96 protein-coding genes, 4 tRNA genes and 3 pseudogenes (1 of these 103 cut by a window edge) are annotated in these 114,373 nt (G+C 68.4%); 62 read left to right on the forward strand and 41 right to left on the reverse strand.

The genetic code is table 11. The features are described from left to right. From ACW9J6_RS14575 to fixJ, 4 genes and pseudogenes are all read left to right on the forward strand, one after another. Positions 1–283, forward strand: a pseudogene (locus tag ACW9J6_RS14575) (hypothetical protein); the annotation flags it as partial. A 277-nt stretch (positions 284–560) separates the two neighbouring features. Beyond that, positions 561–1,235 carry a helix-turn-helix domain-containing protein gene (locus ACW9J6_RS14580; RefSeq protein WP_457117205.1) on the forward strand — a complete coding sequence of 225 codons (675 nt, stop codon included), beginning with the start codon at positions 561–563 and terminating at the stop codon, positions 1,233–1,235. A gap of 111 nt (positions 1,236–1,346) precedes the next feature. After that, positions 1,347–2,900, forward strand: coding sequence for a PAS domain-containing sensor histidine kinase (locus ACW9J6_RS14585; protein ID WP_457117206.1), 1,554 nt, complete (start codon positions 1,347–1,349; stop codon positions 2,898–2,900). Further along, complete coding sequence (gene fixJ / locus ACW9J6_RS14590) at positions 2,890–3,504, forward strand: response regulator FixJ (protein WP_457117207.1); 615 nt, start codon at positions 2,890–2,892, stop codon at positions 3,502–3,504. The genes ACW9J6_RS14585 and fixJ overlap by 11 nt, the downstream gene beginning before the upstream one ends. 230 nt (positions 3,505–3,734) lie before the next feature. Here the strand turns inward: fixJ and ACW9J6_RS14595 are convergent, their stop codons facing one another. The 3 genes from ACW9J6_RS14595 to crtI all read right to left on the reverse strand — a co-directional run bounded on the left by ACW9J6_RS14595 (position 3,735) and on the right by crtI (position 6,044). Next, on the reverse strand, positions 3,735–3,938 hold the full coding sequence (locus ACW9J6_RS14595; protein ID WP_457117208.1) for a hypothetical protein: 204 nt from the start codon (positions 3,936–3,938) through the stop codon (positions 3,735–3,737). 94 nt (positions 3,939–4,032) lie between these two features. Then, positions 4,033–4,470: a DUF2141 domain-containing protein gene (locus ACW9J6_RS14600; RefSeq protein ID WP_457117209.1), complete on the reverse strand. Its 438-nt coding sequence runs from the start codon at positions 4,468–4,470 to the stop codon at positions 4,033–4,035. After that, on the reverse strand, positions 4,467–6,044 hold the full coding sequence (gene crtI, locus ACW9J6_RS14605; RefSeq protein ID WP_457117210.1) for a phytoene desaturase family protein: 1,578 nt from the start codon (positions 6,042–6,044) through the stop codon (positions 4,467–4,469). The genes ACW9J6_RS14600 and crtI overlap by 4 nt, the downstream gene beginning before the upstream one ends. A 168-nt stretch (positions 6,045–6,212) precedes the next feature. On the opposite strand from crtI, the gene ACW9J6_RS14610 reads away from it, so the two are divergent. Beyond that, complete coding sequence (locus ACW9J6_RS14610; protein ID WP_457117211.1) at positions 6,213–6,650, forward strand: hypothetical protein; 438 nt, start codon at positions 6,213–6,215, stop codon at positions 6,648–6,650. Positions 6,651–6,655: 5 nt separating this feature from the next. Here the strand turns inward: ACW9J6_RS14610 and ACW9J6_RS14615 are convergent, their stop codons facing one another. Continuing rightward, complete coding sequence (locus ACW9J6_RS14615) at positions 6,656–7,468, reverse strand: TrmH family RNA methyltransferase (protein ID WP_457117212.1); 813 nt, start codon at positions 7,466–7,468, stop codon at positions 6,656–6,658. A gap of 9 nt (positions 7,469–7,477) precedes the next feature. Further along, the gene (gene croR, locus ACW9J6_RS14620; RefSeq protein WP_457117213.1) at positions 7,478–7,942 is read right to left on the reverse strand and encodes a 3-hydroxybutyryl-CoA dehydratase; all 465 of its coding nucleotides are present in this window, start codon (positions 7,940–7,942) and stop codon (positions 7,478–7,480) included. 192 nt (positions 7,943–8,134) lie between these two features. Here croR and ACW9J6_RS14625 point away from each other — a divergent pair, with 192 nt between their 5' ends. Both ACW9J6_RS14625 and ACW9J6_RS14630 read left to right on the forward strand, forming a co-directional pair. Further along, positions 8,135–9,049 carry a metallophosphoesterase gene (locus ACW9J6_RS14625; protein WP_457117214.1) on the forward strand — a complete coding sequence of 305 codons (915 nt, stop codon included), beginning with the start codon at positions 8,135–8,137 and terminating at the stop codon, positions 9,047–9,049. A gap of 179 nt (positions 9,050–9,228) precedes the next feature. Beyond that, a complete protein-coding gene (locus ACW9J6_RS14630; RefSeq protein ID WP_457117215.1) occupies positions 9,229–11,115 on the forward strand; it encodes a tetratricopeptide repeat protein in 1,887 nt (628 codons plus the stop codon). A gap of 473 nt (positions 11,116–11,588) precedes the next feature. On the opposite strand, the gene ACW9J6_RS14635 is transcribed toward ACW9J6_RS14630, so the two are convergent. From ACW9J6_RS14635 to ACW9J6_RS14645, 3 genes are all read right to left on the reverse strand, one after another. Further along, on the reverse strand, positions 11,589–12,524 hold the full coding sequence (locus ACW9J6_RS14635) for a hypothetical protein (RefSeq protein ID WP_457117216.1): 936 nt from the start codon (positions 12,522–12,524) through the stop codon (positions 11,589–11,591). 1,058 nt (positions 12,525–13,582) lie between these two features. Beyond that, on the reverse strand, positions 13,583–14,536 hold the full coding sequence (locus ACW9J6_RS14640; protein ID WP_457117217.1) for a UDP-glucuronic acid decarboxylase family protein: 954 nt from the start codon (positions 14,534–14,536) through the stop codon (positions 13,583–13,585). A gap of 74 nt (positions 14,537–14,610) precedes the next feature. Next, positions 14,611–15,927, reverse strand: coding sequence for a UDP-glucose dehydrogenase family protein (locus ACW9J6_RS14645; protein WP_457117218.1), 1,317 nt, complete (start codon positions 15,925–15,927; stop codon positions 14,611–14,613). Positions 15,928–16,125: 198 nt separating this feature from the next. Here ACW9J6_RS14645 and ACW9J6_RS14650 point away from each other — a divergent pair, with 198 nt between their 5' ends. The 5 genes from ACW9J6_RS14650 (at position 16,126) to ACW9J6_RS14670 (ending at position 21,871) form a co-directional block, all read left to right on the forward strand. Continuing rightward, a complete protein-coding gene (locus ACW9J6_RS14650) occupies positions 16,126–17,118 on the forward strand; it encodes a GDP-mannose 4,6-dehydratase (RefSeq protein ID WP_457117219.1) in 993 nt (330 codons plus the stop codon). Between the two features lie 28 nt (positions 17,119–17,146). Next, the gene (locus ACW9J6_RS14655; protein WP_457117220.1) at positions 17,147–18,115 is read left to right on the forward strand and encodes an NAD-dependent epimerase/dehydratase family protein; all 969 of its coding nucleotides are present in this window, start codon (positions 17,147–17,149) and stop codon (positions 18,113–18,115) included. A 146-nt stretch (positions 18,116–18,261) separates the two neighbouring features. Next, on the forward strand, positions 18,262–19,767 hold the full coding sequence (locus ACW9J6_RS14660) for a phosphomannomutase/phosphoglucomutase (RefSeq protein WP_457117221.1): 1,506 nt from the start codon (positions 18,262–18,264) through the stop codon (positions 19,765–19,767). Positions 19,768–20,065: 298 nt separating this feature from the next. Continuing rightward, the gene (locus ACW9J6_RS14665; RefSeq protein ID WP_457117222.1) at positions 20,066–21,502 is read left to right on the forward strand and encodes a mannose-1-phosphate guanylyltransferase/mannose-6-phosphate isomerase; all 1,437 of its coding nucleotides are present in this window, start codon (positions 20,066–20,068) and stop codon (positions 21,500–21,502) included. A gap of 138 nt (positions 21,503–21,640) precedes the next feature. Next, complete coding sequence (locus ACW9J6_RS14670) at positions 21,641–21,871, forward strand: DUF6429 family protein (RefSeq protein ID WP_457117223.1); 231 nt, start codon at positions 21,641–21,643, stop codon at positions 21,869–21,871. Between the two features lie 382 nt (positions 21,872–22,253). On the opposite strand, the gene ACW9J6_RS14675 is transcribed toward ACW9J6_RS14670, so the two are convergent. Continuing rightward, positions 22,254–22,329, reverse strand: a tRNA-Asn gene (locus ACW9J6_RS14675). A 323-nt stretch (positions 22,330–22,652) separates the two neighbouring features. Here ACW9J6_RS14675 and ACW9J6_RS14680 point away from each other — a divergent pair. The 4 genes from ACW9J6_RS14680 (at position 22,653) to ACW9J6_RS14695 (ending at position 24,743) form a co-directional block, all read left to right on the forward strand. Then, a complete protein-coding gene (locus ACW9J6_RS14680; protein ID WP_457117224.1) occupies positions 22,653–23,195 on the forward strand; it encodes a MucR family transcriptional regulator in 543 nt (180 codons plus the stop codon). A gap of 210 nt (positions 23,196–23,405) precedes the next feature. Continuing rightward, positions 23,406–23,777, forward strand: a complete 372-nt coding sequence (locus ACW9J6_RS14685; protein WP_457117225.1) for a hypothetical protein — start codon at positions 23,406–23,408, stop codon at positions 23,775–23,777. 176 nt (positions 23,778–23,953) lie between these two features. After that, positions 23,954–24,235, forward strand: a complete 282-nt coding sequence (locus ACW9J6_RS14690) for a hypothetical protein (protein ID WP_457117226.1) — start codon at positions 23,954–23,956, stop codon at positions 24,233–24,235. A 226-nt stretch (positions 24,236–24,461) separates the two neighbouring features. After that, positions 24,462–24,743 (forward strand): hypothetical protein, encoded by a 282-nt coding sequence (locus ACW9J6_RS14695; protein ID WP_457117227.1) that lies wholly within the window; start codon positions 24,462–24,464, stop codon positions 24,741–24,743. 22 nt (positions 24,744–24,765) lie between these two features. Here the strand turns inward: ACW9J6_RS14695 and ACW9J6_RS14700 are convergent, their stop codons facing one another. The 5 genes from ACW9J6_RS14700 to ACW9J6_RS14720 all read right to left on the reverse strand — a co-directional run bounded on the left by ACW9J6_RS14700 (position 24,766) and on the right by ACW9J6_RS14720 (position 31,756). Then, a complete protein-coding gene (locus tag ACW9J6_RS14700) occupies positions 24,766–25,962 on the reverse strand; it encodes a DUF1501 domain-containing protein (protein ID WP_457117228.1) in 1,197 nt (398 codons plus the stop codon). An 11-nt stretch (positions 25,963–25,973) separates the two neighbouring features. Continuing rightward, a complete protein-coding gene (locus ACW9J6_RS14705) occupies positions 25,974–27,509 on the reverse strand; it encodes a DUF1800 domain-containing protein (RefSeq protein ID WP_457117229.1) in 1,536 nt (511 codons plus the stop codon). A gap of 1,085 nt (positions 27,510–28,594) precedes the next feature. Then, complete coding sequence (locus ACW9J6_RS14710; protein WP_457117230.1) at positions 28,595–29,224, reverse strand: DUF3841 domain-containing protein; 630 nt, start codon at positions 29,222–29,224, stop codon at positions 28,595–28,597. Positions 29,225–29,447: 223 nt separating this feature from the next. Then, positions 29,448–29,840 carry a RidA family protein gene (locus ACW9J6_RS14715; RefSeq protein WP_457117231.1) on the reverse strand — a complete coding sequence of 131 codons (393 nt, stop codon included), beginning with the start codon at positions 29,838–29,840 and terminating at the stop codon, positions 29,448–29,450. A gap of 182 nt (positions 29,841–30,022) precedes the next feature. Then, entirely contained in the window at positions 30,023–31,756 is a 1,734-nt protein-coding gene (locus ACW9J6_RS14720; RefSeq protein ID WP_457117232.1) for an MFS transporter, read from the reverse strand. Between the two features lie 729 nt (positions 31,757–32,485). Between ACW9J6_RS14720 and ACW9J6_RS14725 the strand changes: the two genes are divergently transcribed. Continuing rightward, positions 32,486–33,586 carry a methyltransferase type 12 gene (locus tag ACW9J6_RS14725; protein ID WP_457117233.1) on the forward strand — a complete coding sequence of 367 codons (1,101 nt, stop codon included), beginning with the start codon at positions 32,486–32,488 and terminating at the stop codon, positions 33,584–33,586. Between the two features lie 39 nt (positions 33,587–33,625). Here ACW9J6_RS14725 and ACW9J6_RS14730 read toward each other — a convergent pair whose 3' ends face one another. Continuing rightward, the gene (locus tag ACW9J6_RS14730) at positions 33,626–35,551 is read right to left on the reverse strand and encodes a putative bifunctional diguanylate cyclase/phosphodiesterase (protein ID WP_457117234.1); all 1,926 of its coding nucleotides are present in this window, start codon (positions 35,549–35,551) and stop codon (positions 33,626–33,628) included. Between the two features lie 340 nt (positions 35,552–35,891). Here ACW9J6_RS14730 and ACW9J6_RS14735 point away from each other — a divergent pair, with 340 nt between their 5' ends. The 3 genes from ACW9J6_RS14735 (at position 35,892) to ACW9J6_RS14745 (ending at position 38,709) form a co-directional block, all read left to right on the forward strand. Beyond that, complete coding sequence (locus ACW9J6_RS14735) at positions 35,892–36,467, forward strand: hypothetical protein (protein ID WP_457117235.1); 576 nt, start codon at positions 35,892–35,894, stop codon at positions 36,465–36,467. A gap of 357 nt (positions 36,468–36,824) precedes the next feature. Continuing rightward, complete coding sequence (locus ACW9J6_RS14740) at positions 36,825–38,330, forward strand: RAD55 family ATPase (RefSeq protein WP_457117236.1); 1,506 nt, start codon at positions 36,825–36,827, stop codon at positions 38,328–38,330. Between the two features lie 4 nt (positions 38,331–38,334). Beyond that, a complete protein-coding gene (locus ACW9J6_RS14745; RefSeq protein ID WP_457117237.1) occupies positions 38,335–38,709 on the forward strand; it encodes a response regulator in 375 nt (124 codons plus the stop codon). A 3-nt stretch (positions 38,710–38,712) separates the two neighbouring features. On the opposite strand, the gene ACW9J6_RS14750 is transcribed toward ACW9J6_RS14745, so the two are convergent. The 3 genes from ACW9J6_RS14750 to ACW9J6_RS14760 form a co-directional block, all read right to left on the reverse strand. After that, entirely contained in the window at positions 38,713–38,985 is a 273-nt protein-coding gene (locus ACW9J6_RS14750; RefSeq protein ID WP_457117238.1) for a hypothetical protein, read from the reverse strand. 120 nt (positions 38,986–39,105) lie between these two features. Next, positions 39,106–40,419, reverse strand: a complete 1,314-nt coding sequence (locus ACW9J6_RS14755; RefSeq protein ID WP_457117239.1) for an MFS transporter — start codon at positions 40,417–40,419, stop codon at positions 39,106–39,108. Between the two features lie 136 nt (positions 40,420–40,555). Then, positions 40,556–41,584 (reverse strand): endonuclease/exonuclease/phosphatase family protein, encoded by a 1,029-nt coding sequence (locus tag ACW9J6_RS14760; RefSeq protein ID WP_457117240.1) that lies wholly within the window; start codon positions 41,582–41,584, stop codon positions 40,556–40,558. 205 nt (positions 41,585–41,789) lie between these two features. Here ACW9J6_RS14760 and ACW9J6_RS14765 point away from each other — a divergent pair, with 205 nt between their 5' ends. From ACW9J6_RS14765 to ACW9J6_RS14790, 6 genes are all read left to right on the forward strand, one after another. Then, on the forward strand, positions 41,790–43,127 hold the full coding sequence (locus ACW9J6_RS14765) for an extracellular solute-binding protein (RefSeq protein WP_457117241.1): 1,338 nt from the start codon (positions 41,790–41,792) through the stop codon (positions 43,125–43,127). 58 nt (positions 43,128–43,185) lie between these two features. Then, positions 43,186–44,070, forward strand: coding sequence for a carbohydrate ABC transporter permease (locus ACW9J6_RS14770; RefSeq protein ID WP_457117242.1), 885 nt, complete (start codon positions 43,186–43,188; stop codon positions 44,068–44,070). Between the two features lie 11 nt (positions 44,071–44,081). Next, positions 44,082–44,993, forward strand: a complete 912-nt coding sequence (locus ACW9J6_RS14775) for an ABC transporter permease subunit (protein WP_457117243.1) — start codon at positions 44,082–44,084, stop codon at positions 44,991–44,993. Positions 44,994–45,013: 20 nt separating this feature from the next. Next, a complete protein-coding gene (locus ACW9J6_RS14780; protein ID WP_457117244.1) occupies positions 45,014–46,111 on the forward strand; it encodes an ABC transporter ATP-binding protein in 1,098 nt (365 codons plus the stop codon). A 531-nt stretch (positions 46,112–46,642) separates the two neighbouring features. Beyond that, on the forward strand, positions 46,643–52,141 hold the full coding sequence (locus ACW9J6_RS14785) for a HAMP domain-containing protein (protein ID WP_457117245.1): 5,499 nt from the start codon (positions 46,643–46,645) through the stop codon (positions 52,139–52,141). Further along, on the forward strand, positions 52,126–54,231 hold the full coding sequence (locus tag ACW9J6_RS14790) for a response regulator (protein WP_457117246.1): 2,106 nt from the start codon (positions 52,126–52,128) through the stop codon (positions 54,229–54,231). The genes ACW9J6_RS14785 and ACW9J6_RS14790 overlap by 16 nt, the downstream gene beginning before the upstream one ends. A gap of 49 nt (positions 54,232–54,280) precedes the next feature. On the opposite strand, the gene ACW9J6_RS14795 is transcribed toward ACW9J6_RS14790, so the two are convergent. From ACW9J6_RS14795 to ACW9J6_RS14830, 8 genes are all read right to left on the reverse strand, one after another. Further along, complete coding sequence (locus ACW9J6_RS14795) at positions 54,281–55,957, reverse strand: alpha/beta hydrolase family protein (RefSeq protein ID WP_457117247.1); 1,677 nt, start codon at positions 55,955–55,957, stop codon at positions 54,281–54,283. A gap of 31 nt (positions 55,958–55,988) precedes the next feature. Further along, positions 55,989–57,182, reverse strand: coding sequence for an MFS transporter (locus ACW9J6_RS14800; protein ID WP_457117248.1), 1,194 nt, complete (start codon positions 57,180–57,182; stop codon positions 55,989–55,991). A 2-nt stretch (positions 57,183–57,184) separates the two neighbouring features. Beyond that, positions 57,185–58,552, reverse strand: a complete 1,368-nt coding sequence (locus tag ACW9J6_RS14805) for a tetratricopeptide repeat protein (protein WP_457117249.1) — start codon at positions 58,550–58,552, stop codon at positions 57,185–57,187. A gap of 1,093 nt (positions 58,553–59,645) precedes the next feature. Then, positions 59,646–60,323: a dethiobiotin synthase gene (gene bioD, locus ACW9J6_RS14810; protein ID WP_457117250.1), complete on the reverse strand. Its 678-nt coding sequence runs from the start codon at positions 60,321–60,323 to the stop codon at positions 59,646–59,648. Next, entirely contained in the window at positions 60,320–61,459 is a 1,140-nt protein-coding gene (locus ACW9J6_RS14815) for an aminotransferase class I/II-fold pyridoxal phosphate-dependent enzyme (RefSeq protein ID WP_457117251.1), read from the reverse strand. Before ACW9J6_RS14815 ends, bioD begins: the two co-directional genes overlap by 4 nt. A 54-nt stretch (positions 61,460–61,513) precedes the next feature. Continuing rightward, entirely contained in the window at positions 61,514–61,906 is a 393-nt protein-coding gene (locus ACW9J6_RS14820) for a HEPN domain-containing protein (protein ID WP_457117252.1), read from the reverse strand. Next, entirely contained in the window at positions 61,903–62,229 is a 327-nt protein-coding gene (locus tag ACW9J6_RS14825) for a nucleotidyltransferase domain-containing protein (RefSeq protein ID WP_457117253.1), read from the reverse strand. The genes ACW9J6_RS14820 and ACW9J6_RS14825 overlap by 4 nt, the downstream gene beginning before the upstream one ends. A 58-nt stretch (positions 62,230–62,287) precedes the next feature. Further along, positions 62,288–63,985: a methyl-accepting chemotaxis protein gene (locus tag ACW9J6_RS14830; protein WP_457117254.1), complete on the reverse strand. Its 1,698-nt coding sequence runs from the start codon at positions 63,983–63,985 to the stop codon at positions 62,288–62,290. A gap of 372 nt (positions 63,986–64,357) precedes the next feature. Between ACW9J6_RS14830 and ACW9J6_RS14835 the strand changes: the two genes are divergently transcribed. Together ACW9J6_RS14835 and ACW9J6_RS14840 are read left to right on the forward strand one after the other, a co-directional pair. Beyond that, positions 64,358–65,293 carry a bifunctional helix-turn-helix transcriptional regulator/GNAT family N-acetyltransferase gene (locus ACW9J6_RS14835; RefSeq protein ID WP_457117255.1) on the forward strand — a complete coding sequence of 312 codons (936 nt, stop codon included), beginning with the start codon at positions 64,358–64,360 and terminating at the stop codon, positions 65,291–65,293. Between the two features lie 31 nt (positions 65,294–65,324). After that, complete coding sequence (locus ACW9J6_RS14840) at positions 65,325–66,572, forward strand: adenosylmethionine--8-amino-7-oxononanoate transaminase (protein WP_457117256.1); 1,248 nt, start codon at positions 65,325–65,327, stop codon at positions 66,570–66,572. 652 nt (positions 66,573–67,224) lie between these two features. On the opposite strand, the gene ACW9J6_RS14845 is transcribed toward ACW9J6_RS14840, so the two are convergent. Continuing rightward, positions 67,225–67,893, reverse strand: coding sequence for an HAD hydrolase-like protein (locus ACW9J6_RS14845; protein WP_457117399.1), 669 nt, complete (start codon positions 67,891–67,893; stop codon positions 67,225–67,227). Next, positions 67,884–68,477: a hypothetical protein gene (locus tag ACW9J6_RS14850; protein ID WP_457117257.1), complete on the reverse strand. Its 594-nt coding sequence runs from the start codon at positions 68,475–68,477 to the stop codon at positions 67,884–67,886. The genes ACW9J6_RS14845 and ACW9J6_RS14850 overlap by 10 nt, the downstream gene beginning before the upstream one ends. 239 nt (positions 68,478–68,716) lie before the next feature. Here ACW9J6_RS14850 and ACW9J6_RS14855 point away from each other — a divergent pair, with 239 nt between their 5' ends. Beyond that, complete coding sequence (locus ACW9J6_RS14855; protein WP_457117258.1) at positions 68,717–69,421, forward strand: NAD-dependent deacylase; 705 nt, start codon at positions 68,717–68,719, stop codon at positions 69,419–69,421. 10 nt (positions 69,422–69,431) lie between these two features. Here the strand turns inward: ACW9J6_RS14855 and ACW9J6_RS14860 are convergent, their stop codons facing one another. Further along, a complete protein-coding gene (locus ACW9J6_RS14860; RefSeq protein WP_457117259.1) occupies positions 69,432–69,656 on the reverse strand; it encodes a hypothetical protein in 225 nt (74 codons plus the stop codon). Continuing rightward, complete coding sequence (locus ACW9J6_RS14865) at positions 69,653–70,246, reverse strand: RNA polymerase sigma factor (protein ID WP_457117260.1); 594 nt, start codon at positions 70,244–70,246, stop codon at positions 69,653–69,655. The genes ACW9J6_RS14860 and ACW9J6_RS14865 overlap by 4 nt, the downstream gene beginning before the upstream one ends. A gap of 135 nt (positions 70,247–70,381) precedes the next feature. Here ACW9J6_RS14865 and ACW9J6_RS14870 point away from each other — a divergent pair, with 135 nt between their 5' ends. The 3 genes from ACW9J6_RS14870 to ACW9J6_RS14880 all read left to right on the forward strand — a co-directional run bounded on the left by ACW9J6_RS14870 (position 70,382) and on the right by ACW9J6_RS14880 (position 71,952). After that, a complete protein-coding gene (locus ACW9J6_RS14870) occupies positions 70,382–71,233 on the forward strand; it encodes a protein-L-isoaspartate O-methyltransferase family protein (protein ID WP_457117261.1) in 852 nt (283 codons plus the stop codon). Positions 71,234–71,320: 87 nt separating this feature from the next. Continuing rightward, entirely contained in the window at positions 71,321–71,569 is a 249-nt protein-coding gene (locus ACW9J6_RS14875; protein WP_457117262.1) for a type II toxin-antitoxin system VapB family antitoxin, read from the forward strand. Continuing rightward, entirely contained in the window at positions 71,566–71,952 is a 387-nt protein-coding gene (locus ACW9J6_RS14880; RefSeq protein WP_457117263.1) for a type II toxin-antitoxin system VapC family toxin, read from the forward strand. The genes ACW9J6_RS14875 and ACW9J6_RS14880 overlap by 4 nt, the downstream gene beginning before the upstream one ends. Positions 71,953–72,249: 297 nt before the next feature. Here the strand turns inward: ACW9J6_RS14880 and ACW9J6_RS14885 are convergent, their stop codons facing one another. Continuing rightward, positions 72,250–74,019, reverse strand: a complete 1,770-nt coding sequence (locus ACW9J6_RS14885; RefSeq protein WP_457117264.1) for an AsmA family protein — start codon at positions 74,017–74,019, stop codon at positions 72,250–72,252. A 381-nt stretch (positions 74,020–74,400) separates the two neighbouring features. Between ACW9J6_RS14885 and ACW9J6_RS14890 the strand changes: the two genes are divergently transcribed. The 7 genes from ACW9J6_RS14890 to ACW9J6_RS14920 all read left to right on the forward strand — a co-directional run bounded on the left by ACW9J6_RS14890 (position 74,401) and on the right by ACW9J6_RS14920 (position 80,722). Beyond that, positions 74,401–75,138 (forward strand): CoA transferase subunit A, encoded by a 738-nt coding sequence (locus ACW9J6_RS14890; protein ID WP_457117265.1) that lies wholly within the window; start codon positions 74,401–74,403, stop codon positions 75,136–75,138. Between the two features lie 20 nt (positions 75,139–75,158). Then, complete coding sequence (locus ACW9J6_RS14895) at positions 75,159–75,824, forward strand: 3-oxoacid CoA-transferase subunit B (RefSeq protein ID WP_457117266.1); 666 nt, start codon at positions 75,159–75,161, stop codon at positions 75,822–75,824. A 321-nt stretch (positions 75,825–76,145) separates the two neighbouring features. Further along, complete coding sequence (trpS, locus tag ACW9J6_RS14900) at positions 76,146–77,183, forward strand: tryptophan--tRNA ligase (RefSeq protein WP_457117267.1); 1,038 nt, start codon at positions 76,146–76,148, stop codon at positions 77,181–77,183. Between the two features lie 159 nt (positions 77,184–77,342). After that, positions 77,343–77,717: a hypothetical protein gene (locus tag ACW9J6_RS14905; protein ID WP_457117268.1), complete on the forward strand. Its 375-nt coding sequence runs from the start codon at positions 77,343–77,345 to the stop codon at positions 77,715–77,717. Between the two features lie 132 nt (positions 77,718–77,849). Then, positions 77,850–79,112 carry an MFS transporter gene (locus ACW9J6_RS14910; protein WP_457117269.1) on the forward strand — a complete coding sequence of 421 codons (1,263 nt, stop codon included), beginning with the start codon at positions 77,850–77,852 and terminating at the stop codon, positions 79,110–79,112. Between the two features lie 76 nt (positions 79,113–79,188). Further along, entirely contained in the window at positions 79,189–80,217 is a 1,029-nt protein-coding gene (locus ACW9J6_RS14915) for an LLM class flavin-dependent oxidoreductase (RefSeq protein WP_457117270.1), read from the forward strand. Between the two features lie 13 nt (positions 80,218–80,230). Further along, positions 80,231–80,722: a GrpB family protein gene (locus ACW9J6_RS14920; RefSeq protein WP_457117271.1), complete on the forward strand. Its 492-nt coding sequence runs from the start codon at positions 80,231–80,233 to the stop codon at positions 80,720–80,722. Positions 80,723–80,728: 6 nt separating this feature from the next. On the opposite strand, the gene ACW9J6_RS14925 is transcribed toward ACW9J6_RS14920, so the two are convergent. The 3 genes from ACW9J6_RS14925 to ACW9J6_RS14935 all read right to left on the reverse strand — a co-directional run bounded on the left by ACW9J6_RS14925 (position 80,729) and on the right by ACW9J6_RS14935 (position 84,656). Continuing rightward, on the reverse strand, positions 80,729–82,315 hold the full coding sequence (locus ACW9J6_RS14925; RefSeq protein ID WP_457117272.1) for an ABC transporter permease: 1,587 nt from the start codon (positions 82,313–82,315) through the stop codon (positions 80,729–80,731). Between the two features lie 91 nt (positions 82,316–82,406). Next, positions 82,407–83,414 (reverse strand): Fe(3+) ABC transporter substrate-binding protein, encoded by a 1,008-nt coding sequence (locus ACW9J6_RS14930; protein WP_457117400.1) that lies wholly within the window; start codon positions 83,412–83,414, stop codon positions 82,407–82,409. A 96-nt stretch (positions 83,415–83,510) separates the two neighbouring features. Further along, positions 83,511–84,656, reverse strand: coding sequence for an ABC transporter ATP-binding protein (locus tag ACW9J6_RS14935; RefSeq protein ID WP_457117273.1), 1,146 nt, complete (start codon positions 84,654–84,656; stop codon positions 83,511–83,513). Between the two features lie 176 nt (positions 84,657–84,832). Here ACW9J6_RS14935 and ACW9J6_RS14940 point away from each other — a divergent pair, with 176 nt between their 5' ends. The 8 genes from ACW9J6_RS14940 (at position 84,833) to drt3b (ending at position 92,876) form a co-directional block, all read left to right on the forward strand. Beyond that, positions 84,833–85,246, forward strand: a complete 414-nt coding sequence (locus tag ACW9J6_RS14940) for a hypothetical protein (protein ID WP_457117274.1) — start codon at positions 84,833–84,835, stop codon at positions 85,244–85,246. A gap of 436 nt (positions 85,247–85,682) precedes the next feature. Next, complete coding sequence (locus tag ACW9J6_RS14945; protein ID WP_457117275.1) at positions 85,683–87,419, forward strand: ArnT family glycosyltransferase; 1,737 nt, start codon at positions 85,683–85,685, stop codon at positions 87,417–87,419. After that, positions 87,416–88,159, forward strand: coding sequence for a glycosyltransferase family 2 protein (locus ACW9J6_RS14950; RefSeq protein WP_457117276.1), 744 nt, complete (start codon positions 87,416–87,418; stop codon positions 88,157–88,159). Before ACW9J6_RS14945 ends, ACW9J6_RS14950 begins: the two co-directional genes overlap by 4 nt. Beyond that, a complete protein-coding gene (locus tag ACW9J6_RS14955) occupies positions 88,159–88,494 on the forward strand; it encodes a lipid-A-disaccharide synthase N-terminal domain-containing protein (protein WP_457117277.1) in 336 nt (111 codons plus the stop codon). The genes ACW9J6_RS14950 and ACW9J6_RS14955 overlap by 1 nt, the downstream gene beginning before the upstream one ends. An 82-nt stretch (positions 88,495–88,576) precedes the next feature. After that, positions 88,577–89,173, forward strand: a complete 597-nt coding sequence (locus ACW9J6_RS14960) for a pyridoxamine 5'-phosphate oxidase family protein (RefSeq protein WP_457117278.1) — start codon at positions 88,577–88,579, stop codon at positions 89,171–89,173. A 288-nt stretch (positions 89,174–89,461) separates the two neighbouring features. Continuing rightward, a complete protein-coding gene (locus ACW9J6_RS14965) occupies positions 89,462–90,148 on the forward strand; it encodes a hypothetical protein (protein ID WP_457117279.1) in 687 nt (228 codons plus the stop codon). Positions 90,149–90,316: 168 nt separating this feature from the next. Next, entirely contained in the window at positions 90,317–90,817 is a 501-nt protein-coding gene (locus tag ACW9J6_RS14970) for a hypothetical protein (protein ID WP_457117280.1), read from the forward strand. Then, on the forward strand, positions 90,804–92,876 hold the full coding sequence (drt3b, locus tag ACW9J6_RS14975; protein ID WP_457117281.1) for an antiviral reverse transcriptase Drt3b: 2,073 nt from the start codon (positions 90,804–90,806) through the stop codon (positions 92,874–92,876). The genes ACW9J6_RS14970 and drt3b overlap by 14 nt, the downstream gene beginning before the upstream one ends. Before the next feature lie 498 nt (positions 92,877–93,374). Here the strand turns inward: drt3b and metC are convergent, their stop codons facing one another. Next, positions 93,375–94,562, reverse strand: coding sequence for a cystathionine beta-lyase (gene metC, locus ACW9J6_RS14980; protein ID WP_457117282.1), 1,188 nt, complete (start codon positions 94,560–94,562; stop codon positions 93,375–93,377). Between the two features lie 251 nt (positions 94,563–94,813). Here metC and ACW9J6_RS14985 point away from each other — a divergent pair, with 251 nt between their 5' ends. The 4 genes from ACW9J6_RS14985 to ACW9J6_RS15000 all read left to right on the forward strand — a co-directional run bounded on the left by ACW9J6_RS14985 (position 94,814) and on the right by ACW9J6_RS15000 (position 99,301). Further along, on the forward strand, positions 94,814–95,836 hold the full coding sequence (locus ACW9J6_RS14985) for an amino acid ABC transporter substrate-binding protein (protein WP_457117283.1): 1,023 nt from the start codon (positions 94,814–94,816) through the stop codon (positions 95,834–95,836). Between the two features lie 258 nt (positions 95,837–96,094). Then, entirely contained in the window at positions 96,095–97,297 is a 1,203-nt protein-coding gene (locus tag ACW9J6_RS14990; protein ID WP_457117284.1) for an amino acid ABC transporter permease, read from the forward strand. A gap of 7 nt (positions 97,298–97,304) precedes the next feature. Then, positions 97,305–98,462, forward strand: coding sequence for an ABC transporter permease subunit (locus tag ACW9J6_RS14995; RefSeq protein WP_457117285.1), 1,158 nt, complete (start codon positions 97,305–97,307; stop codon positions 98,460–98,462). Between the two features lie 5 nt (positions 98,463–98,467). Beyond that, positions 98,468–99,301: an amino acid ABC transporter ATP-binding protein gene (locus ACW9J6_RS15000; RefSeq protein ID WP_457117286.1), complete on the forward strand. Its 834-nt coding sequence runs from the start codon at positions 98,468–98,470 to the stop codon at positions 99,299–99,301. A gap of 140 nt (positions 99,302–99,441) precedes the next feature. Here the strand turns inward: ACW9J6_RS15000 and sseA are convergent, their stop codons facing one another. Continuing rightward, positions 99,442–100,296: a 3-mercaptopyruvate sulfurtransferase gene (gene sseA, locus ACW9J6_RS15005; protein WP_457117287.1), complete on the reverse strand. Its 855-nt coding sequence runs from the start codon at positions 100,294–100,296 to the stop codon at positions 99,442–99,444. A gap of 429 nt (positions 100,297–100,725) precedes the next feature. On the opposite strand from sseA, the gene ACW9J6_RS15010 reads away from it, so the two are divergent. Then, a complete protein-coding gene (locus ACW9J6_RS15010; RefSeq protein ID WP_457117288.1) occupies positions 100,726–100,989 on the forward strand; it encodes a hypothetical protein in 264 nt (87 codons plus the stop codon). Between the two features lie 97 nt (positions 100,990–101,086). Here ACW9J6_RS15010 and ACW9J6_RS15015 read toward each other — a convergent pair whose 3' ends face one another. Together ACW9J6_RS15015 and ACW9J6_RS15020 are read right to left on the reverse strand one after the other, a co-directional pair. Next, a complete protein-coding gene (locus ACW9J6_RS15015; protein WP_457117289.1) occupies positions 101,087–101,263 on the reverse strand; it encodes a DUF1328 domain-containing protein in 177 nt (58 codons plus the stop codon). Positions 101,264–101,445: 182 nt separating this feature from the next. Continuing rightward, positions 101,446–101,521: transfer RNA gene (locus ACW9J6_RS15020), tRNA-Asn, on the reverse strand. A gap of 181 nt (positions 101,522–101,702) precedes the next feature. Here ACW9J6_RS15020 and ACW9J6_RS15025 point away from each other — a divergent pair. Then, a tRNA-Cys gene (locus tag ACW9J6_RS15025) sits at positions 101,703–101,776 on the forward strand. Positions 101,777–101,968: 192 nt separating this feature from the next. Here the strand turns inward: ACW9J6_RS15025 and ACW9J6_RS15030 are convergent. The 3 genes and pseudogenes from ACW9J6_RS15030 to ACW9J6_RS15040 form a co-directional block, all read right to left on the reverse strand. Beyond that, positions 101,969–102,919: pseudogene (locus ACW9J6_RS15030) on the reverse strand (tyrosine-type recombinase/integrase); the annotation flags it as partial. Between the two features lie 2,326 nt (positions 102,920–105,245). Continuing rightward, on the reverse strand, positions 105,246–105,707 hold the full coding sequence (locus tag ACW9J6_RS15035; protein WP_457117290.1) for an MgtC/SapB family protein: 462 nt from the start codon (positions 105,705–105,707) through the stop codon (positions 105,246–105,248). Positions 105,708–105,733: 26 nt separating this feature from the next. Next, positions 105,734–106,414: a recombinase family protein gene (locus tag ACW9J6_RS15040; protein ID WP_457117291.1), complete on the reverse strand. Its 681-nt coding sequence runs from the start codon at positions 106,412–106,414 to the stop codon at positions 105,734–105,736. Between the two features lie 943 nt (positions 106,415–107,357). Between ACW9J6_RS15040 and ACW9J6_RS15045 the strand changes: the two are divergent. The 9 genes and pseudogenes from ACW9J6_RS15045 to ACW9J6_RS15085 all read left to right on the forward strand — a co-directional run. Continuing rightward, positions 107,358–107,654, forward strand: a pseudogene (locus ACW9J6_RS15045) (Rha family transcriptional regulator); the annotation flags it as partial. Between the two features lie 118 nt (positions 107,655–107,772). After that, on the forward strand, positions 107,773–108,786 hold the full coding sequence (locus tag ACW9J6_RS15050) for a hypothetical protein (protein WP_457117402.1): 1,014 nt from the start codon (positions 107,773–107,775) through the stop codon (positions 108,784–108,786). Positions 108,787–109,106: 320 nt separating this feature from the next. Beyond that, positions 109,107–109,514 carry a hypothetical protein gene (locus tag ACW9J6_RS15055; protein WP_457117292.1) on the forward strand — a complete coding sequence of 136 codons (408 nt, stop codon included), beginning with the start codon at positions 109,107–109,109 and terminating at the stop codon, positions 109,512–109,514. 209 nt (positions 109,515–109,723) lie between these two features. After that, positions 109,724–109,795: transfer RNA gene (locus tag ACW9J6_RS15060), tRNA-Cys, on the forward strand. Between the two features lie 205 nt (positions 109,796–110,000). Continuing rightward, positions 110,001–110,210, forward strand: coding sequence for a hypothetical protein (locus ACW9J6_RS15065; protein WP_457117293.1), 210 nt, complete (start codon positions 110,001–110,003; stop codon positions 110,208–110,210). Between the two features lie 124 nt (positions 110,211–110,334). After that, positions 110,335–111,000, forward strand: a complete 666-nt coding sequence (locus ACW9J6_RS15070; protein ID WP_457117294.1) for a protein-L-isoaspartate O-methyltransferase family protein — start codon at positions 110,335–110,337, stop codon at positions 110,998–111,000. 354 nt (positions 111,001–111,354) lie between these two features. Next, positions 111,355–112,746 (forward strand): TolC family outer membrane protein, encoded by a 1,392-nt coding sequence (locus ACW9J6_RS15075; protein ID WP_457117295.1) that lies wholly within the window; start codon positions 111,355–111,357, stop codon positions 112,744–112,746. A gap of 176 nt (positions 112,747–112,922) precedes the next feature. Then, positions 112,923–113,465 (forward strand): PopZ family protein, encoded by a 543-nt coding sequence (locus ACW9J6_RS15080; protein WP_457117296.1) that lies wholly within the window; start codon positions 112,923–112,925, stop codon positions 113,463–113,465. Between the two features lie 186 nt (positions 113,466–113,651). Continuing rightward, on the forward strand, positions 113,652–114,373 hold the 5' portion of the coding sequence (locus tag ACW9J6_RS15085; protein ID WP_457117297.1) for a valine--tRNA ligase. The gene runs 1,990 nt beyond the window's last position; the window shows 722 of its 2,712 coding nt (coding positions 1–722); the start codon lies at positions 113,652–113,654; the stop codon falls past the right edge of the window.

Genomic DNA, 114,373 nt, shown 5'->3' on the forward strand with positions numbered 1-114,373 from the left:
GAACGCGCAGACACCGCGGCTGGTGGGGGACGTGAACGGGGACGGGACGCCGGACATCGTGGGGTTCGGGGCCTCGTCGACCTTCGTGGCGCTGGGCTCGCGGGACGCCTCCGGTCACCTGAGCTTCGCGATGGACCCGACGAAGACGATCGGGGATTTCGGCTACCAGGAGGGCTGGGACAGCGCCACGACGGTGCGGGCGCTGGCGGACGTGGACGGGTCGGGGCACCAGAGCCTGGTGCTGAGCGGCTACGCCGGCACCCAGGTCTGGCAGGTCGCCTAGAGCAGTATCCGATCACGTTGCAATCGGACACTGCTCTAGGTGTTTGATCTTTACGCATTTTCTGCGACGAACCGGTATCCACCTCGTTGGAAAATGCTCTAAGGCGCGGGGTCGCCCAAGAAATCATGATCGCGTACCCGGCGGCCGAGACGGCGGCCCTTCGATCCGGTCGAACCCGGTCCCTAGGGAGATTCCCTTAAGAGCTGAACCGGAATGTCGCGGCCGCCTCCGGCCGCGTAGCCATGGACCCCGTCACGCGTTCCCGACGAGGATCCCCATGCCGCTCGCCCTCGCCACCGCCAGCCTCGCCCCCGCGCCGGGCCTCGGGCTCGCGCCGGCCACCCGCGTCCCGCAGGACCTGGGACCGGAGACGCGCCGCCGCTTCGAGGCCGACGAGGAGATCTACGCCGAGGGCGACCGCGCCGCGGCCGTCTACCGGGTCGTGTCCGGCGCGGTGCGGACCTACCGGCTGCTGAGCGACGGGCGGCGGCAGATCGACGGCTTCCACCTGCCGGGCGACATCTTCGGCATCGAGGCCGGGGGCGAGCGCCGCTCCGGCGCCGACGCGGTGACCGACACCCTCGTCGGCGTCCATCGCCGCAGCGACCGGGACGCGCTGGTGCGCCAGGAGGGTCCGCTCGCGCGCGAGGTGGTCGCGTCCATGATGCGGGCGCTGGAGCGGGCGCAGGACCACATGGTGCTGCTGGGCCGGAAATCCGCCCGGGAGCGCGTCGCGAGCTTCCTGCTCGGGCTCTCGGAGCGGGCCGGGGCCGGCGGCCCCGTGGCGCTGCCGATGTCGCGGGCCGACATCGCCGACCATCTCGGCCTGACGATGGAGAGTGTCTCGCGCACGCTCACGCAGCTGGAGCGGGAGGGCCTCATCGCGCTCCCGGCCCACCGGCGCTCCGTCGTGCTCAAGGACGAGGCGGCGCTCCGGCGCCTGGACGGCTGACCGGCACCCGGCCGGAATGTTGCCCGGCGAAGGGCCGCGGTCTAGGACAGACTCCTCAAGCCCCCCGGCCCCGCAGCACCGGGGGCCTCTGCCCCAGGGCTCGCGGCTGCCATGACGGATCCCGCAGACGCCTCCAGCCCCCATCCGGCCGGCAACGGGTCGCTCAGCGTCGAGGCGCTGCGGAACGCCCTCGACGAGGCGGGGGTCTGCGTCTGGTCGCTCGACATCGCGACCGGCCGCGTGACGGTCTCACCCGGCAGCATCCGGCTGTTCGGCGTCCCGCCCGAGCGCCTGACCTCCCTCGCCGCGACGCAGGACCTCGTCCATCCGGAGGACCGCGACGCCCGCGCGCAGGCCATCCGGCACGCCCTGGAGACGGGCGGGGGCTACGAGGTCGAGTACCGGGTCCTGCGGCCCGACGGACAGACCCTGTGGGTGCGCGCGCGGGGCCGGGTGACGCGGGACCCGGACGGGCGGCCGGCCCACCTGCGCGGCGTGGTGTTCAGCATTCACGCGCAGCGGCAGGTGGAGGAGGAGCTGCGCGCCCGCGAGGCGCATCTGCGCTCGATCCTGGAGACGGTGCCGGACGCGATGATCGTCATCGACGAGCAGGCGCAGATCCGCTCCTTCAGCGCCGCCGCCGTGCGCCAGTTCGGCTACGCCCCCGAGGAGGTGGAGGGGCAGAACGTCAGCGTCCTGATGCCGGAGCCCTACCGCAGCCAGCACGACACCTACATGGCCCGCTACCTCGCCACCGGGGACCGGCGCATCATCGGCATCGGCCGCGTGGTGGTGGGCCAGCACAAGGACGGCGCGACCTTCCCGATGGAACTCGCGGTCGGCGAGATGCGCTCGGCCGGGGCGCGCTACTTCACGGGCTTCATCCGCGACCTCACCGAGCGCCGGCGCACCGAGACGCGGCTGCAGGAGCTGCAATCCGAGCTCGTGCACATGTCGCGCTTCACGGCGCTCGGCGAGATGGCCTCGACGCTCGCCCATGAGATCAACCAGCCGCTCACCGCCATCGCCAGCTACCTGAAGGGCTGCCGCCGCCTGCTGCAGCGCCTGCAGGCGCCCGAGGCGGCGCTCCTCTCCGAGGCGGTCGACCAGGCCGCCGACCAGGCGCTCCGGGCGGGCCAGGTCATCCGCCACCTGCGGGAATTCGTTTCGCGCGGCGAGGGCGAGCGGCACATCGAGGGGCTGCCGAAGCTGATCGAGGAGGCGAGCGCGCTCGCCCTCGTCGGCGCCAAGGAATGCGGCGTGCGCGTCACCTTCGCGTTCGACCCCGACGCCCCGCTGGTGCTCGCCGACCGCATCCAGGTGCAGCAGGTGCTCCTGAACCTCATCCGCAACGCCATCGAGGCGATGCAGGACGCACCCCGGCGCGCGCTGCGGGTGACCACGCGGGCGCTGCCCGCGGAGGGGCTGGTGGAGATCGGCGTGGCCGATACCGGCCCGGGCCTCGCGCCGGAGGTGGCCGCGCGCCTGTTCCAGCCCTTCGTGACGACGAAGGCGCACGGCATGGGGGTCGGCCTGTCGATCTGCCGCACCATCGTGGAGGCCCATGGGGGCAAGATCCGGGTGGAATCGCGCCCGGGGCAGGGGACCGATTTCCGCTTCACCCTGAGGGCGGTCGACAGGCGGGAGCTCGACGATGTCCGCTGAGCCGGTGGTGCACGTGGTCGACGACGACGCGGCGGTGCGGCGGTCGCTGGCCTTCCTGCTCGCCTCGGACGGGCTGCCGGTGCGGCTGCACGGCTCGGCCGCGGCCCTCCTCGACGCCGTCCCGGAGGTCACGGGCTGCGTGGTCACGGACGTGCGCATGCCGGACCTCGACGGCCTCGAACTGCTGCGCCGGCTGCGGGCGCGGGGCGACGCCGCACCGGTGATCGTGATGACCGGCCACGCGGACGTGCCGCTGGCCGTGGCGGCGATGAAGGAGGGCGCCATCGACTTCATCGAGAAGCCCTTCGACGACGAGGTCTTCCTCGCGATCGTCCGGGCCGCCCTCGACCGCCGGCGCGAGAGCGCCGAGCAGGACGCCGCCGCGGCGGACCTCCGCCGGCGCGTCGCCGCGCTCTCGGCGCGCGAGGGACAGGTGCTCGACGCCCTCGTCGCCGGCAAGGCCAACAAGGTCATCGCCCGGGACCTCGGGATCAGTCCGCGCACGGTCGAGATCTACCGCGCCAACCTGATGGCGAAGATGCGGGCCGGCAGCCTCTCCGAACTGGTGCGCATGGCCCTCGTGGCGGGCGGGCGCAGCGCCTGAGCCTCATCCGCGGCGATCAAGCTGATCCCATATCTTACCGCGGGCGGAAGGATCCGTGATCGACTCATCACCTGAACGGAGGCGTGTTGTGTCTTCCAGAGGTGTTCAGCCGATGAGTCTGTCAGGGGCGTTGACGGTCGCCTCCTTGAGCGAGAGGTTCCCCGCGTCACGATCTTCGACGCAGGGCTCAAATCTCACCGCAACGACGATGTCTTGCGGGCGCATTCCATTTAGTGGAACCGCGCCGCGAGGCCGAGTTCCGCCACCGCCACGCCGAGCGTCACCGTCGTGGTCAGGAGGAGGCTGAGCGCCAGCACGTCCAGGCGCCGGATGCGGCGGTCGGGACGGTTGTCGTTGGCCGGCCGGGGCGGGGGCAGGGCGGGCCCGCCGCGTGGGCTCGCCCGCAGGTCGATCTCCAGACCATCGTGAGGCAAGGCGGAGTCCTCCGGCTCCGGAGCGGACCGCACCGGTTTCGGGTCGGATCCTTTGTGACTCCGGGCCCGCGGCGCCGCAAGCGGCGCCGGCCCCTCAGCGCGTCGGCGGCAGCGCCCGCTGGAGCCGCACGCGGATCGTCGCGCCCGGCTCGGCGAGCCGAAAGGCGGCGGCGGCGAAATCCGGCCGGCCGCCGCGGCCGGCATTGTTCGAGAAGCCGTAGGGCTCCCGCGGCAGGCCGAGCGGCGTGCGAGTGAGGCGCCCGTCCCCGTCGAGATCCTGGAAGGCCGCCACCGCGTAGGTCCCGGGGGGCACCCCGGTGAAGCCGAAGCGCAGCCGCGCGGCGCTCGCGGGCTGGTTCTGGCCCAGGCGGCAGGATTCCTCCGTCAGCCCCCCGGCGCAGAGCGCCACGTAGACCGCGCCCGCCCCCGGCTGCGCCCCGTCGAGATCGACGACGAGGTCGGCCGCGGCCGCGGGCGCCGCCGGGACGAGCGCCGACAGGAGTGCCGGGATCAGCGCGGCGCGCGCCCTCACGTGGCCTCCCGGGGCGGCGCGACCTCGAGGGGCGGCGCGAGGTCCGGCAGGGCGGGGCGGCGCTCGCGGGCCAGATCCTCCAGCAGGAGCCGCGCCGTGATGCGGGCGCCCTCGTAGATCACCGGCAGGCCGGAGCCCGGATGGGTGCCGCCGCCGACGAGGTAGAGGCCGCGCCCGAAGCGGTTGTGCGGGCGGAAATACAGCATCTGGCCGAGATCGTGCGAGAGGTTGAAGGTCGCCCCCTCGTTCACCGCGAAGTCGTCGCGCCAGTGGGTCGGGTCGACGATGCGCTCGTAGCGGATGCGGCTCTCGATGTCGGGGATCCCGAGGAGCTTCAGCCGGTCGAGGACGAGGCGGCGGTAGCCCGCCCGGGTGGCCTCCCAGTCGATCCCGGCGCGCAGGTTCGGCACCGGCACCAGCACGTAGAGGCTGGTATGGCCGGGGGGCGCCATGCCGCCATCCGTGAAGCCCGCGTGCTGCACGTAGAGCGAGGGCTGCATCGGCAGGGTGCCGCCGGAGATCTCCGCGATGTTGCGCCGGTAATCCTCGGCGAGGAGGATCGTGTGGTGGCCCAGGCCCTCCGGCATCCGGCCCTCGATGCCGAGATAGAGCATGAAGGTCGAGCAGGAGAGCCGCGCCCGGTCGAGCTTGGCGTCCCGCCAACGCGGACGGTGCCGCTCCGGCACCAGGGCCCGCACCACCTTGGCGAAGTCGCCGTTGACGACCACCGAATCGGCCTCGATGCGCTCGCCCCCGGCCTCGACGCCGACGGCGCGGTCATCGCGGAACAGCACCCGGTCGACGGTGGTGCCGAGCCGGATGTCGACGCCGAGCCGCCGGGCGAGCCCGGCCATCGCCTCCGACACCGCCCCGCAGCCGCCCACCGGATGGAACACTCCGTGCTCGTATTCGAGGAAGCTCAGGATGGTGAACAGGCTCGGGCAGCGGAAGGGCGACATCCCGAGGTACTTGGTCTGGAACGAGAAGGCGAGGCGCACCCGCGGATCGGCGAAGGTGCGCTGCAGGTCGCGGTCGACCGTGGCGTGGGGGCGCAGCAGCGGCAGGGCCCGGAGCATCGCCGGCGAGGCGAGGCTGCGCAGGGTGTCGAAGGCCTGCTCCAACACCGGCCGGAAGGCCTGGAGCTTGGCGCGGTTGTCCGCGAGGTAGGCCGGCACGTTCGCCGCGTCGGCGGGGGCGAGCCGGGCGATCTCGGCCTGGAGCCGGGCCACGTCCGAGGAGGCGCGGATCTCGCCGCCGCCCTCGAAGACGAGGTGGTAGAGGGGATCGAGGCGCTCGAGCCGGACGTGGTCCTCCAGCCGCTCGCCGCAGGAGGCGAAGATGTCGGCGAGGATGCGCGGGTAGAGGAAGAAGGTCGGCCCGATGTCGAAGCGGTAGCCGCCCGGCGCCGTCACCGTGCGGGTGCGGCCGCCGACGCAATCGTCCTTCTCGACGAGGGTGACGTGGACGCCCTCGCGCGCGAGGAGCAGCGCCACCGCCAGGCCGCCGGGCCCCGCCCCCACCACCACCGCACGCCGCCCCGACAGGGTGCGGTAGCCTTCTCGCGGCTGAAGCAACGCGTCGCTCCTCAGGCGTCTGGTCCGGATGAACCGTCCGGATGAAGCGGTTTCCCCCTACGGCCTAGTTTGGCGCGCGCGGCCGCAGCGGCAATTGCCGCTCTTTGTCGCGCTGGACGGAGCGTGACAGGATCGCGCGCCAGGGACCGGGCGGGACGGGGGATCCGGATGGACATCGAGGAGCGGCTGCGCGAGCGGCTGCGCAAGGCCGAGCGCCTGTTCGCGGGCGCCGCGACGGCGGGCGAGCGGGACGCGGCCGAGGCGGCGCTGGGGCGCCTGCGGGCGCGCCTCGCCGAGACGGCGCGGCGCGAGCCACCGGTCGAGCTGAAGCTCACCGTGCCGGACGCGTGGTCGGCCCGGCTGCTGATCGCGCTCTGCCGCCGCTACGGCCTGCGCCCCTACCGCTACGCCCGCCAGCGCCGCACGACCGTAATGGTGCGCGCGCCGCGCTCGGTCTTCGACGCGGTGGTCTGGGCGCCGTTCACGGCCCTGCACGAGGAGATGCAGGTGTTCTTCGAGGAGACGACCGAGCGGCTGATCCGCCGGGCGGTGCACGGCGAGGCGCAGGACGCCGAGACGGTGCCGGAGGCGCTGCCGGGCGGCTGACGCGATCAGCCCCCGGAGAGCCGCCCGCCCCCGATCCGGTGCAGGGCCACCGCGCCCGCCGCCGCGACATTGAGCGAGTCGACGCCCGGCGCCATGGCGATCCGCACCCGCCGGGCGCGGGCCATGAGGGCCTCGGGGAGCCCGGTGCCCTCGGTGCCGAGCAGCAGCATCGCCCGGGAGAGGGGCGGCAGCGCCACCAGATCCTCCGCGCCCGAGGGACTCAGCGCCAGGGGTTCGAGGCCGTGGCGCGCGCAGAGGGCGATGAGCGCCTCCCCGTCCGGGACGCGGCCGAAGGGCAGGGTCAGGGCGGTGCCGGCCGAGACCCGGATCGCCTTGCGGTAGAGGGGATCGCAGGTGGCGGCGTCGAGCAGCACCGCGTCGGCCCCGAAGGCGGCGGCGTTGCGGAAGAGGCCGCCGACGTTGTCGTGGTTGGCGAGGCCGACGAGGCCCAGGAGGAGCGCGGGGCCCGCCGGCACCAGGGAATCCGGGTCCGGCGGCGGACCGGAGAGCCCGATCGCCAGCACGCCGCGGTGGATCGGGAAGCCGGCGAGCGCGCCCATCACCGGGCGGGGCGCCACGTAGACCGGGGCGGCGAGGGCCGCCGCCGCCAGGGCGGGCGCGAGGCCCGGCAGGCGCTCGGGCGAGAGCAGGACCGACTCGATCCCGAACCGGGCCCGCCCGGAGAGCAGCACCCGCAGCACCACCTCGCCCTCGGCGACGAAGCGGCCCTGGCGCCCGACGAGGTCGCGCTCGCGGATGGCCGCGTAGGCGGCGAGCCGCGGGTCGGCGGGATCGTCGATGCGGACCGGGTCGAGCAAGGGGCGGCGTCAGCCCTTGGCGCGGGCCGCTAGGGGATCGGCCTCGGCCTTGGTCGGCACCTTCACCAGCGCCTCGCCGTCGAGGACGGTCTCGCCGCCGACGCTGCAGGTGCAGGTGAGGCGGGCGCGGCGGCGCTCGGGGACGAGTTCGGCCACCTCGACGGTGACGTCGACCGTGTCGCCGATGCGCACGGGGGCGCGGAAGTTCAGGCTCTGGCTGATATAGACCGCGCCCGGCCCCGGCAGGCGGGTGCCGAGCACCGCCGAGATCAGCCCCGCCGTGTACAGGCCGTGGGCGATGCGCGTGCCGAAGGGCGTGCGGGCCGCGAAATGCTCCGAGAGGTGGATCGGGTTGCGGTCGCCGGTGATCTCCGCGAAGCCGACCACGTCGGAGGACGAGATGGTCTTCGACAGGGTCTCGGCCATGCCGACGGCGAGATCCTCGAAGTACAGAACGCGCAGTTCGGGCAGCATCGCGTGTCTCTCCCTCTGGCGCGCGGGCGCGCCCCGGCGCGGCGCCCGCGCGTCGTGCGGCCTCGCACAGGTTGCCGGACGAATCCAGTGCACGAAGGTCGGGACCGGGACTCCGCCCGGCCCCGAGGGTTGGCGCGCCCCGCGCGGGCGGGGCATAGACGCGGGCCCGGTCCCGCACGACGGAGCGACAGGATGCCCGGCCACGCCCCCTTGGCGCCCCTGCGCCTGCTGCCCCTCTCCGACCTGCACCTGGAGCGGCGCAAGCCCGCCGACCTCCCGCCGCTCGCCGAGGCCTTCGACGTCCTCGTCTGCGCGGGCGACGTCTGGGAGGGGCAGCCGGAGCGCGGCCTGGCGGTGCTGCTCGCCCTCGCGGGCGACCGCCCGGTGGTGCTGGTGCCGGGCAACCACGAGCATTACGCGCCGGCGGGCGATCGCCGCACGGCGCCGGCGCTGCTCGCGGCCCTCGCCGCGGAGGCGGAGCGGATCAACCGGGAGGCCGGGTGGCGCCGGATCGCGCTGCTGCGGGCCGGGGAGGGGACGGTGATCGCGGGCGTGCGCTTCGTCGGCGCGACGCTGTGGAGCGACTGGTCCCTGGCCGGCCGCTGGCTCGCCCCCGACGCCCCGGCCCGGCCCGCCGACCCGGTGGCCTACGCGGCCGCCCGCATGACCGATCCGCTCACCGGCTCGCGGGAGTTCCGGGCGATCCGGCTGGGGGATTGCAGCCCCTGGACCCCCGAGGCCGCGATGGCGGCGCATGCCCGCGACCGCGCCCGCCTGGAAGCGGCGCTCGCGGTGCCGCATGCCGGGCCGACCGTGGTGGTGACCCACCACCCGCCCATCGCCGAATCCGCCGACCGCTACCGCGACGCCCCGGGCGTGCCCTGGTGGGTGCCGGCCTTCTACGCGACGACGCTGCTGGAGGATCTGGCACCGGCCGCACGGCCTGTGCTGTGGATCTCGGGGCATTTCCACGCCGCGCACGACCTCGTCCTGCACGGGACGCGCTGCGTGGCGAACCCCGTGGAGGGGAAGAGCTTCGATCCGGGGCGGGTGGTCGCGGTAGATGCCCGGTCCGCGAGCGCGTGCGAAGCATCCGATCGCCGCTGAGATCGGGGTGCCCACGGCGGTTGCCGCACACGGGCGCGCAAGACCGGTCGGACGGATGGTCTCGACCTTCGCCCAGCGGATTTATCAGCTCTGACGCATGCGAATACCGACACAAAAGCGATTGACAGAGCAAGCGAGGTCTATAAATCACAGCTGCTGCAGTTCTGGAAAACGAAATCATGTTTCAGACATGGCGCAATTTTTTTCGCCGATCTCAAATCCAGCACGTGGTGGCGACGAAAATCGAATCCGTTTCTTCGAAAGTAAAATTCGAGTCCGATGCTCGGATTTGTATTTGTCTCAGCGGACAACTTCGCTCTCCGGCAATCGCACTTGAAAACTTAAGGGCCGCCTGCAGCAATCACAGCGTGACAGTCATTCTGTCGACATGGTCGAAGATCGGCCGACGCATCGACGGAACCGTGAGTGCATCGCAAGCCTATCGCATGTTCGAACCAGACGCAGCAAGCGCTATTAGCTGGTCTTGGTTTGGGACGTCTCTCTCTTCATTCCTACCTGCTCTCTACGATGAGACCAAGCATAAGCTCGAGGGTCATGACGCGGACGTCCAGGCCGACGAAGATCGAATCGAGACGATAGTTAGAAGCTATTTCCCCGACGCTATCATCGATATTGAAGATTCCGACGTTTTGGATTTATCTTTCGAAGCGGAGAGGGTTGATCCGAATTCGATGCGCATGTTCTACAAGGCCTGGAGGGTCAACGAGATCAAGCGACGCCTCGAGCGAAAGCGCGGTCGTCAATTTGACTACGTCATCCGTATGCGGCCTGATTTCCTGCTGAACACGATCGATGAAGCTTTCATTTCCAGTTCGTGCACAGAAAAATGCATTCTGGTCGACGGGAAAATCGAAGGTCAACTATGGGCGGATGACAGTCTTGCCATCGGAAAATCTGAAGCGATTGATAAATATTGTCGTGTTTTTGGTAAACTTGTCATAGACAGGGAAAATTGGGATTTCATCCATCGCGAATTGGGATCTCATCTCCAATCGATGGGCATCGATTTTGTCCGCTATCCTTATCACGGTTACATCGCGCCCGATATCAAATTTAGCTGCGATGATGTGATCCGAGCCCTGAGACATCAACAGAATACAGGCACAACATGGTCTCTCAACCACATCATCAGCCTGCGATCGCTGGAAATTTTCGAAGCGATCTCACGGGGCGATCTAGCGGCGGCAGATGGCAAGTTAGAAGAACTGCTCACCGATCAAGAACTCAAATCGGCGCCGAAAGACGGCTTGTTCTTCGTCCTCGGCGAGCTTTCTCGGGCGAAGAACCACCATCGCAAAGCGTTCGCCCTGTTCGCTCTCGCGATCACGGCGCGCGACAGGGATGCCGTCGCGGAGCAATGGTATCCCATTCAGCGTGCCGCGACGGTCGCGGCCAGGCTTCCGGACATCATCACTGCCGACCGCTCCGCTGCGATCGTCGAGGACATCTCCCATTATTCATTCTCGGACGTGTTTTCACATCGTGTCGCAGACATCATTAAAGAGTTATTCGGCAGCATGCACCCCAGAGTGGAAGCGACGTTGCCCAAAATCATCTCATCGAATCATTTTATAGAGCGCTATACGCGAGAGCTGGACCATGCCGATCGCTCGGAGGAGGCGCTTGTCATTCTGGGAGATGCGGTCAGATCCGGAAAGATCACGGATCTTGGAACACGCTACCGGCTGGCCGATCGGTACAAGGCTTCGGGCAAATACGTGGAAGCTTATCAAACACAGAAGGCCGCCATGGTCCTCGACGTGCCTCATGCCGGTGCGAACCGACAGCTCGCGGAAATCTGTGCGAGCCTGGGGGAGTGGGAGGAGGCTCATCGCGCCGCCGTCACCGCCTTCACGCTCATTCCGAGCGTCGTCCATGCCATCGTCCTCGCTGCCACGGCCTTGAGGAACGACGATTCCGCGAACTTTGCCCGCGCCATGGAAATGGTACCGCCCGACGCGGAGAACGAGGCCGCGACGCTCGCGATACCCGGCGTCTCATCGATGCTGAAGGACGCCCGAGCAAAGTGGCAAGCCGGCAGCTAAATCTTTCTCAGAATGGGATGCCGGTACTTGATATCCTGTCGGTCCGCAGTGCCGGTCGGCGAGCGAGACGGTGCGGGGCGCTGCTGGAACAGCCCGCGACGGCGCCCCCGTCGCGGGCCGTGTCGCGGACTCGCACCGTTCATCGGAGATCGCGGCGCCTCCGCTCATCGGTGGGCGGTAGGCGAGGTCTGGAACGGGGCCGCGGCGAAGCTGCGTCGGGACCTGAGCGGTCCCCTGGCTCGATCGGTCTCGTTGCTGAGATGCGAGATTGAGGCGTCCGAATTCCCGTCCAGCAGAAGCCGGCCTCCCCGCTGCAGCCCTCGTCACGACGGAGGCCGGCCCGCATCCCGGGCGCCGGCGTCGCAATTCTCCGAAACGGCGAGAGCCTTCCACACGGCCCCAAATGAACCGTGTCCACTCCATGGTCAGCCGACTTCATGAAGAATATGGCAAGAAATTTTTCCGCATGGACGCTATTCCAGGAATGCCTGCAGATCCATATGCATGGCATGACCAAGCAGATCTTTATATACGGCCTGAACTACGACCCAAGCTGCCTCGTGATGGCGATTTTTCGCGATTACAGACTTCATTATTTTCAGGGCCTTAGCATAGTCTCTTCGATCACGCCAAGCATGTTTTCCGCATATGAATGTTGCATTTGGGTCATTTAAAAATACTCCTTCCTGAGTCAACTTTTCTACAATAGGACAATATTTTATGAGAGCTTCAATATCATTCATGTCATCAGCGATTTTAACGGCTGTGGCTGCATTCCATAAAAAATCAGGAGCCATATTGACTGCATTCGTAGCATACTCTTTCGCTTTGGACAGATTTCCGCGCGATCTTTCATAATTAGCAAGAGTATTGAATGCGAAACTCCTGCACTCTTCGTCGATATCGGAGTAATGGGCGATTCGAGACAGCCGCTCGGAATTTTTCCCTAGATCGTCAGCACGAATTAACATCGATCGTTCGACGGCATAACAGGCACGGATGAGCTCTGGATAATTGAGCATTCGCCCAGTATCTTGCGCCTCCAGCTCACGCATGGAACCTTTCGCGGCAGCATCAAGAAACGTCTTCAAATCATATTTTATCTGAATGTAGTTCGGCAACGTATGCATCAAGCCGCGTACGCTGATATGTTGTATCTTTTCAGATCCGCACAACTCCGTGGCCGATAGAGCGCAAACGAGATCCGTTATGGATCCTTCTCCTGTATAAAGAAATACTTTAACTTTTGAGTTTCTAATTTCTTCATAGATATTCAAAGGGCAGTCTCTGCCGTTCAAATGCCCTGGACTCGCGCCACCGACAATATTGAGGATGAACTCCGTCCCCATGCCGATTGCGAAATCTGCGTCGATCAGGGCTCCGTACAAGATTGCCCCGTAGCCGCCCATAGAGCCGCCGAACGTGATAATTTTCGTATCTGCGTTGCGGAGGCTGTCGACTGTTTCCTTCAGCCTCCGCCGCGTCCCCTCGATCGAATCGCCGAAACCGGGAACTCCGTCCAGAAACCACTGACTGTCCGCACAATTGAGGTATATACGGTGAGCGTGTGCAGAACTTAATACATGACGTCCGATATAAACACCGGGAGGTACGAGCACAGGAGCGAAATATATATATATATTATCGGCCCCCTCGCATCGCTCCACGAGATGAAACGCACCTTGGTCAACGACTGAGACATTATACATGTGCAATACCCCCATTCGTGGCACTAATCAACATTGGATACCCTCGACCGTGGCGAGTGTGTGATTCCATCCGATGCAAGAGCAAAGCCATGATGGCATTACATTGGCGCCAGCATCCACGGTAAATCGGGTTTCTTGTTCGGCCTTGAAGTAGCTCTCCCTAAGTACTATCGTATTATATAACAAGTTAGCACGCTTACAATGCTCATTGTCGGCCGTCGTCATCTCAAACCGAGGCGCCGGCTGGCCGAGACGTAAACATTCTCCCGGCGATCGTATGCCGTCACCGGTTCGGTCTGACCGCGTCGGGCCCCCTCTCCGCCTCACCGCCGGCCGGTCGATCGCCGTCTCCCTCGGGCACGGTGGTCGGCATCCGCCCCGCGTATCCGGCAGAATGTCAGGCGTGCGCATCGGAGCCAACGCGCCACGGTCGATATCGACGCTGACACGGTCGACGCTTCGACCGGCGCAACGGGGAGACGGCCATCGGGGCATCCCGGTCACAGCCTTGGTGCGGGCCCGCGATGTTCATCACACAGCCCATCAGAATAGCGCGAAACCTGCGCAAGCAGGCTCGACCACGTGTCAGGCGGAACCCCGACACCTAACCGACCGGCGGCGCGCATCGCGTTGCAATCGCGCGGCGCTCAGGGCCTCTGATTCCGCCAAATTTCCCAAACCAGATCGGCCATGCTTCCGTGGAGCATCGCTCCGGAGTGGCCGCAACCGGATGAGACACGTGAGAGCCCCCCGACGCTCTATGTATTCAATAGAGTCCTGAAGAATGCGACCGTCTTCCCGATCCCTTCCCGGAGTTCCACCGTCGGCTCCCAGTCGAGCACCTGCTTGGCCTTGGTGATGTCCGGCCGGCGCTGCTTCGGGTCGTCGGGCGGCAACGGGCGGTACACCAGCTTCGAGCGCGAGCCCGTCACCTCGAGCACGACCTCGGCGAGTTGGCGGATCGTGAACTCGCCCGGATTGCCAATGTTGATCGGGCCCGTCACCTCCGGGCCGGTGCTCATCATCCGCAGGATCGCCTCGACGAGGTCGTCCACGTAGCAGAACGAGCGCGTCTGCTCGCCGTCCCCGTAGAGGGTGATGTCCTCGCCCTTGAGCGCCTGCACGATCAGGTTCGACACCACGCGCCCGTCGTTCGGGTGCATGCGCGGGCCGTAGGTATTGAAGATCCGCACCACCTTGATCTGCACGTTGTGCTGCCGGTGATAGTCGAAGAACAGCGTCTCGGCGCAGCGCTTGCCCTCGTCGTAGCAGGAGCGGAAGCCGATCGGGTTCACGCGGCCCCAGTACTCCTCGGATTGCGGGTGCACCTCCGGGTCGCCGTAGACCTCGGAGGTCGAGGCCTGCAGCACCTTCGCCCTCACCCGCTTGGCCAGCCCCAGCATGTTGATGGCGCCGTGGACGCTGGTCTTCGTCGTCTGGACCGGGTCGAACTGGTAGTGTACCGGCGAGGCGGGGCAGGCGAGGTTGTAGATCTCGTCGACCTCGACGTAGAGCGGGAAGGTCACGTCGTGCCGCATCAGCTCGAAGCCGGGCTGGCCGAGCAGGTGCCGGACGTTGTGGCGGGTACCGGTGAAGAAGTTATCGAGGCACAGCACCTCGTGGCCCTGCGCCAGCAGCCGCTCGCAGAGATGCGAGCCGAGGAAGCCGGCGCCCCCCGTCACCAGGATCTTCTTGATGTTGCCGTAGCGCATGGTCGTCTCGGAATGGTCCGGAGCGCGCCGCGGGGCGGCCCCTGGGGATCGGGGAGGCGGCGGGGGCGCGGCCGTCAGGCCTGCGCCGCCGGCCGGCCGACGCTCGTATAGGTGAAGCCGTGCTTGCGCGCGTCCTCCGGGCGGTAGACGTTGCGCAGGTCTACCAGCACCGGCGCCGCCATCGCGGCCCGCAGCCGCTTGAGGTCGAGCGCCCGGAAGGCGTCCCACTCCGTCACCAGCACCAGCGCGTCCGCGCCCTCGGCGCAGGAATAGGCGTCCTCAGCGTACTCGACCCCGGTGAGGAGCGGGCGCGCCTGCTCGATGCCCTCGGGATCGTAGGCCCGCACCCGGGCGCCCGCATCCTGCAGCCCCGCGATGATGGCGAGCGAGGGCGCGTCGCGCATGTCGTCGGTGTTGGGCTTGAAGGTCAGGCCGAGCACCGCGATCGTCCGGCCCCGCACGGAGCCGCCGCAGGCCGCGATCACCTTGCGGGCCATCGCCCGCTTGCGCTGGTCGTTGACCGACACCACCGTCTCGACGAGCCGCACCGGCGCGCCCGCGTCCTGCGCGGTCTTGACCAGCGCCAGCGTGTCCTTGGGGAAGCAGGAGCCGCCGTAGCCCGGCCCGGCATGCAGGAACTTCGAGCCGATGCGGTTGTCGAGCCCGATGCCGCGGGCCACCTGCTGCACGTCCGCCCCGACCTTCTCGCAGAGATCCGCCATCTCGTTGATGAAGGTGATCTTGGTGGCCAGGAACGCGTTCGCCGCGTACTTGGTCAGCTCGGCCGTGCGCCGGGTGGTGATCAGGATCGGCGCCTGGTTGAGGTAGAGCGGGCGGTAGAGCTCGCTGATCACCTCGGCCGAGCGAGTCTCTTCGGCCCCGATGACGATGCGGTCGGGGCGCTTGAAGTCGGAGATCGCCGCACCCTCGCGCAGGAATTCCGGGTTCGACACCACGCCGAATTCCGCGTCGGGCCGGGTCTCGCGGATGATCCGCTCCACCTCGTCGCCGGTGCCGACCGGCACCGTCGACTTGGTGACGATGACGGTGAAGCGGGTCAGCGCCCGGGCGATGTCGCGGGCCGCCTGGTGCACGTAGGACAGGTCCGCGAAGCCGTCGCCGCGCCGGGAGGGCGTGCCCACCGCGATGAACACCGCGTCCGCCTCCGCCACGCCCTCGGCGAGGTCGGTCGTGAAGGTGAGCCGGCCCTGGCGGACGTTCTCGGCCACGAGGGCGTCGAGGCCCGGCTCGAAGATCGGCATCCGCCCGGCCTTGAGGGCCTCGATCTTGGCCGGATCCTTGTCGACGCAGGTGACCGTGTGGCCGAAATCGGCGAAGCACGCCCCGGAGACCAGTCCGACATAGCCGGACCCGACCATCGCCACGCGCATCGCTTCACCCCTCGAATCCCGCTCTCATCGCGCGGAATACAGGGCTCCGCCACCGTCCGCAACGGTGCGGGCCGTCCCTTCGTTTGCCGGCCGCCGAGAGGATCCGGGAGCGGGCACGATCCGACCACGGTATTGCGGCCACGCTTGACTCGACCAGAACGCGTCAATACCGATCGCTGCACGCTCAGGATGGGAAGCATGGCGACGGAGACGACGCGCAGACGTGCCCTGATTTCCGGCATCACGGGCCAGGACGGCGCCTATCTGGCGCAGCTTCTGCTCGGGAAAGACTACGAGGTCTTCGGCATCGTGCGCCGGTCGAGCCATGCCGGGATCTTCGACCACCGCCTCAAGTGGCTCGGCATCGCCGAGGACGTCACCCTCATCGATGGAAACCTGATCGACCTGTCGAGCCTGATCCGCATCGTCGGCGACGTCGCGCCCGACGAGGTCTACAATCTGGCGGCGCAATCCTTCGTCGCCTCGTCCTGGCAGCAGCCGATCCTGACCGGGCAGGTCACCGGCCTCGGTGCGACGAACCTGCTCGAGGCGGTGCGCATCATGGCGCCGCGGGCCCGCTTCTACCAAGCCTCCTCCTCGGAGATGTTCGGCCGGATCCAGGAGCGGGAGCAGAGCGAGGCGACCCCCTTCTATCCCCGCTCCCCCTACGGCGTGGCCAAGCTCTACGCCCACTGGATGACCGTCAATTACCGCGAGAGCTTCGGGCTGCACGCCTCGAACGGCATCCTGTTCAACCACGAATCGCCCCTGCGCGGCGTCGAGTTCGTGACCCGCAAGGTCACGGACGGGGTCGCCCGGATCAAGCTCGGCCTCGCCACGCAGCTGCGCCTCGGCAACATCGACGCCAAGCGCGACTGGGGCCACGCGCGGGACTACGTGCGCGCCATGTGGCTGATGCTGCAGCAGGAGGCGCCGGACGACTACGTGGTGGCGACCGGCCGCACGACCACGGTGCGCGACATGTGCCGGATCGCCTTCGCGCATGCGGGCCTCGCCCTCGACGACCACCTCGTCATCGACCCGGCGCTGTTCCGCCCGGCCGAGGTCGACGAGCTGCTGGGCAACCCCGCCAAGGCCGCGCGCGTTCTCGGCTGGGTGCCCCACATCACCCTCGAGGAGATGATCACCGAGATGGTCGACGCGGATCTCGCACGCCTGCGCGCCGCATGACCGGTCCGGCGACCGCCGGAGCGCGGGCGTGAGGCGCATCCTGATCACGGGCGCGACCGGGTTCGTCGGCCGCCACGCGGCCGTCGCGCTGCGGGCGCGGTTCGGTCCCGGGGCCGTGCTGCACGGCCTCGCGCGCAAAGCCGGGGCGGTCCCCCTGCCGGAGGGCGTCGTGCCCGTCCCGGCCGACCTCGCGGACCGGCGGGCCGTCGCGGCGATCCTGCGCGACCTCGCCCCGACCGACATCCTCCACCTCGCGGCGCAAGCTTCCGTGGCCGGCGGCGCGGCCCGGCCGCTCGCCGCCTGGGAGGCGAATGTCGGGAACCTGATCATCCTGGCCGAGGCGATCCTGGCGCAGTGCCCGGCCGCCAACCTCTTCTTCGTGAGTTCGGGCGAGGTCTACGGACGGGCCTTCCTGCCGGGGCAGCCGGTGAGCGAAGCGGTGCCGCCGGCGCCGGTCGGCCCCTACGCGACCACGAAGCGCGTCGGCGAGCAGCTGCTGACCGACGTGCTCGGCGCGGCCGCCGGGCGCCTGGTCATCCTCAGGCCCTTCACGCAGATCGGTCCCGGGCAGGACGAGCGCTTCGCGGTCGCCTCCTTCGCAGCGCAGATCGCCCGCATCGAGGCCGGGCTGACGCCGCCGGTGCTGGAGGTCGGGAACCTCGCGGCGCGACGCGACATCCTGGACGTGCGCGACGTCGCGGAGGCCTACGCGGACCTCGTGGCGGCCGCCGACGGACTGGACAAGACCAGCCTCTACAACATCTGCTCCGGGAGGGCGCGCGCGATCGAGAGCGTCCTGTCCGGACTGGCCGCGCTCGCCCGCGCCCGGTTCGAAGTCAGGATCGCCCCCGACCGACTGCGCCCGTCCGAGATCCCGATCGCGTGCGGAGACGCGGCGGCGCTCGCATCCGCCATCGGCTGGCGGCCGCGGCGGGTCCTGGACGAGACCCTGGCGGACGTGCTCGACGACGCCAGGGCCCGCCTCGGCCGAGGCTAGAGAGGGGCCGCCCGCCGCGGCGGATCCCCACGCGCCGCGGAGGCCGCGGCGCGACCATGGACCAGGAGCCGGCCGGATCGCCGCGCGATCGGATCCGGCTCTCGACGGAGCACCGCCTCCGGCAACAGAAGGGCAGGATGAGAGTGATGACGTTTCCCACGCCGCACGGATCGCTGGCCCCGAACAGCTTCGCGTTCGAATCCCTGCCCCTCGTGGCGCCGACCGGCTTTCGCGAGTACGACGCCCGCTGGCTCTACCCGAAGGACCTGAACCTGATGGGGGTCCAGGCGCTCGGCCTCGGGCTCGCGACCCTGGTGCACGAACTGGGCGTGCGCCCCGACATCGTCACCGGGCACGATTTCCGCTCCTACTCCGCCGCGATCAAGCTCTCGCTCATCGCCGGCATGATGGCCGGGGGCCTGCGGGTGAAGGATATCGGGCTCTGCCTGTCGCCGATGGCCTATTTCGGGCAGTTCGCCCTCGACTGCCCCTGCGTCGCCATGGTGACGGCCTCGCACAACGACAACGGCTGGACCGGCGTGAAGATGGGGGCCGAGCGGCCGATGACCTTCGGGCCGGCCGAGATGACCCGCCTCAAGGAGATCGTGCTCTCGGGCGCCTTCCGGACCCGCGAGGGCGGCGCCTACGCCTTCGTGCCGGACTTCGCGGCGCGCTACCAGGCGGACCTGCTCTCGCGCACGAAGCCCCTCACCCGCAAGCTCAAGGTCGTGGCCGCCTGCGGCAACGGCACCGCCGGGGCCTTCGCGCCGGCCGTGCTGGAGGCGCTCGGCTGCGAGGTCGTGCCCCTCGACACCGAGGCCGACGCGACCTTCCCGCGCTACAATCCCAACCCGGAGGACATGGCGATGCTGCACGCCATCGCCGACACGGTGCGGGCGACCGGGGCCGATGTGGGGCTCGGCTTCGACGGCGACGGCGACCGCTGCGGCGTCGTGGACAACGAGGGCCACGAGATCTTCGCCGACAAGGTCGGCGTGCTCCTCGCCCGCGACCTCTCCCACCTGCATCCGGGCGCCACCTTCGTGGTGGACGTGAAGTCGACCGGCCTCTTCGCGGCCGATCCAGAGCTGCGGGCGCGGGACGTCAAGGCGGATTACTGGAAGACCGGCCATTCCTACATCAAGCGGCGGGTCAACGAGCTCAACGCCCTGGCGGGTTTCGAGAAGTCGGGCCACTTCTTCTTCAACGCGCCGATCGGGCGGGGCTACGACGACGGGCTGATGACGGCGATCGCGGTCGTCGAGATGCTCGACCGCAATCCCGGCCGCTCGCTCGCCGACCTCTACCGGGCGCTGCCCAAGACCTGGGGCTCGCCCACCATGTCGCCCCACTGCGCCGACGAGGTGAAGTACGGCGTGGTCGATCGGGTGACCGCCCGGATGCGGGCCCTGCAGGAGAAGGGCGAGCCGATCGGCGGCGCGCGCATCGTCGACCTCGTCACGGTGAACGGCGTGCGGGTCGTGACCGAGGACGGGACCTGGGGGCTCGTGCGCGCCTCCTCCAACAAGCCGGAGCTGGTGGTCGTGGTCGAGAGCCCGGTCTCCGAGGCGCGGCTGCGCGCGATGTTCCAGGGCGTCGACGGGATACTGCGCGAGAACGCGGAGGTCGGCGCCTACAACCAGACCATCTAGGCCGAACCGGAACCGGCTGGAACGATTCCTGCTGGAACGGTGCCTGCCGGAGGGTTCTCGGCCGAGGGCGTCGCGCGACGGGACGACGACCGGTTCGTCGCCGGACAGGCCGTGAGACCAGAGACGTGGAGCGGGCTCCGCCGGATCCCGCTCCGGACCAACGCCGACGCCCCCCGTGTCGGCCCCTGTTGTCCGGAGGATCCGGTCCGCCGCGACCGGGTCCTCCATCCCGCAGCGGGACGTGGCGCGATCCCTGCGCCGCGTGCCGCCGAAGGATCCTCGAACCGACGGTGACGCCATGAGCACCCTCATCCATCCCGTGATCCTCTGCGGCGGATCGGGCACGCGGCTGTGGCCCGCCTCGCGCGAGAGCCACCCCAAGCAGTTCATCCCGCTGGCGGAGGCGGAGCGCTCCTCCTTCCAGGCCACGGCGCTGCGAGTGGCGGACGGGAGCGTGTTCGCGCGGCCCACCGTCATCACCGCGCAGGACGCGCGCTTCATCGTCGGCGAGCAGCTCACGGCGGCCGGGGTCGAGGCCGATATCCTGCTCGAACCGCAGCGCCGGGACTCCGCCGCGGCGGTGGCGGTGGCGGCGCTCAACGCCGCGCGTGCCGACCGCGAGGCCCTGGTGCTGATCCTCGCCGCCGACCACGTGATCGGCGACACGCCGGCCTTCGTGGCGGCCGCGAAGGCGGCCGCGGTCGCGGCCCGCGACGGCGCCATCATGACGCTCGGCATCGCCCCGACGGCGCCCGCCACCGCCTACGGCTACATCCAGCCCGGCGCGCCGCTCGCGGGCGAGGCCGGGGGGGCGGGCGCCCGACAGGTCGCTCGCTTCCTGGAGAAGCCGGATGCGCGCCGCGCCGAGGGCCTGATCGCCGAGGGCGCCCTGTGGAACAGCGGCTACTTCCTGTTCCGGGCCGACGTGATGATCGAGGAATTGCGGGCCTTCGCGCCGGCGGTGCTGGAGGCCGCCACCCAGTCCCTGGACAAGTCGCGCCGGGACCTCGACTTCATCCGGCTCGACCCGGATTCCTTCGCGCAGGCGCCCAAGATCTCGATCGACTACGCGGTCATGGAGCACACGCGGCGCTGCGGCGTGCTGCCGGTGAGCTTCCCCTGGTCCGACATCGGCACCTGGGGGGCGCTGTGGGAGATCCTGCCGAAGGACGAGGCCGGCAACGCTCTGCGGGGCCGGGTCGCGGTGCGCGAGGCCCGCGACAGCCTCGTCCACAGCTCGGCGGACATCCTGACGACGGTGGTGGGCCTCGACGGGGTCGTGGTGGTGACGACGCCGGACGCGGTGCTGGTGACGAGCCGCGAGGCCGGCGCCGGGGTCAAGGCCCTGGTGGAGGATCTGCGGGGGCAGGGCGCCCCGGAGGCGGACGCGCACCAGCTGATGTACCGGCCCTGGGGCTCCTACCAGCGGATCGACATCGGCCAGCGCTTCCAGGTGAAGCGGATCACCGTGAAGCCCGGCGGCCGGCTCTCGCTGCAGAAGCACTACCACCGGGCCGAACACTGGATCGTGGTGCACGGCACCGCCGAGGTGACCGTGGACGAGCGGGTCTCGCTCGTGCACGAGAACGAGGCGATCTACCTGCCGATCGGCTGCGTCCACCGGCTGGTCAATCCCGGCAAGATCCCCCTGGAGCTGATCGAGGTCCAGGTCGGGAGCTACACGGGCGAGGACGACATCATCCGCATCGAGGACGTGTACGGCCGCCAGGAGTGAGCCCGGCGGGGCGGGCGCCCCATCGCGATGGCCCTGGGGATCGGCGCGGCGCGGGGCTGGCGCGGCCGGCCGCGCCGCGCCAGCATGGCGCCGGGCGCGGCCCCCGTCGGCGGGAGGCCCCGTGCGCGGGAAACTCCCATGGACATCGACGAGGACCGGGTCGACGACGCCGTGCTCGCCCTGCTCTGGCTCACGCTCCACGACCGCAACCGGGCCTGGAAGGAATTCGACTGGGAGACGCTCGGCCGCCTGCACCGCAAGGGCCTGATCGACGATCCGGTCGGCCGCGCGAAATCGGTCGTCCTCACCGAGGAGGGGCTGCAGCGCTCGGAGCCGCTGTTCGGCGCCCTGTTCGCGCGGTCGACCTGAGCGGGGCGAGTAGTGGTCAGACCAGTTCCTCACGTCCTGCGCTGACCCGGGGCCGATGTCGGCCGGATGGGCTGTCTCGGGCGCTGGGGGCACCCACCGCCTTGCGGAGGGGGCGGTCGTTCGCCGCGCACCGTCCGCCGGAGACCTGGAGCCGGTCCGGCGTGCCGGCCAGAGATCGGCCTGGATCCGTGCGTCTTCCGGCGCGAGCGCCGGGCCCTTCGCCCGGACGGGAGCCACCGCGAGCGCGTCGCGCACCACGGCGCTGAAGTCCCTTGCGGGCAACGCCGGATCGGGGGCCGGCGCCGCGCACCACGCCCCGGCGCGACCACGTGCGGCAACGGTCCGGGAAAAATCGGGACGACGGCTGGGCAACCGGGCCGGATGGCTCCCCGAGCAGGACTCGAACCTGCGACAAGGCGATTAACAGTCGCCTGCTCTACCAGCTGAGCTATCGGGGACCGGGCCGGGGCGCCTCTCTAGGCGAAACGGGGCGCGCCGTCAAATCGGCCCGGATCCGCCCCGGCCGCCCCCCGGTCTCGGGCGGCCATGGCGGCTCCCGCCTCGCCCCGCCGCCCGCACCGCCCGCTCCCCGCGAGGTCCTTTGCAGATCCTAACCCTGATGCCGGCGCCGACGACACCACGGAAACCTACCCGTCACCGATGCCGACTTCGAACAGCCATCGGCTCACTTCAGCTTCCATGTGAACATGCCAAATTTTCTGTTGACGCTGCGCCGCGAACACTACACTGCTGTGTCGGGCGGAAGCACAGGATTAGATCCATGAGTGAGACAGAATCGGCAACCGTCGACCTGAGCGCCCTCACGAGCGATATCGTGTCGGCCTACGTTTCGAAAAACAACGTTCCGAGCGCGGAGCTGCCGGCCCTCATCCGCAGCATCTACGATGTCCTGAGCAACATCGGCCGGCCGGCCGCGCCGGCGAATGACGAAATTGCCAAGGCAAGCCCCTCCCAGATCCGCAAGTCAATCACACACGACCATCTCGTCAGCTTCCTCGACGGAAAAAACTACAAATCCTTGAAGCGGCACCTGACGAAGCACGGGCTCACGCCCGAAGAATATCGCACGAAGTTCGGCTTGCCGCGCGATTACCCAATGGTCGCTGAGAGCTACGCCAAGCAGCGCTCCGAGTTGGCCCGCACCCTCGGCCTCGGCCAGATCCGACGGGACCGGGCCGCCCGCGCGCGGGCGTTGGCCGAGGCCCCCGGGCTCCCCGCCGAGGCCCCGGCCGCGGAGGCCGCGGACTCCTCCGCCAAGCGCCCCGCCCGCCGCGCGCGCTCGACCAAGGCGGCGGCCGAGTAGGGCGCGGCCGGTCGCCCCGGCTCCCGACGGACCGCCACGGGAGAGCGGCGCGCGAGCGCGCCCTCGACTGGCCGGAGCCGGGACGGGGACTGCGCGTCTCCTGGCGTGATCTTGGTCGTGCGGGCAAGCCGCGGGACCGGATCTTGACTGATCTTGCGGCGCGACCGACAAGAAGGGCAGCGACTGCGGCGCGGCGTGTCGAGGGGAGCGATGCGGGCTGCGATCCTTCCGATCCTCCTCCTGTCGACGGCGGCCGCACGGGCGACCGAGCCGCTTCCCGCCGTCGAGGCGAGCACCACCTATTCGGAGATCCGCATCGCCCTGGCGCTCCAGGGCTGGACGCCCGACCGGCAGGGCCGCGCCCGCGGGCGGTGCGGCGGCGGCACCCGGGTCTGCGCGACCTACGCGGAGGCGGTCGGGTGCCGACGCACCACGCCCTCGCGCTGCCTGTTCGTCTGGTCCAAGAACCAGACCGAGATCGAGATCGAGACCATCGGCAGCAAGCCGCAGGTGATCACGGTGGCCCGGCTGCGCTGCCGCACCGGCTGCCGGCCGGATGAGCCGCCCCCTCCGGCGCCCTGACCCGTGCGGCCCCCGGGAACCTCCGGCGCGGCGTCGCGCTTCCCATCGTCCGAACGGCCCGCGCGGGCAGGCTTCGGCCGAAGGCGCGGCCGCTGCCCGGATCTTGCTAGCCCGGACAGCGGCGCCGGGGCCGATCGCGCGAGGCCGGCGCGTCACGCAGCGGGAGACCAACGGCGATGACGGATCGCACAACGCCCTTCCTCGAGGCGGATCCGCAGGTGGAGCAGCAGGTGCGGCGCGTGCTGGCCGCCTCCCTGGTCCTCGCCGAGCAGACGCTGCTGCTCGGGGTCACCCTGCAGGTCGCGTGGCTCGATGCCTGGACCCGGCCGCTGCTCCAGGCGGAGGAGGCCTACCGGACGTGGCGCGACCAGCAGGAGCGCCGCACCCGGCTGGTGCGCCGGGGTGTCCCGGACCGGGTCGCCCGCCTGGGCCTGCGGCTGGTCCCCGGGAGCGGGTGAGGCTCGGGACCGGAGCCTCCCGGAAGGCTGGGGATGACGGCGCGTCCGCGCGTGCCGCGTGCGGAATCACACTGAGGTTGTGGCCGCGAATCGGTTTACCGCATTTCGAACAGTCAGGCTTGGTCAACGGCAACCCTTCGGGCTCTCGCGACTTATTCATGGCAGGGATGCGGCGCGGCGCCGGCCCTGCCGCATCCTCATGCTCTCACGGAACGGGACTTCTCACATGAGCGCGCTCTCCGGCGCCCGGACGACCCTGCTCGCGGCCGTGGCGGCCGCCGGCCTCGCCGCGTTCCCGGCCGCCGCGGCCCCCGCGGTCGACAGGACGCCCGCCAAAGCCCCGGGGCGCAGCGCCGCCGTCCGGGACGTCACCGTCACGCGGGACGTCGCCGCCACGGCGACCGCGCCGGAGGATGCGGCGGGCGACGCCGGCTGCACGACCGCCCGCAAGCGCCTGTTCGTCGAGGGCGAGGGCTGGATCGTCCGGCGCGTCACCACCTGCCGCTGAGCCCCGCCCGGCGCGCGGGGGCTCACAGCAGCCCGAGATCGGCCGGCCCGGTGCCGGCGAAGACGCGCCCAAGGCTCGCCTGGTCGAGGCCGTAGAGGCGGGCGAGCAGGCCGCCGAGAAGCGCGCGGTAATCGGTGAGCACCGGGTAGTCCCGGTTCTGGAACAGGGTCGCCTCCGCGGTCCGCACCTGCGGGCCCGCGATCCGCCCGCCCCGCACCGCCCCGCCGAGCACCCAGTAGACGCTGCCGTGGCCGTGATCGGTGCCGCGGTTGCCGTTCTCCCGGAAGGTGCGTCCGAATTCCGACAGCACCACCACCACGGTCTGGGACCAGCCGGCCCCGATCTCCTGCGCGAAGCCCGCGAGGCCGCGGCCGAGTTCGCCGAGCCGCTCCGCGAGGTAGCCCGTCGCGGCGCCCTGGTTCACGTGGGTGTCCCAGCCGCCGACATCCACGAAGCCGAGGTTGAACTGGTCGCGCATCAGCCGGCCGATCCGCCGCGCCGCGAGTTCGAAGCCCTTCGGCGAGACCGCCCCGCGGTCGGCCTGCATCGCGTGGTCGGAAACGCTCTGGTAGACGGCGTCCCGGACCCGGAACCCCTCCTCCACGGCGGCCGCGAGGGGGCCGCCCCGGTACATGGCCGCGATGAGCCGCGCCTGGCGGTCGTCGATGCCCGGCTTGCCGACCTGATTGATCGCGACGTTGGGCACGCTCTCGCCGCCCCGGAAGATCAGCGGCATCTGCTCCGCGAAGGCGACCGGGCGCACGCGGGTCAGCTCGGCGGCGAGCCGCGCCATGAAGCCCGAATTGTAGTCCCGCGCGGCCCCGACCGTCTGGCCCATCTCGATCGTGTCCTGGGTCTCGAAATGGCTGCGGGTGAGGTCGTCGGTGCCGGCGAAGGGCACGAAGGCGGCCTCTCCCTTCGCCCAGAGGGGCAGGATCGTGTCGCGGAGCGCCGGGTGCAGGCTCCAGTCGGCGTCGAGCGGCAAAGCGGCGGCCGGATCGGCGGCGCCGGCCGCGACGGGGCGGGCCACCGCGAGGGTCGGGCGGGCGCGGTAGTAGAAGTCGCTCCCCGTGGGGATCACCACGTTGGCGGCGTCGTAGGCGCCGCGCAGGAAGACGACGAGCAGGCGCGCATCGGCGCGGGGCGCCGCCCAGACCCGGCCGGCGACCGTGGAGAGGCCGAGGGCGAGGGAGGCGCGCAGGATCTCGCGGCGGTCCATGGGGATCTCCCTCAGCGCATGAATTCGGGGGAGGAGAGGAACAGGGTGTTCCAGTCCTGGGGCGAGACGGCGCGCGCCAGCGCCGCGCGGGTGGGCTCGCCGAGCAGGCCCGCGAGGGTCCCGAAGTAGAGGGCGTTCTGCACGAGCGGGAAGGCCGGCTCCTCGACCGCGTCGGGGCCGGGGGGGCGGAAGAGCCCGGCCGGGCCGGAGCCGATCTGGCGAGCGATCTCGAAGCGGGTCACGAGCTGGCCCGGTCCGTTCCAGGCGGCGGCCGCGAGGGGGTAGCCGTCCGGCGTCGAGCGGTTGAACAGGCCCTCGCCGAGGCGGTTGAGCCAGCCCTGGACGGGCTGCGTGTTGAGCACGACGCGGGTGTCGTAGGCGAGGCGCAGGGCCGAGAGCACGTAGCGCATCGGGTCCTTGAAGCCCGAGGCGGCGAGGGCCGGGAAGTCGGGCGCCGTCGCGATCGCCTCGACGGTGGCCGCGATGTCGCCGCCGCCGCGCGTGAAGGCTGCGGCGGCGCGGGCCACCAGGGCGTCCGGCGGCTCCGCGCCGGTGAGGGCGGCGGCAAGCATCCGGGCGACGTGGCGGGCGGTGGCCGGCTGGGCGGCCAGGACGTCGAGGGCCTCCTCGATCTCGGCGAAGCCGCGGCCCTTGATGGTGTGCCCGAGCAGAACCTTGTCGCCGTAATCGTGCCGGGCGGGATTGAACAGGAACAGCCCGTCCCGGACCAAGTCGGCGCGGCGCTCCGGCGGCAGCTTGGGGTCCTCCGGGCGAGCGTCGATCCCGACGCCCGTCAGGATGCGGGCGAGCGCCTCCACGTCGGCCTGCGTGTAGCCGGAGCCTACCCCCATCGTGTGGAGTTCCATCAGCTCGCGGGCGTAGTTCTCGTTGAGGTGGCCGGCGGCGTTCTCGGCGTTGTCGAGGAAGCGCAGCATGGCCGGGTGGCGCAGGGTCGCCCCGAGCAGGTCGCGGAAGCGGCCGAGCGCGTGCGGGCGGATCGCGACGTCGACGTAATCCCCGAGCATCGCCCGCAGGTTGGCCTTGCCCTGGTGCACGTTGAAGCGGTTGAACCAGATCCAGGTCAGCCGCTCGCGCAGCTGGTCGGGGCTGGAGAGGGCGCGCAGCAGCGTCGCGGCGGCGGCGTTGCGCTGGGCGGTGTTCATGGCCTCCTGGACGGCCTGGAGCGCCGCCTTGCGGGCCTCCGGATCGGGCTCCTCCCGGGCGGCCTTGCCCTGCGCGTCGAGGGCGGCGATCCGCTCGCGCAGCGTGCCCTGGGGGGCGAGCGCGTCGACCTGCGCCTGCGCGGGGGCGGGCAGGCGGGGGGCGGCGGGCGGGTGGAGCTGGGCCTGGAGCCAGCGGGCGCGGCCCAGCGCCCGCAGCTCCGCGAAGGCGGTCGGCGTCGCGCCCCAGGTCAGGGCGTCCAGGACGGCGATGTCCTCGGCCGGGGCGGCGCGGGCCGGACGGCTGGCGCCGGCCGCGAGCAGCAGGACGGCGAGCCCCGCCGCGAGGCCGTGCCGTCGGGTCCGATGTCGCGTGGTCGGCGTCATTGGCGTTTCCTGGGCTGCCGAACCGGACGTGCCGGTGGGAGAATCGCGCGCTTCCTCCTGGTCGTCGGATCCCGCCAGAATAGGGCAGGGGTGCGGCTGGGGCGCTCACGATGCCGTGGGGCGGAAACGTCGAGCCAGCCGTCTGTGCACCGGGGCGGCAATGGCAGGCCGGGATCGCCGGAGTACCGCCGTGTGCAGCGTCGTCCGCCATCCGCTTGATCGGAGCGGTGAGCGTATCAGTTGCACACCGGCGTTGTGGTCCCGCGAGGACGATCGCGTGATCTCATCGACGGCACAAAGGATCAATCCATGATGCAGGCACTTCAAGACGGGCGCGGGGAACCCCTCTCCCGTTCGGGAGAGGGGCAGGGGATCGGAGATCCCGCGTGAGGGTCCAGGTGGTTCAGCAAGTATTCTGAAGCGTCCCGCTGCCAGCACGACCGTCTTCGCTTGAGAACGGTACGGTCCGGGGCCCTCACCCCGACCCCTCTCCCGCACGGGAGAGGGGATCCCGCGGGTCTCCTCAGTTCCGTTCAAGCGACTGCGAGACAAGAGCTTTTTCATGCCGATAGGCGAAGTGTGAACAGGCTCGGCCGCACGGGAGAGGGGTTCCACGCGCCACAGCCTTTCGAACGGGACGCTTCAGATCTCGCAGCAACAACAATGCCCTGCGACATGGTTTGATCGAGCGCGTCGCCGGCCTTGCCCGATGGGCATGAAGCTGAGGAATGTCTGCTTTACGTAAAGCTTTCCCTCTGTCCGGAAGACCAAGGCGTGAGCAGAACGAGAGCCGGAAACCAGCGCGAGAATCGCCGCGAAGCGGCTCTGGACGCCAGCAACGGCGTCGAGCAGCGGGCGCTTCGCGTCTTCTTGCGCCGGTTTCCGGGTCGCATTCCGCTATCGCTGCATGCGCTCAGAAAAGGGGGGGCGCCGGATGTGAAGGATGCAACATCGTCATCGTGTGCCGCGCCAGCTTCTGGCCTGTCGCTACTCAACCGTGACGATGGGTTGCAACGGGGGCAGATTCCTTCAGATCTTGCAGGCACTCATATGACCTGGGCTCGGCGGCCATCCACTACGAAAGGTCAGATGAGCTGCCCTCCCTTGCGGCCGAGGCGACCGGTGGCAAGAGAGAGGCGCACGACCTCATGAGGGTAGATTCGATCGATACAGGCCTGCAGGGAAATCAGCCGCCCGGCAGCAGCCGCTCGATCGGATGAGCGTTCCGCGATGTCGAATACTCTTCCCCAACTCTCCATCATCGCGGGTGTCGCGACGCGGTCGCTCGCGTAGAGTTGAATACCGGCATCGACGAGAGCCTGCTCCTCATCCTCGCTGTCGAAGCAATACAAGAGATTCAAGGGATTGTGCCATCGCGCTAGGTCCGAGATGAGCATCCGGCTGCGTGGCACGTCCGCGACGACCAACACGCAGTCGTCATCGAAGCGACAGCGACGCATGTTCGGGCGGACGAAGTAGCCCCAGATCGGATAATCGCCGCTGAAGTCGGGAATGCGCCTCGACATCTGATCGACCATCCACGCGTACGGGACAGCGAAGTGTTCGTCGACGAAACGGCGATCGCCCGCCCAGAAGCCCCGCTCCCGTGCACAGCTGGCGGCGGCCAAGCTCTGAAACGAGTAGACGCGAACGAGGTCGGCCGGCCCTTTCGCCCTCAGGCGATGTCGACGCGGGAAACAGACGCGTGGATCCATCGTCCGTACAAGAGATGTGCGTGCCGATGAGCAAGATCAGCTGGACGCTGCGGTGCGGCTCGTTGCCGGCCGTTGCATTATTCCGGGCGACGCTCGTTCCCCCGCCGCCGCACCGCAGCGCGGCCGAGTCCGGTGTGGGAGATCGGGTCCGCTTCCGGAACGGACACCGACCGGGATTGGTCCGATCGACGGTTCAGCTTCGACGAGCACTCGCGGCCGCCCTTCACCCGCGCCCGGGCGCCGCCGCCACGGCCTCGATCTCGACCACGAAGTCCGCGCGCGCCAGGCCGGCCACTACGATCAGCGTCGTGGTCGGCGGCGTTCCCGGGAACTGACGGTCGCGCGACGTCCGATAACCCTCCATGTGCTCGCGGCCGGTCACGTACACGCTGAGGCGGACGATGTTCGCCATCGTCATCCCGTCCTCGGCGAGGATCGCCGCGATGTTGGCGAAGCAGAGGTCGGCCTGCGCCTCGCTGTCGGCGGGGATCCGGTCCTCGCGGTCGATGCCGAGTTGGCCCGCGACGAAGACCAGACGGTGGTCCGCCGGGACCGCGATCCCGTGGCTGTAGCGCGCCAGGGGCGCACGGATCGACGAGGGCGAGAGAGCCCGCATGGGGATCATCCTTCCGGAAGCCGACGACGCATAGTCGATTCGAGGCTGAGCGATTCACGACCTTGCGTCAACCGGAGCGACGCGGCCGCTCGCCGCCCGGTCCGCGCCGACCGGGCCCGGCGTCGGGAAACCCCGCCTCCTCGCGGAGGCGGGGCGTCGCGCCCGGTATCCGGGCGCCCGCGTCAGGCCAGGATGTCGCGGTCCTTCGTCTCCGGCACGAAGAGCAGGCCGATCACGAAGGTCGTCAGCGCGATCACGATCGGGTACCAGAGGCCGTAATAGATGTCCCCGGTCTGGGCCACCATGGCGAAGGAGGTGGCCGGCAGCAGGCCGCCGAACCAGCCGTTGCCGATGTGGTAGGGCAGGGACATCGAGGTGTAGCGGATCCGGGTCGGGAACAGCTCCACCAAAGCCGCCGCGATCGGCCCGTAGACCATCGTCACGTAGAGGACGAGGACCGTCAGCACCGCGATCACCACCAGGGTCCGGCCGGACGCGATGTCGACCGGGTTCGAGACCCTGACCACGTCCGGGTGGGCGGCGCTCGGGTAGCCGGCCTCGGTCAGCGCCGCCGGCACCGCCTTGGCGAAGGCCGGGTCGGCCACCGCGAAGGTCTTGCCCGCCACCGTCACGGTGGTCGGCGTGCCGGCCGGCACCGCCTCGGTGCGGTAGGCCACCGCGTTGCGGGCGAGCAGCGCCTTGGCGACGTCGCACTCCTGGGTGAACTTGGCGGTGCCGACCGGGTTGAACTGGAACGAGCACGCGTCAGGGTTCGTCCGCACCACCACCTCGACGCTCGCCTGCGCCGCGTAGAGCCGCGGGTTGGCATAGGCGGTCAGGGCCTTGAACAGCGGGAAGTAGGTCACCGCCGCGATCAGGCAGCCGCCCAGGATGATCGGCTTGCGGCCGATCCGGTCCGACAGCGCCCCGAAGACCAGGAAGCCGCCGGTGCCCAGCAGCAGCGACCAGGCGATCAGCACGTTCGCGGTGTACTGGTCGACCTTGAGGATGCTCTGCAGGAAGAAAAGGGCGTAGAACTGGCCGGTGTACCAGACCACGGCCTGGCCGGCGGTGAGGCCGAGGAGCGCGAGCAGGGCCCACTTGGCATTGCGCCACTGGCCGAACGCCTCCGAGAGTGGGGCCTTCGAGTGGGTGCCCTCCTGCTTCATCTTCTGGAAGGCGGGGCTCTCCTGCATCTGGAGGCGGATCCAGACCGAGACCGCGAGCAGCACCACCGAGACCAGGAACGGGATGCGCCAGCCCCAGGCCTGGAAGGCGGTGAGCGTCGTGCTGGTGCCGTCCGCGTTCTGGGTCACGCTCGGCGCGTAGGCGGCGTTCACGTAGCCCTGGGTCGACAGGATGATGACCAGCGACAGCAGCAGCCCCAGCGTCGCCGTCGTCTGGATGAAGGAGGTGTAGAAGCCCCGGCGGTTGCGCGGCGCGTGCTCGGCCACGTAGACCGCCGCGCCGCCGTACTCGCCGCCGAGCGCCAGCCCCTGGAGCATGCGGAGCGCCAGCAGCGTCACCGGGGCGAGCCAGCCGATCCCGTAGGCAGAGAGCGCGCCGTAGGAGGGCAGCAGGCCGACGCAGAAGGTCGACAGGCCCATGATCAGGATGGTGATCAGGAAGGTGTGCTTGCGCCCGACCATGTCGCCGAGCCGCCCGAACACCAGGGCGCCGAAGGGCCGCACCAGGAACCCCGCCGCGAAGGCGAGCAGCGCGAAGATGTTGCGGGTCGCTTCCGGGTAGGCGGAGAAGAACTGCGCGCCGATCACCGCGGCGAGCGAGCCGTACAGGTAGAAGTCGTACCACTCGAAGACGGTGCCGAGGGACGAGGCCAGGATGACCCGCTTCTCCTCCCGGCTCATCGGACGGACGGTCTCCACCGCCGGTCCGATCGCGGTCGTGGTTGCCATGGGGGCGTTCCTCTCTGGTGCGGGCCGCTTCTCCGGCCGGGACGCGTCCCGCCGGGCCGGCCCTGTCGCCGCGCGATCGCGGTCCGCGACGGCGCCGCCGGGGCCGGTCTGCGCCGGCCTCCCGCACCGCGCCCGCCGCGGCCAGCCGAAGGGGTAATCCAGGGACGGCGCCCGCCCAATTCTCCGTTCGTCGTCAGACTTTCGGCTCACCCGCTCCGCCGCAGCGGAAGGCAAGACGCCGCCCGCGCGCCGCCGCCGCGGCGGCGGACGCGCGCAGGGGAAACCACCGCGCGGCCCGGTCGGGATGAGAGCAGGGCGAGACGATCGCCGCCGCCGCCGCGGCCCACGACCGCGATGCGCCGGCCATCCCGGGCGCAAGAGCCCGGGTGACGGTCGGCGATCTCCCGGTGTAGCACACCGCAATATCATCCACTGGTTGTAACGCCATGAATCATAGCCATTTCAATGGCCCGGACCTGCATCGACCATTCTCTTAATTCGATCCGACACACCTGCATGCAGATGCGACTCGGTCTCGACATCGGCCAGCAAATTGAGAGCAGGGAACGACTTCGTTGATTTACTATCCAGAGGTTGTACCCGTTATACACAGGTTGTTAACCCTTCGAATTGCTGCTTTCGCGTTAAACCTTCGTTAATGTCGATTCGTCGGCGGCCGTGGGGGCACAACCGTCGGCCATGACCTAGCGAAGCGGGAAATCCTTGCGCATGAGCGGCCCATCCTCCACAGCAATGCGGGACACGAGCCGGACGACGCGGCAGACGTCGCGGGCGACCGCGCCGGCTCTCCACGCGGCGGCCAGCGGGCGTGCACCCGCCTCGTCGACGCCCCTGCGGCGCCTTCCGGTTCGGGCCCTGGAGCGGCACTACGCGGACGTGGCCCGCGACGTGCGGCAGGCCCTCGACCAGGTTCAGGCGATCGCGGCGGCGGAGGGATACGACCCGTTCATCGCCGAGATGATCGATTTCCTCTCGGTCATGCGCCAGTCCTTCCAAGAGCGGACCTGGCGGGACGCTGTGCTTCCGGCCGTGCGGCGCCACAAGGTCATGGGTCTCGTGCACGAGGATCCGTTCACCCGGCACTCCTTCACCCGGCCGCGCGGCTACCCGGGCGATGCGGGGCTCCTCGACTTCGTCTACCGGCACCCGGCGGCGCGACCGGCGGTGGAGGCCGCCACGGAGGGCGGGCGGGCCGTCATGGCCCACACGGTGGACGTCACCGCCTGCGAGGCGGTGCGCCAGCGCAAGGAGATCCTGGCCGCGCGGATCGACGCGACGGCGGCCCGGCGCCCGGGCGCCCAGGTGCTCGCCGTGGCCTGCGGCCACCTGCGGGAGGCCGAGAGCAGCCTCGCCCTGCGCGAGGGCCGCATCGGCCGCCTCGTCGCCACCGACCAGGACCCGGTGAGCCTCGCCACCGTGGCGGGCTACCGGGAGACGGTCTCGCCGGCGATCGAGACCCGCCCGCTCAGCGTCCGGCACTTCCTCGCCGGCAAGCACGACCTCGGCGGGTTCGACCTCGTCTACGCGGCGGGTCTCTACGACTACCTCGACGCGCGGCTCGCCGCGCGCTTCACCCGGACCCTCTTCGGGCTGCTCGGGAGCGGCGGGCGCCTGCTCGTGCCGAACTTCCGCACCGGCGTGCACGAGGAGGCCTACATGGAGGCCTGCATGGACTGGTACCTGCTCTACCGGTCGCGGAGCGAGATCGAGGCCTTCGCGTCCGAGATCCCGCCCGAGGAGGTCGCCCAGGTCACCTACTTCGAGGACGGGAGCGGGCTGATCGGCTACCTGGAGATCGAGCGGCGCTGACGGCGCGGGGAGGGGGCCGGCCCGGAGCAGGTGTGGCGATCACCCCTGCGCGCCGAGCCGCCCCCCTTTGGCGGCGAGCAGCCGCAGCGCCTCGGCCGACATCGGCCGGTTGAAGTAGAAGCCCTGGAGCAGCGCCACCCCGTACTGCTTCAGGAGCTCCACCTGCTCGCCGGTCTCGACGCCCTCCACGACGATCCGCTGCCCGGAATTGCGCACCAGCGCCACGATGTCCTTGAGCATCTTGGCGCCCCGGGGGGTGTCGCTCGCCTGCACGAACAGGCGGTCGACCTTGATCGTGTCGAAGCTGATCCGGCTGAGGCAGGACAGTCCGGCGAAGCCGGTGCCGAAATCGTCGAGCCAGATCGGCACGCCGAGCCGCGACAGGGCCTCGATCGTCCGGGCGACGCGCGAATCGGTCTCGAACTGGAGCCCCTCGGTGATCTCGACGGCGAGCCGGCCCGGCGCGACCCCGCTCGCGGCCAGGGCGGCCGCGAGGGTCTCGGCGAAGTCGGCCCGGCCGAGCTGCACGGCCGAGACGTTCACGCTGATCATCGGGATCGCCGGACACTCCGCGAGGTGGCGGCAGGCCTCCCGGATCACGAAGGCGCCGAGGTCCAGGATGGCGCCGCCGCGCTCGGCGACCGGGATGAAGGCGGCGGGCGAGAGCGCCGTGCCGTCCGGGGCCGAGAGCCGCATCAGCGCCTCGGCGGCCACCATCCGGCCCGCCGCCGCGTCCCAGATCGGCTGGAAGACCAGCGACACCCGGCCCTGCTCCACCGCCCCGCGCAGGGCCTCGGCGACGCCGTCCTGGGTGCTGACGGCGTCGATGAGGCGCTGGTCGAACAGCTTGGCGCAGTTCCGGTTGCTGTCCTTGGCGAGGTAGAGGGCGCGGTCGGCCGCGGTGACGATCCGCTCCGGCTTGTCCGCGGCGAGGTCCCGGCCATGGGCCGCGCCGATGCTCACCGTCACGGTGGCGAGGTGGTCCATCCGCGCCTCGTGCGGGATCCGCAGCCCCTCCACGGTCGCCCGCAGCTCCTCGGCCAGGGCCGCCACCTCCGTCGCGCCCGCGGCCCGCAGCAGGACGATGAACTCCTCGCCGCCGAACCGGCCGATCCGCGCGCCGCGCCGGGCCGCCGCCCCCTCCAGGGCCCGGGCGACCGCCACCAGGCAGGAATCGCCGCGCTGGTGCCCGTAATGGTCGTTGAACATCTTGAAGTAGTCGATGTCGACCAGGATCACCCCGAAGGCGTCGCCGCCCGCCCGCCACCGCGTCCACAGGGCGTGCAGCATCTCGTCGATGGCGCGCCGGTTCGCCAGCCCGGTGAGCGCGTCCGTGGTCGAGAGCTTGACGAGTTCGTCGCCCCGCTCCGCCGCCTGGCGCTGCCGGATCTCCGCCCGCATCGCGTTCAGGAACACCTGGTAGCGCTCGAGGTTCAGCTTCCAGTTCAGGAAGATCGTGAGAACGAAGCTGAGGACATAGAGCGATCCGATCGCCGCGTAATAATGTGGCGGGAATTCGAAAAACAGGAGCGTGGAAACGAAGAAGATCAGCGTGATCAGGCCGGACGTCAGCAATGCGACCCGGAATCTAAAGTTGAAGAAGAGGTTAGCCACCATCATGAAGACGGTGCCGAAGGCGAGATAGTAGGAGACGTTCGCACTGTTATCGCTCAGCACAGTGAGGATCAGCCAGGACGCGTAGCCGACGACGACGCCGAGCGCGCATTGCAGCTCGATCAGCCGGGCATCGACGTCGCGGCGGATCTGCAGGCCGATGCAGGCGATGTAGAGCGTGCCGATGCCCAGGCGCGACAGGACCGCGTACACGATGACGTCGCCGATCAGGACCGCGTCGGTGATCGAGAACAGGATGTAGAGGGCGCCGACGAACCAGATCGCGCTGCGCGCGTCCTGCCGCTGGGCCTGCCTCTGCTGCGCCTCGTACAATCTCTTCAGCACCGCCATGCGCCGATCGTGCCAAGTCTTGGCGATCTCAGCGTCAAGCAATCGGGCAAAATCTGCGTGCATCGCGGGACCCATCATGCGCAACACGCTAGCAGCACGCATCTCCCGAACCGTTAACGGGATCAGGAAAGCAATCCGCGTTTGTACGAACACGTCCCAGGCGGGGTTTTCCGCAGCATCCGGCGCGGCGTGAGCTTGGCGCGACCGATCGATCTCCGGCGGGCTCGGGGCGGCGCGCCGGAACCTGCGCAGTCTGCCACGGCTGGCGCATCGGCCGCTGCGGAACGAGGATCGCCCCCGGTCGGTTGGTGGCCCGAGACGAACCGGGAGGCTGGTGAGCATGCGTCGCGATCTGATCGGACTGGCCCTCGGGCTCGCGGCGCTGGGCCTCGCCGGGACGGCGCAGGCCCGTCCGGTCGCGGGTGCGGGTGTGCGGGCGGCCGTTGGGCCGCGGGCGGCGGTTGGGCCGCGGGGGCTGCGGCCCACCGGCGCGCGGGCGGGCCGGCACGGCCGCTTCGCGGGGGCGGGATTCGCGGGGGCGGGGTACGGGGTCCTCGGCGGGGTGGTCACCGGGCCCGAGAGCGCGCCCGTCATGAGCGCGCCCGTCGTGGCGGAGCCGCTGCTGACGCTTCCGCGCCCCGCGGAGCTGGTCCCGTCGGCCTGGGGCTACGGGACCTACGGGATCCCGACGGTGGCCGGCATCCCGAGCCCGCCGCGGGCCGAGCCGGTGGTCTACGTCATCGACGGCCCCGCGCCGCGCCGCGTGGCCTCGCCCGGCCCTGCCGTCTATGCCCGGGACCGGGGCGGCGTCTGGCACTCGCCCCCGACGCGGCGCAGCCCCGGCGATGCCGAGCGGCCGGTCTCCTTCCGGTCGGGTGGGGCCCGGGTGGTGGAGGTCACGGTCCCGCAGCGTTAGAGGATTTTCAAGCGAGGCGGTCATCGGCTCGCTTGAGGACAAGGTGATGACGGACGACCGCAGAGCCCTGTCGGCGATCCGCGGATCGCCGACGGGGCTCTGGCGCGCGCGTCGCGCCGCACGCGCCGGGAAGACGGCTCTCGGGTGTTGATCGTGCCGCGTATCGCTGGGTGAACCGGTCGCGGCTCCGCCGCGGACGATGCGGCGGAGCCGCATCGGGCGCGGGACCTCCTGCGCAGGAGCCGAAGGGTGGATCCGAAGGCGTCCGGCCCGGGGGCGAGGGCCGGCAGGACTGGTGAAGGCCCGACCTTCGCGGTAACTGTCGCCGGATCACCCGAGACGAACACCGAGAGCGCGATGACCGGGGCGGGACCGAGCACGATGCGGGTCGGCGGCTATGGCGCCCTGGAGCGCGTCCCCACCGGGATCGCCGGCCTGGACGAGATCCTGGGCGGCGGCCTGTTCGAGGGCGGCGTCTACATCGTTCAGGGCACGCCCGGCAGCGGCAAGACCATCTTCGCCAACCAGGTCTGCTTCACCCACGCGGCGGCGGCGGGCGGGCGGGTGCTCTACGTGACGCTGCTCGCCGAGAGCCACGCGCGCATGCTCGCGCACATCGCCGGGCTGAGCTTCTTCGACGCGGCCGCGATCCCCGATCGGCTCACCTACCTGTCGGCCTTCCGCATCCTCCAGGAGGAGGGACTCGCCGGGCTCCTGTCGCTGCTGCGCCGCGAGGCGGGCGAGCGGGAGGCGAGCCTCCTCGTCCTCGACGGCGTCATGGCGGCGGAGGAGAGCGCGGATTCCACCTTCGCGTTCAAGAAGTTCATCCACGAATTGCAGACCCAGGCGGCGGCGAGCGGCGCCACGGTGCTGCTCCTGACCAGCGCCGGGTCGGGCGCCGAGATGGTGGCGGCCGAGCACACGATGGTGGACGGGCTCATCGAGCTGTCGAGCCGCCTGTGCGGCCGCCGGGCCGAGCGGGACCTGGAGGTCCGCAAGTTCCGCGGCAGCGGCTTCCTGCGGGGGCGGCACGTCTTCCGCATCACCGATGCGGGCGTGGCGGTCTTCCCCCGCACCGAGGCGCGCCTGCGGGAGCCGAGCCGGCGCGACCACGTCCAGGGCCCGAAGGCCTCGCTGGGCGTGCCCGCCCTCGACCGGATGCTCGACGGGGGCCTGCCGCCGCACTCGACGACGCTGCTCGCGGGGCCCTGCGGCATCGGCAAGACCACGCTCGGCCTGCAGTTCCTCGGGGCGGCGGACGAGCCGGGGCTCCTGGTGGGCTTCCACGAGAGCGCGGCGGCTTTGGCCACCAAGGCGGCCGTGCTCGGCCTGCCGGCGGCGGAGCCGCTCGCCGCGGGTGCGATCCGGGTGATGTGGCAGCCGACGACGGAGGGGCTGATCGACGAGGTCTGCGAGCGGCTCCTCGCGGACGTACGGAACCGCGGCGTGCGGCGCGTGTTCCTCGACGGACTCGACGCGATGGGGCGGCTGGCCGAGGACGAGGACCGGATCATCCGCATCGTCGCCGCCCTGACGGCCGAGCTGCGGGCCCTCGACGTGACCAGCATCGTCACGATGGAGACCGACCTGACCGGGCACGTCGCCGGCCTCCCGCTGAGCGGCGTGTCGCTCAGGGGAGCCTCCGCCATCACCGAGAACATCCTGCTCATGCGCTTCGTCGAGCAGCGCTCCCTGCTCCACCGCATGGTCTCGGTGATCAAGGCGCGCGACAGCGCCATCGACCAGCGCCTGCGCTGCTTCTCGATCCGGCCGGGCGGACTCGCCGTCGAGGACGGTCCCGAGCGCGCCGAGGCGATCCTCGCCGAGCTGCAGCACCTTCCCGGCCGGCGCGGCGGGGAGTGAGCGCGTGGCGACGGTGCTCATCGTGGACGACGAGTTCGGGATCGCCGAACTCCTGGACTCGGTCCTCACGGACGAGGGCCACACGGTGCTCACCGCCTCGAACGGCCGGCACGGGCTGATGCGCCTGCGCGAGGCGCGGCCCGACCTGATCCTGCTCGACTACATGATGCCGGTCATGGACGGACCGGCGATGCTGCTCGCCCTCGCCGAGGACGCCGTCACGGCGGCGATCCCGGTGGTGATGATGAGCTCGATGCCCGAATCCACCGTGCGCGAGCGCTGCCGGGGCTACGTCGCCTTCCTGCGCAAGCCCTTCCGGATCAAGGAGGCGCGGGCGGCGGTGGCGACCGCGCTCGGGTCACCGGGGGAGCGCCCCTAAGCATCACGCGCCGGATCGTCCACCGATTCGGCAGCGAACATGGTGCAAAGACAAGAATCGAAGCAGAGATGCGCCGGGCCATTCTGTGCCGAGCATCTTCCGCTGACGCGGATCTCGGTTCAGCATGGAACGTACGGCAGAAACAAAGACCTGGATCAGCGCCCGACGACGACGCAGCCGGGCGCCGATGTGCCGCATGCCGTTCAGCACCGACAGGATCATCGCCTTCGGCTCGACCGCGGGGCGCCCGAGACGAACTCGCATCGTTCCTGCCACGGCGCAGTTCGGCTCCGGGCCCGCGCCGCCGGCCGTCACGCGAGCGCGCCGGAGGCTGACGCGGCCCGCTCCGATGCGGGCGATGGCGGCGGCCGGGTCGACGATCCGGCCGCCGCCGCTTCAGGCCGCGTAGCCCAGGGCTGCGGCACTGTCCGGGGCTTGGTCCGGGATCGGGTCGCGCACGATCACGAAGTAGCCCACGGCCGCCACCGCGGCGACCGCCGCCCCGATCAGCAGGGCGAGCGTGAAGGAGCCCGTGTGCTGGACGATGTAGCCCGTCACCGTCGGCGCGAGGGCGCCGCCGAAATAGCCGCCGAAATTCTGCATCGCCCCGACCGAGGCGGTGCAGTTCGCCGGCACCGCCACCGGCGGCATCGCCCAGGCGGCGCTCGCCGAGACGTAGATGAGGAACATCGACACCGAGATGAAGGCGACCGCGAGCACGTCGCTGGCGACCTCGGCGGCCAGGAACGTGAACAGGGCGGTGCCGAGGAGCGAGGCCGCCATCGGGTACTTGCGGCTGTTGATCGGGGAGACGCCGCGGGCCATCAGCGCGTCGCAGGCCCGTCCGCCCAGGATGCTGCCCACCACCCCGAACGCGAACGGGATCGCCGCCACCCAGCCGGTCTTCGAGATGGTCATGTGGCGCTCCATCTCCAGGTAGCCGGGCAGCCACGCGCTGTAGATCCACAGCACGTAGATCGTGCCGAAGAACCCGAAGATCATCCCCCAGGTGGTGCGGTAGGCGAAGAGCCGCCGCCAATCCGCCCAGGTCACGCGGGCCGCCCCGGCCGCCGGCGCCTCGCCCCCGGCGATCGCCCGCCGCTCCTCCGCGGTCAGGCCCGCCTGGTGGGGGTCGCGGTGGATCAGGTAGAAGGCCGCCGCGACGACGAGCCCGGCGATCCCCATGATGGCGAACATCCAGCGCCAGCCGAAATGGAGCATGAGGACCGTGAGCAGGGGCGCCGAGATGGCGGTGCCGAGCGTCGACGAGCAGTTCCAGATGCCGGTGGCCGTGCCGCGCTCCCGGATCGGGAACCAGTCGCGCACCACGCGGGAACTCGTCGGGAATTGCGGGGCCTCGCCGATCCCGAGCAGCATCCGCGCCGCGAAGAACTGCGAGAAGCTGCCGACGAGGCCGCCCAGTCCCTGCGCCACCGACCACAGGCCGAGGCTGAGGGTCAGCATCACCCGGGCGCCGAGCCGGTCGACGAGGGCGCCCGCCGGGAGCTGCGCGAAGGCGTAGGCCCACAGGAAGGCCGAGAGCAGCAGGCCCATATCGGCGAGCGAGAGCCCGAGCTCCTCGCGGATCAGCGGGTTGGCGACGGCGAGCGTCGCCCGGTCCACGTAGTTGACGACGCCGCTGAGCACCAGGAGCGCCAGCGCCGTGCGCTGCACCCTCCGGACCCGCGGCGAGGCTGCGGCTTCGGCCATTCTGTCTCCTCCCGATCTTGTTCGTTGTGGCGGGAGCCTGCACCCGGGCGCCGTCCTTGCCAAGACCGGATCGCGCATGCGGGTGTGTACACCCCGAGGAGCATCCGCCCCGATCAGCCTCCGCCCCGGAGACCGCTCAGGCGAGGGCGAATTCCGCCACCACCGCGTCGTGGTCGGAGATCGCCGCGCCGGCCGCGCCGACGGCCGCGACCGTTCCGGGCGCCCCGCCCGCGACGCCCCGGGCGAACAGCCAGTCCAGGCGGGCGAAGGGCGGGAGCGGGGCGCCGTCCGGGCGGGTGCGCTGGGTCACCGCCGTGCCGTTGTGCCCCGCCCAGGCGAAGCCGGCCGCGGCCAGCACCCCGAAGAGCGGCTCGCGGCGCTCGGCCTCGTCCATCAGTGCGGCGACGTCGCCCGAGGCGTCGCGCAGGGTGCGGGTGTTGAAGTCGCCGCCCAGGATCACCGCGTCGCCGCCGGCCCGGGCGTCGATGGCCGCGAGGAGGCGGGCGACCTGACGCGCCCGGTCCTCGGGGTCGCTCGAACTCTCCAGGTGGACGCTCGCCAGCCAGAGCCGGCGGGGCGCGTCGGCGAGCCGCGCCACCACCGCGTTGCGGTAACCGAGCCGCAACTCCCGGTCACCGCTCGGGCCCTGGTACCAGACACCGCCGTCGTCGAGCCGCACCAGGAACACGTCCGCGAGCCGCGCCCGCGACAGGATCGCGTTGCCGTGGAAGCTCGCCGCGTTCTCCAGCCCCGGATGGCGCGCCGCCTCGTGGGGATGGCCCTTGCCGGTCTCGACGAACTCGACGCCGTAGGCGAAACCCGCCCCCTCGGGCGCCGCGAGGTCCGCGACCGTGTGCCGGTTGCCCGAGCGGGCCATGCCCTGGTCGACCTCCGCGAGCAGCACCACGTCGGCGCCGATCCGGTCGAGGAGCGCGCGGGATTCCGGCCCGAAGGCGCAGCGCTCGGCGTTCCAGGCGGCGACGCGCAGGCGCGCCGGGACCGCCGCCGGGCGCTCCGGCGGGCGGACCTCCACGGCGGAGAGGGCCGGGACCATCGCCGCGCAGGCATCGTGGTGCGCCCGGCTGCGCGGCCCGCGAATCGCCGCCGCCAGCGCCTCCGCGGAGGCCGGGGCCAGGCACCCGGTGATCGTGTCGATGACCGTCATCGATGAAGCTCCCCCCTCGAACGGGTTTGCCGCAGGGTTATGGCGGGGACCGTGGCGTTCCTGTGAAGGATTCTTCCCCATCCCGGCCCCGGCGCGGCGCGCCACGTCATCGGGATGTTGCAGAGAGCACGCACATGCCCGGTCCGAACCCCGCCGCCCCTGCGGCAGGGTCCGCCCTGTCCGGCCGCCGATCCCCGGAGGATCCATGAAGAAGCTCGCCGTCGCGTCCCTCGTCGCCGCCGCCCTGACGGCCTCGGGAGCCGCTTCCGCCGCGGAGCGCGTGAAGTTCGACTTCTGGTACGGGCTGACCGGGCTGCTCGGGGAGACGATCGCCCGCCACTGCGCCCTGTTCAACCAGAGCCAGGACAAGTACGAGGCCGTCTGCACCGGCCAGGGCGGCTACGACAAGGCCGAGCAGAACACCATCGCGGCCTATCGCGCCAAGCAGCAGCCGGCGCTGACCCAGATCTACGACGCCGGCACCGTCAACTTCATGCTCTCCGGCGCGGTCTACCCGGCGGCCCGCTTCGCTAAGGATTACGATATCAAGATCGACTGGTCGGATTATTTCCCGGCCATCGCCGATTATTTCGCGACCTCGAAGGGCGAATTGTGGTCGTTCCCCTACAACAATTCAACCGCGCTGATGTATTACAACAAGGACGCGCTGGAGAAGATCGGCAAGACCGCGCCGCCGGCGACGCTGGAGGAGCTGACCGAGGATCTCAAGGCGATGCGGGCCGCCGGCCTCGGCTGCGGCTACGCGATCGACTTCGACCCGTGGATGAACCTGGAGCAGCCCTCCTACATCCACGGCTGGCCGCTCGCGACCAAGAACAACGGCTATGACGGGCTCGATGCGGAGCTCGTCTTCAACACGACGAAGGCCGTCGACCTCGTCAAGCTGGAGAAGGCGTGGCTCGATTCCGGCGCCGCGACGATCATGACGCGCCAGACCGGCAAGGGCATCGTCGAGGCCTTCGCGGACGGCACCTGCCAGGTGATGATCACCTCGGTCGCCGACCACTCGACCGTGACCAAGACCCAGAAGGAGGGCCTGCGCTGGGGCACCGCCCCGATCCCGGTCTTCGCGGGCACGCAGCGGCTGAACTCGGCGATCGGCGGCGCCTCGCTCTGGGTGATGGCCGGCAAGCCGAAGGAGACCTACGAGGCCGTCGCCGCCTTCCTGCGCTACGTCACCGATCCGGAGACGGGCGTGAACTACATCGCCCGCAACACCGGCTACATCCCGGTGACCAGGACCGCCTTCAAGCTGCTGGAGGAGCAGGGCTTCTACAAGGATCCGGCCCATGCCGGGCGCGAGGTGGCGATCGCCTCGCTCACCGCCTCCGCGGTCACGCCGCTCTCGCGCGGCGTCCGGCTCGGCAATTACACGGCGATCCGCGCCGCCTTCCAGTCCGAGCTGCAGGCGATCCTCACCGGCCGCAAGGAGGTCCAGGCCGGCTTCGACGACGCGGTGAAGGCGGGCAACGAGATCCTGCGCCGCTACGAGCAGACCTTCAAGGGCAAGACCCTGCCCTGATCCCAGCCGGTCCCGCGCGGGTCCGGTCCCGGATCCGCGCGGGCGGGAGTTCGCGGCGATGGACAAGCGCGTCACCTTCTCGAACACCTGGCTCGCCGCGCTCCTCGTCGCGCCGCAAGTCTTCCTGGTGCTCACCTTCTTCTACTGGCCGACCGGGCAGGCCTTCTACTGGTCGGTGACGCTGGAGCCGCCCTTCGGCGGCGGAAACCAGTTCGTGGGCCTGCAGAACTTCGCGGCGGTGTTCGGCGATCCGCGCTACTGGGACTCGATCCTGCGCTCCGTGGTGTTCGCGGTCGGGGCGACCGCGCTCTCGGTGGGCTTCGCCGCGGTGCTGGCGCTGTTCGCCGATCGCGGCCTTCCCGGCCACCGGCTCTTCAAGTTCGCGTATTTCGTGCCCTACGCGATGCCGGCCGCCGCGGTCGGCCTCGCCTTCCGGTTCCTGTTCAGCCGCGACGCCGGCCTGCTCGGCGCCGTGAACGCCCTCGTCCCCGGCCTCTGGGACCCGGCCACGCGGGGCGGCCAGGCGCTCGCCGTGATCATGTTCGGCCAGGCCTGGAAGATGGCGGGCTACAACTTCGTGTTCCTGCTCGCCGCGCTGCAGGGCGTGCCCCGCGCGATGCTGGAGGCGGCGGCGATGGACGGGGCGAGCGTCCTGCGGCGCATGCGCGACGTGCAGCTGCCGCTGCTGACCCCGACCCTGTTCTTCCTCGGGGTCATCAACATCACCGACAGCTTCGTCGATTCCTTCGGCATGATCGACGTGGTGACCCGCGGCGGCCCGTCCCACGCCACCGAACTCATGGTCTACAAGATCTACCTCGACGGGTTCGAGGCCAAGGACTACTCGCTCGCCGCGGCGCAATCGGTGGTGCTGATGCTGCTGATCGTCCTGATGACGGTCGTCCAGTTCCGCTTCATCGAGCGGCGCGTGCATTATTCGTGAGAGGGGCCGCCATGGTCGAACGCACGCGCCTCGTCGACGCCCTCACGCAGGGCGTGCTGGTGCTCGGGCTCCTGATCCTGTTCGCCCCGATCGCCCTGGTGATCGTGGCGGCCTCGCACGACTTCCGCACCGTGAACCAGGTGCCGATGCCGATGATCCCGGGCGGCCACCTGTGGGAGAACCTCGCGACCGCCTGGCGGCAGGGCGGCTTCGGCCCGGTCATGGCCACCTCGGTGATCGTCGCGGGCGGCGTGGCCGCGGGCAAGGTCGCGCTCTCGGCGCTGTCGGCCTTCTCGATCGTCTACTTCCGCTACCGGGGACGGATGCTGGTCTTCTGGCTGATCTTCGCCACCCTGATGCTGCCGCTCGAAGTGCGCATCGTGCCGACCTACGCGGTCGCCGCCAACGCGCTCGGCCCGGCCCAGGGCCTTCTCGACCTGGCGGCGGCCCTCCTGCCGCAGGTCGCGATCCGGCTGCCCGAGTGGAACCTGCTCAACTCCTACCAGGGCCTGATCCTGCCGCTCGTTGCCACCGCCACCGGCACCTTCCTGTACCGCCAGTTCTTCCTGACGGTGCCCGACGAACTCACGGAGGCCGCCCGGATGGACGGCGCCGGGGCGCTGCGCTTCTTCGCCGACGTGCTGCTGCCGCTGTCGCGGACCAACATGGCGGCGCTCGGCATCATCATGTTCGTCTGGGCCTGGAACCAGTATCTCTGGCCGATCCTGATCGTCACCGACCAGGCGCATTACGCCACCGCGACGATGCAGCTCGGCAAGGTCGTGCCAGGACCGTCCTTCGGCGAGCCGCCGGTCTGGAACACCGCCATGGCGGCGACGCTCATCACTATGGCCCCGCCGCTCCTCGTGGTGATCCTGCTCCAGCGCTGGTTCGTCCGCGGCCTCGTCGCCACCGAGAAGTAAGACCCGGGAGACCCTCGACGATGTCCGAGATCGCGATCCGCGGCGCGGTGAAGACCTACGGCCGCACCACCGTGGTGCACGGGCTCGACCTGACGATCCCGTCGGGCGCCTTCGCGGTGATCCTCGGCCCCTCCGGCTGCGGCAAGTCGAGCCTGCTGCGGATGATCGCCGGGCTCGAGACGATCAGCGGCGGCGAGATCGCCTTCGACGGGCGGGTCGTCAACGACCTCGACCCGCGGGCGCGCGGCTGCGCCATGGTGTTCCAGAACTACGCGCTCTACCCGCACATGAGCGTGGCGCAGAACATCGGCTACGCCCTCAAGGTGGCCGGAACGCCCCGGCGGGAGCGGGAGCGGCGGGTCGCGGCGGTGGCCGAGGCGCTCGGGCTCACGGAGATGCTGGCGCGTCGGCCCGGGCAGCTCTCGGGCGGCCAGCGCCAGCGCGTCGCCATGGGCCGGGCGATGATCCGCGAGCCCAAAGTCTTCCTCTACGACGAGCCGCTGTCGAACCTCGACGCCAAGCTGCGGGTGCAGATGCGGGCCGAGATCCGCCGGCTGCACCGCCGGCTCGGCACCACGACGGTCTTCGTCACCCACGATCAGGCCGAGGCGATGACGCTGGCCGACCGGATCGTGGTGATGCAGGCCGGCCGCGTCGAGCAGGTCGGCACGCCGCTGGAGGTCTATCGCCGGCCCGCCTCCCTGTTCGTGGCCGGCTTCATCGGCTCCCCGCCGATGAACCTGCTGGCCGGGCAGGCCGTCGACGCGCGCACGGTGGCGGTCGGCGAGCGCCGGATCGCGGTCCCGGCCCACGCGCTCGCCGCCGGCGAGGCGGTGGTGCTCGGCATCCGGCCGGAGGAGGTCGCCCGGGACGGTCCCGAGGTGATGGAGGTCGGCTTCGTCGAGGAACTCGGCGCCCATCGCTGCTGCCACGGCGCCTTCGCGGGCCAGGACTTCGTGGTCCAGCGCCCGCCCGGCGAGACGGCGCCCGCGCGGCTGTCCTTCGGGATCCCGCCGCATGCCGTGCACCTCTTTCACGCCGCGACCGGGCGCCGGGTGGAGCCGCTCGCCGAGGCCGCCGCGTCGGTGCCGGCGATGGCCGAGACGCCCTCCGCTTGAGGGAGCCGGCTTCCGCGTGGCCGGGCCTTCGATCGGAGAGGCGGATCCCAGCGGATGGATACGTCTGCTTGGTGTCTCTCACAGAACTCCCGATCACCGTCGTCGCTCGCCGTGGCGCCTCCAGCACGGCGGGAGTTGTGTGAGGTGCACTTGGTGACGGGCTCCCCCTTTTCCGGACGACTGTAGCGCCAGCGGAAGGAGATCCGGAAACCAGATGATGATTCGCCGCGAAGCGGCTCCGCATGCCAGCAACGGCATTGAAAAGCAGTCGCTTCGCGGAGTCTTGCGCTGGTTTCCGGGTCGCATTCCGCTGTCGCTGCATGCGCCCGGAAAAGGGTGGAGTTCAGTGTGAACCCCAAACCATCGGACCGCATCGCACGCCGTTTGACCTCCCGCCCACGGAGCGCCGCCCCGGACGACGTCCGGCACCCCGGCCACGACCCACCCGGTTGCGCCGTGCCATCAGAGCGTTAGACCTTTTCGAAGGCCCCGGATATGGTCCCCCCGGCTATACCTGGGGGGAGCAAGGCCATGGAGCCGGAAGGCAGCGCCGCGCGTCGCGACGATGACGGACTCGCCGCCGCGGAGGCGGCGCTGTTCGCGCGGCCGATGGCGGGCGAGGAGGGGCCGTCCGACCTCGACCTCGACCAGCTCCTGGCCGCGCTGCAGGCGATGCGGGCGGGGGATTTCAGCGTGCGCCTGCCCGGCAACCTGACCGGGCGGGCCGGCAAGGTCGCCGACACCTTCAACGAGATCGTGGCCGCCAACGAGCGGATGGCCGGGCAGCTGGAGCGGGTCGGGCAGGTGGTCGGGCGCGAGGGCCGCACCCGCACCCGCGTGCGCTTCGACCTCACCCGCGGCGCCTGGGGGGAGATGGAAGCCTCCGTCAACACCCTGATCGACGACCTGGTCTGGCCGACCAACGCCGTGACCCGGGCGATCACCGCGGTCGCCCGCGGCGACCTGCTGCAGACCGTCCCCCTCGACGTGGATGGCCGCCCCCTGCAGGGCGAGTTCCTGCGCTCGGCCACCATCGTCAACGCGATGATCGAGCAGCTCAGCGTGTTCACCTCCGAGGTGACGCGCGTCGCCCGCGAGGTCGGCACCGACGGCAAGCTCGGCGGCCAGGCGCAGGTGCGCGAGGTGACCGGGGTCTGGAAGGACCTCACCGAGAGCGTCAACTCGATGGCCTCGAACCTCACCGCGCAGGTGCGCAACATCGCCGAGGTGACGATCGCGGTCGCCAACGGCGACCTGTCGAAGAAGATCACCGTCGACGTGCGCGGCGAGATCCTGCAGCTCAAGGAGGCCATCAACACGATGGTGGACCAGCTGCGCTCCTTCGCCTCCGAGGTGACGCGCGTGGCCCGCGAGGTCGGCACCGAGGGTCAGCTCGGCGGCCAAGCGATCGTGCCGGGCGTCGCCGGCACCTGGAAGGACCTCACCGACTCGGTCAACGCCATGTGCGGCAACCTCACCGCGCAGGTCCGCAACATCGCGCAGGTGACGACCGCGGTGGCACGCGGCGATCTCTCGCGCAAGATCACCGTCGACGTCTCGGGCGAGATCCTGGAACTGAAGAACACCATCAACACGATGGTGGACCAGCTCAACGCCTTCGCCGGGGAGGTGACGCGCGTGGCCCGCGAGGTCGGCACCGAGGGTCGCCTCGGCGGTCAGGCGCAGGTGCCGGGCGCCGCCGGCACCTGGAAGGACCTCACCGACAACGTCAACTCGATGGCCTCGAACCTCACCGCCCAGGTCCGCAACATCGCCGAGGTCTCGACCGCCATCGCCAGCGGCGACCTGTCGAAGAAGATCACCGTCAATGTCTCGGGCGAGATCCTGGAGCTCAAGGAGACCATCAACACGATGGTCGATCAGCTCAACGCCTTCGCGTCGGAAGTGACGCGCGTCGCCCGCGAGGTCGGCACCGAGGGCAAGCTCGGCGGCCAGGCGACGGTGCGCGGCGTCGCCGGCACCTGGGGCGACCTCACCGACAACGTCAACTCGATGGCCTCGAACCTCACCGCCCAGGTCCGCAACATCGCCGAGGTGGCGACCGCGGTGGCGCAGGGCGACCTGTCGAAGAAGATCACCGTCAACGTCTCGGGCGAGATCCTGCAGCTCAAGGAGACCATCAACACGATGGTCGATCAGCTGCGCTCCTTCGCGGGCGAGGTGACGCGCGTCGCCCGTGAGGTCGGCACCGAGGGGCGGCTCGGCGGCCAGGCGCAAGTGCCCGGCGTCGCCGGAACCTGGAAGGACCTCACCGACAACGTCAACTCCATGGCCGGCAACCTCACCGCCCAGGTCCGCAACATCGCCGAGGTCTCGACCGCCATCGCCAACGGCGACCTGTCGCGCAAGATCACGGTCGACGTGCGCGGCGAGATCCTGGAGCTGAAGGAGACCCTCAACACGATGGTCGACCAGCTCAACCGCTTCGCCTCGGAGGTGACCCGGGTGGCGCGCGAGGTCGGCACCGAGGGCAAGCTCGGCGGTCAGGCGCAGGTGCCGGGCGTCGCCGGAACCTGGAAGGACCTCACCGACAACGTCAACTCCATGGCCGGCAACCTCACCGCCCAGGTCCGCAACATCGCCGAGGTGACGACGGCGGTGGCGCGCGGCGACCTGTCACGAAAGATCGCCGTCGACGTGAAGGGCGAGATGCTGGAACTCAAGAACACCATCAACACGATGGTGGACCAGCTCAACGCCTTCGCCGGGGAGGTCACCCGCGTCGCCCGCGAGGTCGGCACCGAGGGCAAGCTCGGCGGCCAGGCCACCGTGCCGGGCGTCGCCGGCACCTGGAAGGACCTCACCGACACCGTGAACGTGATGGCGGCGAACCTCACCGAGCAGGTGCGCGGCATCGTGAAGGTCGTGACCGCGGTGGCGGATGGCGACCTGACCCAGAACCTCACGGTCGCCTCGAAGGGCGAGGTCGCGGCGCTGGCCGAGACCATCAACAACATGACCCGCACCCTCGCCACCTTCGCTGACCAGGTGACCACGGTCGCCCGCGAGGTCGGCGTGGAGGGGCGGCTCGGCGGCCAGGCCAACGTGCCGGGCGCCGCCGGCACCTGGAAGGACCTCACCGGCAACGTGAACCTGCTCGCCGCCAACCTGACCACGCAGGTGCGCGCCATCGCGGAGGTCGCCACCGCCGTGACCAAGGGCGACCTCACCCGGTCGATCCAGGTCGAGGCCCGCGGCGAGGTCGCGGAGCTCAAGGACAACATCAACACGATGATCGGGAACCTCCGTCTCACGACGGACCGGAACACCGAGCAGGACTGGCTGAAGACGAACCTCGCCCGCTTCACCAACATGCTGCAGGGCCAGCGCGACCTCACCACGGTGGGGCGCACGCTGCTCTCCGAACTCGCCCTCCTGGTCGAGGCGCAGCAGGGCGTGATCTACCGGGTCGAGGCCGGGGAGGCGGGCGCCGCCTCCCTGCGGCTCCTCTCGGCCTACGCGGACGACGCCATCGTGGGCCACCGCGAGCGCCTCGCCATGGGCGAGGGGCTGATCGGGCAATGCGCGCGGGACGCGCGGCGCCTCCTCGTCACCGCCGTGCCGGCGAGCGCGACCCCGGTCGTGTCGGGCCTGTTCCGGGCCGTGCCGCGCACCGCCATCGTGCTGCCGGTCCTGTTCGAGGGGCAGGTCAAGGCGGTGATCGAACTCGCCTCGCTCACCACCTTCACGGACCTGCAGATCTCCTTCCTGGAGCAGCTCACCAGCGGCATCGGCATCGTGCTCAACTCCATCGAGGCGACGATGCAGACCGAGGGCCTGCTCAAGCAGTCCCAGCAGCTCGCCAGCGAATTGCAGATCCGCCAGCGCGAATTGCAGCAGACCAACGAGCAGCTGGAGCAGAAGGCCCAGCAGCTCGCCGACCGCAACGACGAGGTCGAGGCCAAGAACCAGGAGATCGAGCAGGCCCGCCGCGCCCTCGAGGAGAAGGCGGCGGAACTGGCGCTCACCTCCAAGTACAAGTCCGAGTTCCTGGCGAACATGAGCCACGAGCTGCGCACGCCGCTGAACTCGATCCTGATCCTCGGGCAGCAGCTCAGCGAGAACCCGGATCGCAACCTGTCCGAGCGGCAGGTGGAGTTCGCCCGCACGATCCACGGCGCGGGCACCGACCTGCTCAACCTGATCAGCGACATCCTCGACCTGTCGAAGATCGAATCCGGCACGGTCTCGGTGGAGGCGGAGGAGATCTCCTTCGCCAACCTGCTCGCCACCACGGCGCGGCCGTTCCGGCACGAGGCGGAGAACCGGCGCCTGTCCTTCGACGTCGAGATGGCGCCGGAGCTCGGCAGCATCGTCACCGATTCCAAGCGCCTGCAGCAGGTGCTCAAGAACCTCCTGTCGAACGCCTTCAAGTTCACCGAACAGGGCGGCGTGCGCCTGCGGGTCGGGCCGGCGGCGAATGGCTGGAGCCCCGACCACCCGGTGCTCAAGCACGCGCCCACCGTCGTCGCCTTCGAGGTCTCGGATACCGGCATCGGCATCCCGCCGGAGAAGCAGAAGATCATCTTCGAGGCCTTCCAGCAGGCCGATGCGGGCACCAGCCGCAAGTACGGCGGCACGGGCCTCGGGCTCGCGATCAGCCGCGAACTCGCCAACCTGCTCGGCGGCGAGATCCAGCTGCGCAGCGCCTCGGGGGTGGGCAGCACCTTCACCCTCTACCTGCCGCTGGCCTACGGGGAGGCGGCGAGCGCGGTGCCGGTCCCGGCGCCCGCCCCGGTCGCCCCCCCGCGGCTCGCCCCCGCCGCCCGGGTGAGCGAGTGGACGCTGCCGGTGGTCGAGCCCGCGGGCGACGACCGCGAGACCCTGCAGCCCGGCGACGCGGTGCTGCTCATCGTCGAGGACGATCCCCACTACGCCCGCATCCTGGCGCAGCTCGCCCGCGACGGGGGCTTCAAGGTGCTGAGCGCGAGCCGCGGCGCCGACGCCCTGGCGCTCGCCCGCCGCCACCGGCCGACCGCCGTCTCCCTCGACGTGTTCCTGCCCGACATGCTGGGCTGGACGGTGCTGAGCCACCTCAAGCAGGACCCGGCGACGCGCCACATCCCGGTGCAGATCCTCACCCTCGACGAGGACCGCCGCCACGGCCTGGCGCGGGGCGCCTTCGCGTTCCTGTCGAAGCCGACGAAGCCGGAGGATCTCGGCGCCGCCCTGCGGCGGATCAAGAGCTTCGCCGAGCCGCGGCAGCGGCGCCTGCTCGTGGTCGAGGACAACCCGGCCGAGCGCCTGAGCGTCACGACGCTGCTCGGCCATGAGGACATCGACATCGTCACCGCCGAGACGGGCGAGGAGGCGCTGGCGGCCCTGCGCGCGCAGGCCATCGACTGCGTCGTCCTCGACCTCAAGCTCCCGGACATGTCGGGCTTCGAGGTGCTGGAGCGCCTGCGCGAGGACGCGGCGCTGGCCGACCTGCCGGTGGTGGTGTTCACCGGCCGGGCGCTGTCGCCCGAGGAGGATGCGCGCCTGCACGCGCTCGCCCGCAGCGTCGTGGTCAAGGGCGTGGAATCGCCCGAACGGCTCCTGGACGAGACCGCCCTGTTCCTGCACCGGGTGGTGGCGGAGCTGCCGCCCGAGAAGCAGCGGATGCTGGAGCGCCTGCACCGCTCCGATGAGGACCTGATCGGGCGCACGGTGTTGCTCGTCGACGACGACGCGCGCAACATCTTCGCCCTGTCGAGCGTGCTGGAGCGGCGCGGCATGCGGGTCCTCACCGCCACGACCGGGCGCGAGGCGATCTCGATCATCGAGGCGCGGCCGGACATCGCCATCGTGCTCATGGACATCATGATGCCGGAGATGGACGGCTACGAGACCATGCAGGTCATCCGCGCCAACCCGGCCTTCCGGCGCCTGCCCATCGTGGCCCTCACCGCCAAGGCCATGAAGGGCGACCGGGAGAAGTGCCTGGAAGCCGGCGCCTCCGACTACCTCGCCAAGCCCGTCAACACCGAACAGCTGCTCTCGGCCCTCCGTCTATGGCTTCATCGGTAATCTCCCCGCTCCTCGGCCGCGCCGCCGAGGCCCTCCCCGACACCGCGCCGCGGCGGCGCCCCGAGGCGGAGCAGGTCAACATCCTGCTGGTCGACGACCAGCCGGCGAAGCTGCTCAGCTACGAGGTGATCCTGAGCGAGCTGGGCGACCGGCTGATCAAGGCCGCCTCGGCCCGCGAGGCCCTGGAGCACCTGCTGCGCACCGAGATCGCCGTGGTGCTGATCGACGTCTGCATGCCGGACCTCGACGGGATCGAGCTCGCCACGATGATCCGCGAGCATCCCCGCTACCAGCACGTGGCGATCATCTTCGTCTCGGCGATCCAGATCAGCGACCTCGACCACCTGCGCGGCTACGAGGCGGGCGCCGTCGACTACGTGCCGGTGCCGGTGGTGCCGGAGGTGCTGCGGGCCAAGGTGCGGATCTTCGCGGAACTCTACCGCAAGACGCGGCAGCTGGAGCGGCTCAATGCCGAGCTGGAGCGCCACGTCGCCGAGCGCACCGCCGCCCTCGAAGCCTCGACGGCGCGCCTGCGCGAGAGCGAGCAGCGGCGCAGCCTCGCCCTCGCGGCGGGCCGCATGGGCGCCTGGGACTGGGATCCGGCGATCCGGGCCTACAGCTGGGACGAGGGCCAGTACCGGATGTTCGGGGTCGATCCCGGCGCCTTCGTGCCGACGATCGAGGCGGTCGAGGCGCTGATCCACCCGGACGATCGGGAGCGCCTGCGGGGGCTCGGCCGGCAGGCGGCGCGCACGGGCGAGCCCTTCGACGCGGAGTTCCGGATCCTGCGGCCGGACGGGGAGCTGCGCTGGTGCGTGGCCTCCGCGGCGGCGACGCTGGACGGCACCGGCCGACGGCTCAGCGGCGTCACCCACGACATCACGGAGCGTAAGCGCGCCGAGGCGGCGCTGATCGACCTCAACCGCGAGTTGGAGCAGCGCATCGAGGAGCGCACCCGCGAGCGCGAGGCGGCCCTCGCCCAGCTCTTCGAGGCCCAGAAGCTCGACACGATCGGCCAGCTCACGGGTGGCGTCGCGCACGACTTCAACAACCTGCTGATGGCGGTGCTGGGGTCGCTCGAACTCCTGGAGAAGCGCCTCGATCCGAAGGACGACCTCGCCCGCCGCCTCCTCGACAACGCCCAGCAGGGCGCGCAGCGCGGGGCGGCGCTCACCCAGCGCCTCCTCGCCTTCGCGCGGCGCCAGGAGCTCCGGCCGCAGACCGTCGCGGTGGCGGGGCTCGTCGAGGGCATGCGCGGCCTGCTCGAGCGGGCGCTCGGCCCGAGCGTCACCATCGCGACGCGGCTGCCCGCCGACCTGCCGCCGGTGCGCATCGACGCCAACCAGTTCGAACTTGCCCTCCTCAACCTCGCGGTGAATGCCCGCGACGCCATGCCGGGCGGCGGCACGATCACCCTCGACGGCAGCAGCGTCGCGCAGGCACCGGGGCTGCCGCCGGGGGCCTATGTGCGGGTCGCGCTCAGCGACACCGGCACCGGCATGGACGCCGCGACCCTCGCCAAGGCGACCGAGCCCTTCTTCACCACCAAGGGGCCGGGCAAGGGCACGGGGCTCGGCCTGTCCATGGTGCACGGGCTGATGGCGCAGTCGGGCGGGGCGCTGCGGGTGAAGAGTGCGCCGGGGCAGGGGACCACGGTCTGCCTCTGGCTCCCGGCCGCCGCTCCGGTGGAGGCCGCGCCGGCGGCGCCCGCCTCGTCGGACGGGCCGGCGCCGCTGCCGCCCTCGACGATCCTGGTGGTGGACGACGACCCGCTGGTGCGGATCGGGACGGCGGCGATGCTGGAGGATCTCGGCCATTCCGTGCGGGAGGCGGCCTCCGCCGCGGAGGCGCTGGCGCTGCTCGGGGAGCGGCCCGGCATCGACGGGGTGATCACCGACCACGCCATGCCGGGCATGACCGGCCTCGACCTCGTCCGGCGCTTGCGGACATCGCATCCCGGCCTGCCGGTGATCCTGGCCACCGGCTACGCGGAGCTGCCGAACGAGGGCGAGGTCGCGGTGCCGCGGCTGGCCAAGCCCTTCAGCCAGGAGGATTTGGCGCGGCTGCTCGCGGAGGCGATGGCGGTGTGATCCGATGGCGATCCACGCTCCAGATGCACGTTTTCCAGTGTAAGCCAATTTATGCAATTATTTCTCGGATTCTATCGAAGCGGTTTATTGTTTCGAACGCATTCATTGGAGTATGCCCCGTGTTCCGCTCTGCATAAATCCTCCAAGGTAATCCTGCTACCTTTGCATTACGATAAAGACGACATAATGCGAATGGCCTGATAATTCTATCCTTCATACCAAATATAATGTGAGTTCTGACATTTGAAAGCAAGGTAAATTCATTTATATACTGAATCTCATCTCCAAATCTACTTTCAAACCATCTACGATACAACCCTGAATAGCCAGTGTTTTCCTCGGCATATTCAACATGTTCCGCAAGATTCACTACTGGCGCGACCGCCACTATCGTTCTAAAGTCATGCCGAGCAGCGCCCGCGACGAGTGCCAACGTTGCCCCAAAGCTCACGCCAAATAGAGAAATATCGCTTTCTTCGATTTTAAAATTATCACAGACGTAAGAAACCAGATTTTCCAAATCTTCCAAAAATGATTGACGCCATTTGTGATGAACAAGCTGCCTAATTCGAAATCCAAAATTCGAAGAACCGCGATAATTCAATACAAATACTCCCTTCCCTGCAGCGACAAACTCCCGATATAGGCCACCATATCGTATATCATTCCATTCACACGACTCAGGTCCACCATGCAAGGCGATCACTGCACCATTCGTACATCCCTCCGATGGTATAAATGCGAGACAACATGCGCCAGAGTCCAATGCTAGAGAATATTCCAAAATATGAGGCCAAGGCTGGACCCCGCCAGGAACCTCATGCACTTCCCGATCTGCAACGCACAACCATCTTGATCCTTGAGCCAGATGAATCCTTTTAATCAGAATTCCGTTATTCGAGCCTCCAAAAAATTTTACAACACCTGATCCCGATAACGACTTTAGATGCCTGCCGTCATAAGGATCTAACACGATTATGTTCTGTTGCGCTCTTAAATGTGTCGACGCAATGACGAGTTTGCGTGTTATAAATCTGGCATCAACATAATTAAAACTTCTGTCAAAATCTGTAACTATCGTTTCTTTATCTATGTCATACATCGACAAATTCGTCATCTCTGCATCTTCTCTGATCAACAAAATAAAACCGCCATTAAAGTCGACGGGTTTTCCGGGAAGCAGGATATGCGCTCCTGTATCGAGATCAACAATAAAGTACTGATCTTGATAAGGAGTCTCGTCAGTTTTTATAATTACTACTGCCTTCGAACCTTTGAAGTAGTACAAGCTGACGTACCCTCCTTGCAAATCGAAGATTTCTTCCATAATAGAAGTTCCAACTATGAAATAACTGGTAACGGCCGTTTTGTTTAGAGTCGCAACAATTCCGTCGACTCCTTGAACACAAGCCGGAAACAAATCACATTCAGTTTCCAAATCGAATGCCATCTCGACTCTTTTTACTGGATTCTCGCCCGCAAGAGAAAATTTTAATGCAACTAAATTCCCTCTCTCGGTGTCACTTGCACATTGTATGTACAGAATATTACTCCTACTGTCAAAATATAAAGCCGATTCGGTCGATTTCAATTCGTATATCAGGCGGCTTTCATTATTTGACTTTAGGTAAATGCGCGTTGCTTCATGGAAGAACATGAAATTACCAGAATCGTAACTTAACAAAATCACACTATCTTCCCAATATTTCTCGGATACCGTGCTCACTAGAATGTTAGACATAATTATGAGACCCTTTTTATCGGTGATTTGTCCGGCTGTTCATGAGGCTCGTTTTGAAAAAGGCAATACACGTCACTACATCTATGATTGCAGATATATATATGATCTGATTGATATTATTTTGAAAGAAAAACGGGACAGAGATACCGCCAAGCATATCGCCGAGCAGAAACGAACTAGACAACATGCCCAGGACACTTGAAGCTTTTTTTTCTGAAATTAGACTGATCTCGATCGTACGTTGACACAAAAGTACTCCTCCAGTTGCCACACCTCGCATCAACAGAGCAACTGATGCGTTTAAGATACCCATCGACGGCGCGAGACACAGTGTTGAGATTCCGCACATGCATCCGAATGCCAGGACCCATCGCCTGGGTCCCCATACCTTGATGACAGAAGCTAGAAATGGTTGAATGAGAGATGCCAACAATGCGGAAGCCGCCAACAGAGCGACAGCTTGTCCGATCGATAAGCCGGATTTCAGAAGTATGACAGGCATGTAAGGAACTATTAGACTGGCACTGAACCCCGATAGCAGGCTAAGGCAAATCAAAGCAAAATCCAGCAGATTTATTTCGTTGATTCCGTAAGTAAGACTCGAATTTGTCTTCGAGTAAGAATACTTATTTACGCGGACTATCTCTTTATCGCATACCAACAATGCGATCAAAGGCAAACTTGATGAAATTGCGAGCATAGTTATGTAGGATTGAGGGGATGAGCCTAATAACCAAAGCCCCAAGCCGGCAATGGCGATTGATGCGGCCTGTGAAATACCTCGCGCTGCATTACTTGCTGCTATAGCATCGGTCCGCAAATCGACATGAGGCCACACGTAAATCCATAGCCTCAGACAAAATAATATAGTCGAAGCTCCCAGACCAGACAAACAACCGGACAACACTGCGACGGAAGTGCAATCCGGTGATACTCTGAGTAGTAATCCCAGTGAATATAGGGAGCACGCAATTATTAAGGAGCGACGGAACCCAATCCTATGCACAAATAATCCTAACATGCCGGAAAACACGCCCGCTAGAGCCATCGCTGCGTATGACGCTCCGAAATTTTCTAGCTTTTTATTATATTCAAACCATAAAGGATGTACTGTCTTAGATATCCACATCCCACAAAATATGGCGGCGTTAAATGTAACAATAGGTAAAAATTCAGCATTTGGGTAAAATCTTATGACTGCCCGTAGCATTTCTAAGCCTCTGGTGGGAAGAATTTCGAGAGAAGCGTTCGATTATACTCGAGTTCGGCGCTAGGCGGAACACATTCTATAACGTCATTGATGACCTGTCTTGCTTGGTCGAACTGCTGCAATGTCGCAAATATTTCGGCTTTGAGCGAAGCAATATTGATCATATTCTCTGCCGTCGCTTCTTCAAAATCGAGACATTCTAAAATCATCTGCGCACGATCTATGAGACCGCGCTCATACAGACTCAAGGCGAAATTGTATGCAAACGTAGGAGAACTTGGAGATAGAGCATGAGATTTACCAAAGTAGTCATTTTGGATCTTGCCTTCGGCGTAATCACAAAGACCCAATAAATTAAATGACTCTGGATATGTTTGATCAATATCCATCACTTCCTGAAGTTCCAATCTTGCCTCATGAATCATATGGTTGTCAATAAGCACTCTTGCTAATTCTATTCTGTATTCCGGGTAATTACTGTCAAGTTTGATAAGCTCTTTATATGTGTCAATTGCTAAATTAACTTCATTTGCTGCCAGATAACATTGAGCAAGATTGTATATTAGAACTGTTTTATGCATCTTTTCAATGCCATCGCGATCGTCACTTAATTTCTCGATACCAGCTTTTAGAATATTAGTGGCTCCATTTAAATCACCTTTCTTAAATAGGACCAATGCGTAGCCATTTCTATTAAAAATCCTTTCCACTTTTGATCGTTCATCGTGGACTTCATTCTCGCTTAAAACCTTAAAAGCTTCATCAAGCAACCCACTTGCAATCGACTCGTTCCTTAAATACGGCGGATGGTGGCGCAGGTAAAGCATAGACATAACGTAATTTGACTTTGCGGTCTCTTTTAATTCTCCGTATTCGCGCCACTTCTTGAAACATAGCTCGGCCTCGACCGTTTTGCCGAGCATATTAGCACAAAATCCCGCAATTTTCCATGCTTTCGCCAGATCTTTGTAGTCTTTCAAAATCCGCTTCGCAATTTTTTCTCCGGTCCACGCGTCTCCAAAGCGAACAAACTTGTCGGCTGCGGCAATCAATGCTTCAACCTCCCTGAAGTTCAACTTTCTCTTGCGATTAACTAGTCCAGATATTTCCTGATAATGCTTATAATAGGTGATTGTTGTTATATTTTGACAAGAAATGGCAGATTGATACACTACAGTGTGTTTGCCAAATTTCAACAACTCCCTAAAAAATACGGCTGATCCCTCATCTATAAATTCGCTGCCAAATATCACGACTTCAATCTCTTGGTAGTGCTCGCTGATCTTGCATGAAATCTGCCGCAGTATCCTAACTACACGATCTTTCAAAAAGAATCGAAGCTGATCTGTTACGTCGATTCTGTCGGTCAAGCTCAACTTGTCCTCAACACCCTTCGTACGGCTCTCGATAGGGAACAGTAGATTATATCCAGCAATACATGAATTTGCCGTAAGGTCAAATTTTATTTGAAACAAAAACTGCCTTAAACAGTTGAAACTCACGACGTCTGGAATTGCGTGTATCTCGATCATCATTTCGATTCGTCCTCCCCGTAGACACAAATAGGGAGTGCGTGGCGAAGGAGCCACGCACTCTTCTTCTATTTAGCTGCCATACATCACGGCGAAATTCGTCTTGGTCGCCTGCGGCTTAGCTTTAACGAGCTTCATCATGCTCTCCTTTCGCTAACCGCCTCTACACAACCGCTCGGATTGCTGAGGCAACGCTACGTTATGTGCATATTTTCCCTGCGTCAGTAGCCGAATTAGTCGGGAATCTTAATTATTATAATTAAAATTCTTTTCCGGGAAGTGCAGCGATTGAGGTTACCTGTGGGACAGCCAGTTAGAAGAGAGGTTCCATGCTCATTTTCATCGCCACGTGCCTTTACTGTGGGAGACCGGCGAATGTGGTCGGGTCCTTTGACAGCAAGGTCGTGCGCCAACCCGCACCCTTCAGCCAAGAGGGGCTGACGCGCCTGCGTGCTGAGCCGGTCGCTGCCTGATCCGAGAGCAGACTTCAATCAAACCGCTGGCGCTGCGTTCGCGGTCTGTATGCAGACGGCATAACCCTCCTCTGCGGGGAAGGGCGGCCTGCGGAGCACGACCAGCGGGACGTAGTCCCGTCCGAGAGGGGCAGGCGCGACACTGATCTAGGAGGAGCTAGTCAGAACGGTTCAGTCTTATCCGGCACTGAGCTTCCCCCCTCCCGCCCCACTCCGTAGGGCGCGCTCCCCCGCTCAGGTCTACGGGTTATACAGATTTGGATATTCATCTCTGCAAGAGGCGAAATCCTCAATGTTGTTCTCCGAGGCCGCTGAACAGAGACCTTTCGCCGTGTCCCTTGCTTCTGGCCAGCGCAGCCGCGGGACAAGAAATTTCCCACCTGTATAACTCGTTGCCCGCAGAGGGGGAGAGTTCGGGCGCGAACCTCGATGCTTCAGCGGCCCGCGGTTCGCTTTACTTACCCCAGAACGACGGCGAGCCCCCCGGCCGGAAAACCCCCGCCTCGCCCCACGCACAGCACCCGTTCGCCCGCGTGCCGCGCGATCGCCTCAGCCACGGTCTCGGGGGCGGTCGGCGCCCCGGGCGTCTCGCTCACCACCACGGCCCGCAGTGCCACCCCGTGCCGGCGCAGGGTCTCGACCGCCGTGAGCGCGTGGCTGATCGACCCGAGATAGCTCCCGGAGACCAGCAGCGCCGGTACTCCCAGGGCCTTCAGCCAGGCGAGGCCCGTCGCGTCGGCGGTGAGCGGGCTCATCAGGCCGCCGACGCCCTCCACGAGCACGCTCACCTCCGGCGGCGCCGCGTCGATTCGCGCGCGGCACCATGCGACGAGGTCGGAGAGCGCCAGCGAGCGTCCCTCCCTGGCCGCGGCGAGGTCCGGGGCGAGGGGGGCGGCGAAGCGCCAGGGCGTCGTCGCCGCCACCGTCTCCTCCGTCACCGGCAGGTCCTGCGCCGCCAGGAGCCGGGCGGTGTCGCTCTCGGCGAAATCCGGATCACCCAGGGGCGGCAGGCCGCTCGCGACCGGCTTGAGCGCGAGGACGCGCCGGCCGCTCTCCCGCAGCGCCCGGGTCAGGGCCGCCGTGACGTAGGTCTTGCCGATCTCGGTGCCGGCGCCCGCGATGAAGAGCGCGCTCACCGGAGGGCCCCGAGATCGTCGAGCGCCTGCGCCAGGGCGTCGACCTCCGCCTCCGCGTGGGCGGCCGAGAAGGCGACGCGCAGGCGCGCGGTGCCGGCCGGCACCGTCGGGGGCCGGATCGCCACCACCAGGAAGCCCCGCGCCTCCAGCGCCCGCGACAGGCCGAGCGCCGCCTCCGCCTCGCCGACCCGCACCGGCACCACGGCGCTCTGCGCCTCCGGGAGCCCGAGCCGGGCGGTGAAGCGGCGGGCGAGGGCGAGTGGCCGGGCGGCCCGCTCCGGCTCGGCCTCGATCAGCCGCAGGGCGGCCAGCGCCGCGGCCGCGGAGGCGGGGGGCAGTCCGGTCGTGTAGACGAAGCTGCGCGCGCGCGAGGTCAGGAGGTCGACCACCGGCCGCGAGGCGCAGAGATAGCCGCCGTAGCTGCCGAGCGACTTCGACAGGGTGCCCATCTCCAGCGGCGCCGTGGCGTCCGGCCCGACCACGCCGAGCCCGTGGGCGTCGTCGACCAGGGTCCAGGCGTCGAAGGTCTGGGCGAGGGCGAGGATCTCCGCCACCGGCGCCCGGTCGCCGTCCATGGAGAAGACCCGCTCGGTGAGGATGAGCGCGTGACGGGCGCTCCCGCGCTCGCGCGCCAGGAGTTCCTCCAGGTGGCCGAGGTCGTTGTGCCGGAAGGGCAGGGCGCGCGCCCCCGAGAGCCGGAGGCCCGCCCACATGCAGGAATGGCCGAGTTCGTCGATCAGGATCAGGTCGCCGGCCCCGGCCAGCGCCGGCGTGATGCCCAGATTGGCGAGGTAGCCGCTGCCGAAGACGAGCGCCGCCTCGTGACCTTTCCGCGCCGCGAGCGCCGACTCGAGCTCGGCGAGGGTCGGGTGGTTGCCGGTGACGAGGCGCGAGCCGCCGCTGCCCGCCCCGTAGCGGTCGAGGGCGGCACGGGCCGCCGCGACCACCTCTGGGTGCGTGGCGAGGCCGAGATAATCGTTGCAGGAGAAGGAGACGACGGCCCGCCCGTCCCGCTCGGCGCCGGCGCCGCCCGTGCGGGCCGTTCCGACGAGGCGGCGGCGCAGACCCGCCGCGTCGAGCCCGGCGAGCTTTCCGGTCGCGAAGGCGTCGAGGCTGGGCGTGGGGGAGACCGGCATGGCGGCGCTGTGGGCCCGGGGGAGGGCGGGTGTCAAGCGGATCGCGGGATGTGGTCAGCCCACGCTCCCCTGGAGGCGTTCCCGGACCGTGGCGACGAAGGTCTCGGCGACACGAACGGCACGCATCGCCCGCTCCGGCGTCACCGTCAGTCCGTCTCCGATCCCATAATCCGCGATCTCCTTGTAGCGGTACGCCGTCGAGAGCGACGACGCCAGGTCTGGAGGCACGCGCAGGTCCGGCGCCACGCGATGGAATTCGGCAATGACACCGTTGTGGGTCTTCACGATCTTGTCCGCCGCCTCGAAGATCGCGGCCTGCGCCGCCTGGAATTGAGCGAAGTAAGCAAGCCTGCCGGCCTCGTCGTGGATCTCGATCGCCAGGATGCGTCGGGCCTTGTCGAGGGCCGTATCGGCCTTGGCGAGGAACGCGACCGTTTCCGGCTTCACAGGGGACGTCCCTGGTGGCGGATCTCGTGCAGGATCGGGGTGCGCTTCGGCCAGTCCTCGGCCGGGAAGAGTTGGGTCCGGATATCCGCCCCCGTTCTCTGCCGCAGAGCCGCCGCGATGGCGTCGATACGGTCGATCTCGGCCCAGGGCTCGCCCAGGTCGGACAGGAACAGCGCCACGTCATAATCGCTGTCGGGCCGCGCGTCGCCCCGTGCGCGCGAGCCGAACAGGAGGACGCGCGCGATCCGGTCGCCGTAGGCGTCCCGGAGCGCCTCGCGGAATTCCGCCAGGATCGGGTCGTCGGCCCCGTTCGGCAGGGTCATGCGGCGCCTCTCACCTCCTCCACCACCATACGCCAGCGCCGGTCCCCGCGCACCGGCCTCACGCCGCGCGCACGGTGTCGAGGAAGCGGCGGATCTCGTCCGAGAGATGGTCGGAGGAGCGCGACAGCCCGGAGGCCGCCTCCAGCACCTGGCCCGCGGCCGCGCCCGTCCCCTCGGCCGCATCGGCGAGCCCGGCGATGGTGGCCGTCACCGCACCCGTCCCCTGCGCCGCCTGAGAGACGTTGCGCACGATCTCCTGGGTCGCGGCGCCCTGCTCCTCCACCGCCGCCGCGATCGAGGATGCGACCACATCGATCTCGCGGATGCGGGCGGCCATGCCGCCGATCGCCGCGACGGCCTGATCGGTCGCCTGCTGGATCTGCGCGATCTGTCCGGAGATCTCGCCCGTCGCCCGCCCGGTCTGCCCGGCGAGTTCCTTCACCTCCGCGGCGACGACCGCGAAACCGCGGCCGGCCTCGCCGGCCCGCGCCGCCTCGATCGTGGCATTGAGCGCCAGCAGGTTGGTCTGCCCGGCGATGCCGGCGATGACCTCGACGACGCTGCCGATCCGCCCGGCGGCCTCGCTGAGGGTCTCGACCAGGGTGGAGACCTGGCCCGCCTCCTCGGAGGCGGTGCGGGCGAGCTCGGCCGAACTCCCGACCTGCCGCCCGATCTCCGCCACGGAGGTGCCGAGCTCCTCGGCCGCGGCCGCCACGGTGGCCACGTTCGACGCCGCCTGCCCGGCCGCGTCCGCCGCCCGGGTCGACCGGTCCGCCGTCTCGGCCGCGTGGCCCGCCATGCCCTGGGCGCTGGCGCGCAGCTGCCCGGCCCCGGCGGCGACGCCCGCCACGATGCCGCCGACCGCCTCCTCGAAGCGCGCGGCCACCGCCCGCAGGCCGTCCCGGCGCCGCAGCTCCCCGTCGGCGCGCGACCGCGCGGCCTCCTCCTCCAGCGCCCGCGCCCGCACGAGGCCGCCGCGCAAGACCTCGACCGCGCGCGCCATCGCGCCGATCTCGTCGCGGCGCTCGGTCCCCGCGACCGCGGCGTCGATCCGCCCGTCGGCGATGTGCCGCATGCTCCGCTCCAGGCCGGCGAGCGGCCGCATGGCCCGGCGCAGCCCCAGCCCGAGCATTCCGGCCCCGGCCAGGACCAGGAGCAGCCCGGTGCCGGCCGCCCGCCGGGCGGTCGCGTCCAGGGCCGCGAGGTAATCCGCCTTCGGCACGCCGACGAAGAGGATGCCGACGACACCGCCCCCGGCGTCGAGGATCGGCTCGTAGGCCGTGAGGGTGGCGGTGCCGAGCACGTCCGCCTCGCCGCGGAAGGGTTCGCGCCGGCCCAGCACGGCGTCGCGCACGGGCCCCTGGGCGAGCGCGGTCCCGGTTGCGCGGCGCCCGTCCGGGCCGACGATGGTGGTGGCCAGGCGCGTGTCGCCGAGGAAGACGGTGGCGTGGCCGCCCAGGATCGCGCGGACCCGGTCGACCGCCGGCTCGGCGGCGTCGATCCGGTGCGTGCCGACGCGGAGCACGCCGTCCACGAGCGAGAAGGCGGACGACCCGCCCTCGTCCGCGAGCGTCGCCCGCAGCAGTCTCATGTTGCGGTCGAGCGCCTCGCCGGCGCGGCGGGTCATGTCCGCCCGCAGGTCGACCAGCATCAGGGCGAGGGCTCCCGCGCAGGCCAGGACCATGACGGCGATGCCGATCAGGCTGATGCGGGTTGTCAGGGACAGGGTGATCGCCCAGGAGCTGCGCTTCGACATGGTCCTCTCGACACGGAGTGAGGCGGCAGGCTCCCCAACCCCAGCGCGCGGCAACGCACTGCAGATCCACGCAGGTGTACCTGCACGCCGAAGGAGCCTCTTCATGCATGACCTTTGGGCATCAAGCCTTAAGACGAAATGCACGCGCGTGTCCGCGCCCCGGAAATTGTCCACGGCCGCCGGGTGTCGGCGCGCCATGGATCCTCCTTACGAAGAGGAAGACCGCGCGGGCGCGACGCGGATGCCGGCCCGGACCGGCGGCGAGGCGGGACCGAAGGCCGGGATGGCACTCGTCGCCCCCGTCCGCGATCCGGATTTTCGTTGACTCCGTCAACCAACCGGCCGAGATGAGGGGGCGTCGGAGGACCCGCCATGACCGTCCCGTCAGTTCGCACCGAGGATCCCGTCGCCGCCATCCGGGCGTTCAACCGCTTCTACACGCGACAGATCGGCCTCCTCGACGAGGGACTGCACCGCAGCGCCTTCTCCCTCACCGAGGCGCGGGTGCTCTACGAGCTCGCGCATCGGGACGGGCTCACAGCGAGCGACCTGCGCGACGATCTCGGGCTCGATGCGGGCTATCTCAGCCGCCTGCTCAAGCGCTTCGCCGCCCAGGGGCTGGTCGCGCGCGCGCCCTCGGCGCAGGACGGGCGCCGCCACGTGCTCGCCCTGACGGAGGCGGGCCGCGCGGCCTTCGCGCCCCTCGATGCGGCCTCCCGGCGCGAGGTCGCCGCCCTGCTGGCGCGGCTGTCCGGACCGGACCAGGCGGCCCTGGTGCGGGCGATGGGCACCGTGCGGCGCCTCCTCGCCGAGCCGCCCGCGCCCGTCACCCTGCGGCCGTTCCGTGCCGGGGACACCGGCTGGATCATCCACCGCCAGGGCCGCCTCTACGCGGAGGAATACGGCTTCGACGACAGTTTCGAGGCGCTGGTCGCCGGGATCCTGGCGGGCTTCGTGGCGTCGCACGACCCGGACCGCGAGGCCGGCTGGGTGGCGATGCGCGGGGACGAGCCGGTCGGCAGCATCTTCCTGATGCGCCAGTCGGACGCGGTCGCGAAGCTGCGGCTCCTCTCCGTCGAGGCGGCGGCGCGGGGGCACGGCACCGGGGGGCGCCTCGTCGAGGCCTGCCTCGCCTTCGCCCGCGCGGCCGGCTACCGGCAGGTCACGCTCTGGACCAACGACGTGCTCGTCCCGGCCCGGCGCCTCTACGCGCAGGCGGGTTTCCGCCTCACCGAGAGCGCCCCGCACCGCTCCTTCGGGCAGGATCTCGTCGGCGAGACCTGGATCCTCGACCTCGCCGCCGCTTGACAGAGCCGCCCCGCCGACCGACTGCGCGCCCATGAGCGAGCCCCGCGACGATCGCCTCTGGCGCCCCTACACGCAGATGAAGACCGCCGCCCCGCCGCTGCGGGCGGTGCGGACGCGGGGCAGCCGCATCCTGCTGGAGGATGGGCGCGCGCTCGTCGACGGCATCGCCTCCTGGTGGACGGCCTGCCACGGCTACAACCACCCGCACATTCGGCAGGCGGTGGCGGCGCAGCTCGACGCGATGCCGCACGTGATGTTCGGCGGCCTCACCCACGCCCCGGCCGAGACCCTGGCGCGCCGCCTCGCCGCCCTGCTGCCGGGGGACCTCGACCACGTCTTCCTGTCCGATTCCGGCTCGGTGGCGGTGGAGGTCGCCCTGAAGGCGGCGGCCCAGGTCTGGCTGAACCGCGGAATCCAGGGCCGGTCCCGCTTCGCCGCCTTCCGGGGCGGCTACCACGGCGACACGATGGGGGCGATGTCGGTCTGCGACCCCGAGGAGGGGATGCACCGCCGCTTCGGCCGCTACCTGCCCGAGCAGGTCTTCTTCGATCTTCCCGACACGCGCGAGCGGGAGGCCGCCCTCGACGCGGGCCTCGCCCGCCACCGGGACACGCTGGCCGGGGTGATCGTCGAGCCGCTGGTGCAGGGGGCGGGCGGCATGCGCATGCACACGCCCGAGGTGCTGGCGACCATCGCCCGGCTCGCCCGCCGCCACGGCCTGATCCTGATCCTCGACGAGGTCTTCACCGGCTTCGGCCGCACCGGCACGCTGTTCGCCTGCGAGCAGGCGGGCGTGGTGCCGGACCTGATCTGCCTGTCGAAGGCGCTGACCGGGGGCACGATGCCGCTCGCCGCCACGGTCGCGACGACCGAGATCTTCTCGGCCTTCCTCTCGGACGACCCGGCCGCGGCGCTGATGCACGGGCCGACCTTCATGGCGAACCCGCTCGCCTGCGCGGCGGCCAATGCCAGCCTCGATCTCTTCGCCGAGGAGCCGCGGCTCGCCCAGGCGCGCGCCATCGCGGCGCGGATCGAGGAGGGGCTCGCCCCCCTGCGCGGACGGCCCGGCATTGTCGACGTGCGGGTGAAGGGGGCGATCGGGGCGGTGCAGCTCGCGCCCCCCCTCGACCTCGCCGCGCTGAAGGCGGCCTTCCTGGCGCGCGGCGCCTGGCTGCGCCCCTTCGGCGACATCGTCTACCTCACCCCGGCGCTCACCATCGGCGAGGAGGATCTCGGCCTGCTCCTCTCGGCGATGCGTGAGGTGCTGGGGGCTGCGTAAATCGAACGGGCTCGCAAGGCATTGCCGTTGCTGCGAGATTTGAGGCAAGTACTTGTGACAATCATGGCGTGGGGAACCCCTCTCCCGTGCGGGAGAGGGGCAGGGGTGAGGGTCCAGGTGGTTCAGCAAGTATTCTGACGTGTACCGCTGCCAGCACGACCGTCTTCGCTTGATGACGGTCCGGTCCGGGGCCCTCACCCCTACCCCTCTCCCGCACGGGAGAGGGGATCCCGCGGGTCTCCTCGGCTCCGTTCAAGCGACTGCGAAAGAAGCACTTTCTTGATGCCGGCAGGCGAAGTGTGAACACGCTAGCCCGTCCCGAAGGGCCATCCATCCATGGTTGAATGTCGTCGCCGCACTCCTGCGTCACGCCAAGCACCTCCCCTTTTCCGGACGAGAGCAGCGCCAGCGGAAGGAGGTTCGGAAACCAGATGATGGATCGCCGCGAAGCGGCTCCGAATGCCAGCAACGGTGTTGAAAAGCAGCCGCTTCGCGTCTTCTTGCGCTGGTTTCCGGGTCGCATTCCGCTGACGCTGCATGCGCGCAGGCCCGGAACGGACCCGAAAAGGGGGAGAGTTGAACGCGGCCCTGCGAGCCCTCTGATGGCCCCGCGCGTGGGTTTCCATCCAGGGCGTGGGCCGCGCGGTCGGTGTCAGGCGGTGGCGCGGCCCGGGACCAGCGTCTCCGCCACTGCCGCCGGGCTCGCGAAGAGATGGGCGGGGCGCAGGGCGGCGAGCGCGTCCGGCCGGGTGTAGCCCCAGGCGACGGCGCCGAAGGCGAGCCCGCAGGCCGCCGCCGCCTCGGCGTCGCGGATCTCGTCGCCGAGGCAGATCACCCGCTCGGGCGGCACGCCGCTCGCCCGCACGACGGCGCGGAAGACCCGCGCCTTCCCGAACAGGGCGGCGCCGCACTGGAAACGCCCGATCCGCGCGGCGTTGCCGGGGCCGAGCACCCGGCGCACCGTCGCCTCGCGGTTCGCGGTCACGAGCGCGAGCGCCACGCCGCCGGCGTCGAGATGGGCCAGCATCGCGGGGATCTCGGGAAAGAGCGGGATCCGGGCCGCGTCGCGGGCCGCGAGGTCACGCATGTGCCTGGCGATCAGGGGCAGCTTCCAGCGCGGCACGTCGAGGCGGCGCAGGATCGCCCGCGCGCCGAGGGCGCGCAGCGCGTCCGTCTCGGCCGGGTCCACGCGCCGGAACCCGTAACGGTCGGCGACGCCGTTCAGGACGCCGCAGAACCACGGGAAGCTGTCGGCCAGCGTCCCGTCGTAATCGAGGATCGCGAGCCCGTAGGGGTTCGCGACCGGTCGGCTCACCGGCAGTAGCGGGGCAGGCGCCGCTTCCAGCGCTCGCCGATTCGCAGCTCGTCCTCGCGGCGCTTGGGGCGCACGATGTCGGGCCGTGCCGGCTCGGACCGGCCCGCGTCGTCGACTGGGGGCGGGGCGGGGAGAGGCGCCGCCGCGGCGGGCGCCGGGGCCTGCACGGCGGGCGGCTCGTCCGGCCAGTCCTCCGGCCAGACGAAGCCCTGGTGGGTCGGGGCGGGGGCGGGCTTGCGGGTCGGCGGCCGGCCGGGACGGCGGCGGAACACCGGCTCGTCCTCCTCCGTCTCGGGGACGGGCGGCGGGGGCGGCGGCTCGGGCGGCGCGATCAGGCTGGGCAGGACCCGCCGGGACCCCGCGGAGGGAGCAGCCGCCGGGGCGGCGGCCTGCGACCGCGCGGGAGGCGCGGCGGGGTCCGCGTCGAACCGGCCGGACTGGGTCGCGGCCGCCGCCTCCTCGATGAGGCCGGTGCCGGCCCAGAGGGTGTTGTGCGGAGATTTCGGCGCGGCCTCACTCGCGGCGAGGGGGGAGTTGCGCGTACGTTTGATCTCGACCGTGAATGACGGTCTCGCGCGATAGCGCGTCATCGAGTGTCCTGAAGCGGTCTGTTCGGGATAGGGTCCGCCGCATGATGCGCGAACGCCTGCACCCTCACTTAGGATGAGACGCGTCACTTGTCCATGCGGGGCGTTGATAAAGTGTCAAAGCGTGAGATTTGGAGCACAATCGCGCGGTCAAGTCCCGCCGCTTCCGCGGGGGCAACAAGTTCACGGACGGTCGTCGGGCGCGCCGCCCGGCCCCGCGGCCGTCCGGAGGAGGGAGGCGCATGAACCTCTTCGTGCTCACCGGAGCCGGCATCTCGGCCGAGAGCGGGCTCGGCACCTTCCGCGACCGCGGCGGGCTTTGGCACCGGTTCGACCCCGCCCGGCTCGCCACGCCCGAGGCCTTCGCGGCGGATCCGGACGAGGTCCACGCCTTCTACAACCTGCGGCGGCGCGGGGTGCGCGAGGCCACCCCCAACGCCGCCCACCGGGCGCTGGCGCGGCTGCAGGCGGCGCTGCCCGAACGGGGCGGCGGCCTGACCCTCTGCACCCAGAACGTGGACGACCTGCACGAGCGGGCCGGCGCCGCGGCGGTGCTGCACATGCACGGGGAGATCCTGCGGGCCCGCTGCCTGTCCTGCGACGCCGAGATGGCGTGGGCGGAGGACCTGTCCGTGGCCACGCCCTGCCCGGCCTGCGGGCGGGCCGGGGGTCTGCGCCCGGCCGTGGTCTGGTTCGGCGAGATGCCGCTCCATCTCGACGCGATCGACGCGGCGCTCGCGGCGGCCGACCGCTTCGTCGCCATCGGCACCTCGGGGGCGGTCTACCCGGCGGCGGGCTTCGTCGCGCGGGCGCGCGGCCTCGGGATCCCGACCCACGAGATCAACCTCGACCCCTCCGACACCGCCCATATCTTCGACAGCGCCGCCTACGGGCCGGCCACCGAGACGGTGCCGGCCTTCGTGGCGCAGGTGCTCGGCGAGGCGTGACGGGACGCGGTCACTCCCGCCGCAGGGCCCGGCCGGAGCCCGGCGGGGGGAACCCGGCCGTGGCGGCCCGCGCGAGCGCTTCCGCGACGGCCGCGCGGGCCCGCTCGACCGGCGCGTCCTCATCGCGGCGCAGGTCGAGATCCGCCTCGGGCGCGGCGAGGATCTCCTCCTCCAGCGCGGCCGTGAGCCGCGCCAGGGCGAGGTCCGGCCGCCAGCCCCGCATCCGTCCGGTCATGGCCATCCTCCCGGGGCGAGGCGCGCGAGCGCGCGGCGCAGGCGCCGGCGCGCGGTGTCGTAGGCGGTCTCGGAGAGGCCGTGCCGGGCCCGGATCTCGGGCGGCGCGAGCCCCTCGGCGAGCCCGCCGAGGATCGCCAGCACGGCCGCGTCGCCCCGGAAGCCCGCCGTGATCGCCTGCAGGGCCTGGGCGGCGGCGAGGATGCGGTCGGGATCGGCCTCGGCCCCCGGGTCCGGCGCGGCCTCGACCTCGTCGGCCGCCGCCGGCACCACCACGCGGGCCTCGCGCCGCAGGCGGCGCCAGTGGTCGTGGCAGAGGCTGCGCATGCAGCCGGCGAGGAAGACCGGCAGCGGCAGCCCGGGCGGGCGGCGCCGCGCCCCGCTCAGCGCCCGCAGCACCGCCTCCTGCAGCAGGTCTCCCGGATCGACGCCCGGCAGCGTGCGGGCGTGGAGCCGGGCCACCGCGTCGAGCCGGGCGAGGTCGGCCTCGGACAGGGCGGCCAGCGCCTCGGCCAGGTCCGTATCCTCGGCCAGGTCCGTGTCCTCGGCCTCGCCGGGGGTCTCGTCGGCGTCGATGCGGCTCGTTCTCACCGCGGGATCACCCTCCACTCGGAGGTCTTACGCCCGGGAGCCGCCCGCGCGGACGGGCCGGCCAAATCTTTTCGCGCACGTCCGCGCCGTCGCGTCCCGCGCGCCCTCTCGGGTGGGACGCTCCCGGAGAGGACCATGGTGACGGACGACGACCTCCGCGCGGTGCGCCGCGCCTTCGCCAGGCAGGTGGCCCACGCGGCCGGGGCCGAGGATCCGCGGCTCGAAGCGGCGCTCGCAGTCGTGCCGCGGGAGCGCTTCCTGCCGCCCGGCCCCTGGCAGCTCGCCAGGCCGCCCCGCGGCTACCGGCCGACCCCGGACGCGGACCCGGTCTTCCTCTACCAGGACGTGCCCGTGGGCCTGCGGCCGGAGCTGAGCCTCAATACCGGCCAGCCCTCCTTCGTGACCTGGCTCATCGGCCTCGCGGCCCTGCGCCCCGGCGACACCGCCGTGCATGTCGGCTGCGGCGCGGGCTACTACACGGCGATCCTGGCCCGGCTGGTGGCGCCCGGCGGCGCGGTGCTGGCGATCGAGCGGGAGCCGGACCTCGCGGCGTTCGCGCGGGCCGCCCTCGCGGACCTGCCGCAGGTGCGCGTCGTCGAGGCGGACGCCACCGCGATGGACCTGCCCGCGTCCGACGCGATCCTGGTCAATGCCGGCCGCGCCCGCCCGGCCGATCCCTGGCTCGACGCCCTGGCGGAGGGCGGGCGCCTCGTCATGCCGCTGACCGTTCCCCGGGAGTCGGGGCCGATCCAGGAGGGGCTGATCCTGCGCATCGTGCGGGAGGGCGACGCCTATGCGGCGCGCTGCCTGGCGGGCACGATGATCTACCCCTGCGCGGGCGCCCGCGATCCGATGGCCGAGGCGCTGCTCGCCGCCGCCCTGGCGCGGGGCGGGGCCGCCCGGGTCACGCGGCTGCACCGGACCGACGCCGTTCCGGAGGAGACTTGCTGGCTGCGGATGCCGGGCTTCAGCCTCACCTGCGAGTGAGGGCGGGGCGCAACGTCCCTTGCCCGCGCCGCTCCCGGGAGGCAGAATGGTAGAAAAACGGCATCCTGTCTTGCTGGGACGCGAACCATGAGCCTCAACATCAAGGATCCGGAGGCCCATCGCCTCGCGCAAGCCATTGCCCGAGAGACCGGCGAGACGATGACCCGCGCCGTCACGGAGGCCCTGCGGGACCGCCTCGCGCGGATCGAGCGCCGGAAGGGGCGGGCCAGCGTCGCCGAACTGCTCGCCATCGCCGACCGCGCGGCGGCCCATGTCGAGCGGCCCTACGCGGCCCATGGCGACCTGCTCTACGACGACGATGGCCTGCCGCGATGATCCTCGACACCTCGGCCCTCGTCGCCATCCTGTATCGCGAGCCGGAAGCCGAGATCTTCGTCCGGCGCATCCACGAGACCGAGACCTGCCGAATGAGCGTCGCGACCTGGGTTGAGCTCGCGCTCGTCGTTGAGCGCCAGCTCGGTCCGGACGGAATGCGCCAGGCGGAGGCTTTCGTGCGCCGCGCCGGCATCATCATCGAGCCGGTGACGCTGGAACAGGGCGACCTGGCCCGCCAAGCCTTCCTCGATTTCGGCAAGGGCCGTCACAAGGCCGGCCTGAACTATGGCGATTGCTTCGCCTACGCCCTCGCCAAGGCCGCCGGCGAGCCGCTGCTGTTCAAGGGGAACGACTTCGTCCTTACGGATCTGGTCGCAGCGTGACAGGCGGGACCGGCGCACGGGACTGTGGTGGGCCGGGGCAGAGGCCGCGCCGGACGACGGCTTCGCACGGGTCGGGCTCACCGAGGTGCTCGCCGACACGGCACCCGACAATCCGCGGTCGCAGGCCGTGATGGCGCGCCTGCGGTTGCGGCGCGATCCCTCCCGCGACTTCACAGCGGATGACGACGGTGTGCGCGGAGGGCGGGGCCTCGTCTGGGTGGCGAGCCCCGCTCCCGGGTCCGTGCCGGCGTCCGCTCCGTCGGGGTCGGCTCCGGCGGGCGGCAGCCCGGCCGCGCCTCACGGCGCGTAGGCGCTCGCCGCCGTCGGCAGCGCGTTCGCGGCCGGGCGCGCGGGCGAGAGAAGGCGCAGCTGCGGGGCGCTCCAGGCGCCGGCGAGTTCGTAGACCGCCGGCTTCGCCGCGGAGCCACGCTCCGCCCCGCCTGCCGTCGCGAGCAGGGGATCGCGCGGGGCGGGCTCGACCTGCGCGGCGACGCGCCGCTCGGGGATGGCCACCTGGCCCCGGAACGCCAGGGCCGAGGCGGCGGTGCGAACCAGGCCCTGCGTGATCTCGCCGAGCCCGGAGGCCACCCCGAGGGTCACTTGGGCACGCTCGAAGGGCAGCCGGCCGCCCCGGCGCAGGGCCGGTTCCGCGCCCGGCGCCTCGGCGAGGCTGAAGCCGGCGATCTCCCCATCCTCCAGGGTGACGGCGACCCGCCCGACGAGCCGGCGGCTCAGCTCGGCGAGGTCGCCGCCCGCCGCGTCGAGGGACAGGTTGCCCTGAACCCGGCCCTCGGCGCCGCGCACGAGGCCGAGATCGGCGAGCAGCGGGCCGAGTTCGACCCGGTCCGCACTGGCCTGGAGCTTGGTCTCGAGGCCGGACGGCCCGGCATCGACGAGCACCGCGCGGCCCTTGACGGTGCCGCCCCGCAGGGTGGCGCGCCCGAGGCTCGCCTCGACGGCGCCCTCGCGGACCAGCAGGCCGGCCGCCACCTCCTCGGCCTCGACGGCGCCCAGGCGCGCCGCCGCCGCCGAGAGCCGGAGATCGAGGTCGCCCCCCGTCCAGTCCCCGAGGGCGATCGGCGCGCGCGTCCAGTCCCGGCCCGCGGGCAGGAGCGGCGAGAGATCGACCCGCTCGGCCGCGAAGGTGCCGGTGAGGGCGAGCCGGCCGTCGGGCGCGAGGCTCGCGGCGCCCGCCCCGTCGAGGGCCGTGTCGGCCACCACGACGTGCAGGGCCGGCATCGCCACCGAGCCGGGCTTCGCCTCGAAGCGGCCCTCCAGGCTCACCCGCCCGAGGACGGGGGCGAGGGGCGCCCGCGCGCCGAGCCAGGCCAGCACCTCCGGCAGCGAGCGCGTGGCGAAGCGGCCCTCGCCGGTGACCGACGGGCCGTCCCGCCAGGATCCGGTCCCGTCGAGGTCGAGCTGCCCGGCGGGCCACGCGAGGGTCGCCCGGACCGGGCTCGTGCCGCCGCTCGCGAGATCGAGCGGGCGGGCGGCGGCGAGGGTCGCGGTGACGGCCGCCCCGCGCCACGCGAAGCGGCCCGCGAGGTCGAGGCCCGCGCCCGCCCGCGGCCAGGAGGCGAAGAGGGCGATGTCGGCGATCCGGTCGGGGCCGTCCTCCTCCGCGGCGAGGCGGCCCTCGGCGATGGTGAGCCGCCGCAGCGGACGCGCCCCCGCAGCGAGGCGGTCGGTGACGCGGGAGAGGGGCGCGGCCCAGCGGTCGTCGCCGGGCAGGACGAGGCGGGCGCCGGTGAGCGTCAGGGCCGCCACCTCGGCCTGCCCGCCCAGCAGGGCGCCGAGGCCGAGTTGCACCCCGACCTCGCGGCTCTCGGCCAGCAGGCGGGCGCCGTTGCGCAGGCGCACGCCGTGGAAGGTCAGACAGGGCGCGGGCAGGAGCGCCAGGGTCGTGGGCCCGTCGGCCTCGAAGGCGAGACCGTAGGCACGCGCGAGGTGGCGGCCCAGGAAGCCCGCCGCCGCGGGCGTCGCGACGCTCCAGGACTGGCAGGCCGCGACAACGAGCGCCAGGGTGCAGGCACCGCCGGACAGGAGCAGGATGGGTCGGCGCGTCATCGCTCCCCGGCTGTGTGTGTGATCGTGATGCCCCGCACGGTCGCGCCGCCCCTCGGACCTACGGAGGGCACGGGCGCGAGCGCCCGACCCGGACCTCCCATACTCCCTCCCAGACGGTTTGTCTCGTGGAAGGCCCGCGACCATCCCCGACATCCCGGAATCCCCGCAGGACATCCCAGCGGGCCGCCCGCGGGACCGCCCCGACCCGAGCGGAGCGGTTTTCCTCCATGCCCCCGTGACCCTGCGCCGAAACGGTGCTTAAGAAGGAGCCCGTGCGGTGTCCGGCCCCCTCGGGGCGGGGCGCGCGACCGCCCGCCTCGTGCGGGAGGCGGATGCGGCAAGCCCCGGATCGGGAGGGTCCGGGGCAGGAGAGGGATCGCGATGAAGAAGGTTTATCCCGATGCCACGGCGGCCCTGGCGGGCCTGCTGCGGGACGGCATGACGATCATGGCCGGCGGCTTCGGCCTCTGCGGCATTCCCGACGTCCTCATCGACGCGGTGCGGGCGAGCGGTGCGAAGGACCTCACCGTGATCTCGAACAACGCCGGCATCGACGGCGCCGGTCTCGGCGTGCTCCTGGAGACGCGCCAGATCAAGAAGATGATTTCGTCCTATGTCGGCGAGAACAAGACCTTCGCCCAGCAGTACCTCGCGGGCGAGCTGGAGATCGAGTTCAACCCGCAGGGCACGCTCGCCGAGCGCATCCGGGCCGGCGGGGCGGGCATCCCGGCCTTCTTCACCAAGACCGGCGTCGGCACCCTCATCGCCGAGGGCAAGGAGGTGCGCGAGTTCGACGGCGAGACATACGTGATGGAGCGCGGCCTCTTCGCCGACCTCTCGCTCGTGCATGCCTGGAAGGGCGATACCGAGGGCAACCTCGTCTACCGGAAGACCGCGCGCAACTTCAACCCGATGATGGCAACCGCCTCGCGCATGACGGTCGCGCAGGTCGAGCACCTCGTCCAGCCGGGCGAGATCGACCCCGACCACATCGTCACGCCGGGCGTGTTCGTGAAGCGGATGATTCACCTGCCGAACCCCAACAAGCGCATCGAGCAGCGCACCACCCGCAAGCGCTCCGACGCGGCCGCGGCCGCGGCCGGCGGCGGCGCCGTCTGAGCATCGAGGAGGAGGACACCATGGCCTGGACCCGCGAGCAGATGGCGGCCCGCGCCGCCCGCGAATTGCAGGACGGCTTCTACGTCAACCTCGGCATCGGCATCCCGACGCTGGTCTCGAACTACATCCCCGAGGGCATGTCGGTTCAGCTCCAGTCGGAGAACGGCATGCTCGGCATGGGCCCGTTCCCGTACGAGGGCGAGGAGGACCCGGACCTGATCAACGCCGGCAAGCAGACCATCACGGAACTGCCGACTACGAGCTACTTCTCGTCGTCGGATTCCTTCGCGATGATCCGCGGCGGCCACATCGACCTGTCGATCCTCGGCGCCATGCAGGTGGCCGAGAACGGCGACCTCGCCAACTGGATGATCCCCGGCAAGATGGTGAAGGGGATGGGCGGCGCCATGGACCTCGTGGCGGGCGTCAAGAAGGTCGTGGTGGTGATGGAGCACGTCGCCAAGGCCAAGGACGGCTCGGAATCCCCGAAGCTGCTGAAGGCCTGCGACCTGCCGCTCACCGGCACGCAGGTGGTCGACATGGTGATCACCGATCTCGGCGTCTTTTCCATCGACAAGAAGGGCGACGGCGGCATGAGCCTGATCGAGCTCGCCGACGGGGTCACCGAGGAGGAGGTCCGCGCCAAGACCGAGGGGACCTACCGGGTGGCGCTCAAGAACACCTGACGGCGCGGCGGCGGGCGTTCCCTCGGGGGCGCCCGCCATCCTCTCGGAGCGACGCGACGGACCGCATCCGTACACCGGGCTATTCCAAGGGGGACCCGGATCGACGGGCTCGCGACACGACCGGCTTGCGCAGGCCCGGCGAGCCGCTAAGCTCTGCGGCGATGACCGGCCCGATCCCCACCCCCGCGATCCTGTGGTGGCGCTTCCCTTAAGGAAGCGGCCGTCGTCATCCCGTGTGCGACCGATGCCGCCGCCCTGGCGGCATGGTCTCCGGCACACCCGGCCTGCGGCAGCGCGGCGGCTCCCTTTCCGGAGAGCCCCATGTCCGAGTGCCGCGCATCCCAATCCCCTGAAGCCCCCCGCCCCGTCATCCTCACCGGCGACCGCACCACCGGCCCGCTGCATCTCGGCCACTATGCCGGGTCGCTGCGCAACCGGGTGGCGCTCCAGCACAGCCACCGGCAGTTCCTGCTCCTCGCCGACGCACAGGCGCTCACCGACCACGCCCACGATCCGGCCAAGGTCGCCCGCAACGTGGTCGAGGTGGCGAGCGACTATCTGGCGGTCGGCATCGATCCGGCGGTGACGACGCTCTGCGTCCAGTCGGCCCTGCCGGCCCTCGCCGAACTGACGCTGCTCTACCTGAACTTCGTCACGGTGGCGCGGCTCGAACGCAACCCGACGATCAAGGACGAGATCCAGGCCCGCGGCTTCGGCCGCGACATCCCGGCCGGCTTCCTCTGCTATCCGGTGGCCCAGGCCGCGGACATCACGGCCTTCAAGGCGAATGTGGTGCCGGTGGGCGAGGACCAGGCGCCGCTCATCGAGCAGACGAACGAGATCGTGCGCCGCCTCAACCGGCAGGTCGGCCGCGCGCTGCTGCCCGAGGCCCGGGCGCTGATCCCGGCGGCGGGACGGCTGCCGGGCGTCGACGGCCGGGCCAAGATGAGCAAGTCGCAGGGCAACGCCGTCCCGCTCTCGGCGGGGGAGGCGGAGATCCAGGAGGCCGTGCGCCGGATGTACACCGATCCCGGCCACTTGCGCGCGAGCGATCCGGGCCGGGTCGAGGGCAACGTGGTCTTCACCTATCTCGACGCGTTCGACCCGGACCCGGAGGAGGTGGAGGCGCTCAAGGCGCATTACCGGCGGGGCGGCCTCGGCGACGCGGCGCTGAAGGACCGCCTCGCGCGGGTGCTGAACGACCTCCTCGGCCCGATCCGCGAGCGGCGGGAGCGCATCGCGCGGGACCGGGACCTCGTGATGGACGTGCTGCGCACCGGCACGGCCTGCGCCCGCGCGGTCACCGCGCAGACCCTGGCGGAGTTGCGGGACGGCCTCGGCCTGTTCACCTGGGCGTGAGAGGCCCGGACGGTCCGCCGCAGGCAATGGGCCGGATGGGTCATCGCGCCCGGATTTTCGGACCTGTGCGGGCGGCGTCCTCAACCGACGGATGAATCCGCCGCGGCGGCATCGCCGCGGTTCGTGTCGGGGCGTGTGCGGCCGTGCTACAAGGCTCTCATGAGCCTGGCCGCCTTTGATACCTTGAAGCTCGCCCGGACCCTCCGGGACAGCGCCCGATTCCCGGCCGAGCAGGCGGAGGGGCTGGCCGCGGCCCTCGCGGAGGCCGTCCAGGACGGGCTTCCGTCGCGGTCGGAGGTTCAGGCCGAGTTCGCGTCGGTCCGGACGGAGATGCGGGAGGAGTTTGCGGCAGTCCGGACGGAGATGCGGGAGGAGTTCACCGCCGTCCGCTCGGAGATGAAGGCGGAATCCACCAGCATTCGCTCCGAACTCAAGCTCCTGGAGCACCGGATGACCATCAAGCTCGGGGGCATGCTGTTCGCGCTGGCCGGCATCCTGATCGCCGCGTCCCGCTATCTCCCGCCGGTCCGGTGAGGCGGCGCCGGGGCGCCGGCGAACCCACTCGCCCCTGAGCGAACGCCGACCCGGGTTGCGCGCGCCCCGCTACCGGCCTGCCGTCTCCCCTGGTAGGGCGGTTCCCGATCGAGCCCGGCGGCAGACCGGGCCATGCCCCACCCGAGGAATCGCCCCGTGACACCCCTTTCGCCGGCCATCGGGCCGGAGCCGCTGCCGGATTCCCCCGCCGCGTGGCGGCGCCTCGTCGTCGCCGTGCTCCTCACCACGATCGGCGGCGTCGGCATGTGGTCGGTCGTGGTGGTGCTGCCGGCCGTCCAGGCGGAGTTCGGCATCGCCCGCGGGGCCGCCTCGCTGCCCTACACCCTCACCATGATGGGCTTCGCGCTCGGCGGCGTCCTGATGGGGCGGTTCGCGGACCGGTTCGGCATCGTGGTCCCCCTCATACTCGGCGCTCTCGCGGTGGCGGCCGGCTACGGGCTCACCGCGCTCGCGGGCAGCCTCTGGCCCTTCGCCCTGGCGCAGGGCCTGCTGATCGGGGTCGGCAGCTCCTGCGCCTTCGCGCCGCTCATGGCCGACACCTCCCTGTGGTTCGACCGCCGCCGCGGGATCGCGGTCTCGGTCTGCGCGGCGGGCAACTACCTCGCTGGAACGCTCTGGCCGCCCCTGGTGCAGCACGCCGTCGCCGCCCATGGCTGGCGGGCCACGCAGGCGGGGCTCGGCCTGATCTGCCTCGCCACCATGCTGCCCCTCGCCCTGCTGATGCGCGCGCGGCCGCCGCGCGCCGCCGCCAAGGCGGGGATCGGAGTGGCGCACCGGGGCGGCGATCCCGGGCTTTCCCCGGGCGCGCTGCAGGGGCTGCTCGCCCTCTCGGGAATCGCCTGCTGCATCGCCATGGCGATGCCCCAGGTGCACATCGTCGCCTATTGCGGGGACCTCGGCTACGGCGTCGCCCGCGGCGCCGAGATGCTGTCGCTCATGCTCGCCTGCGGCATCGTCAGCCGGGTCGCCTCGGGCTTCCTCGCCGACCGCATCGGCGGCGTCGCCACCCTGTTGCTGGGCGCGGTGCTGCAGGGCGCGGCGCTGGCCCTCTACCTCCTCTTCGACGGGCTCACCTCGCTCTACGTGGTCTCGGCCCTGTTCGGCCTGTTCCAGGGCGGCATCGTGCCGGCCTACGCGATCATCGTGCGCGAGCTGTTCCCGCCGCGCGAGGCGGGGGCGCGGGTCGGGGTCGTGATCATGGCGACCCTGGTCGGCATGGCGGCGGGCGGCTGGCTCTCGGGCGCGATCTTCGACCTCACCGGCACCTATGCGGCTGCCTTCGCGCACGGGCTGCTGTGGAACCTCGTCACGGTGTCGATCGGGCTGTGGCTGATGCAGCGGCAGGGCGCACGGCGGCGCTGGGCCCCCGCCTGATCCGTGCAGCCGCGCAAGGAGGATCGTGCGCGCGGGCCGGTTCCCAAGACGCTGCCGCGCGCCCATTCTCCCGGTCATGACACAGACCCTCGAACTCGGCCTCGACACGTTCGGGGACGTCACGGCCAGCCCCGACGGCGGCCTCCTGCCCCACGCCCAGGTCCTGCGCGACGTGGTCGAGGAGGCCGTGCTCGCCGACGCGATCGGCCTCGACGCCTTCGGGGTGGGCGAGCACCACCGGGCGGATTTCGCCGTCTCGGCCCCCGAGATGCTGCTCGCGGCCATCGCGGCGCGCACGACGCGCATCCGCCTCGCCTCGGCCGTGACGGTGCTCAGCTCCGACGACCCGATCCGGGTCTACCAGCGCTTCGCGACCCTGCAGGCGCTGTCGAACGGCCGGGCCGAGCCGATCCTCGGGCGCGGCTCCTTCACCGAATCCTTCCCGCTCTTCGGCTACGACCTCGACCAGTACGAGCGGCTGTTCGAGGAGAAGCTCGACCTCTTCGCGGCCTTGCTCAAGGGCGGCGCGGTGACGTGGCGGGGCAGCATCCGCCCGCCCCTCGTCGCCCAGGAGGTCTTCCCCCCGCCCGAGACGCCCCTCACCGCCTGGATCGGCGTCGGGGGCAGCCCGGACTCGGTGGTGCGCGCCGCGCGCTACGACCTGCCTCTGATGCTCGCGATCATCGGCGGCGACCCGGCCCGGTTCCGGCCCTATGTCGACCTCTCGCACCGGGCCTACGCCCAGCTCGGGCGGCCGGTGCGGCCGATCGGCGTCCACTCGCCGGGCTACGTGGCCGAGACCGACGCGCAGGCCCGCGAGGAGCTCTGGCCCGACTACAAGCGCATGCGCGACCGCATCGGCGCCGAGCGCGGCTGGCCGCCGATGAGCCGCGAGGAGTTCGAGCGCGAGGCCGATCGCGGCTCGCTCTATGTCGGTTCGCCCGAGACGGTCGCGCGCAAGATCGCCGCGACGGCCCGGACCCTCGGCCTCTCGCGCTTCCAGCTCAAGTACAGCGCCGGCCCCCTCGGGCACGACAGGCTGATGCGCTGCATCGAACTGTATGGGGGCCGCGTCGCCCCGCTGGTGCGGGACATGCTGGCTTGAGCGGGGAGGGCCCATGGAGGAGGAGCGCTTCCGGCTGACCGACGCGGCGGCGGCCGCGGCCATCGCCGACCGCGCCTTCGCGTCGCTGCGCCGCCGGCTCGGGACCGTGCTGCCGCCCGGCGCGGGGATCGAGCACGTGGGCGCCACCGCCGTGCCCGGCTGCGAGACCAAGGGCGACCTCGACCTCGTCGTGCGGGTCTCCGCCGGAGAGTTCGCGGCCGCCGACGCGGCGCTGGCGCGCCTGTTTCCCCGCAATACGGGATCGGTGCGGACGGAGGATTTCTCCGCCTTCGCGGACGAGGCGTACCGGCCGCCGCTCGGGGTGCAGCTCGTGGTGCAGGGCTCGGCCCTCGACGACTTCACGGGCTTCCGCGACCGGCTGCGGGCGGAGCCGGCCCTGGTCGCCCGTTACAACGCGTTGAAGCGCGCCCATGACGGCGCCCCGATGGACACCTACCGGGAGGCGAAGGCGGCCTTCATCGACGCGGTGCTCAACGGGGCCTGACGGCCCTCACGCCCGCGGCGTCGCGGTCCGCAGCAGCAGCGCCACCGGCGCCAGCCCCACCGCCACGATCAGGAAGGCGGCCACCGCCCCGTCCTCGTAGGTGCCCCGCGCCGCCTCGCCGTAGAGGTGGGTCGCCAAGGTCTCGACGTTGAGCGGGCGCAGCAGCAGGGTCGCGGGCAGTTCCTTCACGCAGTCGACGAAGACCAGGAGCGCGCCGCCCACCACCGCCGGCCAGGTCAGCGGCAGGTGAATCCGGGCGAGGACACCGACGGCGCTGCGGCCGAGCACCCGCCCGGCATCGCCGAGCGAGCGCGGCACCCGGGCGAGGCCGGCCTCGCTGCTGCCCACCGGGATCGCCAGGAAGCGCGCCAGATAGGCGTAGACCAGGGCGACCCCGGTGCCCGGCCCGATCCGCCCGAGCCCGGCCCCGGTGAGCGCCCGGCTCGCCCCGTCGAGGGCCGCGTCGAGCCCGGCCAGCGGGGGCATCAGGCCGATCGCCAGGATCGCGCCCGGCACCGCGTAGCCGAGGGTGGCGCAGCGCGCGAGCGCCGCCCGCCACCACGCGGGCGGCCCGGTGACGAGCCGCGGCCCCGTCGCGACGAGGAGCCCGAGCGCCGTCGCCGCGAGCGTCGCGAGGCCCGCGTACAGCACCGTGTTGAGCGCCTCGCCCAGGATCTGCGGGGAGACGCCCGCGAAGCGCACCCGCCGCACCGCCTCCACGGCCAGATAGGCGGCGGGCGCGAGGAAGCCGATGCCCACCGGCACGAGGCCGAGGGCGAGGGCCGCCAGCGCCGCGGGCCCCGTGAGGCGCCGCCGTGCCATCGGGCGGGGCCGCTGCGCCGCCCCCGCATAGCCCCGGCGCCGCCGCGCCGCCCGCTCCACCGCCATCAGGGCCAGCACGAAGGCGAGCATCACCAGGGCGATCGCGGCGGCGCCGGGCAGGTCGGAGCGGTTCACCCAGGTGGCGTAGATCGACACCGTGAGGGTGCGCACGCCGAGGAATTCCGCCGCCCCGATGTCGTTGAGGGCTTCGAGCAGGGCGAGGCTGGCGCCGAGCGCGATGGCCGGCCGGGCGAGCGGCAGCGCCACCCGGCGGAAGAGCGCGGTGGGCGGCAGGCCGAGGCAGCGCGCCGCCTCGACGAGGCTCGCCGACTGCATCAGGAACAGCGCCCGCACGGGCAGGTAGACGTAGGGGTAGAGCACGAAGCCGAGGAGCAGGATGCAGCCCGGCAGCGAGCGCAGGTCCGGCAGGACGAGGTCGCGCGGGCGCGCCACGCCGAGCAGCGCCCGGATCGCGCCCTGCACCGGACCCACCGGGTGCAGCAGGTCGAGATACGCGTAGGCCACGATGTAGGTGGGCATGGCGAGGGGCAGGAGCAGCGCCGCGTCGAGGAGGCGCCGGCCCGGGAAGTCGTGGGCCGCCACCAGCCAGGCCGCGCCGGTGCCGATGGCGACGACGAGGAGCCCGACGCCCGCGAGCAGCAGGGCGGTGTCGCGCAGGGCCTCCGGCAGCACGTGAACGAGGAGGTGCGGCCACAGCCCCTGCGAGCCCCGCAGCGCCTCGCCCGCGAGCGCCAAGAGTGGCGCAAGCACGAGCAGGGAGGCGAGGCCGGCGGCCAGCGTCCAGATCAGGGGGCCGGAGGCGAGGGCGGGGAGCCGGTGCCCCCCGCCGCCGGGGGCGAGACTAGTTGTCGAAGCCGACACGGTCGACGAGGAGGCTGGCGGCCTTGCGGTTGCGGGCGATCTCGGCGAGCGGGAGCGTGTCGACCTTCAGCGTCCCGAGCCCGGCGAGCAGAGAATCGACCGGGACGCCGGGCTTCACCGGGTACTCGTAATCGGCCTTGGCGTAGAGGGCCTGCCCCTCGTCCGAGGCCAGGAATTCGAGCAGCCGGACCGCGTTGTCGCGGTGGGGCGCGCTCTTGGCGACCACAGCGCCCGAGACATTCACGTGGGTGCCCCCGCCCGCGAAGACCGGCAGCACCACCTTCACGCCCTCGCCCCAGGCCTTCTGCTCGGGGCCGCCGCGGCCGCTGCGCATCAGGCCGACATAGTAGGAATTGGCGAGCCCCACCTCGCAGAGGTCGGCCACGATGTCTCGGGCCACGTCGCGGTCGCCGCCGCCGGGCTTGCGCGCGAGGTTGGCCTTGAGGCCCTTCAGCCACGCCTCCGCCTTCTCCTCCCCGTGATGGGCGATGAAAGCCGCGATCAGGGCGGTGTTGTAGGGGTGCTGCCCCGCCCGGATGCAGACCTGCCCCTTCCAGCGCGGGCCGGCGAGGTCCTCGTAGGTGATCGCCTCCAGGTCCTTGGTGTCGGGATCGGCGTAGAGCACCCGGGCGCGGGCCGAGAGGGCGAACCAGCGCCCCTCGGGATCGCGCAGGGTGGCCGGGATCGCCGCCTCCAGGGCCGCCGAGCGCACCGGCTGGGCCAGATCCTTGTCGACGATCTCGATCAGGTTGCCGATGTCGACCGTCATCACGAGGTCGGCGGCGGAGCGGGCACCCTCGGCCGCCACGCGCTCGGCGAGGCCCTTGTCCACGAACACCGTGTTGACCGCGATGCCGGTCCGGCCCGTGAAGGCGTCGAGGAGGGGGCGGATCAGGCCCGGCTCGCGGGTGGTGTAGAGGTTCACCTCCTCGCCCGCCCGCGCCCCGGCCGGGAGCCAGGGGACGGCCCCGGCGAGCGACGCGAGCAGAACGAGCGGACGGAGCGATCGACGCGGCAAGATGGTCCTCCCGGGATGTCGCGCCCCCTGAAGAAGCAGACGAGCGCGAAAATCAAGCGCGATAGATTAGAGTTGCTTCAATGAAGATCCGGCGGGCCGGCCGTCGCCGCGCACGCCGGCGCGACGCCTTTCATCCTGCGCGACACCCTCGTCCTCCCCCTCCGGCAGGACCAGCACCGCGTCCTCCCGCGGCGTCAGGCCGACCGCGTCGCCCGGCCCGGCGGGATCGCCCGGGTCCAGGCGCGCCCGCAGCGGCTCCGCGAGGCCCGGCACCGCCAGCTGGACGAGGGCGGCGGCGCCGAGAAAGACCCGGCCCGTCACCCGGGCGGGGAGGCCGCTGCCGGGCGCCCCCACGCGCAGGGCCTCCGGCCGCAGGCAGACCCGCACCGCCGCGCCCTCGGCGAGGCCCGGCGCCGGGAAGGGCCCGAGAGGCGTCTCGGCGGCCCCGCCGCGGATCCGGGCGGGGATCTCGGCCGCGTCGGCGAGGAAGCGCGCGGCGAACAGGCCGGCGGGCCGCCGGTAGAGCGCCTCGCCGGTGCCGACCTGGACGATCCGGCCGCGCCGCATCAGGGCGATGCGGTCCGCGACGGCGAGCGCCTCCTCGGGGTCGTGGGTGACGAGGAGCGCCGTGGTGGCGGTGCGGCGCAGGAGCGCCAGGGTCTCCTCCCGCACCCGGTCGCGCATGCGCCGGTCGAGGTTGGAGAAGGGCTCGTCGAGGAGGAGGAGGCGCGGTCCCGGCGCCAGCGCCCGCACCAGCGCCACCCGCTGCTGCTCGCCGCCCGAGAGCGTCTGCGGGTAGCTCCCCGCCCGAGCGCCCAGGCCCACCTGCTCCAGCAACGCGTCGGCCGCCGCCCGGGCGGCGGCGGGCCGGCCGGCGAGGCCGAAGCGGATGTTCTCCGCCACGGTGAGGTGCGGGAACAGGGCGTAGTCCTGGAACATCAGCCCGACGCCCCGCGCCTCCGGCGGGACCGCGACACCCGGCCCGGCCACGAGGCGCGCGTCGAGCCGGATGCGCCCGGCGGTGGGCTGCTCCAACCCCGCCACGAGGCGCAGCAGGGTGCTCTTCCCGCAGCCCGAATCGCCCAGCAGCGCCACCACCTCGCCGGGCCGCACCGCGAGCGAGACCCCGTCGAGGGCCCGCACGTGGCCGAAGCAGCAGGCGAGATCCTCGACCGCAAGGGAATCCGGGACCGGGCCGGCCGCGTTGGGCATGGGGGAGGGCGCTCCGTTCTGGGACAGGCGGACGGGCCGGGGCCGGCCTCAAGGTCAATCGGACGTTAAGCGGATCCGACGAATCCTCCGCATCGCCGGGGCGGCCTTAGCCGGCCGGCTCCGTTCCGGGCAAGCGCCCGGGCAGCCTCCCGAGCAACCGTCAGGGTGAGTGGCGTATGCGTAGCGCGTCGAGCGAGACCGGCAATGTCGTGCCCTTCCGGCGATCGAAGGTCCCGCCGGGGCAGGCCTACCACCCGGAGGATCTCGCCGCCCCGAGCCCGGCCCTGGCGCGCGCGCGCCGCGACCAGCGCGGGCTGATGGACACCGTCTACGAGGCCGGCCACCTGCCGGTGGCGGCGAGCGACCGCGACACCAAGCTGGTGGCGGCCCGGCTGCAGGTCTACGGCTTCCTGGTCATCGAGGAGGTGGAGGAGGACGGCCGCCTGCGGCGCCTGCGCCCCTCCGAGGCGATGCGCGCCGCCTGCGAGCGGCCCTGGCGCCTGTCGCGCTCCTCCTACGGGGTCAGCCTCGCGGTCTCGATCCCGCACGTCGACGATTTCCTGTTCGAGCCGGCCGGCATGAACGGGTGAGGTCGGGCCGGCGACGCGGACTTAGCCGCTTCCTATCCAGAGCCCCCTGCCTCCAGACAAGCACCCCTTTTCCGGACGACTGAAGCGTCAGCGGAAGGAGATCCGGAAACCCGCGCAAGGACTCGCCGCGAAGCGGCTCCGGATTCCAGCACCGTTGCTGACCTGCAGCGCTTCGCGACGTCTTGCGCTGGTGTCCGGATCTCCTTTCGCTGGCGCTGCATGCGCCCGGGAAAGGGGAGTAGAACAACACCCGAACCGTCATGATCGCCCGCACAGCCGGTTCCTCTCCGGACCGTGCCGCGCCGCGGGCGAGGATCCGGGTGCGGCGGCGTCCCGAAAAATTGACAATCCTCCCTGGATCCCCGACAGGAGCGCCCGTCGCGGCGGCCGGGGGCGGGGTCCCGTCGCGGGCCCGCCGCCGGTTCGGAGCGACGTCATGACGAGCCTCGCCGCGGGGCACCATCCCGGCCGTGCCGCCGGCCTCGGCGTCCTCGCCGACCGGCTCCTAGGCCTCGGCGCCCGCAGCCACGCCGCCGCCTGCACGCTCCTCGTCCTCCTGTGCCTCGCCAGCTTCCTGCCGGGCTTCGCCTCGCTCCAGCCGATGGACCGGGACGAGCCGCGCTTCGCCCAGGCCTCGAAGCAGATGCTGGAGAGCGGCGACTTCGTCGACATCCGCTTCCAGGGCGAGGCCCGCCACAAGAAGCCGGTCGGGATCTACTGGGCGCAGAGCGCCGTGGTCGCGGCCGCCGAGGCGCTGGGCGTGCCGGACGCCCGCACCACCATCGCGCTCTACCGCATCCCCTCGCTGCTCGGCGCGATCGGGGCCGTCCTCCTCACCTACTGGGCGGCACTCGCCATCCTGCCGCGGCGCCACGCCTTCCTGGCCGCCGCCCTGTTCGGGGCCGGCGCGATGCTCTCGGCCGAGGCGCGCCTCGCCAAGACCGACGCCGTCCTCACCTGCCTCGCCGCCGCCGCCCTCGGGGCGCTCGCCCGCGCGTGGCTGGCGCGGGGACCGGCGGCGCCGCGCGGGCCGGCGACGCCGCTCCCGCTCGGCACCGTGCTCGTCTTCTGGGGCGCGGTCGCGCTCGGCATCCTGGTCAAGGGGCCGATGGTGCCGATGTTCGCGGGCCTCGCGGCCCTGGCGCTCTCCCTCGCCTGGCGCTCGGGCGCGTGGCTGCGGAGCCTGCGGCCGGGGCTCGGCCTCCTGATCGTGCTCGCGGTGGCCGCTCCCTGGTTCGTCGCCATCGCGGTCAAGAGCGGGGGCGCCTTCTACGGCGAGGCGGTCGGCCACGACATGCTCGGCAAGGTTGGCACCGCCCAGACCCAGCACTGGGCGCCGCCCGGCACCTACCTGCTGGTGATCTTCGGGACCTTCTGGCCCGGGGCCGCCTTCGCCGCCATGGCGATCCCCTTCGCGTGGCGGCAGCGCCGCGAACCCGCCGTCGCCCTCCTGATCGCCTGGGTGGTGCCGTCCTGGCTGATCTTCGAGGCGGTGCCGACGAAGCTGCCCCACTACGTGCTCCCCCTCTGCCCGGCGCTCGCGATCCTGGCGGTGCTGGCCCTCGTCCGTGGGGCGGTCCACCGGGACCGGCCGGGCGCGCGGGGCGTGGCCCTCCTCGTTCCCCTCGTGCCCCTCGGCCTCACCATCGGGCTCGGCCTCGCGGCCTGGCGGCTCGACGGGGTCCTGCCCCTCGCCGGGCTGCCGCTGCTGATCGCCGCGACCCTGGTGGCGGCCGGCACTTGGCGCCTCTTCGCCGCCGGGGAGCCCGAGCGGGCGCTCGCCGCCGCGGTCATCGCCGCGCCGCTCCTCAGCGCGGGCGTGTTCGGCCTGACCCAGCCGGTGCTGGCCGCCCTGAAGGTCTCGCCGCGCCTCGCGGCCCTGCGGGAGGCGCTGCCCTGCCGGCCGGCGGTCGCCACGATCGGCTACCGCGAGCCGAGCCTCGTCTTCCTCACCGGCACCGATCTCGCCATGCCGGAGACGGGCGAGGAGGCCGCGTCCTTCCTGGGGCAGGGCGGCTGCCGGCTCCTCTACGTGGAGGACCGCGCGCGGGATTCCGTCCGCGCGGCGCTCGCGGCCCGGAGCCTGACGCCGCGGATGGTCGGGCGGGTCACCGGCTTCAACATCAACGGCGGCAAGCCGGTGGGGCTCGACGCCCTGGCGGTGGTGCCGTGAGCGGGGCGTTGCGTCTCAGCGTCGTGGTCCCGGTCCGCAACGAGGCGGGGAACATCGCGCCCCTCGCGGCCGAGATCGCCGCGGCCTGCGCGCCGCTCGCGCCCTTCGAGATCGTCTACGTGGACGACGGCTCGACGGACGGGACCCCGGCGGCGCTGGCGGCGGCGCGCGCCGCCCACCCGATGCTGCGGGCGCTGCGCCACCGCGAGGGCTGCGGGCAGAGCGCGGCGGTGCGCTCGGGCGTGCGGGCGGCCCGCGGCGCGCTGATCGCCACCCTCGACGGCGACGGCCAGAACGACCCGGCCTTCATCCCGCGCCTCGTCGCGGCGCTCGAGGCGGCCGGGCCGGGGGCCGGGCTCGCCCAGGGCCAGCGGGTGGGGCGAAAGGACGGGCGGCTGAAGATCATCCAGTCGCGGATCGCCAACAGCGTGCGCGCGCGCATCCTGCGCGACGCCACCCGGGACACCGGCTGCGGCCTCAAGGTCTTCCGCCGGGCGGTCTACCTCGCCCTGCCGTATTTCGACGCGCTGCACCGCTTCATGCCGGCCCTGGTGGTACGGGAGGGGTTCGGGGTGGTCCATGTCGACGTGGTCGACCGGCCGCGCCTGAGCGGGCGCTCGAATTACGGGATGTTCGACCGGCTCTGGGTCGGGCTCCTCGACCTCGCGGGCGTGTGGTGGCTGATCCGGCGGCGGCGGCGCGTGCCGGTCGTCGTGCCCGCGGCGGAGGAGACGGCCTGATGGTCGCCGACATCATGCACGGCCTCTCGGCCTACATCGCGTCGCTCTTCGCCGGCCCGATCGACCTCGTGGTGATGGTCGGGCTCCTCGGCCAGCTCCTGTTCACGGCCCGCTTCCTGGTCCAGTGGATCGCCAGCGAGCGGGCGGGGCGCAGCGTGATCCCGCTCTCGTTCTGGTTCTTCTCCCTCGGCGGCTCGGCGGTGCTCCTCGCCTACGCGCTCTACCGGCGCGACCCGGTCTTCATCCTCGGCCAGAGCCTCGGCACGGTGATCTACCTGCGCAACCTCGCGCTGATCTTCCGCGAGAAGCGCCGGCCGCGGGGGGGCGCGGCCTGAGGGCGCGTCGTCGCGCCCGCGCGGCTGGGCTTGTGCGCCGCCCCGGTTTTCGCTTGGCTGGCACCCGGGAGACGAGACCCGCATGAGCGCGCCACCGCCCTATTCCGACGACCTCGCGGCCTGCCTCGCCGAGGCGTGGCGGCGGCTGGAGGAGGGGGCGGCCCACCGGCGCGGGGCCTTCCACACGCCGACCCTGGCGACGGCCGGCCTGGACGGCGCCCCGCGCCTGCGCACGGTAGTGCTGCGGGGCGTCGACCCGGCGCTACGCTCCCTGCGCTTCCACACCGACCGACGTTCGGACAAGGCCGCGGAGATCGCCCGGGAGCCGCGGGTGGCGCTCCACGCCTACGAGCCCGGCGCCAAGATCCAGGTCCGGATCGAGGGGAGGGCGGAGATCCACGGCGACGGGCCGGTCGCCGACGAGGCCTGGGCGGCGGCCCTGCCGATGAGCCGGATCTGCTACGGCATCGACCCGGGCCCCGGCACGCCGATCCCGGCGGGGGGCGCCTACGCGCTCCCGGCCGACGAGGAGGCCGCCCGGGACGGGCGCCTGCAGTTCCGCGTGGTGCGGGTCACGGTGGAGCGGCTCGACTTCCTGTACCTCGCCTGGGAGGGCCACCGCCGGGCCCGCTTCACCTGGGACGAGAAGGGGATGCGGGGGACCTGGGTGGCGCCGTGAGGGGGGGGCGGTGTCGATATTACCTCACATTAAGTGGATTTGCCGTCATCTTGAAGAGCCGGATTAGAATCTCAATTCTATTCTGAATCCCAGCTCCAGATTGGGCAGGCTCCGTCCGCCGATCCGACCTTGTTGCGTCGGCAGGCCAAAAAACTGGGAATATCTTTGTACGGGAAGTGGCGGAAGATCATTCCTGATGACATTGTTAGGCGAGTTTTTTGCAATCATGGCGAGCGGCTGGCTCGGCATGGCGCATGAATGTAGATGGCGCAATGCAGGAGGGTAATTTTGCTCGATCAAATGTTTACAGCGGAAAGTTTTCGCAGAATTTTTGACATAGAAAATCGCAAAGGCGTCGACCTAGCTAGCATATACTTCCCTAACCTAGAACAAATAACTAATACGATTCGCGACAAGGCGGGTGAGATTCGCGCCTTGCGAAAAATAAAGCCGAATATGCCATCTGAAGTTTATGAATCGAATTACTCAAAACTAAAGAGTGAGCTTTCCACATTAAAATCTAAAAAATCCGATTTAATTGATATTGAGATGGAGAATATCAGCGCCTCCGCGTCGAAACCTGATTTCAAACTGACCATTCAGCGGAGAGATATTCCTAATGCGAAATCAGCCTATTCTGTCGGAGAAACAGCAGAAGCTTTTTTCGTAGTGAAACAATTGCAATACAATATTAATCGTATCTACGGCGTAAAGCAATCAAATCGCCACGATCTTTCCTGCCAAATACGAGACACCATCATTTCAGGATTTCCATTCGAGCTGGTGCGTACAGACATTTCAGAGTTTTATGAGAGCATTGACCGAAAAAGATTATATAACAAACTTGATCAAGACCAATTGCTAAGTTTTTCATCTAAAAAATACATCAAACAGCTGCTAAATGCCTATGGCAACCTAAGCGGCAGTGCTGTTGGGCTACCAAGGGGCGTAGGTATCAGTGCCTATCTCTCGTAGCTGTTTTTGAGATCGGTCGATCGATCAATCCGCAACTTACCAGGCCTCGTGCTTTATTGCCGTTATGTTGACGACATTGTCGCCATTTTTGCCAGACCGCCCGGTGGGGACGAAATAGGGATTTACAAAGACATAATATCAAATATACTTACCACGAACGGACTTTCCATGAACAGTTCGAAAACTTTGGAAATAGATTACGCTGATCATACGAGGCAAAATGTATTTGAATATTTAGGTTACAAATACACAGGAGCAGGAAACAACCTCTTAATTGCGCCGAGCGATGCCAAAATGGCGAAGCTGAGGCAGCGACTCGATGCAACTTTCAAAAACTACGCCGAACGTAAATGCGTTGACTCCCGTCTGGCTTTTCGCGAGATAGTTTCGAGGATTAAATTCTTGACGGGAAATACCCGTCTCTCGAATAGCAAATCGATCGCCACGATAGGGATTTACTATAGTAATTCACTTGTAAACGATCTTACTGGAATAAAACAGCTTGATACAACGCTAAGGAATCGCATTAGGCAAATCAAAAGGCCTGCCCTGCGGCAAAAGCTAAAAAAGTATCAATTTGAAAGTGGGTTTTTAGAGCGTCGCTTTCATAAATTTAATTCTAAAGAAATTCAAAAGATTGTCGAGGCGTGGAAACATGTCAAAGCATAGCGTCGCACTTAAAAACCGCAAACAGCGCTCGGTACTAACAGATATGCTTCCCTTTGAGGTGCCTCCGACTTTCTCTAATCGTGGATTTTACAATTTCCTTCGCAATTTCTGTGTTGAGATTGACAAAAACATCTTGAAATGGAGAGCGGGTGATCCGGGAGTTGATACGGCAATACGTCTCATATTTGGGATTAGGAAAGGCGCAACATCCAGATTGAATAATATAGTACAATGGGGATCATCTGCCGCACAACGGTCAGTACCTATTTCGGATTGTAGAATGGATACAATACCGTTCAACTTTAAGGTTGCGCATAAGCTGGATGGAAGAGTTTTAAGTGTTGTCCATCCGAGAAACCAAGTACAAGTCGCAAATTTTTACGCCACTCACAGCTCTCTGGTCATATACTACACATCACAAAGCGCATTCTCGATTCGTCGGCCTGTGTCTGTATCCCGTTATGTTTTTTTTAAGGATAAACTTCATGAACAAAGAATGGAAGTTGTTCCGAAAGGTGTCGAAGAGGAGCAGCATGAATACGAGCAAATTGGGTCATATTTCGTTTACAAAGAGTATCGAAACATACATCGTTTTTTCGAATCCCCAAAATATCATAGATGCGAGAAAAAATACGATTTTATGATACAAATTGACATTAGTAAATGTTTTGACAGTATCTACACACACTCAATTCCATGGTCGATACTCGGAAAGACCCAGACAAAATTTCATATCGAAAAATCGAAGCTAACTTTTCCCGGTCGATTTGACATACTTATGCAGCAAATGAATCACCAAGAGACTAATGGAATTGTGATCGGACCCGAATTTTCCAGGATTTTTGCAGAAATTATATTACAGTCGATCGATATTGAACTTGAGGCGCGCCTTGCGAAAACCGCGAACCTAGCCCATAAAGTCGATTACGAAATATTCAGATATGTTGACGATTATTTTGTTTTCTTCAATCAGTCGTCAACGGAATTCAAAGTAATCGAGACGCTGCAAGAATTACTGCGAGAGAAAAAGCTTTCCATAAATACATCGAAGATCAAGCTATATAATAAGCCCATTATTACAGAGATTACAGTGGCCAAAGAACGAATTTCTAAGTTGCTGAATGAAGAAATTGATCCGAAGATATCTGAAACGTCGGTTGGACAATCGGCGGTACAAGAAGAAATTGATTTCTCCTGTTTCGTCAATTCTAATCGCCTGATAGTACGATACAAAACCGTCATCAAAGAATCGTCCGTAGAGTATGGCGATTTGCTAAATTACACCTTTGCTATTATTGAGAATAAAATGAACAAGATCGTAAAAGTTGCGAGGAAGTGCGGTGCCACGAACTCGAATCATCGAAAGACGATATACGCCATTGCATCGATTCTCGAATTTGCGTTCTTTGCTTATTCTTCTAGCCCAAAAGTAAATCATACGATACGTATATGCCGATTACTCACTTCCGCGGTGGATTTTGCTAAGATAACTAATGCTTCTCACGACTTGCGACATTTCTTGTTTAAATTTATACACTCAAACGTAATACAAATGCTCGAAAAAAATACTGCTAATATAAATCGAGAAATAGAAAGCATGTATCTTCTGATCTCACTATCGCAAATCGGCAAAGAGTACTGGCTTACGGAACATTTGATTGCAAAGCACTTTATGATATCATTCGATAAAAGTTCTAATGAGTATAGAAGGGCAGATTCTCTGTCATATTTTTCCATAACGACCCTTCTATCATATATGAAGGACAAAAAGCGTTACGATAAGCTCCGGAAATTCGTTGAGCAACAAGCAATTTCCAAGCTGAGATATGTTCAAGCTCACTGCCCTAACGAGGCAGAAGCTTTGATGCTTATGTTAGATCTCATAGTGTGCCCTTATGTGAGCGACACAACAAAGCAATCTGCTGGAGAAATATTTGGACTAGACATTCAAGATCTCTCCGAGATTTGCAAAATCACCAACCACTGGTTCACAGCTTGGGGTAACAATTTTGATCTCGGGAAAGAGCTTGACGCCAAACGCAGCCGCGAGGTATATTAACGTTGGCGCTCCGCTCTACCCTTAATGGCTGTTGGCAGCTCACACACAAGCGCCCTCACGGTACCTGTATCAATCGGGTGTCGGGTCAAATGACGGTAGGAGCGGGCCGTCACCCCGACTCGGCGGGTCTGATGTTATAAGTGCCTAGATTACCGTAGTTGCGGCATAACAAACAATTGTCGCTTAGTATAGCATACATTAGCAACTTCACGATGATCGCAGCCATATTCTCAGCGCTTATAATAAGCGGCTTGAGAAGGATAAAATCTGCGGTGTATGGCGCATAGATTTGAGATCCGCGAACAGAAATGGCGTTGCGGAACATCGTCCTGATTCTCCATACTAAAGATATGCATTCTTCCCTTAGGAGGGGGAACATAAGGCATAAGTACTGAAATACGAAAACGAATGATTGCCTCATACGAAGCAATCACCGTTCGTGCTGCAACGTCGCTCGATAACCCAAGGCCATGATTTGGGCGGCTAAACGCCCTCGCCTCACCCCGCCGCGCGAAGCCGCGCGAAGCCGGCCTCCAGGTCGCACTTGAGGTCGTCGAGATCCTCCAGCCCGATGTGGAAGCGCAGGCCCGGCCCGCCCGGCGCCCATGCGGTGGCAGTGCGGTAGGTCCGGCAATCGAAGGGGATCACGAGGCTCTCGAAGCCGCCCCAGGAGAAGCCCATCCCGAACAGTTCCAGCCCGTCGAGCATCGCGGCCACCGCCTGCTCCGAGCAGGGCTTCAGCACCACCGAGAACAGGCCCGAGGCGCCCTTGAAGTCGCGGGCCCAGAGCGCGTGGCCGGGATCCTCCGGCAGGGCGGGGTGCAGCACCCGCAGCACCTCCGGGCGCGCCCGCAGCCACTCCGCCATGGCCAAAGCCTGCCGCCCGTGCTCGGCGAGGCGCAGCGGCAGGGTGCGCAGGCCGCGCAGCGCCAGGAACACGTCCTCCGGCCCCGCGCACATGGCGAAGAGCGAGAAGGTCTGCTTCAGGGACGGCCACCAGCGGGCATTGGCGGAGGTCAGCCCGAGCAGCAGGTCCGAGCCCCCCGACAGGTACTTGGTGCCCGCCTCGATGGCGATGTCGACGCCCCGCTCGTGCGGCGGGAACAAGAGCGGCGTCGCCCAGGTGTTGTCCATCAGCACGCAGGCCCCGCGGGCATGCGCCGCCGCCGCGATGGCCGGGATGTCCTGCATCTCGAAGCTCTGCGAGCCCGGCGCCTCCGTGAGCACCGCGGTCGTGTTGTCGCGCATCAGGTCGGCGATGCCCGCCCCGACCGTCGGGTCGTAGTAGGTGGTCTCGACCCCGAACCGGGCCAGGAACCCGTCGCAGAAGTTGCGGGTCGGCCGGTAGGCTGAATCCGTCACCAGCAGGTGGTCGCCGGCCTTGAGGCAGGCGAGGAGCCCCACCGTCACCGCCGCGAGGCCCGACGGCGTCAGCACCGTCCCGGCCGCCCCGGCGAGCTGCGTCCAGGCCTCCTCCAGCGCCCGGATGGTGGGCGACCCTGCCGTCCCGTAGGTGAACTCCGCTCGCCGGTGCAGCAGGGCGTCGGTGCTCTCGTAGAGCACGGTCGAGCCGCGGTAGATCGGGGTGTTGACGAAGCCGTGCTGCCGGGACGGGTCGCGGCCCGCATGGACCAGGCGGGTGCGCTCGGAGAGGCGGCTCATGTCGCGGGGGGGCGTGATGCTCATCGGACCTCGGGGTCGGCAGGTGAGCGCGACCACAGCCCGTCCGGCCGCGCGCCGTCAAGCCGCCCATCCACGCGGATGGGTTGCGCAACCCCTTGACCGCGCATCGGGCTTCGCCTCGAATGCCGCTCGCTTGAGCAGGATCCTGGGCAGGACTCCGGATTGGGCAGGATCCTTGCTAGGGCAGCCACGGCGCAGGACCGGACGCCTCCCGGCGCAACCGGCCGCGTCCAGAGAAACGGGACGGGGATCGGATGAAGAAGCTGTTTGCGGCGCTCGCTTTGACCGCGGGACTCTGCCTGACCGCCGGAGCCGCGCAGGCTCAGGCCACGCTCGCCGGCATCAAGCAGAAGGGGTTCATCGCCTGCGGCTCCAATCCGGGCCTCGCCGGCTTCGGCGTGCCGGACGCGCAGGGCCGCTGGAGCGGCCTCGACGTCGATTTCTGCCGGGCGCTCGCCGCGGCGATCTTCAACGACACCACCAAGGTCCGCTTCATCCCGCTCTCGGCCAAGGACCGCTTCACGGCGCTCCAGTCGGGCGAGGTGGACGTGCTGTCGCGCAACACCACCTGGACCATGTCCCGCGACACTTCGCTCGGCCTCGACTTCCCTGCGGTCAACTTCTACGACGGCCAGGGCTTCATGGTGAAGAAGAAGCTGGGCGTGGCCTCGGCCAAGCAGCTCGACGGCGCCTCCATCTGCACCCAGCAGGGCACCACCACCGAGCTGAACCTCGCCGATTACTTCCGCGCCAACAAGATCAAGTATGAGGTGGTGGCCTTCGCGACCTCCGACGAGACCTTCAAGGCCTACGATTCCGGCCGCTGCGACGCCTTCACGACGGATGCCTCGGGCCTCTACGCCGAGCGCCTGCGGGCGTCGAGCCCGGACGACAACATCGTGCTGCCGGAGGTGATCTCGAAGGAGCCCCTCGGGCCGGCGGTGCGCCACGGCGACTCGCAATGGGGCGACATCGTCCGCTGGACCCACTTCGCGATGCTGAACGCCGAGGAGGCCGGCGTCACGCAGGCCAATGTCGACGAGATGGTCAAGACCACGGACAACCCGGACGTGAAGCGCATCCTCGGCACCGAGGGCAAGTTCGGCGAGGCGATCGGGCTCACCAACGACTGGGCCTACCGGATCATCAAGCTCGTGGGCAATTACGGCGAGGTGTTCGAGCGCAACGTCGGCCAGGGCTCGCCGCTGAAGATCCAGCGGGGCGTCAACGCCCTGTGGTCGAAGGGCGGCCTGCAATACGGCCCGCCGATCCGCTGAGGGGAGCTCTCCTTCCCGCTGGATGGGAGGGATTCGAACGAGGCGCGAGAACCCCTCTCCCGTGCGGGAGAGGGGCAGGGGTGAGGGTCCCGGACGGACCCGACACTGGCTGAACGGCGGTGCTGGCAGCGGGACGGTCGAGCCTTCTTGCTGAACCACCTGGCCCCTCACCCCTACCCCTCTCCCGCACGGGAGAGGGGATCCCGCGCCAACAATGAGTTCCGGATCGATCACGATCCACCGCGTCGAGGTCAGTCCGTGTCGAACACCACCCCGGCCTCCGGCCCGCCCCGCGTCTCCCCGCTCAACGATCCGCGGATCCGCGGCGCGGCCTACCAGGTGCTGCTGCTGCTCGCGGTCGGCCTCGTCGCGTGGTTCGCCATTGCCAACGCGGCCGAGAACCTGCGCAACGCCCGCATCGCCTCGGGCTTCGGCTTCCTCACCAACACGGCGGGCTTCGACGTCAGCCAGGCGCTGATCCCGTTCGGGGCGGCGACCTCCACCTACGGGGCCGCCTTCGTGGTCGGCCTCCTCAACACGCTCCTCGTCGCGGCGATCGGCATCGTGATCGCCACGGTGGTCGGCTTCCTCATCGGCGTCGCCCGGCTCTCGCCGAATTGGATGCTGGCCAAGCTCGCCACGGTCTACGTCGAGACGCTGCGCAACATCCCGCTGCTGCTGCAATTGCTGTTCTGGTACGTCGCGGTGCTCGCGGCCCTGCCGGGGGCGCGGGACTCGCTGGTCCTGCCGGGCTCCGTCTTCCTCAACCAGCGCGGGCTCTACGTCCCCAAGCCCGTCCTGGCGCCGGACGCCTGGGCGATCCCGGCCGCCTTCGGGATCGGGATCCTGGCGGCCCTCGCCTTCCGGATCCGCGCCCGGCGAATCCAGGCGCGCACCGGCAAACAGGCGCCGGTCGGCCTCGTCGCCCTCGCCCTGGTGCTCGGCCTGCCGCTCCTCGCCTGGGCTTTCCTGTCCCTGATCGGCGCCAACCCGGTCAGCGTCGAGCTGCCGGTCAAGGGCACCTTCAACCTGCGCGGCGGGCTGCAGCTCTTCCCCGAATTCGTCGCCCTGGTGGTGGGGCTGAGCCTCTACACGGCGGCCTTCATCGCCGAGGTGGTGCGCGCCGGCATCCAGGCGGTGGCGCGGGGCCAGAGCGAGGCCGCCCGGGCGCTCGGCCTGCGCCCCGGCCCGACGCTGCGCCTCGTCGTGATCCCGCAGGCGATGCGGGTGATCGTGCCGCCGCTCACCAGCCAGTACCTCAACCTGACCAAGAACTCGTCGCTCGCCGTCGCCATCGGCTACCCGGACCTCGTCCAGGTCTTCATGGGCACGGTGCTGAACCAGACCGGCCAGGCGGTCGAGGTGGTGGCGATCACCATGGCGGTCTACCTGACGATCAGCCTCGTCACCGCGACGGCCATGAACGTCTACAACCGGCGCGTCGCGCTGATCGAGCGGTGAGGGCAGGATGAGCGCCGGACCCCGGACCCTTCCGCTGAGCTACATCCGCCGGGAGCCGATCCCGCCCGCGCCGGCCCCCGCCCTGGTGAGCGGGCCCCTCGCCTGGGCGCGGGCGAACCTGTTCTCCAGCGCCGGCAACGCGGCGCTGACCCTGCTCGCGCTCGTGATCATCGCCCTGGTGGTGCCCCCGCTCGCCCGCTTCCTCGTCCTCGACGCGGTGTTCACGGGCCAGAACCGGGACGCCTGCCGGCCCGAGGTGGTGGGCCACCCGGTCGGGGCCTGCTGGGCCTTCGTGGCGGACAAGATCAACTACTTCGTCTACGGCTCCTACCCGATCGAGGCGCGCTGGCGGGCCAACATCTTCTTCGCCCTGGCGGCGTTCGGCGTCGGCTGGCTGCTCTGGCTCGACGCGCCGCGCCGCGACCTCGGCGCCGCCTACTTCTTCGTCGTCTTCCCGCTCGCCGCCTACGCCCTGCTCGCCGGCGTCCCCGCCCTCGGCCTGCCGAGCGTGCCGACCTCCCTGTGGGGCGGCATGCTGGTGACGATCGTGGTCTCGCTCGTCGGGATCGTCGCCTCCCTGCCGCTCGGCATCCTGCTGGCCCTGGGGCGGCGCTCGCGGCTGCCGGTGGTGCGGCTCGTCTGCGTGATCTTCATCGAGTTCTGGCGCGGCGTGCCGCTGATCACGGTGCTGTTCATGGCCAACGTGATGCTGCCGCTGTTCCTGCCCGGCGACGTCACGGTCGACCGGCTGCTGCGGCCCCTCGTCGGCGTGGCCCTGTTCTCGGCCGCCTACATGGCCGAGGTGGTGCGCGGCGGCCTCCAGGCCATCCCGCGGGGCCAGACCGAGGGGGCGAACTCCCTGGGCCTCAGCACCTGGCAGGGCATGCGCCTCGTGATCCTGCCCCAGGCCCTGCGCATCGTCATCCCGGGCATCGTCAACAGCTTCATCGCCCTGTTCAAGGACACGACGCTGGTCTCCATCGTCGGCATCTTCGACTTCATCCGCACGATCGAATCCGCCCGCATCGACCCGAACTGGGCGGCCCCGACGGTGGTCACGACCGGCTACGCCTTCGCGGCCCTGTTCTACTTCGTCTTCTGCTTCGGCATGTCGCGCTACGCGCTGTTCGTGGAGCGCCGGCTCGCCGCCGGCCAAAAACGGTGATCCTCATGAGCGCCTCGCCCAGTGCCTCGCCCCATACTCCGGCCCTGCCGGAGATCGACCCGGACCTCGCGCCGGCCAACACCGCGGCGACCCGCCTCGCCGCCGCCCCGGTGGCGGTGACGCTGGAGCGGGTGAACAAGTGGTACGGCGCCTTCCACGTCCTGCGCGACATCGACCTCACGGTGCGCCGGGGCGAGCGCATCGTGGTCTGCGGCCCCTCGGGCTCCGGCAAGTCGACGATGATCCGCTGCATCAACCGCCTGGAGGAGCACCAGTCGGGCCGCATCGTGGTCGACGGGACCGAACTCACCAACGACCTCAGGCGGATCGACGAGGTCCGGCGCGAGGTCGGCATGGTGTTCCAGCACTTCAACCTGTTCCCGCACCTCACCGTGCTGGAGAACTGCACGCTCGCCCCGATCTGGGTGAAGAAGATGCCGAAGGCCGAGGCCGAGGCGGTGGCCATGCGCTACCTGACCCGGGTGAAGATCCCCAACCAGGCGCACAAGTATCCGGGCCAGCTCTCGGGCGGGCAGCAGCAGCGCGTCGCCATCGCCCGCTCGCTGTGCATGAGCCCGAAGATCATGCTGTTCGACGAGCCGACCTCGGCGCTCGACCCCGAGATGGTCAAGGAGGTGCTCGACACCATGGTGGGGCTCGCCGACGAGGGCATGACCATGCTCTGCGTGACCCACGAGATGGGCTTCGCCCGCCAGGTCGCCGACCGGGTGATCTTCATGGACGAGGGCCAGATCGTCGAGGTGAACACGCCCGACGCCTTCTTCCGCGCCCCCCAGCACGAGCGCACGAAGCTGTTCCTCAGCCAGATCCTGCATTAGAGCATGTTCCGACGAAGTGGATACCGGTTCGTCGCAGAAAATGCGTAAACATCAAAGACCGAGAGCAGTGTCCGATGACAACGTGATCGGAGACTGCTCCGGGGCGAGTTGCCCCGCGGGGCTTGCGCCCCGTCGCGGGGTCAGCGCCCCGTCGCCACCGGCAGATCCTCCCGCGCCCCCCACTCGCTCCAGGAGCCGTCGTAGAGGGCGCGCGGGGGCTTGCCGAGGGTCTCGAGGGCGAGCGAGACGATCGCCGCGGTCACGCCCGAGCCGCAGGTGGTGATGACCGGGCGGTCGAGGTCGACGCCGGCCTGCCGGAAGACCTGCTCCAGGGCTGCCGGATCCTTGAGCGTCCCGCGCTCCTGCAGGGCGGCGTAGTGCACGTTCAGCGCCCCCGGCATGTGGCCGGGCCGCACGCCGGGGCGGGGCTCCGCCTCCTCGCCCGCGAAGCGCGCCGCCGAGCGGGCATCCACCACCTGGGCGGCATTCGGGGCCTGGCTGCCCAGCGCCCGCTGCACGTCACCGGCATCCGCCACCGCGGAATGGTCGAGGCGGGCCGTGAAGTGGCGCCGGTCGCGGGGCTTGGGCGGCCCCTCCTCGACCGGGTGACCGCCCGCCACCCAGGCCGGGAAGCCGCCCGCCAGCACCGCGACGTCGCGGGCGCCGAACACCCGCAGCATCCAGCGCACCCGCGGCGCCGAGAAGAGGCCCATCCCGTCGTAGACCACGACCGTCATGCCGTCGCCGATGCCGAGCGCGCGCATCCGCGACGCGAAGGCTTCGGGCGGCGGCAGCATGTGGGGCAGGGGGCTCGTCTCGTCGCTGAGCGCGTCGATGTCGAGGCGCAGCGCGCCCGGGACGTGCCCGGCCCGGAACTCGGCCTCCGCGTCGCGGCCCATGGCCGGGAGGTACCAGGACCCGTCCACCACCACGATGTCGGGCGCGTCGAGCCGCGCCGCCAGCCAGTCCGCCGAGACGAAGGGTCCTGTCGCCATGCCGTTCACCACCCTGCCGTTCACCAGCTCGCGAGCGTGCCGCCGCGGCCTCGTTGCGGACATGTTCTAGAGCATTTTCCGACGGACCGGGAACCACTTCAGCGGGACATGCGCTCGGGCTCGTCGGCGACCGGGTCGGTGCCCCGCGGAGGCGGCGCTCACGCCGGTTAAGCCGAATCGGGCTTTCCCGTGCTAAGAGGGTGGAAACGAGGGAGGAGAGATGACCGGACGCCCCGTCCAGGATGCCGCCACGGCGCCCGATCTGGCACGGATCCTGCCTCGCTCAGGCCGCTGCAACCGCCGTGTCCACTCTCCCTTGCACGGCCGGGCGCGGCCGACGGGCCAGGCAGTTGAACTCCGAGGGCTGCCTGGCCCGCCCGTGCCGCACCGCGCAGCCCTTCACCGCCCGACAGCCCCCGCGAGGACGCGATGATCGCCACGGCCCGATTCGTGCAGCCGCTCCGCCCCAACTCGGTGGAGGTGCTGTCGGGCGGCTACCTCGCCGCCGCGATCTGGTGCGCCGACCTGCGGGCGGTGGCGCTGCGCCGCGCCGCCGGCGCCGAAGCGGCGCCGGAGGGCGCCAGCGCGGTCGGGTCCGGCTCCAGCGTCCACCGGCTCGTCCCGCGCGAGCGATCCCGCCCGCCCCGCGCCGTCGCGGCCGCGATCCTGCCCTTCGCGCGCGCCGCGGTCTGAGCCGGCCCCCCGCCTCACGAAAAAGGGCGGCCGGAGCCGCCCCATTCCTCGTCTCGCCGGAGGGACCCGGCCGCCGGCCGGGTCCTGCGATGCCCTGTCAGAGGCGCGGCGAGCGCCCGCGCACCAGGCCGAAGATGGCCGAGACCGCGAACAGCACGATGGCGACGAAGAACACGATCTTGGCGGCTTCCATCGCCGTGCCGGCAATGCCGCCGAAGCCCAGCAGCGCCGCGACGAGCGCGATGACCAGGAACGTAATGGCCCATCCGATCATGGAGGTCTCCTGTCTCCGTTGAGGCTGTCGCGCCGGACGGGGCGTCCGAAGCGTCGCAGCAAGTTGCAGGGAGAACCGTCAGGCCCGGACGGGAGTTCCGGCGATTTTTCGCACCGATGTCGGGGAACTTTCCCGCGACGAGCGGCGGGGCGGCCGGTGAGAGCGGCGGCGATGGGACGGAATGGCTCCCCGAGCAGGACTCGAACCTGCGACAAGGCGATTAACAGTCGCCTGCTCTACCAGCTGAGCTATCGGGGAACGACGGCGCCCGCTTAGCGCAGGCGCCGCGCGCCCCGCAAGCCGGAATCGTGCCCGGACCCGAAAAATTCGCCGGCTGCAGGCCGGTTGCCGAGCCGGGTGCGGCTCTGCTAAAGAGCCCTGGCACCCGGGCCGGCCGCCCGCCCCGGGGAGACGGCGCGCCGCGGCGCGCCGATGGGACGGCCTCGTGGCGGAGTGGTTACGCAGAGGACTGCAAATCCTTGCACCCCGGTTCGATTCCGGGCGAGGCCTCCACCCTTCTAGAGATTTGCTAAGAACACCAAGGGCTTGCGGCTCCATGGCTCTTGGTGCCTCAGGCCGCTCAGAGGCCGGTTTGGGCCCGAGTCCCCCGCAGATTCCCCCAGCCTGGGGCAAAATAGGATACTTCTGTCCTTGTGGTTTTAGGGCTTGGCTCGCCTTCAGCAGCGCATCGCTTGTGACGTGCGCATATCGCAACGTGGTCACGATGGCCCGATGGCCCATGAACTCCTTCACCACTGCTGTGGGCACCCCAGCCTGAGTAAGCCTCGTGGCTGTGGTGTGCCGCAGTGAGTGGATAGTGATGGTAGGATCGAGCCCAAGGGCGTCACGGGCCTTGTAGAAGGCTTTCTGTGTCGAGGGGTACGAAGGGAGCCCACGGCTCACCAAGGCCCTCAGGGGCGTCCCTAGGCCTTCAGGAAGCGGTATTGAGCGAGCCACCCCATTCTTCGTCCGCCACAGCCGTATCCACTGACCATCAAGGTTCTCAGGGCGGAGGCTCAGAAGCTCGCTGATACGCATCCCTGTGGCGATGAGCACCTGAACCACCAGAGCCACATCCGGTCTGCCCCTCGCCTCTAGCCACTCCACCAATCTCCCCTCATCCTCCTTCGACACCCACGAGAACCGTGTCAGTGGCTCCTTCTGCCAGGGCATCGAAGGAAGCTTCGCGAGGTAGCCCCGGGCCTCAGCCCAACGGAGGGCACCAGAGATAGCCGCGAGATGGCGATTGATCGTCCCGGGGGCGAGCTTCCGCCTCCGCATGGTGGTCACCAGCCTGTCGAAGGTCGCGAGGCTGATGGAGGCTACCAACGTGGACGGGCCTATGAGGCTGATGGTCACCTCAAGGCGTCGCTTGCTCTGCTTCTCGTTCCTCTGACCGGTCCATAGGTCCTCAGTGTCCCTCAGGAGGTCGCTGAGCGCGTAAGGATCGGAGAGGAGCGGGGAGGGTGGCTGCGATGGGGCTGTGGTGGCCTCAGGAGCCTCAGAGGGCTTGTGGCCCTCCTTCAGCCGCCGCTCGATGACGCGGGCCTCCCTCATGTCCGTGGTGAAGGCCTTCAGCCTCCTGCCATGAACCTGAACCTCGACCACCAAGCGGCCCGTGGGCTGACCCTTCCTCTTCTCGGGGTAGATGCTCATCGGTGAAGGCCTGTGTGGTCTGAGGGACACAAGGGTACACGGAGCGTGACGTTGGGGGGAACCATGGGGTTAAGCCTGATGGGCTAGACCTCGGGTGGGCCTAACCTCTTCTTTCAACTAAGCCATTGAAACCAATAGCATATATTGATGCCGAAAGGTGTTTATCACCGATCGTATTGTGTCTTAACGTGGTTGACCCACATGTTACGAGTCAATACCACCATATCTCCCAACACAATCGGACACAAGGTAGAGCTTGAGTGACCAGTATCAACACGTTCGACATCTTCACGCATGGTGGGACGATCGCAGACCCTTGCGTGGTCTTCCAGGCGGCCACTAGCCTTGGGATTAGAGTCCTGAAGATATGTGGTCTGACAAAGATCGATGATCTCGTTTATGTGGCAGCCACCCCAGATCAATGCGAGAGCGCCTTTGCTATCATCGAGCAACATGAGGCCAACTCTCGACACCTAGGGTGATCATCGGAGAAATTCATTGATAGCCTCTAGAAGGCCCTAGGAAGCCCACAGACAGCCATCTGCTAATTCAGGTAGGTGCGGACCTGAACAGCAGTAAACGGGCCTCCTGGGGCATCCTGAGCCATCCTAGGGGCTATCCACCAGTCCACACCATGCAATCACTCTCAAACACATGATCGACTGGCCATATCGGAACGCAATCGCATCTGCAACAGTCAATGAACTGTAGGCCTCAACGGGATACCCCCTACAATCGATCAGGAAGCCCTTGGGCGGGAACTTAGCCTGTGGTGGCTACGGAGCCTACTCAGAAGCAGCAAATGCCTGCCAGCGGGCCTCTAATTGGATTTCAGAGGCCACGCGATGCTGGTTACCATCGATACTAGCTTGGGGTCTACATCATCTGCGCGACCACAGCAGAAGATGACCGCGAGATGTGAGACCACCTCAAATCCATTTGGGAGGCTCTACAGCGGCTTTCTGTGTTTGATGGCTACCCGAGTAGCCAAAGATTGCTGAAAGCGGCTGTACGGGCTCCTGAGGCCATTACAGAAGCTATCCACAATGCCTACCCTCACTCTCAATCGAGAGCAGGCTACCAGAAAGCAATGATGGTCTGATGCAGCCAGAGAGAACTCAGGACCAGCGACCAGCAGGCATGAGATTACGCTGAGCCCCACGGCGCAGGACTAAAGCCCAGGCCATTGATATCCACAACCAAGAGAGTAAGGAGTTATGGGACCTCCTAAGTACGCCCTGGACCACACCAAAGAGTGACCACAAGATGAGATTGTGGTAGTGGTGTATAGGGTAACATCTCTGAGTATGAAGCGATTGTCATCTCAGGGTGGGCCTTTAGTAGGCTATAAGTCACCTATAGTGTTTATCTATAAGGGTTATAACAATAGTGGTACCTTAAGACAACCCTATGTGGACTATGGGTATCATAGGATCGCTAAGGGATGGCTATGGGTTATCTAAGGGTATATCCCAGGGCTCTCTAGTAGTGGGTTGTGATCGTGTTTTTTCCCTTGTAAGCCATTCCGAGGGCTCAACAAAAGGCAGAAATGCCTCTCAGGGCCAATGTTACTCCCTCGCCACCTCAGTGATGGGTGGTGGAGTAGCGACATTCAGGGGCCGGCGCTGAGATAATCCTCTGGCAATGCACGTATCGTTTGGCAGTGGTCCCCAGGGTTCCAAAGATGGATCACCGGCAGAATGGCCACAGAAGCCTCAGGAGACCCATTCGCTTCATTCCGGTGTCCTAACCACGGATGTTGCCGAAGGGCCTCCTGAGCCATCTTAGGGCACCTGAGGGCCTATTGGAGAACCTACAGAACGCGGAGTTGATCAGAGTTCAAGAGCCGAGACCTTGGGCTCTTCGGTCCTCTGCTTCTCAGGCTCCTTACGGCCGTTGGCGTTTGCCACGTAGAAGCTAAGTATCTCATGGAGAAGGAGTGGATTCGAAGGGATACCTCTCATCCCAAACCGTCCTACGGCAATGCCGCTAGCCTTCTTAAGCAGCGCACGGTCCTCCTCATTAAGACGAACGGAGAAGGTGTATTGGCCAGCCTCAGAGAAGAGACCACGGGGTTCACGGAAGCGATAAGTGAGTTTGCTCATAACTGTATAAGTTTGTGTGAATGGATGATGCGAGAGCCAGGAACCGCGTTCCTTTTTCTCTGTAGTGGGTCTTGATCGACTGAAATACACACTATCCCGCTGTTACTACATAACAAACAGCGGAAATGCCTCTGAGACTCTATCGGATACCTGTTGCAGACCGACTCGCGCCTCTGATGCGAGGCTTGAGGCTGTGGAGAAGGGGGCGGCGCAACACCGGCTCAGGGCTCCCCGTGCTCTGCTTTGGCCCTCCGCTCCAGCCTTCGCTGAACCACACGGTCGATGTGCCCGCCAAAGCCCAGGAGTACCGCCATCAGCACCAGAGCGACCAACAGGGGCACGTAGGCCCCCAGGCCACAGGTGATCCCCAGCGCAGCCGTGACCCACACCGCTGCTGCTGTGGTCAGCCCATGGACCCGAGGGTGACCCTCTGCCTTCACGATCACACCACCACCAAGGAAGCCTATCCCGGTGATGAGCCCCTGAAGGCCCCTGCTGGCGTTCCCATCCATCACACCTTGGAACCCTGAGCCCGCGAGGGTCACCAGGGCGGCCCCAAGCCCCACGAGCCCAAGGGTGCGGACGCCTGCGGTCTTACCGTGGGTCTCCCGGTTGATGCCCACCAGAACCCCTACGAGGGTTGCAGAGGCGAGACGAAGGCAAAGGTCAGCGGTGGTGATCATCCCAAAGGGGGTGTGGGCGCTGAGGGTCAGGCGTCAAGTCTGCTGAGCACTCGCGAGACTTGTATCGGCGACCATGAGCCACCCCGAGCGGTGGGGATACCCCGCTCATTGAGGCCCGCGGCAAGCTCCCTGAGGCTTGTGGCTCCACCAGTCCTGAGGTCCGCGATGATCCCCGAGAGGTCTTCAGCGCGCTCCTGAGCCTGCCCCTGACGCACCTGCTTGCTGAGGGCACGCCCCTTCGCGCTATCAGCCGAGAGGTTACCCCTGTCACCCCCCAGGCGCACTCCACGCGCCTTAGCGGCTGCAAGGGCCGCCTTAGTGCGTTCGCTGATAGCCTTGGCTTCATGCTCGGCCACAGCGGCAAGGATGTGGATAGTTAGTCTGTTGGCTTGTGGGAAGTCAACCGCTGTGAACTCTACGCCGCTCTCCATGAGGTTGGAGATAAAGGCGACGTTGCGGGCCAGTCTATCAAGTTTTCCGATAATAAGAGTAGCCTTGTGGAGACGGCAGAGCCGAAGGGCTTCCTGAAGCTTCGGGCGATCGTTCCGCTTGCCGCTCTCGACCTCCACCACCTCAGCCAGGAGCTTCCACCGCCCACCGTTGAGATAGGAGCGGATAGCCTCCTGTTGCGCCTCCAAGCCCAACCCTGAGCGCCCCTGTCGCTCGGTTGAAACCCTTACGTATGAGACGAAGCGGCCCTGCGCCATCCCTGAGCCCCTGTGTAACGCCTGTGGCTACGTCCGATGCTTCACACGTTACAGAGCCTGCCAAAGCAAGTCAATACAATATCGGTAGCAATAACGACACATCCGCTCAGTATCACAGTCCATATGGGACCTCATAAACTTACCAACGGGTCCCTCCCAAGGGCATCTCCTGCCAGAAATGACCCACCCCTGGCTTCCGAAAGACCGCTAAAGCCCTCTGTTGTTGTTCAAGCTAGACGTGCAGTGACGAACTCCCATGAGAGACCCTGGGTCCCCAATGGGTCCCTCCACGCCCCCGCCTCCGATCCCGACCAACGCCGCAATGACTGCATAAGGGGGGATAGTCGTGGGACCCTGACACCCCTGCGGCCCTGAGAGGCCTCCGGGGCGTCCCCGAGTGCACCACCTACCGCCTTCCGCTAGAGAGATTAATCGGTGGATGATGAGGCGCATGCCTTCTCACGAAAACCACTGATCATTAGACCATCTCGTGCAGACCGGAGTTAATGTTCCGGCCTCTCGCATTGGTTATGGCGCTCACAAGGGGCTCTCTTGATGTACAGGGTTGTGGTACTTGCGTTGCTTGGTGCTGCCCTAAGTGGCTGTATGTCCGCGGAGGAGAAGCAGAGAGTCATATCCCAGAAGGCTGATACAGCCTGCTATGCCATGGGCCACAATAAGGGCACCGACTCATACAACAGATGTGTGGCCGGTGCGGGGCTCATCTTCGGCGATCAGCTTGAGAGAGAGCAACAGGCCAAGAGAGAGGCGATTGCTAGTAGCCTAGAGTCCGCGAGCGTTGCATTGCAGGCTGCGGGTCAGGCGGGGAGAGTGAACACACTGCATTGTACGTCAACGAGAGGCTTCATGGGCACAGTGGAAACCACGTGCCAATAGCGTTCCAAGTGGGACCACCACCATCCACCTGAGCGCTGAGCCCGAGGTGACCCTTGATCCCCAAGGCCGCCCGGTGACCACCAGCCGCAACGTGGCTGAGGTCTGTGAGAAGCGACACGACAACGTTCTGAGGGACATAGACGCACTCTTGGCAGGCCCCTCAGATTTGAGGGACCTTATGTTTCAAGAGGTTACGGCCCACGATCCCAGGGCCAACCGCGAGACCCGCTATTTCAACCTCACCCGGGACGGCGTGGCGCTGCTGGTGATGGGCTTCACGGGTCCCAAGGCCCTCGCCTTCAAGCTGGCCTATATCCGCCGGTTCAACGAGATGGAGGAGACCCTGAGGACCAAGGCCCCTGAGCCACCCCACGTCCCTCCCCAGGCCGACGCATTCCACCTTGCCTCCATGACCTCGATCGGATGCACTGTGGTAGCGCCTGAGAGACCATGGGGAAGACATGCTTCTGCGCCGGGGTTGGCCGCTTATACCATTAGTGCTGGTGTTGGCCGTTGCTGTCGTGGGCATGCGCCAGTCAACCAAGCCCACGCTAGATGTTCCAGGGAGCCAAGTCGGAAGGAATGCCGATCGTGGCGTTGATCGCCATGAACCAATCCCGGCACCAAGTGGGATGGGACATATAGAAAAAGCCACAGAAGAAGGAACCGAGTTCTGGCCTTCCCTCTTTGGCTACAAGATAAAAATTACCGACTCTATGACTGTAATATTTACATTTGCACTCGTTTGGTACACTCGAAAATTGAACGAGTCGACCATTAAGCTGTGGAACGCAGGCGAGAAGCAAAGAGATTTATTAGAGAAGATCGCGTCCGATCAGTCTCGCGATACCAGAGAAGCTATAAGCGCTGCCAAGGCGGGCGCAGCCGCCGCTGAACGATCTACAAAGATTGCCACAGATACTCTGGTTGCATCTAACCGCGGGTGGATCAAAGTTGAAGCTGCTATTTCTGGTCAACCCCTGACCTTCGGACCAACAGGCGCCGCCTTAGAGGTTTCGCTCTCTGCAATCAATGTCGGGAATGCGCCAGCACTCAACGTTGGTCAGAGCGTTTGGCTGTTGGCTCAGCGCAGTGGGCACGGGAAAGACCCTCTCAGTGAGCATGAGCGCAGACTTTCCCAGATCGGCGCACCAAACAGCGGCTTTACAATGTTCCCAGGCGAGGCCTTCCCATCAGTTACGCAGGTACCAAAGATTGGCATTAATATCGGATTACCAAAGTCCGAGCTAGATGAAGCGCTATCTCTTAGTCCAAATAAGAGTGTTATCCTGTTTGTCGGAGGTTGTTTCTTTTACACTTCTGCATCTGCTAGTGACAGGTCCCACCGCACTGCGTTCCTCTACGAATTAATGACAGTCAACGGCGATTCTATCAAACCAGACAATGGCGCCGTTCCATCTCACCGTTTGACGCTTCGCATGACCACCTTTGGTCAGGGCAACAACGCAACTTAGAACGACCCAAGCAACTAGTCCGTACATACTCTCAGAGACCCCTTAGCCACCGTACCCATGTTCCGGTGAAAGGCTGAGATGTGCCGGGAGCAGACCCTTGGCATGGAATACAGCGGCACAGCGAACCTGAGGCGCACCGTGAGCCCCAGAGGCCCACATCACCATCCGCATCCATCACACCGAGCATTAATAGGCGATGCCTATCATGTACATCCTGGTGATTGATGGTAGCTAAGGTGGGACTCAGGGTGCAACCCTAAGCCCGCTCAGAGCCGTCCGCCCTGCATCCGAGCCGCTTCCCGGCACCAAGAGATCACCACATGACCGAGACCGACGCGCCTCAACAGGACAATTGCCGTGATCTTGCGGCCCTTTGGCGGGCTAGGAGCCTCGTGAGGGCCTTCCGAGCGATAGACCCTGACCTGACCCTCTCTTATGCGGAGGCCTTCCTTGCTGTGGCTGAGAAGCCCGGCCACGGTCCCACGGAGTACGCCAAGAGCCTCGGGAGCGTTCAGCCTGTGGTGAGCCGGCTGCTTCACGAGCTTGGCTCAAGGTCGCGTAGGAAGGAGCGGACCGAAGGCCTGGGGCTGGTGGAGTGGAACATCCATCCCGAATCACTCCGCAACAAGCAGTACTTCCTGACCCCCAAGGGTGAGTCCCTGAAGGAGAAGGTCGTGGCCATCCTTCAAGGTCGAAGGGCTGGCACCCACGATGAGGCCACCAGCTAGACCACGGAACCTAGGGTGCGAAGGGAAAGGCAGGGGGACCGTGGGCAAACGGGGGGCTATCCGGCTCCCCACGCACTCACCGCGCTCTTTGCCACCGCCTGTCAGCAGCCCCGCAGTTGTTACATTATTCCCCCCACGTGCTTGAGGACCCTCGGGGGGCGATTGCTGCCCTCGACAGCCCTAAACCATTCTCATTCATCATCATTCGCGGCTGAAGGAGGTGGGGCACTTAGAGGACTGCAAATCCTTGCACCCCGGTTCGATTCCGGGCGAGGCCTCCACCGACATCCTCCGATCGCCGAACGGGATCATGCGCGCGCGGGCCGGGCCCAACCGGTTCGCGCCAGCGGACGCGCGACAGGGGGCAGATTAGGCGTAGCGGCCCGATCCGTGCCAGGATCTCCCATCGTTGGCAGGTCCGACTTCGTAGGCGCCAGCGGCTGAGAGACGCGTGTGCTCCCGCTTACAGCGCCCAGGAGCACCGCCGTGACCCTCACGCGCGCCCCGTTGTGGCCTTCGATCAAGGCCTCCGACGCCTGCATCCGGCATTCCCGCCTCGTCCTGCGCCAATCCTACGCGATCCTCGACCACTCGGCCGCCGTGCTGAACGCGCTGCCGCACCGTCAGGCCGAGCGGCGCCTGCCGGTCGACGGCCGGACCGCCCCGCCGCCCGACGCGCCGCTACGGGACGCGTGATCCCGCTCCGGCCGGGTCCGCGCGGGTGCCGCGGCGGCCGGGGGGCCGACCTTGCCTTTTGGCAGGCGATCCACCAAAACCCCGTCGCCCGACGGCTTGGCCGCCCCCGTCCCCAGAGACTCCCATGCTCGATTTCGCGCAAGCGCGCCGCCTCATGGTCGATTGTCAGCTGCGGACCTTCGACGTGACCGACATCGCCGTGCTCGACGCCTTCGACAGCGTGCCGCGCGAGCGTTTCGTGCCGGAGGGGCGGGAGACCTTCGCGTATATCGACCAGCCGCTCCCCCTCGGCGGCGAGGCGGGCGAGACCCGCGCGGCGCTCGCCCCGATGGTGCTCGCCCGGCTGATCCAGGCCCTCGCGGTCGGGCCCGGCGAGAAGGCCCTCGACGTCGCCACGGGGCTCGGATACGCGGCGGCGATCCTCGACAGGCTCGGCGCCTCCGTGGTCGCCCTCGAGTCGCTGCCGGGCCTCGCGGCCGCGGCCCGCGAGCGCCTCGCCGCCGTCACCGGCAAGACGATTCCCGTCGAGACCGGCCCCCTCGACGCGGGGGTCCCCGGCCGCGGGCCCTACGACGCGATCCTGGTCAACGGCCGCGTCGAGCGCCGCCCGCAGGCCTTGCTGGAGCAGCTCGCCGATGGCGGACGCCTCGCCTGCGTGCAGGGCGAGGGCCGGACCGGCAAGGCGACCCTGTGGGTGCGCGCCGGCGACGCCTTCGGCGCCCGCCCGCTCTTCGACGCGGCCGTGCCCGCCCTGCGGGACTTCGCGAACGAGCCCGGCTTCACCTTCTGACCCGGACCGCGCGGGGGACCTTCGCTCCGCGCGCGTCACCGCCCCACTCGCTCTCCCGCCGCGATCGCCACGGCATCGGGCCGATGCCGTGTGCCTTCGTGTCGGGAAGCCCGATGGGGCGGCGCCCCGATGGCGAGGACCGGAGAGGTCCCTGGCCGGCGCGCGACCGCGCTCCGCCCCGTCAAGTGTCGCTTTTATGCGCCACCAGCGGTCAAACCGGCCACCTGCGGCCGCCGGGCAGTGCCGCGGGTGCCCCATTCAGCTAAGGTTTAGCCCGAGGTGGGCGATGTTGATACCCGACCGAAGCGTTCCCGCGTGCGGCACGGGATGGCCATCGTCAAAGGTGAGTTCAGCGTGACCGACTTTGCAACTCGGGCGTATCGCGGGCTTCGGCTCGGCGGCCTCCTCGGCCTCGCCATGGCGATGGTCGTGCGGACCGCCGCCGCCGAGACCCTGGAGAGCGCCCTCGCGCGATCCTATGTGGGCAACCCGACGCTCAATGCGCAGCGGGCCGGGCAGCGCGCGACCGACGAGAACGTCGCCCGGGTGGTGGGTGGCTACCGGCCGACCGTGTCCGGCACGGCCGCGATCGGCGTGCAGAACATCGACGGGCGGCAGGCCGGGGTGCGCATCAACCAGACCCTCGTCCCGGGCAGCGCCGGCCTGACCGTCAACCAGACCATCTTCAACGGCTTCCTCACCGACAACCAGACCCGGCAGGCGGAATCGCAGGTGCTGGGAGGCCGCGAGGGCCTGCGCAACACCGAGATGACGGTGCTGTTCAACGCCGCGCAGGCCTACATGAACGTGCTCGCCGACACGGCGACGCTCGAACTCAACCGCAACAACGTCGAGGTTCTGGAAGAGCAGCTGCGCCAGACTCGCGACCGCTTCAACGTCGGCGAGGTCACCCGCACCGACGTGGCGCAGGCCGAGGCGCGGCTCGCCGGCGCCCGCTCGCAGGTCAGCGTCGCCGAATCGACCCTGCGCGCCGACATCGCCGTCTACCGCCAGGTCGTGGGCGTCGAGCCGCGCCAGCTCGCCCCGGGCCGCCCCCTCGACCGCTACGTGCCCGGCACGCTGGCGGCGTCCCTCGACATCGGCCTGCGCGAGCACCCGCAGATCCTCTCGGCGCTCCACTCGGTCGATTCCGCCGAGGCGCAGGTGAAGATCGCCGAGGCCGCGCTCTACCCGCGGGTGAGCGTCGCCGGCACCGTCCAGAAGCTGTTCGACCAGCAATTCGCCCATACGGAGTACGTCCAGGGCGCCGTCACCGCCCAGCTCTCCGTGCCGCTCTACCAGGGCGGCAGCGAGTACGCGACGATCCGGCAGGCCAAGGAGCAGGTCGGCCAGGCGCGCATCCTGGTCGAGACCTACCGCGACCAGGTGCGGGCCGCCATCGTCAGCGCCTGGGGCCTGCTCGACGCCGCCAAGGCCCGCGTCATCGCCCAGCAGGCGCAGGTCCAGGCCAACGAGGTGGCGCTCAACGGCGTGCGCGAGGAGGCGCGCGTCGGCCAGCGCACCACCCTCGACGTCCTGAACGCGCAGCAGGAACTGCTCTCGGCCCGCGTGAACCTGATCGCCGCCCAGCGCGACCGCGTGATCAGCTCCTACCAGGTCGTGCAGGCGATCGGCCGGCTCACCACCGACTTCATCGGTGTGCCGGTCACCCAGTACAGCTCCAAGGTGCATTTCGATCAGGTCAAGGATCTCTGGTACGGGGTGCGGACCCCGGACGGCCGCTGATCATGGCGCCCACGTCACACCGGTGGACACTCCTGCGGGCGGGATGACCGCTCGCTTGTGCCCGGGACCGGACGTGAAATACTGATGCCGGGCCGGCCGGCCCGACCTCCCTCCCGAGCGTTGAGTCGATGAGCGCAGCGAGCCCCAGGACGCAGGACAAGGCGCAGGAGCCCTCGATGGAGGAGATCCTTGCCTCCATTCGCCGCATCATCGCCGACGACCAGAAGGAGGCCGAGGCCGCGAGCGGCCCGGCGGCCCGGCCCACCCCCGTGCCCGACGACGATCCGGATCCCGCCGAGGACGCGGCGAGCATCCTCGACCTCGCCGAGGTGGCCGAGCCCCTGCGCAAGCCGCCGCTCGAGGAGGAGCCGGAGATCGACTTCAAGGACGATCCGATCGACTTCGACGCGATCGAGATCGAGCCCCCGCCGCCGCCGAGGGCCGCCGCCACCGCCCCGCAGGCCGAGGCGCCCCCGGCCCCGCCCGCCGCGCCGCCGCAGGCGGCCGAGCGGCTGATCTCCCGGGACACCGACGCCAGCGTCAGCCAGGCCTTCAACCTCCTGGCCCACACGGTCCTGACCAACAACGCCCGCACCCTGGAGGATCTCGTCCAGGACATGCTGCGGCCGATGCTGAAGTCCTGGCTCGACGACAACCTGCCCTCGCTGGTCGAGCGGCTGGTGCGGGCCGAGATCGAGCGCGTCGCCCGCGGGCGCTGAGGGAACCCGCCGGCGCGGCGCGCCGCGGCCGAGAGTTGACGGGACGCCCCCGTTCGGTTGAAAGCGCATCCTTCAGGGGGCCGGCCGCCCGTGCGGGCCCGGCCCCGTCTCGATTTCCGATGCGTTGTCGCCGGTGCGCCGGGCCCCTCTGCCGGGCGGGTGCGCCCCGGCGCGGGTGGCCCCGTCATGATGGACAAGACCTTCGATCCCGCCGCCGTCGAGGCGCGCATCGCCGCCCAGTGGGAGGAGGCGCAGGCCTTCCGGGCCGGCCGGCCCGAGCGCGCCGACGCCGCCCCCTACAGCATCATGATCCCGCCGCCGAACGTGACGGGATCGCTGCATATGGGGCACGCCCTCAACAACACCCTCCAGGACGTCCTCGCCCGCTTCGAGCGCCTCCGGGGGAGGGACGTGCTCTGGCAGCCCGGCACCGACCACGCCGGCATCGCCACCCAGATGGTGGTCGAGCGCCGGCTGATGGAGCACCAGCAGCCCGACCGGCGCACGCTCGGGCGCGCCGAGTTCGTGCGCCGGGTCTGGGAGTGGAAGGCGGAATCGGGCGGCACCATCGTCAACCAGCTCAAGCGGCTCGGCGCCTCCTGCGACTGGTCGCGCGAGCGCTTCACCCTCGACGAGGGCCTGTCGAAGGCGGTGATCAAGGTCTTCGTCGACCTGCACGCCAAGGGCTTGATCTACCGCGACAAGCGCCTGGTGAACTGGGACCCGCGCTTCCAGACCGCGATCTCGGACCTCGAGGTGCAGCAGGTCGAGGTGAAGGGCCACCTCTGGCACTTCGCCTACCCGGTGGTGGACGCGGCCGGGCAGGAGACGGGCGAGACCATCACGGTGGCGACGACCCGGCCCGAGACCATGCTGGGCGACACCGCCGTGGCCGTGCATCCGGAGGA

This window comes from Methylobacterium sp. JK268, assembly GCF_054052225.1.

Excerpts from the sequence above, each read along its gene's own strand:
- ACW9J6_RS14580 (WP_457117205.1), top strand. The coding sequence starts at position 561 with ATGCCGCTCGCCCTCGCCACCGCCAGCCTCGCCCCCGCGCCGGGCCTC.
- ACW9J6_RS14585 (WP_457117206.1), top strand. The coding sequence starts at position 1,347 with ATGACGGATCCCGCAGACGCCTCCAGCCCCCATCCGGCCGGCAACGGG.
- fixJ (WP_457117207.1), top strand. The coding sequence starts at position 2,890 with ATGTCCGCTGAGCCGGTGGTGCACGTGGTCGACGACGACGCGGCGGTG.
- ACW9J6_RS14610 (WP_457117211.1), top strand. The coding sequence starts at position 6,213 with ATGGACATCGAGGAGCGGCTGCGCGAGCGGCTGCGCAAGGCCGAGCGC.
- croR (WP_457117213.1), bottom strand. The coding sequence starts at position 7,942 with ATGCTGCCCGAACTGCGCGTTCTGTACTTCGAGGATCTCGCCGTCGGC.
- ACW9J6_RS14625 (WP_457117214.1), top strand. The coding sequence starts at position 8,135 with ATGCCCGGCCACGCCCCCTTGGCGCCCCTGCGCCTGCTGCCCCTCTCC.
- ACW9J6_RS14630 (WP_457117215.1), top strand. The coding sequence starts at position 9,229 with ATGTTTCAGACATGGCGCAATTTTTTTCGCCGATCTCAAATCCAGCAC.
- ACW9J6_RS14635 (WP_457117216.1), bottom strand. The coding sequence starts at position 12,524 with ATGGGCGGCTACGGGGCAATCTTGTACGGAGCCCTGATCGACGCAGAT.
- ACW9J6_RS14640 (WP_457117217.1), bottom strand. The coding sequence starts at position 14,536 with ATGCGCTACGGCAACATCAAGAAGATCCTGGTGACGGGGGGCGCCGGC.
- ACW9J6_RS14645 (WP_457117218.1), bottom strand. The coding sequence starts at position 15,927 with ATGCGCGTGGCGATGGTCGGGTCCGGCTATGTCGGACTGGTCTCCGGG.
- ACW9J6_RS14650 (WP_457117219.1), top strand. The coding sequence starts at position 16,126 with ATGGCGACGGAGACGACGCGCAGACGTGCCCTGATTTCCGGCATCACG.
- ACW9J6_RS14660 (WP_457117221.1), top strand. The coding sequence starts at position 18,262 with ATGACGTTTCCCACGCCGCACGGATCGCTGGCCCCGAACAGCTTCGCG.
- ACW9J6_RS14665 (WP_457117222.1), top strand. The coding sequence starts at position 20,066 with ATGAGCACCCTCATCCATCCCGTGATCCTCTGCGGCGGATCGGGCACG.
- ACW9J6_RS14670 (WP_457117223.1), top strand. The coding sequence starts at position 21,641 with ATGGACATCGACGAGGACCGGGTCGACGACGCCGTGCTCGCCCTGCTC.
- ACW9J6_RS14680 (WP_457117224.1), top strand. The coding sequence starts at position 22,653 with ATGAGTGAGACAGAATCGGCAACCGTCGACCTGAGCGCCCTCACGAGC.
- ACW9J6_RS14685 (WP_457117225.1), top strand. The coding sequence starts at position 23,406 with ATGCGGGCTGCGATCCTTCCGATCCTCCTCCTGTCGACGGCGGCCGCA.
- ACW9J6_RS14690 (WP_457117226.1), top strand. The coding sequence starts at position 23,954 with ATGACGGATCGCACAACGCCCTTCCTCGAGGCGGATCCGCAGGTGGAG.
- ACW9J6_RS14695 (WP_457117227.1), top strand. The coding sequence starts at position 24,462 with ATGAGCGCGCTCTCCGGCGCCCGGACGACCCTGCTCGCGGCCGTGGCG.
- ACW9J6_RS14700 (WP_457117228.1), bottom strand. The coding sequence starts at position 25,962 with ATGGACCGCCGCGAGATCCTGCGCGCCTCCCTCGCCCTCGGCCTCTCC.
- ACW9J6_RS14705 (WP_457117229.1), bottom strand. The coding sequence starts at position 27,509 with ATGACGCCGACCACGCGACATCGGACCCGACGGCACGGCCTCGCGGCG.
- ACW9J6_RS14710 (WP_457117230.1), bottom strand. The coding sequence starts at position 29,224 with ATGGATCCACGCGTCTGTTTCCCGCGTCGACATCGCCTGAGGGCGAAA.
- ACW9J6_RS14715 (WP_457117231.1), bottom strand. The coding sequence starts at position 29,840 with ATGCGGGCTCTCTCGCCCTCGTCGATCCGTGCGCCCCTGGCGCGCTAC.
- ACW9J6_RS14720 (WP_457117232.1), bottom strand. The coding sequence starts at position 31,756 with ATGGCAACCACGACCGCGATCGGACCGGCGGTGGAGACCGTCCGTCCG.
- ACW9J6_RS14725 (WP_457117233.1), top strand. The coding sequence starts at position 32,486 with ATGAGCGGCCCATCCTCCACAGCAATGCGGGACACGAGCCGGACGACG.
- ACW9J6_RS14730 (WP_457117234.1), bottom strand. The coding sequence starts at position 35,551 with ATGGCGGTGCTGAAGAGATTGTACGAGGCGCAGCAGAGGCAGGCCCAG.
- ACW9J6_RS14735 (WP_457117235.1), top strand. The coding sequence starts at position 35,892 with ATGCGTCGCGATCTGATCGGACTGGCCCTCGGGCTCGCGGCGCTGGGC.
- ACW9J6_RS14740 (WP_457117236.1), top strand. The coding sequence starts at position 36,825 with ATGACCGGGGCGGGACCGAGCACGATGCGGGTCGGCGGCTATGGCGCC.
- ACW9J6_RS14755 (WP_457117239.1), bottom strand. The coding sequence starts at position 40,419 with ATGGCCGAAGCCGCAGCCTCGCCGCGGGTCCGGAGGGTGCAGCGCACG.
- ACW9J6_RS14760 (WP_457117240.1), bottom strand. The coding sequence starts at position 41,584 with ATGACGGTCATCGACACGATCACCGGGTGCCTGGCCCCGGCCTCCGCG.
- ACW9J6_RS14765 (WP_457117241.1), top strand. The coding sequence starts at position 41,790 with ATGAAGAAGCTCGCCGTCGCGTCCCTCGTCGCCGCCGCCCTGACGGCC.
- ACW9J6_RS14770 (WP_457117242.1), top strand. The coding sequence starts at position 43,186 with ATGGACAAGCGCGTCACCTTCTCGAACACCTGGCTCGCCGCGCTCCTC.
- ACW9J6_RS14775 (WP_457117243.1), top strand. The coding sequence starts at position 44,082 with ATGGTCGAACGCACGCGCCTCGTCGACGCCCTCACGCAGGGCGTGCTG.
- ACW9J6_RS14780 (WP_457117244.1), top strand. The coding sequence starts at position 45,014 with ATGTCCGAGATCGCGATCCGCGGCGCGGTGAAGACCTACGGCCGCACC.
- ACW9J6_RS14785 (WP_457117245.1), top strand. The coding sequence starts at position 46,643 with ATGGAGCCGGAAGGCAGCGCCGCGCGTCGCGACGATGACGGACTCGCC.
- ACW9J6_RS14790 (WP_457117246.1), top strand. The coding sequence starts at position 52,126 with ATGGCTTCATCGGTAATCTCCCCGCTCCTCGGCCGCGCCGCCGAGGCC.
- ACW9J6_RS14800 (WP_457117248.1), bottom strand. The coding sequence starts at position 57,182 with ATGCTACGGGCAGTCATAAGATTTTACCCAAATGCTGAATTTTTACCT.
- ACW9J6_RS14815 (WP_457117251.1), bottom strand. The coding sequence starts at position 61,459 with ATGCCGGTCTCCCCCACGCCCAGCCTCGACGCCTTCGCGACCGGAAAG.
- ACW9J6_RS14825 (WP_457117253.1), bottom strand. The coding sequence starts at position 62,229 with ATGACCCTGCCGAACGGGGCCGACGACCCGATCCTGGCGGAATTCCGC.
- ACW9J6_RS14830 (WP_457117254.1), bottom strand. The coding sequence starts at position 63,985 with ATGTCGAAGCGCAGCTCCTGGGCGATCACCCTGTCCCTGACAACCCGC.
- ACW9J6_RS14835 (WP_457117255.1), top strand. The coding sequence starts at position 64,358 with ATGACCGTCCCGTCAGTTCGCACCGAGGATCCCGTCGCCGCCATCCGG.
- ACW9J6_RS14840 (WP_457117256.1), top strand. The coding sequence starts at position 65,325 with ATGAGCGAGCCCCGCGACGATCGCCTCTGGCGCCCCTACACGCAGATG.
- ACW9J6_RS14850 (WP_457117257.1), bottom strand. The coding sequence starts at position 68,477 with ATGACGCGCTATCGCGCGAGACCGTCATTCACGGTCGAGATCAAACGT.
- ACW9J6_RS14855 (WP_457117258.1), top strand. The coding sequence starts at position 68,717 with ATGAACCTCTTCGTGCTCACCGGAGCCGGCATCTCGGCCGAGAGCGGG.
- ACW9J6_RS14860 (WP_457117259.1), bottom strand. The coding sequence starts at position 69,656 with ATGACCGGACGGATGCGGGGCTGGCGGCCGGACCTCGCCCTGGCGCGG.
- ACW9J6_RS14870 (WP_457117261.1), top strand. The coding sequence starts at position 70,382 with ATGGTGACGGACGACGACCTCCGCGCGGTGCGCCGCGCCTTCGCCAGG.
- ACW9J6_RS14875 (WP_457117262.1), top strand. The coding sequence starts at position 71,321 with ATGAGCCTCAACATCAAGGATCCGGAGGCCCATCGCCTCGCGCAAGCC.
- ACW9J6_RS14880 (WP_457117263.1), top strand. The coding sequence starts at position 71,566 with ATGATCCTCGACACCTCGGCCCTCGTCGCCATCCTGTATCGCGAGCCG.
- ACW9J6_RS14885 (WP_457117264.1), bottom strand. The coding sequence starts at position 74,019 with ATGACGCGCCGACCCATCCTGCTCCTGTCCGGCGGTGCCTGCACCCTG.
- ACW9J6_RS14890 (WP_457117265.1), top strand. The coding sequence starts at position 74,401 with ATGAAGAAGGTTTATCCCGATGCCACGGCGGCCCTGGCGGGCCTGCTG.
- ACW9J6_RS14895 (WP_457117266.1), top strand. The coding sequence starts at position 75,159 with ATGGCCTGGACCCGCGAGCAGATGGCGGCCCGCGCCGCCCGCGAATTG.
- trpS (WP_457117267.1), top strand. The coding sequence starts at position 76,146 with ATGTCCGAGTGCCGCGCATCCCAATCCCCTGAAGCCCCCCGCCCCGTC.
- ACW9J6_RS14905 (WP_457117268.1), top strand. The coding sequence starts at position 77,343 with ATGAGCCTGGCCGCCTTTGATACCTTGAAGCTCGCCCGGACCCTCCGG.
- ACW9J6_RS14910 (WP_457117269.1), top strand. The coding sequence starts at position 77,850 with ATGCCCCACCCGAGGAATCGCCCCGTGACACCCCTTTCGCCGGCCATC.
- ACW9J6_RS14915 (WP_457117270.1), top strand. The coding sequence starts at position 79,189 with ATGACACAGACCCTCGAACTCGGCCTCGACACGTTCGGGGACGTCACG.
- ACW9J6_RS14920 (WP_457117271.1), top strand. The coding sequence starts at position 80,231 with ATGGAGGAGGAGCGCTTCCGGCTGACCGACGCGGCGGCGGCCGCGGCC.
- ACW9J6_RS14935 (WP_457117273.1), bottom strand. The coding sequence starts at position 84,656 with ATGCCCAACGCGGCCGGCCCGGTCCCGGATTCCCTTGCGGTCGAGGAT.
- ACW9J6_RS14940 (WP_457117274.1), top strand. The coding sequence starts at position 84,833 with ATGCGTAGCGCGTCGAGCGAGACCGGCAATGTCGTGCCCTTCCGGCGA.
- ACW9J6_RS14945 (WP_457117275.1), top strand. The coding sequence starts at position 85,683 with ATGACGAGCCTCGCCGCGGGGCACCATCCCGGCCGTGCCGCCGGCCTC.
- ACW9J6_RS14955 (WP_457117277.1), top strand. The coding sequence starts at position 88,159 with ATGGTCGCCGACATCATGCACGGCCTCTCGGCCTACATCGCGTCGCTC.
- ACW9J6_RS14960 (WP_457117278.1), top strand. The coding sequence starts at position 88,577 with ATGAGCGCGCCACCGCCCTATTCCGACGACCTCGCGGCCTGCCTCGCC.
- ACW9J6_RS14970 (WP_457117280.1), top strand. The coding sequence starts at position 90,317 with ATGAACAGTTCGAAAACTTTGGAAATAGATTACGCTGATCATACGAGG.
- drt3b (WP_457117281.1), top strand. The coding sequence starts at position 90,804 with ATGTCAAAGCATAGCGTCGCACTTAAAAACCGCAAACAGCGCTCGGTA.
- metC (WP_457117282.1), bottom strand. The coding sequence starts at position 94,562 with ATGAGCATCACGCCCCCCCGCGACATGAGCCGCCTCTCCGAGCGCACC.
- ACW9J6_RS14985 (WP_457117283.1), top strand. The coding sequence starts at position 94,814 with ATGAAGAAGCTGTTTGCGGCGCTCGCTTTGACCGCGGGACTCTGCCTG.
- ACW9J6_RS14995 (WP_457117285.1), top strand. The coding sequence starts at position 97,305 with ATGAGCGCCGGACCCCGGACCCTTCCGCTGAGCTACATCCGCCGGGAG.
- ACW9J6_RS15000 (WP_457117286.1), top strand. The coding sequence starts at position 98,468 with ATGAGCGCCTCGCCCAGTGCCTCGCCCCATACTCCGGCCCTGCCGGAG.
- sseA (WP_457117287.1), bottom strand. The coding sequence starts at position 100,296 with ATGGCGACAGGACCCTTCGTCTCGGCGGACTGGCTGGCGGCGCGGCTC.
- ACW9J6_RS15010 (WP_457117288.1), top strand. The coding sequence starts at position 100,726 with ATGATCGCCACGGCCCGATTCGTGCAGCCGCTCCGCCCCAACTCGGTG.
- ACW9J6_RS15015 (WP_457117289.1), bottom strand. The coding sequence starts at position 101,263 with ATGATCGGATGGGCCATTACGTTCCTGGTCATCGCGCTCGTCGCGGCG.
- ACW9J6_RS15035 (WP_457117290.1), bottom strand. The coding sequence starts at position 105,707 with ATGATCACCACCGCTGACCTTTGCCTTCGTCTCGCCTCTGCAACCCTC.
- ACW9J6_RS15040 (WP_457117291.1), bottom strand. The coding sequence starts at position 106,414 with ATGGCGCAGGGCCGCTTCGTCTCATACGTAAGGGTTTCAACCGAGCGA.
- ACW9J6_RS15050 (WP_457117402.1), top strand. The coding sequence starts at position 107,773 with ATGCTTCTGCGCCGGGGTTGGCCGCTTATACCATTAGTGCTGGTGTTG.
- ACW9J6_RS15055 (WP_457117292.1), top strand. The coding sequence starts at position 109,107 with ATGACCGAGACCGACGCGCCTCAACAGGACAATTGCCGTGATCTTGCG.
- ACW9J6_RS15070 (WP_457117294.1), top strand. The coding sequence starts at position 110,335 with ATGCTCGATTTCGCGCAAGCGCGCCGCCTCATGGTCGATTGTCAGCTG.
- ACW9J6_RS15080 (WP_457117296.1), top strand. The coding sequence starts at position 112,923 with ATGGAGGAGATCCTTGCCTCCATTCGCCGCATCATCGCCGACGACCAG.